At 65.6% G+C, this 113,625-nt stretch carries 110 protein-coding genes and 3 tRNA genes (1 of these 113 only partly in view); 34 read left to right on the forward strand and 79 right to left on the reverse strand.

Annotated elements, in window-relative coordinates; genetic code table 11:
* Positions 1-203 precede the first annotated feature (203 nt).
* The 4 genes from D9V34_RS11705 to D9V34_RS11720 form a co-directional block, all read right to left on the reverse strand.
* Entirely contained in the window at positions 204-1,106 is a 903-nt protein-coding gene (locus D9V34_RS11705; protein WP_121688994.1) for a tyrosine recombinase XerC, read from the reverse strand.
* Between the two features lie 243 nt (positions 1,107-1,349).
* Complete coding sequence (dprA, locus tag D9V34_RS11710; RefSeq protein WP_245992014.1) at positions 1,350-3,338, reverse strand: DNA-processing protein DprA; 1,989 nt, start codon at positions 3,336-3,338, stop codon at positions 1,350-1,352.
* A gap of 116 nt (positions 3,339-3,454) precedes the next feature.
* On the reverse strand, positions 3,455-5,131 hold the full coding sequence (locus D9V34_RS11715) for a YifB family Mg chelatase-like AAA ATPase (protein WP_121688996.1): 1,677 nt from the start codon (positions 5,129-5,131) through the stop codon (positions 3,455-3,457).
* Entirely contained in the window at positions 5,128-5,502 is a 375-nt protein-coding gene (locus tag D9V34_RS11720) for a YraN family protein (RefSeq protein ID WP_121689090.1), read from the reverse strand. The genes D9V34_RS11715 and D9V34_RS11720 overlap by 4 nt, the downstream gene beginning before the upstream one ends.
* A 272-nt stretch (positions 5,503-5,774) precedes the next feature.
* Between D9V34_RS11720 and D9V34_RS11725 the strand changes: the two genes are divergently transcribed.
* Positions 5,775-7,103: a threonine/serine exporter family protein gene (locus D9V34_RS11725; protein ID WP_183091975.1), complete on the forward strand. Its 1,329-nt coding sequence runs from the start codon at positions 5,775-5,777 to the stop codon at positions 7,101-7,103.
* A gap of 118 nt (positions 7,104-7,221) precedes the next feature.
* Here the strand turns inward: D9V34_RS11725 and D9V34_RS11730 are convergent, their stop codons facing one another.
* Complete coding sequence (locus D9V34_RS11730) at positions 7,222-7,677, reverse strand: Lrp/AsnC family transcriptional regulator (protein ID WP_030148726.1); 456 nt, start codon at positions 7,675-7,677, stop codon at positions 7,222-7,224.
* A gap of 118 nt (positions 7,678-7,795) precedes the next feature.
* Here D9V34_RS11730 and D9V34_RS11735 point away from each other — a divergent pair, with 118 nt between their 5' ends.
* Both D9V34_RS11735 and D9V34_RS11740 read left to right on the forward strand, forming a co-directional pair.
* On the forward strand, positions 7,796-8,410 hold the full coding sequence (locus D9V34_RS11735; protein ID WP_245992015.1) for a LysE family translocator: 615 nt from the start codon (positions 7,796-7,798) through the stop codon (positions 8,408-8,410).
* Positions 8,411-8,565: 155 nt separating this feature from the next.
* Positions 8,566-9,591, forward strand: coding sequence for a YeiH family protein (locus tag D9V34_RS11740; RefSeq protein ID WP_121689091.1), 1,026 nt, complete (start codon positions 8,566-8,568; stop codon positions 9,589-9,591).
* Between the two features lie 72 nt (positions 9,592-9,663).
* On the opposite strand, the gene D9V34_RS11745 is transcribed toward D9V34_RS11740, so the two are convergent.
* The 7 genes from D9V34_RS11745 to yczE form a co-directional block, all read right to left on the reverse strand.
* Complete coding sequence (locus D9V34_RS11745) at positions 9,664-10,329, reverse strand: DsbA family protein (protein ID WP_121688999.1); 666 nt, start codon at positions 10,327-10,329, stop codon at positions 9,664-9,666.
* A gap of 102 nt (positions 10,330-10,431) precedes the next feature.
* Positions 10,432-10,755, reverse strand: coding sequence for a DUF2469 domain-containing protein (locus tag D9V34_RS11750; RefSeq protein WP_030148722.1), 324 nt, complete (start codon positions 10,753-10,755; stop codon positions 10,432-10,434).
* Between the two features lie 12 nt (positions 10,756-10,767).
* Positions 10,768-11,427: a ribonuclease HII gene (locus tag D9V34_RS11755; RefSeq protein WP_121689000.1), complete on the reverse strand. Its 660-nt coding sequence runs from the start codon at positions 11,425-11,427 to the stop codon at positions 10,768-10,770.
* The gene (gene lepB, locus D9V34_RS11760) at positions 11,427-12,170 is read right to left on the reverse strand and encodes a signal peptidase I (protein WP_121689001.1); all 744 of its coding nucleotides are present in this window, start codon (positions 12,168-12,170) and stop codon (positions 11,427-11,429) included. The genes D9V34_RS11755 and lepB overlap by 1 nt, the downstream gene beginning before the upstream one ends.
* A gap of 83 nt (positions 12,171-12,253) precedes the next feature.
* Positions 12,254-12,601 carry a 50S ribosomal protein L19 gene (gene rplS / locus D9V34_RS11765; RefSeq protein WP_121689002.1) on the reverse strand — a complete coding sequence of 116 codons (348 nt, stop codon included), beginning with the start codon at positions 12,599-12,601 and terminating at the stop codon, positions 12,254-12,256.
* A gap of 165 nt (positions 12,602-12,766) precedes the next feature.
* Positions 12,767-13,279, reverse strand: a complete 513-nt coding sequence (locus D9V34_RS11770; protein ID WP_121689003.1) for an MFS transporter — start codon at positions 13,277-13,279, stop codon at positions 12,767-12,769.
* An 81-nt stretch (positions 13,280-13,360) separates the two neighbouring features.
* Positions 13,361-14,050, reverse strand: coding sequence for a membrane protein YczE (gene yczE / locus D9V34_RS11775; RefSeq protein ID WP_121689004.1), 690 nt, complete (start codon positions 14,048-14,050; stop codon positions 13,361-13,363).
* A 103-nt stretch (positions 14,051-14,153) separates the two neighbouring features.
* Here yczE and yczR point away from each other — a divergent pair, with 103 nt between their 5' ends.
* A complete protein-coding gene (yczR, locus tag D9V34_RS11780) occupies positions 14,154-15,578 on the forward strand; it encodes a MocR-like transcription factor YczR (protein WP_121689005.1) in 1,425 nt (474 codons plus the stop codon).
* A 75-nt stretch (positions 15,579-15,653) separates the two neighbouring features.
* Positions 15,654-16,421: a type I methionyl aminopeptidase gene (gene map / locus D9V34_RS11785; protein WP_121689006.1), complete on the forward strand. Its 768-nt coding sequence runs from the start codon at positions 15,654-15,656 to the stop codon at positions 16,419-16,421.
* Between the two features lie 62 nt (positions 16,422-16,483).
* Here the strand turns inward: map and D9V34_RS11790 are convergent, their stop codons facing one another.
* A complete protein-coding gene (locus D9V34_RS11790; protein WP_121689007.1) occupies positions 16,484-18,073 on the reverse strand; it encodes a PucR family transcriptional regulator in 1,590 nt (529 codons plus the stop codon).
* Between the two features lie 99 nt (positions 18,074-18,172).
* Here D9V34_RS11790 and D9V34_RS11795 point away from each other — a divergent pair, with 99 nt between their 5' ends.
* Genes D9V34_RS11795 through D9V34_RS11805 form a run of 3 tightly spaced genes read left to right on the forward strand, consistent with a single transcriptional unit; the run spans position 18,173 to position 22,514 of the window.
* Positions 18,173-19,723, forward strand: a complete 1,551-nt coding sequence (locus tag D9V34_RS11795) for a sodium:solute symporter family protein (RefSeq protein WP_220700592.1) — start codon at positions 18,173-18,175, stop codon at positions 19,721-19,723.
* Positions 19,724-19,767: 44 nt separating this feature from the next.
* The gene (gene speB, locus D9V34_RS11800; protein ID WP_121689009.1) at positions 19,768-20,784 is read left to right on the forward strand and encodes an agmatinase; all 1,017 of its coding nucleotides are present in this window, start codon (positions 19,768-19,770) and stop codon (positions 20,782-20,784) included.
* A complete protein-coding gene (locus tag D9V34_RS11805; RefSeq protein WP_121689010.1) occupies positions 20,781-22,514 on the forward strand; it encodes a thiamine pyrophosphate-binding protein in 1,734 nt (577 codons plus the stop codon). The genes speB and D9V34_RS11805 overlap by 4 nt, the downstream gene beginning before the upstream one ends.
* A gap of 114 nt (positions 22,515-22,628) precedes the next feature.
* Here D9V34_RS11805 and trmD read toward each other — a convergent pair whose 3' ends face one another.
* The 4 genes from trmD to rpsP are packed head-to-tail and all read right to left on the reverse strand — an operon-like array spanning position 22,629 to position 24,699.
* Positions 22,629-23,339 (reverse strand): tRNA (guanosine(37)-N1)-methyltransferase TrmD, encoded by a 711-nt coding sequence (trmD, locus tag D9V34_RS11810; protein WP_121689011.1) that lies wholly within the window; start codon positions 23,337-23,339, stop codon positions 22,629-22,631.
* A 4-nt stretch (positions 23,340-23,343) separates the two neighbouring features.
* Positions 23,344-24,039 carry a ribosome maturation factor RimM gene (rimM, locus tag D9V34_RS11815; protein ID WP_121689012.1) on the reverse strand — a complete coding sequence of 232 codons (696 nt, stop codon included), beginning with the start codon at positions 24,037-24,039 and terminating at the stop codon, positions 23,344-23,346.
* A gap of 1 nt (position 24,040) precedes the next feature.
* Complete coding sequence (locus D9V34_RS11820) at positions 24,041-24,277, reverse strand: RNA-binding protein (protein ID WP_030148708.1); 237 nt, start codon at positions 24,275-24,277, stop codon at positions 24,041-24,043.
* A 2-nt stretch (positions 24,278-24,279) separates the two neighbouring features.
* Positions 24,280-24,699, reverse strand: coding sequence for a 30S ribosomal protein S16 (gene rpsP / locus D9V34_RS11825; protein ID WP_121689013.1), 420 nt, complete (start codon positions 24,697-24,699; stop codon positions 24,280-24,282).
* A 211-nt stretch (positions 24,700-24,910) separates the two neighbouring features.
* Here rpsP and D9V34_RS11830 point away from each other — a divergent pair, with 211 nt between their 5' ends.
* Positions 24,911-26,101 (forward strand): glutamate--cysteine ligase, encoded by a 1,191-nt coding sequence (locus D9V34_RS11830; protein ID WP_121689014.1) that lies wholly within the window; start codon positions 24,911-24,913, stop codon positions 26,099-26,101.
* On the opposite strand, the gene D9V34_RS11835 is transcribed toward D9V34_RS11830, so the two are convergent.
* Positions 26,098-27,270 carry an MFS transporter gene (locus D9V34_RS11835; protein WP_121689015.1) on the reverse strand — a complete coding sequence of 391 codons (1,173 nt, stop codon included), beginning with the start codon at positions 27,268-27,270 and terminating at the stop codon, positions 26,098-26,100. The two genes, D9V34_RS11830 and D9V34_RS11835, sit on opposite strands and share 4 nt — an antisense overlap.
* An 86-nt stretch (positions 27,271-27,356) precedes the next feature.
* Between D9V34_RS11835 and D9V34_RS11840 the strand changes: the two genes are divergently transcribed.
* The gene (locus tag D9V34_RS11840; RefSeq protein ID WP_121689016.1) at positions 27,357-28,031 is read left to right on the forward strand and encodes a FadR/GntR family transcriptional regulator; all 675 of its coding nucleotides are present in this window, start codon (positions 27,357-27,359) and stop codon (positions 28,029-28,031) included.
* Positions 28,032-28,154: 123 nt separating this feature from the next.
* Here D9V34_RS11840 and D9V34_RS11845 read toward each other — a convergent pair whose 3' ends face one another.
* The 6 genes from D9V34_RS11845 to D9V34_RS11870 all read right to left on the reverse strand — a co-directional run bounded on the left by D9V34_RS11845 (position 28,155) and on the right by D9V34_RS11870 (position 39,651).
* Positions 28,155-34,379, reverse strand: a complete 6,225-nt coding sequence (locus D9V34_RS11845; RefSeq protein WP_121689017.1) for an Ig-like domain-containing protein — start codon at positions 34,377-34,379, stop codon at positions 28,155-28,157.
* A gap of 252 nt (positions 34,380-34,631) precedes the next feature.
* The gene (locus tag D9V34_RS11850; RefSeq protein ID WP_245992016.1) at positions 34,632-35,747 is read right to left on the reverse strand and encodes an adenosine deaminase family protein; all 1,116 of its coding nucleotides are present in this window, start codon (positions 35,745-35,747) and stop codon (positions 34,632-34,634) included.
* Between the two features lie 86 nt (positions 35,748-35,833).
* Entirely contained in the window at positions 35,834-36,916 is a 1,083-nt protein-coding gene (locus D9V34_RS11855; protein ID WP_121689018.1) for an extracellular solute-binding protein, read from the reverse strand.
* 100 nt (positions 36,917-37,016) lie between these two features.
* On the reverse strand, positions 37,017-38,024 hold the full coding sequence (locus tag D9V34_RS11860) for an ABC transporter ATP-binding protein (RefSeq protein ID WP_121689019.1): 1,008 nt from the start codon (positions 38,022-38,024) through the stop codon (positions 37,017-37,019).
* On the reverse strand, positions 38,021-38,833 hold the full coding sequence (locus D9V34_RS11865; protein WP_245601267.1) for an ABC transporter permease: 813 nt from the start codon (positions 38,831-38,833) through the stop codon (positions 38,021-38,023). The genes D9V34_RS11860 and D9V34_RS11865 overlap by 4 nt, the downstream gene beginning before the upstream one ends.
* Positions 38,830-39,651, reverse strand: coding sequence for an ABC transporter permease (locus tag D9V34_RS11870; RefSeq protein ID WP_030148698.1), 822 nt, complete (start codon positions 39,649-39,651; stop codon positions 38,830-38,832). Before D9V34_RS11870 ends, D9V34_RS11865 begins: the two co-directional genes overlap by 4 nt.
* A 246-nt stretch (positions 39,652-39,897) precedes the next feature.
* Between D9V34_RS11870 and D9V34_RS11875 the strand changes: the two genes are divergently transcribed.
* Complete coding sequence (locus D9V34_RS11875; protein WP_121689020.1) at positions 39,898-40,863, forward strand: LacI family DNA-binding transcriptional regulator; 966 nt, start codon at positions 39,898-39,900, stop codon at positions 40,861-40,863.
* A gap of 25 nt (positions 40,864-40,888) precedes the next feature.
* On the opposite strand, the gene D9V34_RS11880 is transcribed toward D9V34_RS11875, so the two are convergent.
* The 3 genes from D9V34_RS11880 to D9V34_RS11890 are packed head-to-tail and all read right to left on the reverse strand — an operon-like array spanning position 40,889 to position 43,673.
* A complete protein-coding gene (locus tag D9V34_RS11880; RefSeq protein WP_121689021.1) occupies positions 40,889-41,974 on the reverse strand; it encodes a hypothetical protein in 1,086 nt (361 codons plus the stop codon).
* On the reverse strand, positions 41,971-42,594 hold the full coding sequence (locus D9V34_RS11885) for an ATP-binding cassette domain-containing protein (RefSeq protein ID WP_121689022.1): 624 nt from the start codon (positions 42,592-42,594) through the stop codon (positions 41,971-41,973). Before D9V34_RS11885 ends, D9V34_RS11880 begins: the two co-directional genes overlap by 4 nt.
* Positions 42,585-43,673: a hypothetical protein gene (locus D9V34_RS11890; RefSeq protein WP_121689023.1), complete on the reverse strand. Its 1,089-nt coding sequence runs from the start codon at positions 43,671-43,673 to the stop codon at positions 42,585-42,587. The genes D9V34_RS11885 and D9V34_RS11890 overlap by 10 nt, the downstream gene beginning before the upstream one ends.
* 240 nt (positions 43,674-43,913) lie before the next feature.
* Here D9V34_RS11890 and D9V34_RS11895 point away from each other — a divergent pair, with 240 nt between their 5' ends.
* Together D9V34_RS11895 and D9V34_RS11900 are read left to right on the forward strand one after the other, a co-directional pair.
* The gene (locus D9V34_RS11895) at positions 43,914-44,465 is read left to right on the forward strand and encodes a hypothetical protein (RefSeq protein WP_121689024.1); all 552 of its coding nucleotides are present in this window, start codon (positions 43,914-43,916) and stop codon (positions 44,463-44,465) included.
* A gap of 110 nt (positions 44,466-44,575) precedes the next feature.
* Positions 44,576-45,157 carry a hypothetical protein gene (locus D9V34_RS11900; protein ID WP_121689025.1) on the forward strand — a complete coding sequence of 194 codons (582 nt, stop codon included), beginning with the start codon at positions 44,576-44,578 and terminating at the stop codon, positions 45,155-45,157.
* Between the two features lie 82 nt (positions 45,158-45,239).
* Here D9V34_RS11900 and ffh read toward each other — a convergent pair whose 3' ends face one another.
* Entirely contained in the window at positions 45,240-46,796 is a 1,557-nt protein-coding gene (gene ffh, locus D9V34_RS11905; RefSeq protein WP_121689026.1) for a signal recognition particle protein, read from the reverse strand.
* A 111-nt stretch (positions 46,797-46,907) separates the two neighbouring features.
* On the opposite strand from ffh, the gene lipB reads away from it, so the two are divergent.
* Both lipB and lipA read left to right on the forward strand, forming a co-directional pair.
* Positions 46,908-47,618 carry a lipoyl(octanoyl) transferase LipB gene (gene lipB, locus D9V34_RS11910; protein ID WP_121689027.1) on the forward strand — a complete coding sequence of 237 codons (711 nt, stop codon included), beginning with the start codon at positions 46,908-46,910 and terminating at the stop codon, positions 47,616-47,618.
* Positions 47,619-47,899: 281 nt separating this feature from the next.
* Positions 47,900-48,865 carry a lipoyl synthase gene (gene lipA, locus D9V34_RS11915; RefSeq protein WP_121689093.1) on the forward strand — a complete coding sequence of 322 codons (966 nt, stop codon included), beginning with the start codon at positions 47,900-47,902 and terminating at the stop codon, positions 48,863-48,865.
* Here lipA and D9V34_RS11920 read toward each other — a convergent pair.
* From D9V34_RS11920 to D9V34_RS17590, 4 genes are read right to left on the reverse strand one after another with little or no spacing between them, the layout of a single operon-like run.
* Entirely contained in the window at positions 48,862-50,472 is a 1,611-nt protein-coding gene (locus tag D9V34_RS11920; protein WP_121689028.1) for an ABC transporter ATP-binding protein, read from the reverse strand. The two genes, lipA and D9V34_RS11920, sit on opposite strands and share 4 nt — an antisense overlap.
* Positions 50,465-51,010 (reverse strand): hypothetical protein, encoded by a 546-nt coding sequence (locus D9V34_RS17585; protein ID WP_147441693.1) that lies wholly within the window; start codon positions 51,008-51,010, stop codon positions 50,465-50,467. The genes D9V34_RS11920 and D9V34_RS17585 overlap by 8 nt, the downstream gene beginning before the upstream one ends.
* Positions 51,000-51,986 carry an alpha/beta hydrolase gene (locus tag D9V34_RS11925; RefSeq protein ID WP_121689029.1) on the reverse strand — a complete coding sequence of 329 codons (987 nt, stop codon included), beginning with the start codon at positions 51,984-51,986 and terminating at the stop codon, positions 51,000-51,002. Before D9V34_RS11925 ends, D9V34_RS17585 begins: the two co-directional genes overlap by 11 nt.
* On the reverse strand, positions 51,983-52,789 hold the full coding sequence (locus tag D9V34_RS17590; RefSeq protein WP_147441694.1) for a hypothetical protein: 807 nt from the start codon (positions 52,787-52,789) through the stop codon (positions 51,983-51,985). Before D9V34_RS17590 ends, D9V34_RS11925 begins: the two co-directional genes overlap by 4 nt.
* Before the next feature lie 379 nt (positions 52,790-53,168).
* Here D9V34_RS17590 and D9V34_RS17845 point away from each other — a divergent pair, with 379 nt between their 5' ends.
* Complete coding sequence (locus D9V34_RS17845) at positions 53,169-53,375, forward strand: hypothetical protein (protein ID WP_183091976.1); 207 nt, start codon at positions 53,169-53,171, stop codon at positions 53,373-53,375.
* Here the strand turns inward: D9V34_RS17845 and D9V34_RS11930 are convergent.
* The 19 genes from D9V34_RS11930 to D9V34_RS12020 form a co-directional block, all read right to left on the reverse strand.
* Entirely contained in the window at positions 53,359-54,399 is a 1,041-nt protein-coding gene (locus tag D9V34_RS11930) for a GNAT family N-acetyltransferase (protein ID WP_121689030.1), read from the reverse strand. The two genes, D9V34_RS17845 and D9V34_RS11930, sit on opposite strands and share 17 nt — an antisense overlap.
* Positions 54,400-54,408: 9 nt before the next feature.
* A complete protein-coding gene (locus tag D9V34_RS11935) occupies positions 54,409-54,906 on the reverse strand; it encodes a DUF2004 domain-containing protein (protein ID WP_121689031.1) in 498 nt (165 codons plus the stop codon).
* A 62-nt stretch (positions 54,907-54,968) separates the two neighbouring features.
* Positions 54,969-55,844: a signal recognition particle-docking protein FtsY gene (ftsY, locus tag D9V34_RS11940; RefSeq protein ID WP_121689032.1), complete on the reverse strand. Its 876-nt coding sequence runs from the start codon at positions 55,842-55,844 to the stop codon at positions 54,969-54,971.
* A gap of 44 nt (positions 55,845-55,888) precedes the next feature.
* Positions 55,889-59,542 (reverse strand): chromosome segregation protein SMC, encoded by a 3,654-nt coding sequence (gene smc, locus D9V34_RS11945; RefSeq protein ID WP_121689033.1) that lies wholly within the window; start codon positions 59,540-59,542, stop codon positions 55,889-55,891.
* Between the two features lie 123 nt (positions 59,543-59,665).
* Positions 59,666-60,673, reverse strand: coding sequence for a quinone oxidoreductase family protein (locus tag D9V34_RS11950; protein WP_245992017.1), 1,008 nt, complete (start codon positions 60,671-60,673; stop codon positions 59,666-59,668).
* A gap of 103 nt (positions 60,674-60,776) precedes the next feature.
* The gene (locus D9V34_RS11955; RefSeq protein ID WP_121689035.1) at positions 60,777-61,238 is read right to left on the reverse strand and encodes a hypothetical protein; all 462 of its coding nucleotides are present in this window, start codon (positions 61,236-61,238) and stop codon (positions 60,777-60,779) included.
* A 90-nt stretch (positions 61,239-61,328) separates the two neighbouring features.
* Positions 61,329-61,892 carry a PH domain-containing protein gene (locus D9V34_RS11960; RefSeq protein ID WP_121689094.1) on the reverse strand — a complete coding sequence of 188 codons (564 nt, stop codon included), beginning with the start codon at positions 61,890-61,892 and terminating at the stop codon, positions 61,329-61,331.
* A gap of 34 nt (positions 61,893-61,926) precedes the next feature.
* Positions 61,927-62,838: a hypothetical protein gene (locus D9V34_RS11965; protein ID WP_121689036.1), complete on the reverse strand. Its 912-nt coding sequence runs from the start codon at positions 62,836-62,838 to the stop codon at positions 61,927-61,929.
* 138 nt (positions 62,839-62,976) lie between these two features.
* On the reverse strand, positions 62,977-63,552 hold the full coding sequence (locus D9V34_RS11970; RefSeq protein WP_121689037.1) for an ATPase: 576 nt from the start codon (positions 63,550-63,552) through the stop codon (positions 62,977-62,979).
* A 5-nt stretch (positions 63,553-63,557) separates the two neighbouring features.
* Positions 63,558-63,968: a TA system antitoxin ParD family protein gene (locus D9V34_RS11975; RefSeq protein WP_121689038.1), complete on the reverse strand. Its 411-nt coding sequence runs from the start codon at positions 63,966-63,968 to the stop codon at positions 63,558-63,560.
* 64 nt (positions 63,969-64,032) lie between these two features.
* Positions 64,033-64,434, reverse strand: a complete 402-nt coding sequence (locus tag D9V34_RS11980) for a DUF1622 domain-containing protein (protein WP_121689039.1) — start codon at positions 64,432-64,434, stop codon at positions 64,033-64,035.
* A gap of 94 nt (positions 64,435-64,528) precedes the next feature.
* Positions 64,529-64,921 carry a nuclear transport factor 2 family protein gene (locus D9V34_RS11985; protein ID WP_121689040.1) on the reverse strand — a complete coding sequence of 131 codons (393 nt, stop codon included), beginning with the start codon at positions 64,919-64,921 and terminating at the stop codon, positions 64,529-64,531.
* Positions 64,922-65,093: 172 nt separating this feature from the next.
* Positions 65,094-66,104 (reverse strand): bifunctional DNA-formamidopyrimidine glycosylase/DNA-(apurinic or apyrimidinic site) lyase, encoded by a 1,011-nt coding sequence (mutM, locus tag D9V34_RS11990; protein WP_121689041.1) that lies wholly within the window; start codon positions 66,102-66,104, stop codon positions 65,094-65,096.
* Between the two features lies 1 nt (position 66,105).
* Positions 66,106-66,816: a ribonuclease III gene (gene rnc, locus D9V34_RS11995; protein ID WP_121689042.1), complete on the reverse strand. Its 711-nt coding sequence runs from the start codon at positions 66,814-66,816 to the stop codon at positions 66,106-66,108.
* Positions 66,817-66,828: 12 nt separating this feature from the next.
* The gene (gene rpmF, locus D9V34_RS12000; protein WP_030148676.1) at positions 66,829-67,032 is read right to left on the reverse strand and encodes a 50S ribosomal protein L32; all 204 of its coding nucleotides are present in this window, start codon (positions 67,030-67,032) and stop codon (positions 66,829-66,831) included.
* A 3-nt stretch (positions 67,033-67,035) separates the two neighbouring features.
* A complete protein-coding gene (locus tag D9V34_RS12005; protein WP_051701566.1) occupies positions 67,036-67,530 on the reverse strand; it encodes a YceD family protein in 495 nt (164 codons plus the stop codon).
* A gap of 322 nt (positions 67,531-67,852) precedes the next feature.
* Positions 67,853-68,899 (reverse strand): NAD(P)H-dependent flavin oxidoreductase, encoded by a 1,047-nt coding sequence (locus tag D9V34_RS12010; RefSeq protein ID WP_121689043.1) that lies wholly within the window; start codon positions 68,897-68,899, stop codon positions 67,853-67,855.
* 12 nt (positions 68,900-68,911) lie between these two features.
* On the reverse strand, positions 68,912-69,412 hold the full coding sequence (gene coaD / locus D9V34_RS12015) for a pantetheine-phosphate adenylyltransferase (RefSeq protein ID WP_121689044.1): 501 nt from the start codon (positions 69,410-69,412) through the stop codon (positions 68,912-68,914).
* Between the two features lie 98 nt (positions 69,413-69,510).
* On the reverse strand, positions 69,511-71,808 hold the full coding sequence (locus tag D9V34_RS12020; RefSeq protein ID WP_245992018.1) for an ATP-dependent DNA helicase RecG: 2,298 nt from the start codon (positions 71,806-71,808) through the stop codon (positions 69,511-69,513).
* 68 nt (positions 71,809-71,876) lie between these two features.
* On the opposite strand from D9V34_RS12020, the gene rsmD reads away from it, so the two are divergent.
* Positions 71,877-72,437: a 16S rRNA (guanine(966)-N(2))-methyltransferase RsmD gene (gene rsmD / locus D9V34_RS12025; RefSeq protein WP_121689045.1), complete on the forward strand. Its 561-nt coding sequence runs from the start codon at positions 71,877-71,879 to the stop codon at positions 72,435-72,437.
* Between the two features lie 31 nt (positions 72,438-72,468).
* Here the strand turns inward: rsmD and D9V34_RS12030 are convergent, their stop codons facing one another.
* Positions 72,469-72,879, reverse strand: a complete 411-nt coding sequence (locus D9V34_RS12030) for a hypothetical protein (RefSeq protein WP_121689046.1) — start codon at positions 72,877-72,879, stop codon at positions 72,469-72,471.
* Between the two features lie 107 nt (positions 72,880-72,986).
* Positions 72,987-73,994 carry a thiamine-phosphate kinase gene (thiL, locus tag D9V34_RS12035; protein WP_121689047.1) on the reverse strand — a complete coding sequence of 336 codons (1,008 nt, stop codon included), beginning with the start codon at positions 73,992-73,994 and terminating at the stop codon, positions 72,987-72,989.
* Between the two features lie 74 nt (positions 73,995-74,068).
* Here thiL and D9V34_RS12040 point away from each other — a divergent pair, with 74 nt between their 5' ends.
* Positions 74,069-74,560 (forward strand): DUF3515 domain-containing protein, encoded by a 492-nt coding sequence (locus D9V34_RS12040; protein WP_245992019.1) that lies wholly within the window; start codon positions 74,069-74,071, stop codon positions 74,558-74,560.
* Positions 74,561-74,722: 162 nt separating this feature from the next.
* Here D9V34_RS12040 and D9V34_RS12045 read toward each other — a convergent pair whose 3' ends face one another.
* From D9V34_RS12045 to D9V34_RS12070, 6 genes are all read right to left on the reverse strand, one after another.
* Positions 74,723-75,838, reverse strand: coding sequence for an NAD(P)H-dependent glycerol-3-phosphate dehydrogenase (locus D9V34_RS12045; protein ID WP_245992020.1), 1,116 nt, complete (start codon positions 75,836-75,838; stop codon positions 74,723-74,725).
* Complete coding sequence (locus D9V34_RS12050; protein WP_121689049.1) at positions 75,825-76,619, reverse strand: lysophospholipid acyltransferase family protein; 795 nt, start codon at positions 76,617-76,619, stop codon at positions 75,825-75,827. The genes D9V34_RS12045 and D9V34_RS12050 overlap by 14 nt, the downstream gene beginning before the upstream one ends.
* A gap of 9 nt (positions 76,620-76,628) precedes the next feature.
* Complete coding sequence (murA, locus tag D9V34_RS12055; protein ID WP_245992021.1) at positions 76,629-77,999, reverse strand: UDP-N-acetylglucosamine 1-carboxyvinyltransferase; 1,371 nt, start codon at positions 77,997-77,999, stop codon at positions 76,629-76,631.
* Between the two features lie 13 nt (positions 78,000-78,012).
* Positions 78,013-78,633: a 3-isopropylmalate dehydratase small subunit gene (gene leuD, locus D9V34_RS12060; protein ID WP_030148664.1), complete on the reverse strand. Its 621-nt coding sequence runs from the start codon at positions 78,631-78,633 to the stop codon at positions 78,013-78,015.
* Positions 78,634-78,644: 11 nt separating this feature from the next.
* The gene (leuC, locus tag D9V34_RS12065; RefSeq protein ID WP_121689051.1) at positions 78,645-80,081 is read right to left on the reverse strand and encodes a 3-isopropylmalate dehydratase large subunit; all 1,437 of its coding nucleotides are present in this window, start codon (positions 80,079-80,081) and stop codon (positions 78,645-78,647) included.
* Between the two features lie 139 nt (positions 80,082-80,220).
* Entirely contained in the window at positions 80,221-80,910 is a 690-nt protein-coding gene (locus D9V34_RS12070; RefSeq protein WP_030149583.1) for a FadR/GntR family transcriptional regulator, read from the reverse strand.
* 171 nt (positions 80,911-81,081) lie between these two features.
* Between D9V34_RS12070 and D9V34_RS12075 the strand changes: the two genes are divergently transcribed.
* Complete coding sequence (locus tag D9V34_RS12075) at positions 81,082-81,660, forward strand: dihydrofolate reductase family protein (protein ID WP_121689052.1); 579 nt, start codon at positions 81,082-81,084, stop codon at positions 81,658-81,660.
* An 86-nt stretch (positions 81,661-81,746) separates the two neighbouring features.
* On the opposite strand, the gene D9V34_RS17595 is transcribed toward D9V34_RS12075, so the two are convergent.
* Complete coding sequence (locus D9V34_RS17595) at positions 81,747-82,496, reverse strand: Abi family protein (protein WP_147441695.1); 750 nt, start codon at positions 82,494-82,496, stop codon at positions 81,747-81,749.
* Between the two features lie 375 nt (positions 82,497-82,871).
* Between D9V34_RS17595 and D9V34_RS12085 the strand changes: the two genes are divergently transcribed.
* The 7 genes from D9V34_RS12085 (at position 82,872) to D9V34_RS12115 (ending at position 89,028) form a co-directional block, all read left to right on the forward strand.
* Positions 82,872-83,615 carry a DUF1684 domain-containing protein gene (locus tag D9V34_RS12085; RefSeq protein ID WP_245992022.1) on the forward strand — a complete coding sequence of 248 codons (744 nt, stop codon included), beginning with the start codon at positions 82,872-82,874 and terminating at the stop codon, positions 83,613-83,615.
* A gap of 101 nt (positions 83,616-83,716) precedes the next feature.
* Complete coding sequence (locus tag D9V34_RS12090; protein ID WP_121689055.1) at positions 83,717-85,225, forward strand: ABC transporter substrate-binding protein; 1,509 nt, start codon at positions 83,717-83,719, stop codon at positions 85,223-85,225.
* Between the two features lie 24 nt (positions 85,226-85,249).
* Positions 85,250-86,212, forward strand: a complete 963-nt coding sequence (locus D9V34_RS12095; protein ID WP_342773010.1) for an ABC transporter permease — start codon at positions 85,250-85,252, stop codon at positions 86,210-86,212.
* A 70-nt stretch (positions 86,213-86,282) separates the two neighbouring features.
* The gene (locus D9V34_RS12100; RefSeq protein ID WP_121689057.1) at positions 86,283-87,146 is read left to right on the forward strand and encodes an ABC transporter permease; all 864 of its coding nucleotides are present in this window, start codon (positions 86,283-86,285) and stop codon (positions 87,144-87,146) included.
* A complete protein-coding gene (locus D9V34_RS12105; RefSeq protein WP_121689058.1) occupies positions 87,143-88,003 on the forward strand; it encodes an ATP-binding cassette domain-containing protein in 861 nt (286 codons plus the stop codon). The genes D9V34_RS12100 and D9V34_RS12105 overlap by 4 nt, the downstream gene beginning before the upstream one ends.
* Entirely contained in the window at positions 88,000-88,800 is an 801-nt protein-coding gene (locus D9V34_RS12110) for an ABC transporter ATP-binding protein (RefSeq protein WP_121689059.1), read from the forward strand. The genes D9V34_RS12105 and D9V34_RS12110 overlap by 4 nt, the downstream gene beginning before the upstream one ends.
* A gap of 39 nt (positions 88,801-88,839) precedes the next feature.
* The gene (locus D9V34_RS12115) at positions 88,840-89,028 is read left to right on the forward strand and encodes a DUF5302 domain-containing protein (RefSeq protein WP_121689060.1); all 189 of its coding nucleotides are present in this window, start codon (positions 88,840-88,842) and stop codon (positions 89,026-89,028) included.
* 58 nt (positions 89,029-89,086) lie between these two features.
* On the opposite strand, the gene D9V34_RS12120 is transcribed toward D9V34_RS12115, so the two are convergent.
* Positions 89,087-89,668: a hypothetical protein gene (locus tag D9V34_RS12120; RefSeq protein ID WP_121689061.1), complete on the reverse strand. Its 582-nt coding sequence runs from the start codon at positions 89,666-89,668 to the stop codon at positions 89,087-89,089.
* Between the two features lie 177 nt (positions 89,669-89,845).
* Between D9V34_RS12120 and D9V34_RS12125 the strand changes: the two genes are divergently transcribed.
* Both D9V34_RS12125 and D9V34_RS12130 read left to right on the forward strand, forming a co-directional pair.
* A complete protein-coding gene (locus D9V34_RS12125) occupies positions 89,846-90,532 on the forward strand; it encodes a TetR/AcrR family transcriptional regulator (protein ID WP_121689062.1) in 687 nt (228 codons plus the stop codon).
* Positions 90,533-90,549: 17 nt separating this feature from the next.
* A complete protein-coding gene (locus tag D9V34_RS12130) occupies positions 90,550-91,713 on the forward strand; it encodes an FAD-dependent oxidoreductase (protein ID WP_121689063.1) in 1,164 nt (387 codons plus the stop codon).
* A gap of 77 nt (positions 91,714-91,790) precedes the next feature.
* On the opposite strand, the gene D9V34_RS12135 is transcribed toward D9V34_RS12130, so the two are convergent.
* The 7 genes from D9V34_RS12135 to D9V34_RS12165 form a co-directional block, all read right to left on the reverse strand.
* Positions 91,791-93,029: an MFS transporter gene (locus tag D9V34_RS12135; protein WP_121689064.1), complete on the reverse strand. Its 1,239-nt coding sequence runs from the start codon at positions 93,027-93,029 to the stop codon at positions 91,791-91,793.
* Between the two features lie 77 nt (positions 93,030-93,106).
* Entirely contained in the window at positions 93,107-94,111 is a 1,005-nt protein-coding gene (locus D9V34_RS12140; protein ID WP_121689065.1) for a TerC family protein, read from the reverse strand.
* A gap of 366 nt (positions 94,112-94,477) precedes the next feature.
* Positions 94,478-95,359, reverse strand: coding sequence for an EamA family transporter (locus tag D9V34_RS12145; RefSeq protein ID WP_121689066.1), 882 nt, complete (start codon positions 95,357-95,359; stop codon positions 94,478-94,480).
* 91 nt (positions 95,360-95,450) lie between these two features.
* A tRNA-Glu gene (locus tag D9V34_RS12150) sits at positions 95,451-95,526 on the reverse strand.
* Between the two features lie 119 nt (positions 95,527-95,645).
* A tRNA-Glu gene (locus tag D9V34_RS12155) sits at positions 95,646-95,721 on the reverse strand.
* A gap of 78 nt (positions 95,722-95,799) precedes the next feature.
* Positions 95,800-95,875 (reverse strand) — tRNA-Glu (locus D9V34_RS12160).
* 245 nt (positions 95,876-96,120) lie between these two features.
* Complete coding sequence (locus D9V34_RS12165; protein WP_121689067.1) at positions 96,121-97,059, reverse strand: carbohydrate kinase family protein; 939 nt, start codon at positions 97,057-97,059, stop codon at positions 96,121-96,123.
* Between the two features lie 158 nt (positions 97,060-97,217).
* Here D9V34_RS12165 and D9V34_RS12170 point away from each other — a divergent pair, with 158 nt between their 5' ends.
* A complete protein-coding gene (locus tag D9V34_RS12170; RefSeq protein WP_121689068.1) occupies positions 97,218-97,628 on the forward strand; it encodes a VOC family protein in 411 nt (136 codons plus the stop codon).
* Here the strand turns inward: D9V34_RS12170 and D9V34_RS12175 are convergent.
* The 6 genes from D9V34_RS12175 to D9V34_RS12200 all read right to left on the reverse strand — a co-directional run bounded on the left by D9V34_RS12175 (position 97,625) and on the right by D9V34_RS12200 (position 104,083).
* On the reverse strand, positions 97,625-99,583 hold the full coding sequence (locus tag D9V34_RS12175) for a right-handed parallel beta-helix repeat-containing protein (protein ID WP_147441696.1): 1,959 nt from the start codon (positions 99,581-99,583) through the stop codon (positions 97,625-97,627). The genes D9V34_RS12170 and D9V34_RS12175 overlap by 4 nt on opposite strands.
* A 76-nt stretch (positions 99,584-99,659) precedes the next feature.
* Positions 99,660-101,747 (reverse strand): choice-of-anchor Q domain-containing protein, encoded by a 2,088-nt coding sequence (locus D9V34_RS17850; protein ID WP_183091977.1) that lies wholly within the window; start codon positions 101,745-101,747, stop codon positions 99,660-99,662.
* 98 nt (positions 101,748-101,845) lie between these two features.
* Complete coding sequence (locus D9V34_RS12185; RefSeq protein WP_121689070.1) at positions 101,846-102,655, reverse strand: zeta toxin family protein; 810 nt, start codon at positions 102,653-102,655, stop codon at positions 101,846-101,848.
* Positions 102,652-103,347, reverse strand: a complete 696-nt coding sequence (locus D9V34_RS12190; RefSeq protein WP_121689071.1) for a hypothetical protein — start codon at positions 103,345-103,347, stop codon at positions 102,652-102,654. Before D9V34_RS12190 ends, D9V34_RS12185 begins: the two co-directional genes overlap by 4 nt.
* An 80-nt stretch (positions 103,348-103,427) precedes the next feature.
* Positions 103,428-103,733 carry a helix-turn-helix domain-containing protein gene (locus tag D9V34_RS12195; protein ID WP_121689072.1) on the reverse strand — a complete coding sequence of 102 codons (306 nt, stop codon included), beginning with the start codon at positions 103,731-103,733 and terminating at the stop codon, positions 103,428-103,430.
* A 2-nt stretch (positions 103,734-103,735) separates the two neighbouring features.
* Positions 103,736-104,083 carry a type II toxin-antitoxin system RelE/ParE family toxin gene (locus D9V34_RS12200; RefSeq protein WP_121689073.1) on the reverse strand — a complete coding sequence of 116 codons (348 nt, stop codon included), beginning with the start codon at positions 104,081-104,083 and terminating at the stop codon, positions 103,736-103,738.
* Between the two features lie 251 nt (positions 104,084-104,334).
* On the opposite strand from D9V34_RS12200, the gene D9V34_RS12205 reads away from it, so the two are divergent.
* A complete protein-coding gene (locus D9V34_RS12205; protein ID WP_121689074.1) occupies positions 104,335-104,538 on the forward strand; it encodes a hypothetical protein in 204 nt (67 codons plus the stop codon).
* 177 nt (positions 104,539-104,715) lie between these two features.
* Here D9V34_RS12205 and D9V34_RS12210 read toward each other — a convergent pair whose 3' ends face one another.
* The 5 genes from D9V34_RS12210 to D9V34_RS12230 are packed head-to-tail and all read right to left on the reverse strand — an operon-like array spanning position 104,716 to position 109,999.
* Positions 104,716-105,825, reverse strand: a complete 1,110-nt coding sequence (locus D9V34_RS12210; protein ID WP_121689075.1) for an LCP family protein — start codon at positions 105,823-105,825, stop codon at positions 104,716-104,718.
* Positions 105,826-105,866: 41 nt separating this feature from the next.
* The gene (locus D9V34_RS12215; protein WP_183091978.1) at positions 105,867-106,697 is read right to left on the reverse strand and encodes a glycosyltransferase family 2 protein; all 831 of its coding nucleotides are present in this window, start codon (positions 106,695-106,697) and stop codon (positions 105,867-105,869) included.
* On the reverse strand, positions 106,690-108,096 hold the full coding sequence (locus tag D9V34_RS12220; RefSeq protein ID WP_121689077.1) for an O-antigen ligase family protein: 1,407 nt from the start codon (positions 108,094-108,096) through the stop codon (positions 106,690-106,692). The genes D9V34_RS12215 and D9V34_RS12220 overlap by 8 nt, the downstream gene beginning before the upstream one ends.
* Positions 108,093-109,235 carry a glycosyltransferase family 4 protein gene (locus D9V34_RS12225; protein WP_121689078.1) on the reverse strand — a complete coding sequence of 381 codons (1,143 nt, stop codon included), beginning with the start codon at positions 109,233-109,235 and terminating at the stop codon, positions 108,093-108,095. The genes D9V34_RS12220 and D9V34_RS12225 overlap by 4 nt, the downstream gene beginning before the upstream one ends.
* Complete coding sequence (locus D9V34_RS12230; protein WP_183091979.1) at positions 109,235-109,999, reverse strand: WecB/TagA/CpsF family glycosyltransferase; 765 nt, start codon at positions 109,997-109,999, stop codon at positions 109,235-109,237. Before D9V34_RS12230 ends, D9V34_RS12225 begins: the two co-directional genes overlap by 1 nt.
* Before the next feature lie 162 nt (positions 110,000-110,161).
* On the opposite strand from D9V34_RS12230, the gene gmd reads away from it, so the two are divergent.
* The 4 genes from gmd to D9V34_RS12250 form a co-directional block, all read left to right on the forward strand.
* A complete protein-coding gene (gene gmd / locus D9V34_RS12235; RefSeq protein WP_121689080.1) occupies positions 110,162-111,190 on the forward strand; it encodes a GDP-mannose 4,6-dehydratase in 1,029 nt (342 codons plus the stop codon).
* 6 nt (positions 111,191-111,196) lie between these two features.
* Positions 111,197-112,153, forward strand: coding sequence for a GDP-L-fucose synthase family protein (locus tag D9V34_RS12240; protein WP_121689081.1), 957 nt, complete (start codon positions 111,197-111,199; stop codon positions 112,151-112,153).
* 2 nt (positions 112,154-112,155) lie between these two features.
* A complete protein-coding gene (locus D9V34_RS12245; RefSeq protein ID WP_121689082.1) occupies positions 112,156-113,409 on the forward strand; it encodes an MATE family efflux transporter in 1,254 nt (417 codons plus the stop codon).
* 87 nt (positions 113,410-113,496) lie between these two features.
* Positions 113,497-113,625, forward strand: partial view of an acyltransferase gene (locus D9V34_RS12250; RefSeq protein ID WP_121689083.1) — the start only. Its footprint extends 390 nt past the window's final position; only the first 129 of its 519 coding nucleotides appear in the window; the start codon lies at positions 113,497-113,499; its stop codon lies beyond the right edge, outside the window.

A 113,625-nucleotide genomic window follows, 5' to 3' on the forward strand; every position in this document is an offset into this window, starting at 1 on the left:
ATTATGCCCCACGCCACGAGCATTTTTTCATGAGCAACAGACGCTGAGAGTTGAGGGCTGCGGGCTGGGAATTGAGAACTGAGACCAACACGGCGTCGGTCCCCACCCCCTGCGCCGCAGGGGTTATCCGTCGTCCCCTGGATCCGCCCTGACTCTGCACCATTCGCGTTGTGCGTTATCCACTGATTTTTCGTGGACGTTTACTACGCCCGGGGATGCGCGATTCGATAGGCATCCCGCAGTCGCTCGGTCGATACGTGGGTGTAAATCTGGGTGGTGCCCAGTGAGGAGTGCCCCAGCATCTCCTGGACGGTGCGCAGGTCAGCCCCGCCGTCAAGGAGGTGAGTGGCAGCGCTGTGCCGTAACGCGTGCGGTCCCGACGCGGCAGTGCCGGGCAGAGTCCCCAAATATTTGGCTACGAGAGTGTAGGCCGCACGGGTACCCAGCGCTCCACCGCGCACCCCAAGGAACACACGGTCCAACTCGTTTCGCTGGAGGACCGGGCGGGCACGAACAAGATATGCCTCAAGAGCCGAGCGCGCCGGAGCGCCAAAGGGCACAACCCGTTCCTTTCCACCCTTTCCCCACACACGGATAGTGAGACGCTGGAAGTCAATATCTTGGTGGGTCAAGGCGCACAGTTCGGCTACTCGAATGCCGGTTGCATACAGGAGCTCCAGCACTGCGCTGTCTCGCAGCTCGATGGGATCGCCCTCGGCAGCGCTCGTCCGAACACTATCGAGGAGGTCACGCAACGGCTCCTGCGCAACGACCTTGGGGAGGCTTCGCCCGGCTCGTGGTGCCCGCAATCGCGCAGCCGGGTCGATGGGCACCCGGTTGGTGCGAGCTAGCCAGCTTGTCCATCCTCGAACCGCCGCAGCATGCCGGGCCAGACTACTGGCGGCCAACCCGCGCTGACTCAGGTCCCAGAGCCAGTCCCGCAGCAGTTCCAGGTCAAGACCGTCCACGGTGTCGACGTTTCGCCGTGACGCAAATTCGGCGAGCGCCTGCAGATCGGCACCATATGCACGCACGGTCGCCGGCGAATACTGCCGCTCGGAGTGCAGCACATCGAGGTACTCCTCGATAGCTAAAGGAATCTGCATGTCCCCATGCTGTCATACGGATCAATTCCCCGCGCCCCACACGTCGTTCACTCTCCATAGGGCTGTAGAGCCGAAGAACCGTAGAGGCATAGAGGCATAGAGGTATAGAGGCATAGAGGCATAGAGGCATAGAGGCATAGAGGCATAGAACCGCAGAGCTGTAGAGCTGTAGAGCTGTAGAGCTGTAGAGCTGTAGAGCTGTAGAGCTGTAGAGCTGTAGAGCTGTAGAGCTGTAGAGCATGATTACCGGGGTTGTACCTTGAGGAGCCAACCGTCTCCGTTGTCGAACACCTCCTCATGGAGTGCGAGAACGCCCAGTGCGGCTCGGACTGTTGCCAGCGACAGGCCCGCCTCGATCGCGATATCGCGAGTCTGGCGCGGGCGACGATGGCTGAGGCAGTCGCGTACTCGCGCGATCTCCGAGCTTTCCACCCCAGGTGAAAGCCGACGCTCACCCGCCCCTACGATCCTCGGATACCCCACGCGGGGTGACCCGCCGAGTTCACCGGCTCCCGGAAGCGATGGGTGGCTACTTTTCTGGGCGGGCCGTACCATCCCCGGATCGGGGGCTGCCGTGAGTGGGGTCGGCACTGAATATGCGCTCGGATGGGACATCGAAGTGTCAAGAAAGATCGGGCTCTCACTTGGCAGGGACGATTCACCGTCTCCGTCATGTGCGTCTCCGCGCGGTGAGTCCTTCGTCGCCGATGTCGGTTCCTCACCCGGGTCGGGCTCCAGATAACCATCGTCATCTGCGTAGAACTTTGATGCCTCGACCGCCAGCCGTGTTCGAGCCCGCGATCTGTCAGGGCTAATACCGCTATTCGGATCCACAACGCTGTTTTGACCAGCACCGCTGTTCGAGTCGGCATCGCTGTTTGAGTCGGCATCACTGCTCGGATCGATATCGCGGTGAGAACGTACATCGAAGCCGGAGCCAAGGCCACCGCTGAGGCCTCCACCGACGCTCGGGTCGACGGCCTCGACGATAACGGATTCGGCGATAGCGGATTCGGTATTAACGGATTCGGCGGGGGCAACGGATCCGGGATGATCAGCGGTGCCGGTTTCGTCCCGGAGGTGATGTGCGGGGGCCGTTAGCGTACGCGTTTTGGCGGGCGTCGCGCCGTGGGCGGGATGTTTGGCCGGGGACGAGACGTCCAGCGGGTCGGGTGCGCCGAGATCTGGGACCACGGGCGATGAGGCCGTCAGGGGCTCGATGAGTTCAACCACCGTGTCAACATCGGTGATGAGCTGGGCCCCGTACTCACGCACGAGACGATGGCACCCGGCGGAGGAGGCATTTGTCACCGGACCCGGAACCGCTCCCAACGGGCGACCGAGCGTGGCCGCATGTCCCGCGGTATTGAGCGACCCGGAACGCCATCCGGCCTCCATCACCACGGTGCCCCGAGACAGGGCCGCAATCAAGCGGTTACGTTGCAGAAACCGCCAGCGGGTGGGTGAGGTGCCGTTGGGGACCTCGGAAATCACGACACCGTCACGAAAGATCCGCGACAGCAGCGCGGTATGTCCGGCAGGATAGGGCCGATCAGCCCCGCCCGCGAGCACCGCCACCGTCTGACCATGACTGGCCAGCGTGGCGCGATGGGCAACCGCGTCAATCCCATACGCTGCCCCCGACACGATGGCGTAGCCGCGGTCCACCGGCCCGGATGCAATCTCCAGCGTGACGTTTTCTCCGTAGCGGGAGGACGCTCGCGCGCCCACCAGGGAGACCGAGTTTGCGCTGGCACTAAGCGTGTCCAGGTTTCCGCGCACCCACAGACACAGCGGCGCATGAGCGCCCAGATCGTTGAGCGCTAACGGCCACTGGGGGTCTGACGGCCCGATGATGACGGTGTCGGTGCGATCCGCGCGATCCAGAATATCCAGGACTCGATCGGCGGCAAGCCGGGGCCGCCACCGCCCTAGCGCCCGCTCGACATGTTCCCGGGTGGCCGTGGGATCACGATCTTCCTCGTGATGATTGAGCAGGACTGCGGACCAATACGCCACGGGCTCGTCCCGTACCAGCGCCGTGAGCGCCGCGGGGGCACCGAGGAGGCTGATGAGCTCATGTGCCGCCGAATCCCCCGGTTCAACGATGGCGGACCAGGCTGCGCGAGCAAAGGTCTCGATATATTCGGCCTCAGCATCCCTCGTGGACCCACCAACCGCCGCGGAATTGCGCTCGGAGCTAATCGGCAAGCCTTCGGCGGTGCGGCGCACGGCCGCGGCAGTATCGAGCACGCGCGCCCGCGGGAGTCCAAACAGCATTGAGTGGGGCATTTCGGTTCCTTGGTTTCGAGGTACACATCACAGGTGTCACAGCATGGTGATCGGGCCTACATGGGGAATCCCTCACGCAGATCAAGCGCATGCGAGACGTCCTCGGCGGTGGGTAGGGCATGTCCGGCTAGGTCCGCAACCGTCCAGGCGACACGTAGAACGCGGTCATATCCGCGCATGCTGAGCCGCCCACGAGCAAGGCTGTCATCGAGGGTGCTCAGAGTGGCTGTGGGAATTGCGATCGGCCCCTCCCTCAGCCAGCTCCCGGGAACCTCGGCCGCTCGCCCCCAGGGAGTATCACGCAACCGATGGCGAGCACGATCTCGGGCCTGCTGGATCCGGAGCCGGATGGCCTCGTGATCACGATGGGGCGAATCGCGAGCAAACCGCAGTTGGGCGAGGGTCAGCGGATGCACCCGGACCTTGATGTCGATACGGTCCAGAAGGGGGCCGGATAGACGAGCCTGATACCGCCGCACGTTTTGTGCCGGGCACCGGCACCGCATCTCCTTCTCGTCGTAGTATCCGCACGGGCAAGGGTTTGCAGCGAGCACCAATTGGAACCGACCGGGAAACGAGGCGGCCCCAATCGCACGATGAATAATGATTTCTCCGGTTTCCAGGGGCTGTCGCAGGGTATCGAGGACGTGGCTGGGGAACTCGGCCGCCTCATCGAGAAAGAGAACTCCGTGTGCGGCGCGGGCGGCCGCACCGGGACGGATGAGCCCGCTCCCACCCCCGATGAGGGAGATAACGGACGCACTGTGATGCGGGGCCTCCCAGGGTGGACGCGTAGGAATCCCCGCGTCCAATGAGTCTCCATTCAACGAACGCACCGCGGCCACCTCGAGTGCGGCCTCCGGGGAGAGCTCCGGCAGGAGAGCCGGGAGTCGGGCTGCCAGCATGGATTTTCCACTACCGGGTGGCCCCATCATGCCTAGGTGGTGTCCACCCGCGGCGGCGGTGATCAGCGCATCCACGGCCACATCCTGGCCGATCACCTCGGCCAGCGAGGGCTCCGACCCTAAAAACGCGTCGGCTCGCCGACTCGATGCGCCGGTGAATTCGAGGTCGGCCGGATCCGCAGATTCTCCGCCCAGCCTCGGGGCTCCGGGCATGCCGGGCAGCGCCGTGGGTGAGTTCGGTGCACTGCCCGTGGACGGAGACCCAACACCTGTTCGAGTACCGCGCGACGCGGCAGACTCGGGTGCGGGTTCCACATCGGCCCCGTGCCAGATCGCGGCGGCACGCAACGACTCAATCGGGATCGTCTCGATGTCGGGCACCAGCCCTGCCTCTGGCCCGTTGGCGGCCGGAACCATCACGCGCATAAAGCCCGCATCGCGTGCGGCGAGTACGGCCGGCAGGATTCCTCGGGTCGCGCGCAACCTCCCGTCCAGGCCCAACTCCCCCAGATGGACCACTTCGGCGACCGAGTCTCGGGATAAGCGGGCGTCCGCCGCGAGACAGGCCAGCGCGATGGCGAGGTCGAATCCAGCCCCGGCCTTGGGGAGACCCGCGGGGGAAAGGTTTACGGTGATTCGTCCGGTGGGGAGTTTGCACCCCGAGTTGAATGCGGCCTGACGCACACGCCCCTCGGCCTCCCCCAGAGAACGATCCGCCAGGCCGATAATCACGAGCCGGGGCAGACTCTGCGAAATATCGGCCTCGACCTCGACCATTGCGCCGTGAATCCCCAGCAGCGAGACCGCCCACGTTCGTCCGACACTCATGAGACACCGCGCAGGTGCTCGATTCGGGGTCCTCCGGGAATCCCCAGAGTGATGCCGATGGCATCGAGGCGAATCCGGCCGGTAAACAGATGCTGACGACGCCACTCCTGGGCGACCGCGTTCATACGGCTGAGTTTGAGCGGCGTGATGGCCTCCAACGGGTCCCCCGCACCGTGTGATCGCCGAGTCTTCACCTCTACAAAAATCAGGGTGCCCGCGCGGTCTCGGGCGATAATATCGACCTCGCCGTATTGGCAGCGCCAGTTCTGCCGGGTGATGGTAAACCCGAGTTCGCGTAAAAAATGTGCGGCAATCGTCTCTCCCTCACGGCCTACCCGCTGGTTGTTGTATCGGCCCCGTCGTTGTGTCATGGGTGCACCTCCTTGCCCCCATCCTGCGCGCGCCCTCCGCCCTCACCCGGTGTCCGCCCCATCCTGTGGAGAATGGCACCAATCACGCCACCTGTGGAGGACTTCTCGAATGCCCGCCGTCATCCCTCGACCTGGGACGTTCTGTGCTCCAAATCCCCCATCCAGACCTGCGGTTCGGTGCCCCACACCCCGCGCCCTCCGACACACCGAAACATCGGCCCAATCAATTCGATATACGCTTACATTCGTCACCGACTGACGATGAGGTTTCCGTGTCGATCACCACTTTTGAACCCGCGCATGCGCGCGATTTTGCGACCCTCGGGGCCATCCTGCTGGAGGCCGGAGAATCGGTCACCACCGTGGGTGCCTCTCTCCAGGAGGTTCGCACCGCACTGGAGCTCAGAACGCTGGAATACTCGGTGTTTCCCACCCTGGTACTGGTGACCGAATCGCACACCGGGGCCACGGTCAGCGTGACCGCCCGCACCGAGCTCACCTTCCGCGAGGCAGCGGTCGCCAATCAGCTCCCCTCTCAGCTGCGCCGCGGGCAGGTGCGCCTGGATCAGGTGCCCGAACTCGCACACAGCATGCGATCACGCTCAAAACCGCGCTCGTTTTGGCGAACCGTCCTGGGAAACGCGGTCACCGCCGCATCATTTGCCACCCTGTTTCAGAGCCCCTGGTGGGCGATCCTGACGGCCCTCGTGGTGGGCGTGATCGTGGGAATGATCATGGGGGTATTTGAACGCTCCCGTCCCGGGGTGGCCCTACAGCCGTTTGTGGTGTCGTTTATCTCCACCGTCCTGATCGGGCTCGCCTCGACCTGGTTCTCATTCCCCAATATCTCGCTGTTTGCCGTCGTGGCACCGGTTGTGGTGCTCGTGCCGGGCTCGGTGATTGCCAAGGCACTCCTGGAGGTGACCTCATCCGATGTGATCTCCGGTGCCGCACGCATGGTGGGCGGACTCATGATGATGGGATTCATGCTCGCGGGAATCGCCGCGGGTTCGGTGCTCACCGGCTTGGCCGTTGACCCGACGACCTCGTCCCTGGTGGGAGAGATTACGCGTCCGGCCCAGCACGGCGGATGGGAATCCACACCACCGCTGTGGGCCGTCTGGCTCGGGGTGATCGGATTGGCCGCGGGTGTCAGTATTATCTTCCAAGCGGGAACCAAGCTGAGTCTCGCCTCGGCCCTGATCATGTGCGCTGCCTATGCCGCCGCGCTGCTCTTCACCCCGGTCCTCGGTGCCGCCGTAGCCATTGGTGCCGCGGCCGGTGTGGTGTTTCTCGCCGCCAAAACCCTGGAACGGGTCCGCCCTGCGCTTCCAGCTGCGGTGACCTTTTTCCCCGCTTTTTTGCTCTTTGTCCCGGGAACCGTGGCCCTGGTTTCCCTGGCCACGCAGAGCCAGGGAGCGGTCATGGCCGCGCTCACCTCGTTCCTGAGCCTGTGCATTGGCATCCACGTGGGCGGTCTCATCGACCTGTGGCTCGACAAAACCGTGTGGCGTCTGCACCGTGAACGCACCACGGCCGCAGACCTCCCGCTCACGGGTGCGCGCACGCTGCGGCGCCCCTGGCATCGGCCTCGCCCCTAGGTCCAACACACGCCAACGGGTGCGGGCCGCACAGGAACCGCACTATCCCAGCGGGACAGGGCTGTCCCACCGCAACCGCACTACCCCAGCAGGACAGGGCTGTCCCACCGCAACCGCACTACCCCAGCGGCACCGTACCCTCGGCCCCGAGCCGCTTCATCACCATGGTGGAGGTGAGGCGCTGCACGCCGGGCAGCGCACCGAGTTCGGTGTCGTAGAGCTCCTGATACGCGGCGATATCTCGGGTGAGCACCCGCATCATATAGTCGGGCTCACCAAAGAGGCGCTGCGCATCCACTACGTTGGGAATCGCGACCACGGCCTCCTCAAACGCGGTGATCGTGTGCAGGTCGGTATGGCTCATGGTCACAAAGATGAGGGCTTCGAAGGTGAGGCCCACGGCCTCGCGGGCAACCACGGCGCGGTAGCGTTCGATCGCGCCGGAGGCTTCAAGCTCGCGCAGGCGACGGTGACAGGAGGAGAGGCTCAGTCCCACCCGGGTGGCCAGATCGGTGGCGCTCATCCGCCCATCATCCTGCAACAGTGAAAGAATCTCCCGGTTAATAGCGTCCATAGCACCCATTCTTCCAGCAAACCCCGCAAGTCGCGCGTCATTGCGGAGCACCTCTCGCGAAATTCTTCATAGAATCTTCGACTATAGAGGGAAAGGACGCGTAATGGATCTCGCTTTGATGACACAGTTTTGGCTGGTCGCGGTGCTCCTCGTGCTCACCCCGGGCGCCGATTGGGCCTATGCGATTTCGGCCGGGCTGCGGGCACGCACCATCGCCCCTGCGATCCTGGGGATGGCCTGCGCCTACACGATCATCGTGGTGGTGCTGGCGCTGGGTGTCGGTGCACTGGTCACCGCGGAACCGATCACGCTCACCCTGCTCTCACTCGCCGGATCGGCCTACCTGATCTACCTGGGCACCAGCACACTGGTGCAGCGCGCCGGCCCACTCGCGCCCAGCGAACAGGCGCTGGATACCCGGTCGGCACACCAGTTTTTCCGCGGCATCGCGGTCAGCGGACTCAACCCCAAGGGGTTACTGTTGCTCCTCGCCCTACTCCCCCAGTTCCTCTCCCCGGTGGGGTGGCCGGCGGCCGACCAGATGCTGGTTCTGGGCGGATTGCATGTGATCAACGGCATCGTGGTCTACTCGATCGTGGCCGTGCTGGCCCGGCGACTCCTGCGCTCGCGCCCGCGCGCCACGATGCTGGTGACCCGGGGAGCGGGCATTGCGATGATCGGTGTTGGTCTGGGCATCCTGGTCGAACAGGTCATGCGAATGTTCACCCTCTAACCCGGATCTGATGCACCAAACGGGGTGCTCGGGCAATCACGCGCGGCACCCCATTCCGCGCTAGCGTAGAGCCTGCGCGTATGTCGCCTCGGCGAGGTACCGCGCGGCGACCCTCCCCAGGCAAAGGATTCCGTGTGAGCACCTCCACCCCACCGATGACCCGCATCCGCACGGTTCTGCCCGGCCTGGGCATTGCCCTGATCGCCGCGGTGGCGGCCCAGGGCATTCATCTCCTCACCCCGGCGATCCCCGCACTCACCTGGGCCGTGCTGCTGGGAATTCTCGCCGCCAATATACCCGCGACGGCCCGGATTCTGCGCGGCTTCGCCGCTCCCGGCATCGCCTTTGCCGCCAAAAAACTCATGCGGCTGGGCATCGTGTTGCTCGGCCTGAAACTCAGCCTGGTGGATGTGGCGGGTCTGGGCTGGCCCACCCTGCTGGTGGTGATCGGGATCGTCCTCATCACGTTCATGGGAACCCTGTATGGCGGCAAGCTCCTGCGCCTGCCCGGCGATCAGCCACTCCTGATGGCCGCCGGTTTTGCGATCTGCGGTGCCTCGGCGATCGGTGCGATGAGTGCGGCCACCGGTGCCAAGAATAAGGATGCGGTCGCCCCGGTTGCGATGGTCACCCTGTGCGGCACCCTGGCGATAGCGGTGCTCCCGTTGGCCGGTCACCTGCTGGGCCTCGGCCCGGCCGAGTTTGGCTTCTGGGTCGGAGCAAGCGTCCACGATGTTGGCCAGGTGGTGGCTACCGCTCAGACCGCGGGCGCGGGAGCACTGGCCATCGCGGTGGTGGTGAAGCTGACCCGGGTGGTTCTGCTGGCCCCGATGGTGACCGGAACGGCGCTGGTGGTCCGGGCCCGGGAACGTCGAAACTCGGCGGCCCTGGAGACCCCGGTTTCCGCGACCCTGCCCCCGATCCTGCCCCTGTTTGTGGCCGGCTTTTTGCTGATGATTGTGCTGCGCAGTTTCGATCTGGTGGCCCCCGGCATCCTGGATGTCGCCGCCCAGGCGCAGGATTGGCTGCTCGCTCTGGCCCTGTTTTCTCTCGGGTCCGGCGTACGCGTGGGCGAGCTGCGCCGCGGCGGCGCACGCACCGCACTGTTGGCCCTGGCCTCCTGGGTGCTGATCGCGCTGCTCGCCCTCGCCGCCGTCTGGCTGCTCCAGCCCGGCGCGTAGTCCCGATACGCCTCGAAAATGCAAAATCCGGGTGCCTCATCGGCACCCGGATATCGCGAGAGGTCGGGAAAACTAGCTCTTTTCGGCCAGCGCCTTATCCAGGGCCGCGCGGATGTCGTCAAGTTTGGTGAGCTGCAGCGGTTCGTTGTTCACGAAGATCGACGGGGTGCCCTGAAGTCCGAATCGAGTTGCGGCGTCCAGGTCCTCCTTCACTCGCGCCTCGGTGGCCGGGTCGGCGATCGCCGCATCATAGGCCGCCATGTCCAGACCCAGCTGCTCGGCATAGCCGCGGAAAACATCGGCCTGGGAATCGGCCTTGTGACTCCACTCCTCCTGGGTGTCAAAGAGCTTGTTGTACATCACCTCGAGCTTGCCCTGACGGGCGGCGGCCTCGGCAGCGAGGGCGGCGGGGCCGGAGTTGGGGTGTCCGTTCAGCGGGAAGTAGCGCAGGACAAAGGTGATCTTGCCCGCGTAGTCCTTCCGAATCTGCTCCATATACGGGTGCACAGCCGCGCAGGCCTCGCACTCGAAGTCGAGGAACTCGGTGAGCACCACGGCATCGGGACCGGCGTCATCGAGTCGGTGGCTGTTTTCTGCCACCACCGAAATCCCGTTGGAGGCGGAGGGCGAGGCCACTTCCTTTTTCTCGAACGGCTTTGCAATCACCAGATACACCACCCCCGCCGCAATGAGGAGGAGGGCGACAACGGCAATCTGAATTCGAGTACTGGTACGCATCGAGACCCGAGCTTAGTCGAAACCACGGGGGAAAACACGAAAGCGGCCAGCGTGGACAAAAGTCCGCACTGGCCGCCTGGCGACCGTAACGACGCCGGGATGTTACTTTCCGAGCGAGAGATCCTTGGGAATCTCGAAATCGCTCGGATTGAGCTCCTCGACGTTGACGTCCTTAAAGGTGAGAACGCGAACGGACTTCACAAAACGGTCCGACCGATAGATGTCCCACACCCAGACGTCGTTCATCGTGATCTCAAAATAGAAATCGTGCTCGGTGTCCTGACGCACCAGGGTTACCTCATTGGCGAGGTAGAACCGGCGTTCGGTCTCGATCACATACTTGAACTGGGAAACCACATCGCGATACTCGCGGTACAGGGCGAGCTCGACCTCACGGTCGTAGTCCTCAATCTCGTCATCATCCATGGTGTCTCTATCCTAGACGCTTTCGGGTGTTGTGTATGCGCCGAGCCAGGTGGCTCGGTGTTGCGCGGTCAGGCCGTGTTCACGAACGGCGGTGAGGTGAGCGGGCGATCCGTACCCCTTGTTCCCGGACCATCCGTATTCGGGATGGGAGGCGTCATGCTCCTGCATCAGGGTGTCTCGCTCGACCTTGGCGATAATCGAGGCGGCGGCCACCGAGACGCAGTCACGGTCGGCCTTCACCCGGGTACGCACATCCAACGGGGATGCCAGCCCCGGCGAGAGCCAGTCGTGGGATCCATCCAGCAGGATCGTGGCCCCGGCGACATCGGCACCGGCCGCGTGCAGGATCCCCAGTGCACGCTTGCCGGCGAGAGCCAGGGCGGGCACGATGCCGATCTGGTCCACCTCGGCGGCACTGGCCATACCCACCGCGTGCAGCGGCGTCCAGGCACGCACCAGGGGTTCCAACACCGTGCGCTTCTTCTCGCTCACCAACTTGGAATCGCGCAGGCCCTCGGGCGGCGATCCCAACCCCGGAACAAACACGGCCATTCCCACGGCAACGGGCCCGGCGATTGCGCCGCGCCCTACCTCATCGCATCCGATAATCAGGCGCGAACCGGTCGCCAAAAACTGCGTTTCCACCTCATCGGTGGGCAATACTGCGGGCATTACTTCTTTTCTACGCCGTTGAACACTTCGGGATAGTTGCCCAGACCGCTCCAGCGGTCAAAGGGCCAGGTGATCACGAAGGCTCGACCCACGACGTTTTTGATCGGAACGAACCCCTTGGTGGGGCCATCCTGGTTAAAGCGGGAATCCAGCGAGTCGTAGCGGTTGTCTCCCATGACCCACAGGCTGTCCGGGGGCACGGTGACCTTGAAGTTCACGCCGGAAACACTCTGATTTCCGTTGAGTTTGACGTACGGCTCATCCAGCGGAACGCCGTTGACGGTCATCTGTCCCAGTGCGTTACAGCACTCGATCACGTCGCCCGGGAGACCGATCACCCGCTTAATCAGGTGATCGTTGTTGTCGGGTGAAGCCAGGCCCACCAGCGACAGGAACCATTCACCGGCGCCCACCAGGGCGTTGGCGGGCTGCTGCTTGGGGGTGACCGGTAGCCATCCACCCGGATCGCGGAAGACCACAACATCACCGTGCTGAAGCGGGACCACATTGGGAACCAGCTCGTTCACCAGGATGCGGTCGTTGACCTGCAGCGTGTTCTCCATCGACCCCGAGGGGATGTAGAACGAGCGCACCAGGAAGGTCTTCACCAGGAAGGATGCCAGGATCGCGATAACTACAATGACCGCAAGATCGCGGACGAAGTACCATCCACCGCGCTTTCTGGTAGCGCGCTTATTACGTCGCGAGGGTAGATTCTCCCCCGCCAGAATGCTATCTGTCATTTAACCGCCCGAGCTCCCCACCAGCATAGCGGTGGGGAGCTCGGTTATTCTGACGGCTTGCCGTGAGAGATATGAAGCAGCGCTTAGAAGTCGCGCTTCTCCTTGATCTTCGCCTTCTTACCGCGCAGCTCGCGCAGGTAGTACAGCTTGGCGCGACGGACGTCACCGCGGGTGACAACCTCGAGCTTCTCGATCACCGGGGAGTGCACCGGGAAGGTACGCTCCACGCCAACCTGGAAGCTGACCTTGCGGACCGTGAAGGTCTCGCGAACGCCGTCACCCTGGCGACGGATAACCGCACCCTGGAAGACCTGGACACGAGAGCGGGTGCCCTCGATGATGTTTACGTGAACCTTGACGGTGTCACCGGCGCGGAATGCCGGGATGTCCGACTTCAGCGATGCTGCATCGACTGCGTCGAGGATATGCATTTTTGTTCGCTCTCTGTACCCGCCACAGGTCGACTACGAAAATAGAATTTTGATGTAGGTGTGTGTCCGCATAGATGCCGGCTCCCCTGTGGCAGAGCGTGGCCGCGGCACAAGGGGTAATTATGTCACACTTCCGGGCGCACCCTCAACTTGGCCGAGTGCAGGCTAGGAGTCGCGCGGACGCTCCTCGATCACGATGTACTCGCCGTCATCTTCGAATCGCGGAGCGCTCATCCCGGGCTGACCGGGCGCACCGGGCTGCTGCTGAGCGAGACGTTCAAACTCGGCCATCGCTTCTCGGGTACGCACCGCGGCCTCGCGGAACAGCCGCCAGATGGAATACCAGAGGGCCCCCAGACCGGCGATCACCCCGAGCACACCAAACAGGGCCATCGAGGAGCCGAAGATTCCGAAGCCGATGATGGTTGCGTGCCAGATCGCCAGCACGGCCACATCACCCCACTCCAGTGCGCGCTGTCGTCGCACCTGGGCCCGGCCGTAAATTAGCAGGGTCACCGCGAGCAGCGCGATAAAGAGGATGGGCATTGCGAATAGGAGCCCGAGGAAGTCCCAGCCGTTGTTGTTGCCGTCGAAAATCACCCAGCCCAGTAGTGGCCACAGCGGGAGAACCACCACGGCCAGGAACATCCAGCGAAGGAAAACACGACGAACGAACATACCTCCAGAATACGGCGTTCGAGCCGCCGAGGATATGCCTGAGGGTCGTTCCCGAGGATGATTTCGCGAGGGGCGTAGCGCCTAAGCGACCGACTCGGGCAACGCGATCGGTTCGGTCCCGGGGCCCTGCTGCGCGGGGCCCTCGGCAGCGTCGACCGGGGCGGTTCCGGCCAGCCGGACCCGGAGCAGGCGAAGGGAATACTGAATCATCGGCCCGATGCTGAGAGCGAAGATCACCGTGCCCACCCCGAGCCCGCCGCCCAGAGCCCAGCCCCCCAGAGCCACGATCACCTCGATCGATCCGCGCACCTTCCAGATTGTCCAGCCGGTGCGGGCGGTGACCCCGGTCATCAGCCCGTCGCGGGGGCCGGGACCCAGGCCCGCCCCGATATAGAGGGCGCTGGAGAGGGCAAGGAGCACCATCGCGGCGATAAACAGGACGATCCGCACCGGGAACGATTCGATCGGCGGGAGCAGGGTCAGGGTAAAACCGGCGACCGGGCCCACCGTCAGCGCGTTGACCAGCGTCCCGATCCCAGGCTTCTGGCGCAGCGGTATCCACAGCAGCATGATCAGAAAGCTGAGAATCAGCACACTGAGCCCGAACTCGATGCCCGTGCGCACCGAGAAGCCCTGCGAGAGCACATCCCAGGGTGAAAGGCCGAGGTCCGCGCGGACAAACAGGGCAATCGCGATGCCGTAACCGGCCAGGCCGACCAGGAGTCGGGTGGTGCGCAGGAGCGGATGGGTGCCGGTGAGGAGGTGGTGCATGGGGTCCTTCTTTAACGAGATGCCCGGGCAGGTGCCCGGGGAGAATCCCATCGTCCGGCAAATTGGCACCCCTCGACAGTGCCACATCGGATAAAGTGGCACCATGTCACCAGCCACGCCGCCCCCGGTCTCCCCCAGCAGGCTCGTTCGCGCGCTCGGCGATTGGCAGCGCCCAGACCAGCCCACCTATCGGGCCCTGGCCGCGCGCATCCGACTCCTGCTGCTGGACGGACGCCTAGCCGCTGACACCCGTCTGCCCGCCGAACGCGATCTGGGAACGCGACTGGGCCTCAGTCGCAACACGATTGCCGCGGCCTATGCGGCCCTGCGCGAGGCCGGCTATCTGACCAGCGTGCGCGGTTCGGGTTCGCGGCTGTGCCTACCCGGTGGCGAACGCGGCGAGAGCGACCTCCTGCGCACCAGCGCCATCGACTTTCGACGCGCCACCTTCACCGCCTACCCGGGCATCACCGACCTCTATGCCGAGGCTGTTGAGCGGATCCCCGATCACATCAATGAGTCCGGCTACGACATCCACGGCCTTCCGCTGCTGCGCGAGGCGATTGCCGCGCACTATGTGGGACGCGGCATCCCCACCACCCCCGAGCAGATCATCGTGACCAGCGGCGCCCAGCACGCGCTGCACCTGGTGACCCACGCGCTGATTCGGCCCGGCGAACGGGTCCTGATCGAGCATCCCAGCTACGCGCACGCGTTCGACACCCTGGCCGCCGGGGGTGCACGCCTGCTCCCCCTCCCGATCGAACCCGAGGGGTGGGACGTCGCGGCCGCGACCGAGCTCCTGCGCCGCGCCCGTCCGAGCGCCGCGTACATCATGCCGGACTTCCAAAACCCCAGCGGGGCGAGCCTGGCCGAGGAGGATCGCCTTGCCCTCGTGCGGGCAGCCGCGCAGGCGGGCACCACCCTGATCGTGGATGAAACCACGTCCTGGCTCGACATCGACCGGGGTGAACGCACCGGGCTGGCCGCGCTCTCCCGCGATGTGGTGACCCTCGGCTCGCTGGGCAAGGTGGTGTGGGGCGCGATGCGGATCGGCTGGATTCGCGCACCCCGGCCGCTCGTGGATCGGATTCTCGCGGTTCGATCCGGGGTGGATCTGGGCACCGCGATCCTGGAACAGATCGTCGCGAGTCTCGCCCTGCGCGACATCGATAGCGTCCTGGGCTTCCGTCGCACCCAGCTGCGCGACAGCCGCGATCATCTGGTCGGGCTGCTGAACGAGCACTTCCCCGAGTGGAACACGCACGTGGTCAACGGCGGCATGTCGCTGTGGCAGCACACCGGAACCATCTCCACCCTGGCCCTCGCCGATGCAGCCCGTGCCGAGGGACTGGCGATCATCCCCGGGACGCGCTTCGGGGTGGACGGGGCCTTTGACAACTACCTCCGCCTGCCCTTCGGTTACACCAACGCCGACCTTACCGCCGGCGTTCTGGCGCTGCGCCGCGCGGCCGATGCGGTGGGGTCGCCGAGCGCCCAGCGCCGGGTGTTTGAACCGGTGGTGTAACTCACCCCCGACCGTGGATCGCGGTTTCCGCGCGGCCATATGCGTGAGTGCGGTGGATCCTGCGAGAATAGACGCATGATTGAACTGCGCACCCCCGAAGAGATCGAGCAGATGCGTCCGGCCGGACGCTTTGTGGCCGAGGTCCTGACCGCCCTGGAGGAGAAGGCCGCGGTGGGTGTGAACCTGCTGGAGCTGGACGAGCTGGCCCACAAGATGATCCGGGATCGCGGTGCCGAGTCCTGCTACATCGACTACCACCCCTCCTTCGGCGCCAGCCCGTTTGGCAAGGTACTGTGCACCTCGGTGAACGACGCCGTACTGCACGGCCTGCCCCACGACTACGTGCTCCAGGATGGTGACCTGCTGAGCGTGGACTTCGCCGCCTCGGTGAACGGCTGGGTGTCCGACTCGGCGCTGTCACTGATCGTGGGCACCGAGCGTCCCGAGGATCGCCACCTGATCGAGATCACCCAGAACGCCCTGGAGGCCGGCATCGCCCAGGCAGTGGTCGGCAACAAGATGGGTGATATCTCCAACGCGATCGGCGCGGTTGCCACCGTCGCCGGGCTGAAGATCAACACCGACTTCGGCGGTCACGGCGTGGGTCGCACCATGCACGGCGAGCCGCACGTGCCCAATAAGGGCCGCCCCAACCGCGGATTCCCGCTGCGCGAGGGCCTGGTTATCGCGATCGAGCCGTGGTTCCTGCACACCACCGACAAGCTGATCACCGACGCCGATGGCTGGACCCTGCGCTCGGCCGACGGCTCGCGCGGCGCGCACCAGGAGCACACCGTGGCGATCACCGCCGACGGTCCGATCATCCTCACCGCCCGCGACTAGCGAACCCTCCAGACGCCCCGGTTTGTGCGTGCACAGCCGGGGCGTTCTGCGTTCGGATGAGCCTACCCGCGACGCGCCCGCGCCACCGCCCCGCCATCATCCACGTGGTGGCGCAGCGCGAAGAGCAAATCCGCGCGGGCGTGAGCATCCTCCAGGTCTCGGCCGAGCAGCGACTCGACCCGCTGGATCTGACGACGCACCGCGTTCCGATGCAGGTGCAGGGCGCGGGCCGCGCGATCCCAGCCACCATTATTAAGCAGCCACGTATAGAGGGTGCCGATCAGCTCGGCGGAGTCCGGGGCCTCCAGCAGCGGTTCCAGGACGGCGTGGGCGAAGCGGTCGGAGAGCTCGGCGGGGATCAGCGCACCCAGACTGCGCAGCTCCTCCCCCGCCACGATCGACCGCTCGGCCTCCCGGGCTCGCGGTAGCAACAGCTCCGCCTCGCGCACCGCGGTCGCGACCTCCTGCACCGGATACCCGGCGCTGATCCCGGCGATCCATCCGCGACGTTCAAGCGCCCGCAGCACCTCGGTTCCGGGCACCTCGGCGACCAGCGCGCGCAGGGATCCCGCGCGCTCATCCACAAACGGGGTGTCCAGGGCCAGCCGCCACCAGAGCAGGTCGGCGGGGCGTGCGGGCTCGCCGTTGGTGGCCACCGCGACCACCGTGTGCACCCGGCGGGAGGCCCCCGCGTTCAGCGCGGTGGCGACCAGGCGCGCCCAGCGCTCCACACCTGCCGGGTCGATCGGGACGCCGTCCACCAGGAGCAGCATCATCAGCTGATCCAGGGCGATGGTCTGTGAGCGAGGTAGCCCCTTGGCCACCCGAATCAGGTCGGCGGCGAGTGAGAAGCCCGTACGGTCCTCGCTCAGCACGTGGTCCTTAACCAGTACCAGCACGGTGTCCCGCACCGCGCGCTGCCCCTCCTCGGTAATCCGCCGGGCCACCAGCTCACGCCCATCCTCGGTCACCCCAAACACCATGCCCTCGCCGGCATCCAGCAGCGCATCGGCCTGGGCAAACAGCGGCGCATCGGGATCGGTCCCACCCGCCGAGAGCACGTCCGTCCCCTCCCGCAGCAGCACGCGGGAGCCGGTTTCGGTGGCCAGCACCTCGATCACCCGTCGCTCGGGCTGCGCCCGCAGCACGGCAGCCGTGAGCCGGCGCGCGAGCGTGCTGACGGTCTGCAATCCGCGCACCCGGAGTCGTTCCAGCTCGGCGGCAAAGTGGGCGGTGACCTGCACAAACGGGACCGCGCGATCCACCCGCACCAGTGGCAAGCCGATGCGCCGACACGCGGCGATCAGCGGCTCGGGAACCTCGCGATACACCGGCTCGACCCCGAAGCCCAGCGCCGAGATCCCGCTCTCCCGCAGCCGACCCACATAGGTGTCGAGGGCGCTCTCGGTCTGCGGGAGTCCGAGTCCGGTGATCAGCAGCAGCTCATACCCGGAGAGGTATGTGCCGGGTTCCTCGAGCTCCACGACCGCGCAGTGGGTGATCACGATGTCCGCGGGGTCAGTATCGCCGGGTACCAGCAGCGTGAGTCCCAGCTCGGGTGCGGCGAGCAGCGTGCCCAGCGACACACCGGTGGGCCGCGGCGGTGCTCCCGCCGGACGCGCGGTACCGGTGGACGGGAAATCTGGCGACATGAGCCCTCCTCGCAGGATGAATTATCTTATCTGGTGCTAATTCGGGATATTTTACACACATACCGGCCGGGATTTCCTGGCTAGCCTGACCGATAAGCAATGACGCGGCACCATCCCCGGGCCGCGTTCCCCCACACTCCTCGGGAGGACAACGTGGTCCTGGACTATATCGTGATCGCGGTCTATATGATCGTGATCCTCGGCGTCGGCTACTGGGGCCTGCGCCGCTCCAAAACCAAGAGCGACTACCTGGTGGCCGGACGCCGCCTGGGCACGTTCATGTACTCGGGTGCCCTCTCGGCCATCGTGCTGGGTGGGGCCTCGACCGTGGGTGGCATCGGCCTCGGCTACACCCACGGCCTCTCCGGCGCCTGGCTCGTGGTGGCCATTGGCCTGGGCATCCTGGTGCTCAGCGCATTCTTTGCCAAGCGGATCGTGAAGCTCAAGGTCTACACGGTGACCGAGATGCTGGACCTGCGCTACGGCGGCAACTCGGGCCTGATCTCCGGCGTGGTGATGTTTCTCTACACGCTCATGCTCACGGTGACATCGACGCTCGCCTACGCCACGATCTTCCACGTGCTGTTCGGGATCCCCAATATCGCCGGCATCGCAATCGGCGGCACCGTGGTGATCGCCTACTCGGTCATGGGCGGGATGTGGTCGATCACGCTGACCGACGTCGTTCAGTTTGTGATCAAGACCATCGGCATCCTCTTCCTGCTACTGCCGATCTCCCTCGCCCACGCCGGCGGATTCAGCGGGATGGGTGAGCGCCTGGCCGACTCCTTCTTCTCCCCCTGGTCCATCGGCGGGGCCACGATCATCACCTACATCGTGGTGTACACCCTCGGCCTGCTGATCGGTCAGGACATCTGGCAGCGTGTGTTCACCGCCCGCACCCCGAAGATCGCAACCCGCGGCGGCCTGGCCTCGGGCATCTACTGCCTGATCTACGGCGTCGCCGGTGCCCTGATCGGGATGGCCACCCGGGTGCTCTACCCGCACCTGGAATCCCCCGATGCGGCATTTGCCACCATCGTCCAGGACGCCCTGCCCCCGGGGGTGCGCGGACTCGTGCTGGCCGCGGCCCTGGCGGCGATGATGTCCACCGCGAGCGGGGCGCTGATCGCCTCGGCCACCGTGCTCACCTCGGATATCTTCCCGCGGCTGCGGGCGATCTTCCGCCCCGGCACCCAGAGCTTCTCGCAGACCGGATCGCTCGTGGTCTACCGGGTCGCGATCCTGGTGCTCGGAATCGGCACCGTGGGCATCGCCTCGGCCGTGGACAGCGTGGTCGCCGCGCTCACCATCGCCTACAACATCCTGGTGGGCGGGCTGTTTGTCTCGATCCTCGGCGGGCTGATCTGGAAGCGCGGCACCCGGCTCGGTGCCTGGGTCAGCATCCTGACCGGCACGGTAGCGGTGATCATCACGATGTTTGCCACCGACATTCTGGCCAATGAGCCGATCTACTTCGGCCTGGGTACCAGCCTGGTCACCTACGTGGTGGTGAGCCTGCTGACCAAGCCCACCGAGCCCGAGATCATGACCGAGTGGACGCGCCGACTCTCGGCGAGCGATAGCGAGGACATCAACGTGTCCCACCCGGAGACGGCCACCATCCGCTTCGACCCGCACGCCCACTAATCCCTCTTTCTTGCACCTCCGCAACACCCGCGAAAGGACACACCATGTCTGCACACCCGCACCTTCCCGCATCACTGAGCGCCAACGCCGCGCGCGTGGTGGAAAACGGCTTCACCGGACCGGTGAACTCCGCCCTGGTTCCCCGCTACAGCGGCCCGGCAACCTTCGCCCTACTACCGGGCATCGAGACCGTCGAGCACGCCGATGTGGCGATCCTCGGTGCCCCCTGGGATGCGGGGGTCTCGTTCCGCTCGGGGGCGCGGTTTGGTCCCGAGCACATTCGTTCGGCCAGCCGCCTGCTGCGTCCCTATAACCCGGCCCTGGATGTGTCGCCCTTTGCCGGGATGCAGGTTGTGGACGCCGGGGATGTGGCGCTCAACCCGTTCAACATTCCCGAGGCGCTCGGTGTGCTCCAGGACACGGCAACCTCGCTGGTGCGCGGCGGAACCTCGCTGGTGACCCTGGGCGGGGATCACACGCTGGCCCTCCCGCTGCTGCGCTCGGTGGCCGCCGTTCACGGCCCGGTCGCTCTGCTGCACTTCGACGCCCACCTGGACACCTGGGACACCTACTTCGGCGCCGAGTACACCCACGGCACCCCGTTCCGGCGGGCGGTCGAGGAGGGCATCGTGGACACCGAGTCAATCTGCCACGTCGGCACCCGCGGTCCGCTCTACGGACACCGTGACCTTGAGGAGGACCGCCGCTTCGGCTTCGGCATCCTCACCTCCGCCGACGTCTTCCGCCAGGGCGTGGACGAGATTGTGGCCCGGCTGCGCGAGCGCGTGGGGAACCGGCCGCTGTACGTCTCGATCGACATCGATGTGCTGGATCCCGCCCATGCGCCCGGCACCGGAACGCCCGAGGCGGGCGGGCTGACCAGCCGCGAACTGCTGGAGATTCTGCGCGGGCTGGCCGGGCTGAACATCGTCGGAGCCGACGTGGTGGAGGTGGCTCCCGCCTATGATCACGCCGACATTACCGGGGTTGCCGCCTCCCATGTGGCGTATGATCTGGTGTCGCTGCTCGCGCTGCGCGACGGCGGAAAGGGAACCCGATGAGCACCCCCGAATCCCGGATTGGCGGGGACCCTGTCCCTGAGATCCACCTCGACTCGCAGGACACGGCCCGAGTCCGGATCGGCGGGGACGTCACCCTGGAGACCCTGCGCGCACTCGGTGCCCGCGCGGTGGTGGGGCTTCCCGGCCAGCACGCGCTGGGCCTGTTTGACGCGCTACGCCGCAGCGACCTGCACTATCTGAGCTCCCGGGTCGAGAACAACGCGGGCTTCATGGCCGACGGCTTGGCCCGGGTTTCGGGATCGGTCGCCCCGCTGCTGCTCTCCACCGGACCCGGCGCGCTCACGTCGCTCGCGGCGCTGCAGGAGGCCGCGGCCTCCTCGATTCCGGTGCTGGCGATCTCCGCACAGATCCCCGTGGCCGGACTCGGCGGCGGGCGGCACGGGTACCTGCACGAGCTGCCCGATCAGTCGGCCTCGTTCCGCGGGGTCGTGAAGTCCACCTTTACCGTGCGTACCCTGGCGCAGATCCCCTCGGCACTCACCGCTGCGTGGGAGCTGGCGCTGGAGGCTCCCGCGGGGCCAACCATGGTCGAGGTTCCCGAGGACATTCTGCTCGCCGACGCGGCCGACCTGGTCCCTCCGGTGCGGGCGATTGCGCCGCAGGTGCGCGCCCATGCGCCGCGTCCCGAGCTGGTCGAGGCCGCGGCCGACGCCCTGGCCGGCGCCCGCAATCCGGTGATCCTCGCCGGTGGCGGGGTGGCCCGGGCCGGTGCCCGAGACGAGCTGCGCGCGGTGGCCGAGGCGCTGCAGGCCCCGGTGGTCACAACCTTCGGCGGCAAAAACGCCTTCGACTGGGCACACCCTCTGTCGGCGCGATCGTGGCTGGAGGACATCGCGGTGACCGAGTTCCTTGAGGCCGCCGACGTTCTCCTCGTGGTGGGCAGCGGACTCGGGGAAACCTCGAGCAACTACCACACGTTTGCCCCCGGCGGCCGGGTGATCCACATCGAGGCCGATCTCGGTAAGGTCACCTCCAACCACGCGGGGCTGGGCATCCACGCCGATGCGAAACTCGCGCTGGGGGCGCTGGCGAGGGCACTGGATACCCGCGCAATCACCGAGCGCGCGGTGCGCGCAGAACGGGTGCGCGGCCGAATCGACGGGCTGCTGGACACCGTGATCGCCCGCCTCGACGCACAGGACCTCACCGCCGAACGCGCACTGGTCGACGCGCTGCGCCGCGCGGTGCCCGATAACGTGAACACCTATTGGGACATGACGATCCTCGCCTACTGGGCGTGGTCGGCCTGGGACCCGCGCGGCGGGGAGTTTGCCAGCGCGCAGGGATCCGGGGGCCTGGGCTACGGGTTCCCGGCGGCAATCGGGGCGGCGTTTGGCCACCGGGTCGACGGCACCGACGCCCCCGTGCTCGCGGTTTCCGGTGACGGCGGTGCGCTCTACGGGATCGCCGAGTTGGCCACCCTCAAGCAGCACGATCTCAACGTCACCTGGCTCATCATCGACGACGGAGGGTACGGGATCCTGCGCGAGTACATGACCGGTGCCTTCGGTGCCGCCACCGCCACCGAGCTGGCCCGGCCCGACTATGTGGCCCTCGCCGAGGCGTTTGGGATCTCCGCCGAGCTCGTGCAGCCGGAAAACCTGGCCGGGGCGATCGAGGTTGCACTGGCGGCTCCGGGACCGCGGGTGATCGTGGTGCCCACGGTCCTCGGGCTGTTCGCCCCGACCCACCTAGATCGGCTGGCCTAGTTCAGGTCTCCTGGCCTAGCCCGGATTACCTGGTCTCGCCCGGATCTTCCGGGGTCGCCCAACAAACGCAGAGTCCCCGACACCGGATGGTGTCGGGGACTCTGTTGTACGTGTTTAGCGCTGCTCGGGCGGGAGCAGATCCGGGCGCACACGACGAGTGCGTTCCACCTGCTGCTCGTGACGCCACTTATCTACCGCGCCGTGGTTGCCCGAGAGCAGTACCGGCGGGACCTCACGCTCGCGCCAGACCGAGGGCTTGGTGTAGCTGGGGTATTCCAGCAAGCCGTCCTCGTGGGACTCCTCGACCAGGGACTCGGGGTTGCCCACCATGCCGGGAATCAGACGACCGATGGCCTCGATCATCGCCAGCACGGCGACCTCGCCGCCGTTCAGTACGTAATCGCCAATGCTCACCAGACGCACGCGCGCCTGGGTTGCGGTGTGATCAAACACGCGCTGGTCGATGCCCTCATAGCGTCCGCAGCCGAACACCAGAGCGGGCTCCAGGCTCAGTTCACGCGCCATCTTCTGATCGAAGACCTCACCAGCGGGCGAGGGGAAGATCACCAGCGGCGAATCCTCGGAGGCAACGGCATCGGCACCCAGAATGGAGTCCAGGGCTTCACCCCAGGGCTCGGGCTTCATGACCATGCCGGCACCACCACCGTAGGGGGTGTCGTCCACGGTGCGGTGCCGATCATGGGCGTGATCGCGCAGGTTGTGCACGTTCATGTCGATCAGCCCCGACTGGCGGGCCTTGCCCAGTAGCGAGACGTTGAGCACGTCAAAGTACTCCGGGAAGATGGAGACGATATCGATCTTCATGGTGCTACTCCGCGGGGGTTGCGGACGATTCGGTACCGTCCGAAGCGTCGTCTTTGGACGTCTCGGCAGCGGCCTCCTCAGCGGAAACCGGCTTCTCCGAAGCATCGTCCGCGGACACCTCGGCGGCCGAAGCCTCCTCGGCTGCGATCTCCGCCAGGTCCTCGAACAGTCCCATCGGCGGGGTCACCACGATAAAGCCCTGCTCCACGTTGACCTCGGGCACAATCGCCGAGACAAACGGAACCATGACCTCGCCCGATGCCGCCTTCACGATCAGCAGATCCTGGGCGGGCATGTGCTCGATCCGAGCGATGGTCCCCACCTCCACGCCGTCGCGCATCACGCGCAGACCGGCGAGCTGGTGGTCGTACCAGGCGTCGGGTTCGTCGTTATCGGGTGCCTCGTCGGCATCGATCCAGAGGATCGCCTTGACCAGGGTTTCCGCCTCGTTGCGGTCCTCGACACCCTTTAAGAATGCAACCGCATGACCGTTGTACCAGCGCAGCTCGGCAAGCTCAATCGTCTTGCCGTGCCACTTCGAACCGGTGGGCACCTGCAGGGTGAACACGGCTCCGGGGGTAAACCGGTGTGCGGGATCGTCGGTGTACAGCTCTACCTTGAGGGCTCCCTTGAGCCCATGTGCCTTCGTCAGCCGGCCGACACGCAGCTGATTACTCTTCGGCTTTACTCCGCGATTCATCTCAGGCAGCGGTGTCGACAACGTCAACCCGTACCCGGGAGTCACCGGCGAGAGAATTTACCAGGGTGCGCAACGACTTCGCGGTGCGACCCGAGCGGCCGATCACGCGGCCGAGATCCTCGGGGTTCACACGAACCTCGAGGATCTCGCCGCGCGTCGTGCTCTTCGCCGCGACCTGGACGTCTTCCGGGTGGTCAACGATCCCCTTAACGAGGTGTTCCAGAGCGGTGGAGAGCAAAGTTACGCCGTTTCTTCTTCGGTTGCAGTCTCAGCAGCAGCCTCGGTCTCCTCGACCTTGGCGGGTGCCTTCTCGGTCTTGGGCTTCAGGACCGGCTTCTTCTTTGCGTCGAAGACGTAGGGAGCCTTGGCTTCCTTGACCTTGACGGTCGAGACGGCGTCCTTGTCTCCCTTGAACTTGCCCCAGTCACCGGTCAGCTTCAGCAGAGCGGCAACCTGCTCGGTCGGCTGTGCGCCAACGGAGAGCCAGTACTGGGCACGGTCCGAGTCGATCTCGATGAACGAGGGCTCTTCGGTGGGGTGGTACTTACCGATCTCCTCGATCACGCGACCGTCGCGCTTGGTGCGCGAGTCGGCAACGACGACACGGTAGTAGGGTGCACGGATCTTACCCATGCGCTTGAGACGAATCTTGACAGCCACAATTCTCCTGTGTGTTTAGTGTGGTGAACTGGTGCCGAGCGCGTGGGGTGCACACGCGGCGAAAGCTCTAATGGGGTCTGAGTGGGCGGATAGAGGGTCGGCCACACACGGACTCAAACACCTATTCTGTCAGAAATCGACGCATCCGGGTAATCCATCTCACACGCGTGTCAGAATTGAACCCCATCCCCCGCCCGCGCAGAAAGAATCGATGCCCGTGCCCACTGAGTTTGCACCGTCGCCCGAGGTGGCCTCCGCCGCGGTTTCACCCGCGGTTCCCTCGATTCCCTTTGCCCGCTCGGCACGCGGAACCGTGGGCTTGGAATGGGAACTGACCCTGGTTGATCCGTCCACCGGCGCCCCGGTATCCCGGGCCCCCGAGGTACTGGCGGCCCTCGCCGCGCCCGACGGAACCCCGCACCCGTTTATTACCGGCGAGCTGCTGCTCAACACGGTTGAGCTGGTGAGTGATGTCCACACCACCGTGCCCGCGGCTATTGATGATCTGCGCGGCCAGCTGGATGAGCTGCGTGTGGTCTGTGACTCCCTGGGAATCGACCTGATCGCCTCCGGCTCGCACCCGTTTGCCCAGTGGCAGGACCAACCGATCACCCCGAAACCTCGGTATGAGAAGCTGATCGACCGCACCCGGTGGTGGGGGCGCAACATGATGATCTGGGGTGTGCACGTGCACGTGGGCGTCGAGGATGCCGATCGCGCACTCCCCCTGCTCGACGGGCTGCTCACCTACTCCCCCCACCTGCAGGCACTCTCGGCATCGAGCCCGTTCTGGGCCGGGGTGGACACCGGCTACGCATCCAACCGCTCGCTGATGTTTCAGCAGCTGCCCACCGCCGGGATCCCCCAGCAATTCACCCACTGGTCGGAGTTTGAGGCGTATGTGGCCGATATGACCCGCACCGGCATCATCGAGGATCACAGCGAGGTGCGCTGGGACCTGCGCCCCTCCCCGCGCTGGGGCACGATCGAGCTGCGCTCCTGCGATGCCGCATCCACCCTCACCGAGTTCGGGGCGATTGCCGCCCTCGCCCACTGCCTGAGCGATGTACTGACAACGAGACTCGACGCCGGCGAAGAGCTCACGGTCCTCCAGCCCTGGTTTGTGCGCGAGAATAAGTGGCGCGCGGCCCGCTACGGGCTGGATGCCGAGCTGATCATCAACGCCGAGGGCGATGAGCGCCTGGTCACCGATCACCTGCGCGAGCTGGTCACCGACCTCGCCCCCGTGGCCGAGCGCCTGGGCTGCGCCGCCGAGCTGGCCTCGATCCCCGGGATCCTCGATGCGGGCGGGAGCTACCAGCGCCAGCTGCGGGTCGCCGCCGAAAACGACGGCGACCTGCGCGCGGTGGTGGCGGGCCTGGCGGCGGAGCTGCGCGGCTAAGCGGCCAGGACGCGTTCGGCCTCGCGCTTCGCCGGATCACGCAGCACCAGGGCCACGATCAGCGCGATCACCAGGAGCACCAGCATCACCACAAAGCTCACCCGCACGCTGCTGGCGTCGGCGATCGCACCGAGCGCGGGACCCATCAGCCCGCCGAAGGACAGTGTGAGTCCCAGGGTCACGCCGCTCGCCAGCCCGATCCGATTGGGCAGGAACGCGTGCGAGAGCGTGACCTGCGGGGAGAACGGCAGGAACAGGGCGATACCGAGGGCCGCGGTCGCAACCACGGCGACCGGGGCACTCGGGGCCAGCACGATGCCCACCATCGCCAGCACGGCCAGCGCATACCCGGTGCGCACCACGCGCAGGCGGCCAAACCGGTCGGCGAGGAAGCCGCCGATCAGGGTGCCCGCGGCCCCGGCAGCGGGGAACACCGTCAGCGCGATTGAAGCCTCGGCGGCGGAAATCCCGAAGCGCTGAATGCCATACAGGGTAATGAACGAGCTGGTGCCGATATAGGCGACCGACCAGCAGGCCAGCACCGCGACCAGCACACCAAAGCCGCGCCAGTCATCCTTCGCGACGGGAGTGTGCGTGTCGTGAGATGCGGTTTTCGCCGTGGGCTCGGTTCCGCGCGGACGCAGCAGGAACGCGGCCCCCATGACCGCGGCGGGGATCATCAGCAGCGGAGTCGCCGAGAGGCCCCACACACCCACGGTCAGCAGGACGCCGGTGGGTGCGAGCGCCGCCCCCACGTTGCCGCCCACCGAGAAGATGCTCAGCGAGCGGTTGGTCCCTCCCCCGTACTCGCGGGCCAGCACGGTGCCGGAGGGGTGGTAGGCGGCCACGCCGATCCCCGAGATTGCGATCGCAATCCAGGTCGCCGCATAGCTGCCCGCAAAGAGCCCACTCACGGCGATGCCCGCGCCCGCGGTGAGCAGGCCGGCAAGCACCAGCCAGCGCATCCGGAACCGGTCGGCCAGCATCCCAAACGCGGGCTGGGCGACACTCGAGAGGCTCGTGGCAGCCAGGGTTATGCCGGCCACCGCGGCATAATCGTAGTGACGCTCCAGGATGAGGAACGGCAGCAGGGCGGATACGGCACCGGCATAGAAATCGTTGGCGGCGTGGGTGGCCGTCAGCACCCACAGACCTGCTCTGTTTTGCATGTTTTTCCTTTTGTAGCGTGGACATCCCGGTTGCAGCGGGATAGTGTTGGGGTACCGCAACCCCTCAGACAAGTAGACAGGTTACGATGATTTCGCAGATTTCACAACAGCCGCTTGCGGCGCGGGTGGCCGAGGAACTTTTGGGACGCATCCGCGCCGGCGAGTGGCCCCTCGGGCACCGCCTCCCCGGCGAGACCACGTTGGCCGCTCAGCTCGGCGTGGGGCGCTCCAGCCTGCGCGAGGCGATCCGCGAGCTCGCCGGCAAGGGAGTGCTGACCAGTCGCCAGGGGGCCGGGGTTTTTGTGACCGCGCTCGATGTTGAACAGGGGCTCGAGGACGTGGTCCGCGATGCCGAGGTCACCGCGGTGATCGAGGCGCGGATCGCCGTCGAAACCGAGGCCGCCCACCTCGCCGCCACGCGCCGCACGGCCGCCGATATCCGGCTGCTGCGCAAAACCCTGGAGGTGCGCGAGGCATCCCGCGACAGCGTCGAAGCCTATGTGGACACCGACACCGAATTTCACCGCGCGGTGATTGCCGCCGCCCACAACCCGGTGCTCGGCGAACTCTTTGACACGTTTGTGCCGCGCATCCGGCAGGCCATGATCGCGATGCTGAAGGCACAGCCCAAACCCGCTACCACCGACGCCGACGGCCACGGCGGCCTGATCGAGGCGATTGTGGGCAAGGACGCCGAACTCGCCCGCACCCTCAGCCGGGCCCACCTCACCGAGCTGCTCACAAACTTCACCGCGCGCTAGCCAGCCGACGGGCACGCTCAGTTACGCCGCCAGCCCCCTCCCTCGCCCCAGCCGAGACATCGGTACAACGCACACACCCCGCCCATCCAAGCGGATGAGCGGGGTGTCTGTGGAGCCGATCGGCTAGTCTTCGCCGCGTGTGGTGCCGCTGGTTCGGCGTGAGCGGAGGAAGACTCCGCTGCCCAGCAGGAGCATCGCGGCGAGGGCCAGCGCCCCCATGCCGACCGCGTCGGCACCGGTGGTCACCAGGCTGCCACCACCCGCGCCGGGACCGGGGGTTCCGGGGCCGGGGGTGCCGGGACCAGGAGTTCCAGGTCCAGGAGTCCCAGGTCCCGGAGCCCCAGGATCGGTTGTGCCGGGTCCCGGGGTTCCCGGCAGCGGGGTCACACCGATCGAGATCGAGGGTGAACGGTTCCCCGCCGGATCGATGACCGTGATGGTCAGCTCGCCGGCATCCACCGCGCCCTCGGAGGTGCAGGTCCAGGTCCCGTCGGCCCCCACGGTGACCTCACAGATCAGGTTGCCCTCGGGGTCGGTGATCTCGACCGTGGAATCCGGTTCGGCGGTCCCCGAGCAGGTCACCGTGCCATCGGCGTTGGCCGAGCACTCGACGCCGGTGGGCGGGGAGGGGGCGACGGTGTCGATGTTCAGGCTGATCGCGATGCCGGTGAAGGTGTTACCGTCCGCATCGGTGGCCACCGGAGTCAGGGTGTGGGTGCCATCGGCCAGCGCCGCGGGAAGCGTGCAGGACCAGGTGCCGTCCGCCTCCACCGTGGTGGTGCAGACAACGCTGCCCTCGGCATCCAGCAGCTCCACGGTGTCTCCCGCGGCGCCCGTTCCGGTGAGGGTCGGGGTGGACTCCCCCAGCACGCTACCGGTGTTCGGGCTGACGATGATCGGCGGCGTGGGCAGGGTGTGTACCCCGCCGGAGTTCCCCGCCGGATCCACCGTTTCCACGGTGACCGGGAAGGAGGTTACCGGACCACCGGTGCACGTCCAGTGCCCACCGGCGGGGACCTCGACGGTGCAAATTTCCTTCCCGTCGCCGTCGGTGACCACAATGGTGTCCCCCTCGGCTGCCGTGCCTTCACAGGTCACCTCGCCCAGCTGGTTCACCGAGCAGACCACGTCGGTGGTCGGCGTGGGCGGAGTGGTATCCACAGTCAGGGTGATCGGGTTACCGGGGGTTTCGTTTCCGGCGATATCCACGGCCACCGGGGTCAGCGTGTGATCCCCCTCGGTGAGTTCGGGACTCGGCTCACAGGACCAGGTTCCGTTCGTCACCACGGCCGAGCACAGGACCTCGCCGCCCGGGCCACGCACCTCGACGGTGGTGCCGTTCTCGCCGGTGCCGCTCAGGGTCGGGGCGGGGTTGTTGCCCACGCTGCCGTTGGTCGGCGAGGTGATCACCGGGGCTGCCGGCAGCGTGGTTTTCACGGTGATGGTCACCGAGGACCCCTCGGTCTCGTTCCCGGCGGCATCCACGGCCACCGCGGTCAGCGGATACTCGCCGTCCGTCAGCGCAGGGGCCACCACACAGGACCAGGCGCCATCCACGACCTCGGCCGAGCACAGCACCACTCCGGCGGCATTACGGATCTCCACGGTGGACCCGGTTTCGCCAGTTCCGGCGAGGGTTGGCGTGGTGTTGTTGGTGACGATGTTGGCGCTCGGAGTCGCGATCACCGGGGCGGCCGGGGCCGTGGTGTCCACGGTGATCGTGATCGCCGTACCCGTGGCCTTGTTTCCGGCGGCGTCGGTGGCAACCGGGGTCAGCACGTGATCGCCCTCGGTGAGTGCCGAATCGAGCGTGCAGGACCAGGCTCCGTTACTCACCACGGCCGAGCAAACCACCTCATCCGCGGCGTTTTTGACGGTGACGGTTGAGCCGTTTTCCCCGGTTCCCGACAGGGTCGGAGTGGTGTCGTTGGTCACCAGGCCGTTGGCGGGCGAGGTGATCACCGGGACGGTCGGCGGCGTGACATCCACCGTGATCGTGATCGGGGTACCCGGGGTCTTGTTTCCGGCGGCATCCTTGGCCACCGGCGTGAGCACGTGGTCCCCCTCGGTGAGCGTGGTCGCGAGGTCACAGGTCCAGGCGCCCGCGGTCACCACGGCCGAGCACAGCACCTCTCCGGCGGCATTGTGGATCTCCACCGTCGACCCGGTTTCCCCGGTACCCGAGAGAGTCGGGGTGGTGTCGTTGGTCACGAACCCGTCCGCCGGTGAGGTAATGGCCGGGACCGCGGGCGGGGTCACATCCACGGTGATCGTGATGGCCACCCCGGGGGTCTCATTACCCGCGGCATCCTTCGCCACCGGGGTCAGCACGTGGTCACCCTCGGTGAGTGCCGGGGCTAGCTCACAGCTCCAGGCGCCCGCGGTCACCACGACCGAGCACAGCACCTCTCCGGCGGCATTCTGGATCTCCACCGTCGACCCGGACTCCCCGGACCCCGAGAGCGTCGGGGATTCCACGTTGGTGACCGTGCCGTCCAGCGGAGCGGTGATCACCGGGACCGCGGGTGGCACGGTGTCCACGGTAATGGTCAGCGGAATGCCGGGGGTCTCGTTGGAGGCGGCATCCACCGCGACCGCGACCAGCTCGTGATCGCCGTCCGTCAGCGCCGGGGCCACCACACAGCTCCAGGTGCCGTCGGTCACCGGTGCCGAACACAGCACCACTCCGGCGGCGTCCCGCACCTCGACGGTGGTGCCGTTTTCTCCGGTACCGGTCAGCGTGGGTGTGGCGTCGTTGGTGATCGTCCCGTTGGTGGGCGAGGTCACGATGGGGGCCCCGGGGAGCTCGGTGATGACCTCGATGGTGATCGCGGTACCCGGGGTCTTGTTACCTGCGGCATCCTTGGCCACCGGGGTCAGCACGTGGTTTCCGTCTCCCAGGGCGGGGGCGAGGTCACAGGTCCAGGCACCGGCGGTGACCACGGCCGAACACAGCACCTGATCATCGGCATTTCGGATTTCCACCGTCGAACCGGTCTCCCCGGTACCCGAGAGGGTCGGGGTGGTGTCATTGGTCACGAATCCATCCACCGGCGAGGTGATGACCGGGACCGCCGGCGCGGTGACATCCACGGTGATCGTGATCGCGGTACCCGAGGTCTTGTTTCCGGCAGCGTCCTTGGCCACCGGCGTGAGCACGTGATCACCCTCGGTGAGCGCCGTCGTGATGTCACAGCTCCAGGCCCCCGCGGTGACCACGGTCGAACACAGGACATCCCCGGCGGCATTCTGGATCTCCACCGTCGAACCGGTCTCCCCGGTACCCGAGAGGGTCGGGGTGGTGTCATTGGTCACGAATCCATCCACCGGCGAGGTGATGACCGGGACCGCGGGCGGGGTCAGGTCCACGGTGATCGTAATCGGGAGACCGGTGGCCCGATTGCCTGCGGCATCCTTCGCCACCGGGGTCAGCACATGATCACCCTCGGCGAGCGCCGGGGTGAGGTCACAGGTCCAGGCACCCGCGGTGACCACGGCCGAGCAGAGCACCTCGCCGGCGGCATTGTGGATCTCCACCGTCGACCCGGTTTCCCCGGACCCCGAGAGCGTGGGAGTGGTGTCGTTGGTGATCGTCCCGCTCACCGGGGAGGTGATCGCCGGGACGGCCGGCGGCGTGATGTCGACCGTCAGCGCAACGATCGTGCCGGGGGTCTGGTTGCCGGCGGCGTCCACCGCGACGGCGCTGAGAATGTGCATCCCCTCATCCAGGGCGGGGGCAATGGTGCAGGTCCAGGCACCATCCTCAACCAGGCTCGAACACAGCACGGTTCCATCGGCCGCACGGATCTCGACCGTCGAGCCGTTTTCTCCGGTCCCGGTGAACACGGGCGTGGAGACGTTGGTTGCGGTACCGGTGAGCGGCGCGGTGACCACCGGGGCCGCGGGCGGGGTGAGGTCGATGGTCACGGTGACCGCGGTCCCCGGGGCTTCATTCCCGGCGGCGTCCCGGGCAACCGGGAGCAGCGGGTGATCCCCCTCGGTCAGCGGCTCGTCGAGGGTGCAGGACCAGATACCCGCGGCAACCGTCGCGGTGCACAGTACGGTACCGGCTCCATCCCGTACCTCGACGGTGGAGCCGTTCTCTCCGGTACCCGAGATGGTGGGGGTGGCGTTATTGGTGATTGTCCCGTTCTGCGGAGCGGTGATCACCGGCACCTCGGGCGGGACGGTGTCCACGGTGACCGTGATGGCCGTGCCCGGGGTGCTGTTACCCGCGGGATCCATCGCGACCGGGGTCAGGCTGTGATCCCCCTGCCCCAGGGCCGGGCTGATCTGGCAGGACCAGGCACCCGCGGTGACCACGGCCGTGCACAGCACCTCGTTGTTGCCGCCGCGAACCTCCACCGTGGAGCCGTTCTCTCCGGTTCCGGTGATGGTGGGCGTCGTGGTGGTGAGTAGCGCGCCATCGCCGGGCGCGGTGATCACGGGAGCCGCGGGCGGGGTTGTGTCGATCGTGATCGTGACCGCGGTGCCGGGTGCGGTGTTTCCAGCGGCGTCCCGAGCGGTCGGGGTGAGCGTGTGCGAGCCCTCGCCCAGCGCCGTCGCCGGCTCACAGGACCAGGTTCCCGCCGCCACAACCGCGGTGCACAGCAGCGCGTTCTCGGCACCGCGCACCTCAATCACCGAGCCGTTTTCTCCGGTTCCGGTGATGGTGGGGGTGGCGTTATTTGTCAGCGTGCCGTCTGCAGGAGCGGTAATCACCGGGGTGGTCGGTGCGACCGTATCGATGGTGATAGTAATCGAGGTACCGGTGGTTCGGTTTCCCGCCGTATCCACGGCGATCGCCGTCAGCGCGTGTTCACCGTCCTCCAGAGCCGTTGCCGGCTGGCAGCTCCACGCCCCCGCGGTGACCACGGCCGTGCACAGGATCTGCCCCTGCGCGCCATGGATCTCTACCCGGGAGCCGGTTTCCCCGGTTCCCGTGAACGTGGGCCGCGTGTTCTTGGTGATGGTGCCGGTAGCCGGCGAGGAAATCACCGGAGCCGCCGGCGGGACCGTATCCACGACGATGGTGATGGGGGTACCCGGCGTCCGGTTACCGGCCGCATCCACCGAAATCGGGGTCAGCGTGTGGGAACCATCTACGAGGGCCGGGGCCACCACACACTCAAACTCTCCCTCGGGTACATCCCCCGAGCACAGCAGCTGATTGGCGGCGTTTTGAATCTCGACGATGGTGCCACTATCCGCGGTACCGGTAATCAGCGGGGTCTTGTTATTGGTGATCGTGCCGGTGGTCGGGGCGGTAATCACCGGAGCGGTGGGCGGAGTGGTGATGACAGAGAAGGTGACCGGGGTGCCGGGCGCCGCGTTTCCGGCCTCATCCAGCGCGACCGGGGTCAGCGTGTGCGAGCCCTCGGTGAGCGCGGGTGCCACCACACAGGACCAGGCCCCCGCGACAACGGTAGCCTCACAGAGCACCGCACCGGCATCGTTACGCACCTCGATCCGAGAACCGTTTTCACCGGTACCGCTTACGGTGGGTGTGGTGTTTGCGGTCGCGGATCCGGCTACCGGGGACGTGAGCACGGGAACCGCCGGCGGGATCGTATCCACCACGAAGGAGCGGGTAGTGGCCGTCGTCGTGACGCCGTTCAGCGAGGCCGCCACCGAAATGTTGTTGGTGCCCTCGGGTCGGTTGGCGACGGGGGTATAGGTCCACGCGCCATTGACCACCGGAACCTCGGCCAGCGCGACACCGGTATCGGCATCGGTGATCGTCACCGCGAGGGTGGTGCCGGGGAGGTTATCGGCGGTACCGCTGATCACCGGTCGGGGATTATTGGTCAGCTGCCCGGCGGTGGGTGTAGCGATGGTGGGGGCGGTCAGTGTCTTCACCGAGAGGGGGGCTGAGGCCGTCTGGTTGGGGCTACCGGGAATCCGTACGGAGTATTCGAAATTGCCGAGGGCGCTGCCGGGGACGGCATTCTCGGACACTTTATAGGCGAATGCATAGGAGGTGAAATCGCCCACGGTGTTGTCAGAATAGCCACAGTAGATCCCCGTGTAGAAAGCGGTACTACTCGCGGGAATAAGTGTGTTGCCGGAACCGGTGTCATAACAGGGAAAGCTCGTGGGGGGACGTTGAATCAAGACGCCGGAGGGCGGGGTGAGGGTGAGTTGCGCGGCGCGGGCGGCGATGCTGACCGTCACCGTGCCGTCGGCCTGCCCAACCGATCCTGGCGTTGCACTGGCCGCCGCAAATGCCGCGGTCGGCACCAGCGCGGGAATGATCAGCCCCACCGCGAGCGTGGCCGCGAGCAACCCGCGCCGGGCCACCGTCCCCAACCGCGTTGAATTCGCGAGTTCTAAAGCTTCGCCGGTCATGGTTCCCCCATTTACGCGCACCGAAAGTCGAATGAACGACCGTGTCCTGTGCCCCCTGTTTAGCAGTTCTCCGGGCACACGACAAGGGTTCCCCCTGGTCCGGGGGGCAAAATTTCGAACCGAACGGTCAACATGGCTCACCGGGACATCGATCGACTCTTTACGCCCGGTCTCCGGCACCCGACACCCACACAGACAAAACCCGTCACCATTCGGATTCGAATGGTGACGGGTTCAGGGAATGCGGCGGGCCTAGGCGGTCGGGAACAGCTCCGCTTCCAGGGCGTCGAATTCGGCGGTGAAGCGCTCACGCATCGCCTGCTTCTCGGGCTCGGGAACCCAGCTGGCCTCCACTCCGGCCAGGGCCATCGCGCGCAGCTTGTGACGATCCACACCCAGCTGTTCGCTGAGGATCGCATACTCCTCGGCCAGGGTCGTGGGGAACATCCCGGGGTCATCGGAGGCGGGGATCACGTTGAGGCCGGCCTCAAGCATCGCGGCAATCGACGCGCGACGCCACGGACGCCAGGACCGACGCGAGGTCGTGGACACCACGGTAAACGCGGTCTGCTGCTCGCGCACACGTTCGACAACAGCCGGATCCTCCAGCACAAAGTAGCCGTGATCGATGCGGTCGCAGCCCAGCAGGTCCAGGCACGTGATCGTGTTCACGGCCACCGGCGCATGCTCGGAGGAGTGGGCGGTACGGAACAGCCCAGCCTCCCCTGCGAGCCGATACGCATCGGCAAAGCGCTCGGGCGGACCCGCGGTCTCCAGATTGTCCAGGCCGATTCCCACCACGTACTCGTTGGGGTTGTCCACGATCCGGCGTACCATCGCCAGCGCGTGCTCCCCGGACTTGCTGCGGTCGATACCGGCGATCATCCGTCCGGTCATCCCGAAGTCACGCTCGGCCATCCGAATACCCTCGGCATAGGCCTCGACCTGACCTCGGTACCCGAGCTTTTCCAGGTGCGGCGGCAGGTCATCGAAGAACAGCTCAAGGTGACGGGTCGCGCTGGTGCGGTGCGCGGCCTCGAACGCCTCGTAGGTCACCCGGGTCAGGTCCTCGGGACTGCGCAACACCTCGACGACCCACTCCGACGCCTTAAAGAGGGAGTAGGAGGTTTCCGGCTCATCGGCCGAGCGTCCCTGAGGCACCGGGATGTGGGTGTCTCGGTAGAGTGCGGGGTCCGGCGGCAGCGAGTTGATGTCGCGGAAGATCAGCTCGGGATCCGCCGGCAGCTCAAGCTTTTCACGGCGAGCCAGCTCGGCGAAGGTCGAGGCACGCACGGTGCCGATCAGGTGGCAGTGCAGGTCGGTTTTGGGTGCGCGGCGCAGAAACTCGGCGGTCGCATCGGTTGACACGGTGATGGTCAGGTCCCCTCGGGTAAAACGAAAATCAAAACGGGCATCGCCCGGACCCCTGCGACGGGGTCCGGGCGAGGCGAGAGTTAGCGGCTGGCAACCTCGCGGGCGAACCGGTCGGTCCACTCGGTGCGGTTCTTCACGATGACCGAGATGTCCAGGGTCTTGTATCCGGCGGCGATCGGATCGGTGGCGGCCTCGCCCACGATCTTCTTCAGGTTCTCCGGCACGGTGGCCTCGGGGTTGACCGGCAGGTCGCCAACAATCTTGGCGGAGCTGGTCTGAGCCTCGGCACCCAGCAGGTAGTTGATGAAGACGTGGGCACCCTTCACGTTCTCGGCGTTGGCGGGGATCATGGCACGGTTGGTGGCCATGAACTTGCCGGTGGCCGGCGGGGTCCAGGCGATCGGCTCGCCGGCCTCAACCAGGCTGGTGGCAAAGCCACTCAGCGCCGGAGCGTTGACGATCTCGCCCTGCAGCAGCAGGTTGGTGACCTCAGTGGAGGACTTGTAGAACTGCAGCACTCCCGGGGACCATTCGCCCAGGGTCTTGAACGCGGCATCCACGTCGTAGGGGTCCTTACCCACGGTCTCGGCCACACCGGAGACGGTCAGCTGACCGGCGGTCACGCTGAAGTCGGGCAGGGCGAGCTTGCCCTTATAGGCGGCGTCCCCGAAGGTGTCCCACTTGGCCGCGGTGGCCTGGTCCAGCTTGTCGGTGCGGTACAGCATGCCGTTGAGCTGGTAGCTGTAGGCGGGACCGTCGTACTGCTTCTCCTTGGCGAAGTCGGCGACCTTGGCCAGGTTGGGCAGCTGGGCGTCATCTACCTTCTGGAAGAGCTTCTTGGACTGGCCGAGGGCGGCGTAGTAGTCCGAGATCAGCATGACGTCGGCGCCGGCGCGCTTACCGTTGAGCTCCAGCTTGGACAGGCGCTCGGAGTTCGATCCGGTGTCCACCTCAACCTTGTAGCCGGTGGCCTTCTCGAACGGGTCGATGATGGCCTTAGTGAACTCGTCAACACCAAACGGGAAGGTGCTGACCACGATGGTCTTGTTGTCGTCGCCGCCGGTGTCGCCACCGGGGGTGGCGGAACAGCCGACCAGCAGAGCGGTCGAGGTGAGCAGAGCCGCGGCGGTCGCCAGGGCGCGAACGGGGATACGGGAACTCATCGGAGGGGTCCTTACTGTGAAAGGGATGTGGTGGGGAGTGTGTGGGGCCGGGCCGGGGGCGATTCGGGCAGGAGTACCAGGACCCGGGTGAGGGTGCCCGCTATTCGGGCAGGTGGACGAGCGCGGGCGCCGGTGCGGTCACCGAGATCCGCTCCCCCGGGGTAAACCCGGTGTGTCCGGCGGGCAGGGCGTCGCGACGCAGCACCGAGATCAGCGGCACCGTTTCGCCACCCGGGGCCGCGGCATCCACGCCGACCACCAGGTCGACGCCGCGGTAGGCGCTGCTGGTGATCACGCCGTCGAGGTTCAGGCCCGGCGTGGTGGCGGTCGCCGAGGCAATCTGCAGCTGCTCGGGACGCACGGTGAACAGGCCCTCGGCGGTGGGGATGAAGTTCTCATAGCCCAGGAACTCGGCCACAAAACGGTTGGCCGGGGCGGGGAAGACCTCATCCGGAGCTCCGGTCTGCATGACCTTGCCCGCACGCATGAGCACCATGGTGTCACTCATTTCCAGGGCCTCGTCCTGATCGTGGGTGACGAGCACAACGGTGAGGCCGGTCTCGGCCTGGATGCGACGAATCTCGGCACGCATCTGCACGCGCAGGCGGGCGTCGAGGTTGGAGAGCGGCTCGTCCAGGAGCAGAAGCTTGGGACGGATCGCGATGGCCCGCGCCAGCGCCACGCGCTGCTGCTGTCCACCCGAAAGGGCCTTGGGCTTGCGGGCGGCCAGGTGGCCGAGCCCCACGAGCTCAAGCGCCTCGGCCACGCGTGCCTTGCGCTCGGCGGCGGGCACCTTACGCAGCTTGAGCCCGTAGCCCACGTTGTCAGCGACGGTGAGGTGCGGGAACAGCGCATAGGACTGGAACACCATGCCCAGGCCGCGCTTTTCCGGCGGCAGGGCGGTGGCGTCCTCGCCGCCGATCAGGATCTTGCCCGCGGTGGGGCGGGCATAACCGGCGAGCATCCGCAGCGAGGTGGTCTTGCCACATCCGCTGGGGCCCAGGAGGGTGGTCAGCTTGCCCTCCTCGATGGTGAGGTCCAGGTTGTCCACGGCGAGGAAGTCACCGTAGGCCTGGGTTACTCCGACAAATTCGGCTGCGGGAATCACTTGTTGATACCTCCAAAGATCTTGGCGAAGCCGACCGTGCGCTCGGCGATGATGGCAACCACGACGGTTGCGGCGAGCAGCAGGGTCGACATTGCTGCGATGGTCGGGTCATAGTTCTGCTGGATATAGTCGAGCATCGTGACCGGGAGCGTGCGGAAGCTGCGGTCCTGCAGCAGCAGGGACAGCGGCACGTTGTTGAACGAGGTGACAAAGCTCAGCAGGGCGGCGGAGAAGATCCCGGGACGCAGCAGTGGCAGGGTCACCGTGAAGAATGCGCGCAGCGGCGAGGCACCGAGACCACGGGCGGCCTCCTCGATCGCCGGATCCGCCAGGGCGAGGGATGCCCCGGTCACCCGCACCGCGTAGGGCAGCAGGATCGCCGTGTGTCCGATCAGCAGGGCGATCGAGTTCGACTGTCCCAGCACCACCATGATCTGCTGGTAGAGCGCGAGGCCCACCACCAACTCGGGAACCACGAGCGGGGAGAGGAACAGGCCCTGAACCAGGGACTTGCCGGGGATCTTGCCCCGGTGCATCGCGATGGTGGCCGGGACTCCGATGGCCAGCGCGATCACGGTCGCGATCAGCGCGAGCTGCAGGCTCTGCCCCAGCGAGGACATGAACGTATTGTTGCCGAGGGCCGCGCCAAACCAGTCCAGGGTGAAGCCCTTGGGCGGGAAGGACACGGTGCGTCCGGTGGAGAATGCGGTGCTCACCACAAACAGGATCGGGACGATCATGATGATGTAGCCGAGCACGGCCAGGGTACCGAGTACCGGGCGGGCGTTATTGGTCTTGATCATGCTCATGACTGCACGCTCTTTCCCCGCGACAGCAGCGAACTCAGGCCCGAAACCAGGAACACCAGCAGCGTCATAATCAGCGCGGTGGCCGAGGCCGAGGCCCAGTCCACGGTCACGTTGGAGTAGTTGTAGAGCTCGGTGGCGAGCATCCGCTGACTCGATCCACCCAGCAGATAGGGGGTCGTATAGGCGGTTGCGGCACCGGCGAAGACCAGGGTCGTGGCAACCACGAGGCCCGGGGCGGACAGCGGCAGCACCACGGTCCAGAGGGTGCGGGTGCGGCTGGCGCCGAGTCCGCGGGCGGCGTCATCGAGTCCGGGATCCACCTGGGCGACGGCCGAGTAGCAGGAGATGATCGCCAGCGGCAGGAACAGCTGGGTCATACCGAGGACCACGGCGAGCTCGGTGTAGAGCAGCTGCGGAGCCTCGGAGGCGAGGCCCAGGCCGGTGATGAGCTGGCCGATCGCGCCCTGGCTGCCCAGTAGCACGATCCATCCGAAGGTACGCACCACGTTGCTCAGCAGCAGCGGGAAGATCGCCAGCGCGAGCCACATGCCGGCAAAGCGCGAGGTCGAGCGGGCCAGCAGGTAGGCGATCGGGAAGCCGAGCACCAGGCAGGTCGCGGTGGTGATCAGACCGAGGCCGAGGGTGCGGCCGATGATGCCGAGCGAGTAGGGGTCGGTGAGCATCTGGCCGAGACGCGCAAAGACGTCTCCGGTGCTGACCCCGGGCGGCGCGATGAGCATCGCGACCGAGGGAATGGCGAATCCGAGCAGGATAAACACCAGACCGGGCAGCAACAGCCAGGCTGGTTTTCGAGACATGTGTGCCCCCATTGGCGGTGGTGTGGGTGCGGGACGGGGATCCCCACGCACGGGCGGGCGATTTCGACGCAAAACGCCGAAACGGGCAATGAAACCGGTTGCACAACCGGTTTCACACACTATACGCTAAGTTCTATCGAAGAAACAAACACTTCTTTTTCTCCCCCGACGACGCCGCAATTCGCCGTCACGCCCATCCCCTTGCGAGCCCGTTTACCTCGCACACCCGCATAAATCGGAGGCTCCGTGAGCACACTTGAGGACGTCGCGCGTCTCGCCGGGGTATCCAAGGCCACGGCCTCGCGCGCCCTCAGCAAGCCCGAACTGGTCGCCGCCGCGACCATCGAGCGGGTTCAGCGTGCCGCCCAGGAACTGCATTTTGCGCCCTCGCGCACGGCAACCGCGCTGGCCAGTGGACGCACCGGGGTCATCGCGATGGTGGTTCCCACCCTGGAAAACCAGTTCTTCACCCCGATCATCCAGGGAGCCCAGGACCGCGCGGATGCCGCCGGCTACCTGCTGACCGTCGCCGCCACCGCGTTTCTCGAAGACAAGGATGTGGACCAGTTCGCCCGGCTCGCCCCGCAGGTGGACGGCTTCCTGCTGGCCGCCCCGCGCGGTAAGGACCAGTTTGTGGAGCCCGCGTGCAAGCTCAAGCCCACGGTGCTGATCGACCGCGAGATCGACGGGGTGCCCTCGGTGGTCGCCGACTCCGCCACCGGCTTCGCCGAGTTGGCTCTGCGCATGGTGGAGCAGGGGCACCGACACATCGCGCTGGTGGGTGGTCCCGGGCGCTCCTGGCAGAACCTCCGCCGCGTGGCCCACGTGATCGAGGCCCTGCGCGGCAAGGCCGCCCTGACCGTACTCGGACCGCACCGCTCGACCTTCGCCGCGGGGGTGGGCGTGGTGGGCGAAATCCTGACCTCCGGTGCCACCGCGGTCATCTCCTACTCCTCCTCGCTGTCCACCGGCATCATGTTTGGACTCCAGTCTCGCGGGATCACCAACCTCGTGGTGAGCGCGGATCGCGGCATCGCCGACGCACTGGGATCCGCCAACGTGCCCGTGCTCGAGGTGGACGGCCTGGAGCTGGGCCGCCAGGCGATGGATACCCTGCTCGCCCGCCTCGACGCGGCCCCCGGCGGCGAGATCCCCCGCCTGCGCCTGCCCGTCTCGGTGGACTGGGACCTCGGCGAGCGCGAACCCGCATAGAGCGTAAGGCCGTAGGTTCTCGGCCCTAGGCTCCCTTGAACACCGCCGAGGGTGAGATCGCGTGCGCCAGCGCGGCCCCCAGCAGCGGAAGCGGCAGCAGGGCGAGCAGCAGCCGGGCGATATCGGCACCAGCCAGCAGGTACTCCTGCTTGCCAATGCTGCCGGTGAATCCGGCCACCGCGATAACCAGGCTCGCCCCGATCGCGACCGGCACCAGGACCGTGGCGATCACCTCGACCGCGAGCGCCAGCGTGATCTGCGCCGGACGCGCCCCAAAGGCTCGATACAGCGCCATCTCCGCGCGCCCCGACCACCAGAGCACACCAAGAAGCAGGAACAAGACCCCGGCTCCAACGGCCCAGCCCCACGCGCTCGCACGCAGCGGCAGATTCTTTTCCGGGTCCACCACCAGCGCGTTTTTGGCCAGATACGGCCCGGGGTTCGCCTGATACACGGGCGGCACGGCCTCGGTCAGCGTGGGAATCACCGCGCGGGCCGCTCCCGGTGACATCTCCACATAGCATTCGCGGGTGTACTGGTCGGCGCGAACGTCCGGCTCCAGGAGGGCCGTGTTGAGGCCATCCACCCGGGACCGCTCCCCCGCGATGCTCAAAATGTCGCGGGTCTCGCTCGTGCCCGCACGGGTCAGCTTCACCGTGGTGTCCGGCACCAAACCGGTCTGGGTCGCCAGGTCCTTGCCGGCCACGATGCCCGATCCCGGGACCGCTAGTCCGGGCCAGGCAATCGCGATCATTCCCGGGCTCACCCGCAGCAGCTCACGATTCTGCCCGGGGAAGGTCGCCAGCTGGATCTGCTCGCGGTGCAGGATCGCCCCGGCCGCGATCACCCCCTCGGTGCGCGCGATGTTCTCACAGTACGAGACCGGGAATCCCTCGATCGTGCCCGCCCGAATCACCTGGACAAAGCGCCCGGCGGCACGCTGCTGCTCCCAGGACTCGCGCAGGCCACCGGTTTCGATCAGCGAAACCAGCGGCACGGCGACGCCGATCAGCGCCGCACAGAGCGCAATCAGCAGGGCACGCCACGGCCGGGCTCGCAGCCCGCGGGCGTGTTCGCGGACAAACTCTCCGGTGCGAAATCCGTGGCTCATGCGGACACCAGCCGGTCCATCCGGATGATGCGGTCGGCACGCTCGGCCACGATATCGTCGTGGGTCGCAATGATCACGATCGCCCCGGCGTCAGCCGCGGCGCACAGCGCCCCGATGACCAGTCCGCGGGCGGCGGCATCGAGGGAGGCTGTGGGCTCATCGGCGAGGATGATCGGAGTCTCGGCGGCCATCGAGCGCGCAACTGCGACCCGCTGCCGCTCGCCCCCGGAGAGGCGCTTGCCGAGTCGATCACGCACCTCCGCAAGTCCGAGGCGTTCGAGATGTCCCTCGGCGATCAGGAGCGCATCCTCCCAGGTGGTCCCGCGCGAGAGCGCTCCGATTGCCACGTTGTGGGCGGCCGTGCGGTGTGGGAACACCGGTGAGGCCTGGTCGATCCAGGACATCTGAGGGGCGTGCTCGGTCCCGTCGGCCGCGGTGAAGGCCACCGTGCCCGCATCGGGTTTCTGGTGTCCGGCGATGACCGCGAGCAGCGTGGACTTCCCAAAGCCCGAGGGGGCGCGCAGCGCGGTCATGCTGCCCTCCACAAACTCGGCGGTGAAATCGGTCAGGACCCGGCGCTCCCCGAACGCGACCGAGATATCCCGCGCGACTACCGGCATTCGCGCCGCTCCGCGGGCACCGAGAGCAGCACACGGTCGGCGTCATCAAGCTCGCCGGTGACCACCACGGATCCACCCTCGCCCGCGCCCACCTGCACCGCGACCGGACCGGATTTGGTCAGTACGCAGCTATTCGCGCCCACCTGGAAGACTGCGGCCGCGGGGATGCGCCATCCCGAGGTCTGCACGGTTTGGGAAACCATCGTGCGCACCATCGGCTCCCCCGCCGTCGCGGTTTCGGTCAGCGCGATCAGGCCCTCGGGGGTGATCGCGTCCCGCGCCTCGGTCAGGGGAAGCTCGGTGGTGCCCAGCTTCAGAACGGCATCGGCGGGCACGGGCATCCGGATGATGCGTTCCTGGTCGAGGACCGGCAGCTCCGTCTTCTCCCCGCCCTGGGGTCCGGGGGCGATCGGGGCCAGGCCCTCGCCGGTGAGCAGCGCCGCGGTGATCCGCGGACGCGGCGCAAACAGTGCCTCCCCGGCCGCGGGCGCGGGCTGACCCACCGAGAACGCGGGTGCACCCACGGTGATCCGAGGTTCGGCCAGGTGCACCACCCAGGACGGATCGAAGGTCTCCCCCTCGGCCCCAATCTTCTTGGCCAGCTGGGTGATGCCTCGGGCGGTGGAGGCACTAAACGTGTTGCCGGTACCGCGGGCAAGTCCCAGGTCTCCCAGCAGGGTGTTAAGCCAGCCGATGTCGCTGCCGGCGGTGGTCTCGGGGCCGATTGCGCGCCAGAAGGGGCCGGGGGTGCGGGCGGCGAGGCGATCGATGCCGTCGATGGTGACCACCACATCGCCGGGCCCGATCGAGGTGACCTGCGGGCGCACGGCGGTGATCAGACCGGACCAGGCCGGGGCGCGCAGCACCGGACCCTGTTCCCAGCCGAGCGCCAGGTCCATCGGGGTGTCGGTGTTCGCCTGCCCGGTTTCCACCGGCGTCCAGGTTTCGACCGGTTCGGTGAACCGCACCTGCCCGCTCCACAACACGATCGCCGCGATCAGCCCAAACGGCAGCACCACCCAGGCACCGGCACCCACCCAGAGCAGCACGGATTTTCCGATCGAGCGGCGCGTGGCCATGATGTCCCCCTGTTCGGCGCAGCTGCGCCCCAAAACATCCGGGGTTCACACACCCGGTTGCGTGCCGCTCCCGCGCGGGCACGGTCTCAAGGTAGTGGCAACGCTCGCCCGGGTCAATTTGATAACACTCGTTGTGGAGGGGCCGCCGGCTCCCCACTCCCGATAGCATGGGCCCAGGCGCCGCCGACGTGCGCCGTGAATTGGGGGCAATCAGTGTTCAGGGGTATCTCCGTTGTAACGATGCTTGGTCTTGCGCTGGTGCTGACCGGCTGCACGCCCACGGCGGAACACGCGGACGGGCGCACCACGGAATCCGGTATCTCCACCGCCCAACAGGCTCTCCTCGATCGCAACGCCATCGGGTTTGACGAGTACAAGGAGGCGTGGTCAAACTACGCCCAATGTCTGGTCACCAGCGACTCCGGGTATCGGGCCACCAACCCGACCCTCGATCCCATCAGCGGCCGCCGCTACAACTGGGATCTCGACGTCATCCCGGGCGCTCAATTCGACAATGACGCCATGCAGAATTGTGAGGTCTCCGAGCTGGTCCATGTGGATAGCGAATATGTGCGGCAAAACCCACAGCGGATGGACCCGGCGCTGCTAAACCGGGTGTTTGCCGGTCTGGAACGCGCGGGGGTCAGCTACACCGGCACCGAAACCACCTACGGCGATTTCTTCCCCAACGGCAACGAGGACGCCGCACGCACCGCCGCGGTCGACGCCGTCCTCCTCGACGCAGCCCGGGCGCTCTACCCCGAGGTCACCACCTGGGGCTACGGATACTGACGCACCCCCAGATCGGGGCCGTTCTGGGCACACCGGGGCTCGGCGCACGCCGCCGAGAGGATCGCACACGCTAGCCTGGCCTTCGCCATCACGCGATCGAAAGGGAATCCATGCGCAGGAGTTTTGCGATCACCACGGCACTCGGGGCCGTCCTCATCGCGGGCCTGACCGGGTGCTCGTCCGAGGACCCGGAAGCGCAGAAATATCCCTCGGTGGTGTCCCCGGCACAGCGCGACATTCTCTCCCGCGAACAGATCGGGTTTGACGAGTACAAGGAGGCCTTCGCCAACTACGTGCGCTGCACCGAGGACGCGGGGTATGTGGTGGGCGAACCGATCCTCAATCCGATGGATGGCCGCACCTATCTCGCCGAGCAGACCCTTGCCCCGGGCCAGACGGATGTCGAGGCCGTCAACGAAAAGGCGGTCGACTGCAACCCGGGTGAGCTGGGCTTTGTCCAGGAGGAGTACCTCAAGCAGAACCCGCCACAGATCGATGCGGTCCTGCTCGAAACGGTGCGGCCTCGACTCGATCTGGCGGGAATCTCCACCACCGGCACCGAGACCCGGTTTGGCGATTTCTTCGCCGATGCCGCCGATGACCAGGCGCGTTTCACCGCGATCCAGCGGGTGTTCTCCCAGGCCATTGACGAGCTGTTTCCCGGGCTCCCATACGTCGATTACGGGTACTGATCTCGCGGCGTTTGTCTCCGGACACAAAACGGCGGCGGTGGACCTGATGTCCACCGCCGCCGCTCTGTATCTGAGAGCCTGACTAGCTCTGGCCGCCCAGCATGCGCTGGATCGTGGCCATGTCATCCTCGCTGGGCTGACCCTTGGCGCCGCCCTTGCCCAGGCCGAATCCGCCGCCGGTGGGTGCCGCGGGTGCCGCGGTGATGCCCTTGGCCTCGGCCGCGCGCTTCGCCGGGTTACCCGAGCGCGAGCCACCCTTCTTCTTGGCGTTCTTCTTGGGCATCTTCGGCCGGCCGCCGGGGATCGGGCCCATGCCCGGGATCTGCGGCATGCCACCCTTGGCCATGGTCTTCATCATCTTGGCGGCCTGCTCGAAGCGGTTCACCAGCTGGTTGACCTCGGTCACGGTGGATCCCGAACCGCGGGCGATCCGCAGGCGACGCGAGCCGTTGAGGAGCTTGGAGTTCTGCCGCTCGGCGCGGGTCATCGACTGGATGATGGCCTCGGTGCGGTTCAGCTCGGACTCGTCGAAGTTGTCCAGCTGCTCCTTCATCTGGCCCATGCCCGGGAGCATGCCCATCATCTTCTTGATCGAGCCCATGTTGCGCAGCTGCTGCATCTGCTTCAGGAAGTCATCGAGAGTGAAGGTGTCGGTCGCGAACTTCTCCGCGAGCTTCATCGCCTCTTCCTCGTCGAAGGCCGACTGCGCCTGCTCGATCAGGGTGAGGATGTCACCGAGGTCGAGGATGCGGCTGGCCATCCGGTCGGGGTAGAAGGGCTCGAAGTCGTCGAGGTTCTCGCCGGTGGAGGCGAAGATGATCGGGCGTCCGGTGACCGAGGCCACCGAGAGTGCGGCACCACCGCGGGCGTCACCGTCGAGCTTGGACAGCACCACACCGGTGAAGTCCACGCCCTCCTGGAAGGCCTTGGCGGTGTTGACGGCGTCCTGACCGATCATCGCGTCGATCACAAACAGGACCTCGTGCGGGTTGATGGCGGCGCGAATCTTCGACGCCTGCTTCATCATCTCCTCGTCGATACCGAGGCGACCCGCGGTGTCCACGATCACGACGTCGTGCTGGTTACGCTCGGCGTAGGCCACGCCGTCCTTGGCAACCTTGACCGGGTCTCCGACACCGTTACCCGGCTCGGGCGCATAGATGGCCGCGCCGGCCTGCTCGGCCACAACGCCGAGCTGGGTGACGGCGTTGGGGCGCTGGAGGTCGGCCGCAACGAGGAGCGGGGTGTGCCCCTCCTTGATCAGCCACTTCGACAGCTTTCCGGCCAGCGTGGTCTTACCGGCACCCTGCAGACCCGCGAGCATGATGATCGTGGTTCCGGTCTTGGCAAACTCCAGGCGACGCTGCTCACCACCGAGGATCTGCACCAGCTCGTCGTTGACGATCTGAACCACCTGCTGAGCGGGGTTCAGAGCCTTGTTGACCTCATCACCGAGGGCGCGCTCGCGCACGCGGCCGGTGAACTCCTTGACCACGTCGAACGCGACGTCGGCCTGGATCAGTGCGCGGCGAATCTCGCGGACGGTGCCGTCCACGTCGGAAGCCGACAGGGTTCCCTTCTTCCGAAGGTTCTTGAAGGTATCGGCGAGCCGATCTGAGAGATTTCCAAAAGTAGCCATTTGAAGCCAGTTTACCAATTTCGTGGACGCGATGGGTGCGCCCGGCCGGGCTCGCGGGTTGTCCACGTGAATTAATTATTGGACCGCGTACATTAATGCTAGGTTGGGCGCATGGTACGCATCGCACAGCTGGGACTGGCCCCCGAATACCTCGACTATCGAGTGGGGTGGACCCACCAGCGCACCCTGCATGAGGGTGTGGTCGCCGGAACCACCGACGACACCCTGCTGCTGTGCGAGCATCCGTCCGTGTATACCGCGGGACGATCGGCCCGTCCCGATGAGTATCCGGCGGATGGGACCCCGGTAGTCCCGGTGACCCGTGGGGGGCGGGTCACCTGGCACGGTCCCGGTCAGCTGGTCGGGTATCCGATCATGCGGCTGGAGCCAATCGGCGAGGATTCCAACCTGGTGGATGTGGTGGGACACGTCCGCAGCCTCGAACGCGTCCTGATCAACACCGCGCAGGCCCTCGGGGTGCACGCGTTTCGGGTTCCCGGACGCAGCGGGGTCTGGGTCGAGGAAGGCGCGGGGCAGGCCAAGATCGGGGCGATCGGGATTCGGGTCGAGCGCGGGGCCAGCCTGCACGGCTTCGCCCTGAACTGTTCGGGAGACCTGGCCGGGTTTGCCCAGATTGTGCCCTGTGGGATCCGGGATGCCGGGGTGAGCTCGCTCAGCGCCGTCGCCGGGCACCCCATCACCACGGCGGATGCGGCAATCCTCATCGCCGCCCACTTCGATGACTGGTACTACTCCCCCGAACCGGTGCCCGAAAGCGTTCCGACCCTCGCGCAGGCGCACACCCTGGGCGGCCAAAAATGAGCGCGCGCAACCTCGGCTCAATCGGCACGCCCCCCGAATCCACCACCGCGACGCCCTCGGGCACGATGATTCCCGCGTCCCTGGGCCTGCTGATGGCCGAGCCGCCCGGCGCGTCCGAGCCGGGCGCATCCGAGCCTGCCTCGCTCGAGCCCGGCGGAGCAGGCCCCGGCACCACCACGGCTCACGGCTCCGCCCAGGCTCATGACTCCGCCCAGGCCGACGGTGCGACCCTGCTCCCGAAAGTCGCCGGCGAACCGCTGGCCGCCCCCGAGGGACGCAGGATGCTGCGGATCGAGACTCGCAATACCCAGACCCCGATCGAGCACAAGCCCTCCTGGATCAAGACCCGCGCCAAAATGGGCCCGGAATATCGTGGGCTCCAGCAGCTGGTCAAGACGGAGAACCTGCACACCGTGTGTCAGGAGGCCGGATGCCCCAACATTTTTGAGTGCTGGGAGGATCGCGAGGCCACGTTCCTGATCGGCGGCGCACAGTGCACCCGGCGCTGTGATTTCTGTCAGATCGACACCGGCAAGCCTTCGGCGTATGACCGCGATGAGCCGCGCCGGGTTGCCGATTCTGTTCTACGGATGGCGCTGCGCTACGCCACCGTCACCGGCGTTGCCCGCGATGACCTCGACGATGAGGGGGCCTGGCTGCACGCGGAAACCGTGCGCGCGATTCACGAGGCTAACCCCGAAACCGGCGTGGAAATCCTGGCAACGGACTTTTCCGGCAATCCCGAGCTGCTGGACACCGTGTTCGCCTCGCGGCCCGAGGTGTTTGCGCACAACGTGGAGACCGTGCCGCGACTGTTCAGGCGCATCCGCCCGGCGTTCCGCTACGAGCGCTCCCTGGGCGTGATTACCCGGGCACGGGATGCGGGCTTGGTCACCAAGTCCAACCTGATCCTCGGCATGGGTGAGGAACCTGCCGAGGTCCTGACCGCGCTTGAGGACCTGCAGGCTGCGGGCACCGACATCATCACCATCACCCAGTATCTACGCCCGAGCCCCCGCCACCTCCCGGTGGCCCGCTGGGTGCGTCCCGAGGAGTTCCTCGACCTCGAGGTCGCCGCCCGGGAAATCGGCTTCTCGGGGGTCCTCGCCGGTCCCCTGGTGCGCTCCTCCTACCGGGCCGGCCGACTGTGGGCCGAAACCATGCGCGCGCAGGGCCGCCCGATCCCCGAGACCCTCGCCCACCTGGATCGCGCGTCCAGCGCGCCGCAGGCGGTACACGCCGGCTAGCCAAGCGTGATGTGTCGCGGAAACCTGGTCAGGAGTTCCTTATCGTGAGTAATGACGATGATGAGACTCTCCGTCGCCAACTCTGTGAGGGCGTCAGAAATAGCAGCTTTGGAATCACGGTCAAGATTGGACGCGAACTCGTCAAGCAAAATGACGGGAGGCCGCAACAGCAGCGCATGAAATACGTAGAGAAGCTGTTTCTGACCCCCTGACAATTCCACGCCCTCGTGACCAATTTGTGTGTCCAATCCGTCGGGTAGTCCTTCGAGGAAATTTGATACACCAAGTCGAAATGCCAGCGCAAAGATCTCAGCGTCTTCAATCACAGCCCCCATCAGGATGTTGTCGCGGACCGTCGTCGAAAGAACATCTCGCGACTGTGGCATCAGGTAGACAAAACGACGTAAATCGGATGACAACCCCTCGTGAATCCGTTTACCGTTCCAGCTCAGACTTCCCTCCGTTGGAACATGTAGACCATTCATCAAAAGAAATAGCGTACTTTTCCCTGCGCCATTACTGCCCACGAGACAGTAGATCCCGGGCCCCTCGATACTGATATCCGGAATGGCGACTCGTTCACCTCCCTGATAGCGGTACGCCAGGTTGTGAGACCTAAAGGTAGCGCCCGGTCCCCCAGACGAAAACCTATACTGAGGCTGCGTTTCATCCTCTGGCAATGTCTCATAGATAACCTGCAGCCGGGCGTGAGATGCAGCCGCTTCACGAAGTTCCCCCAGGGAAAGCCCTAGTGTCACGAGGGGCGAAATCATATAAACAAGATAGAGAAAGAACGTGGCCAATGCAGCGGGGGTCAGATCCTCGTTTCCGATTTGCACGCCACCAAGCAACAAGACTCCCACGAGGCTTACCTGGGTCGCCATATTGATTATTGGCAGAATTAACGAAGACACACCAACCAGGCGCACACCGTTGACGCGTGAAGATTCCGCACGCCTGTTTAGCGCACGCAAAACCCAGTTCTCCGCGCCGAGGGATTTAACCGGTACAAAGTTATAGAGCAATTCATATAGCCGAGACGAATATGCAGACTCAGCAACACGGGACGTTTCCGCAGCCGTTCGGATAGAGCGGAGAACGATAAGCAGCAGTGCACCGAAAGCTGTGAGTACCGCGATAAGGACCAAGGCCAGCGTCCAACTGGTAAAAACCATGCCTATAAAACACAACAACGCAACAATGGCGGCACCAAGAAGCTCGGGATACGTGGTGAAGTAGGGACGTTGAATGGCAGGGATATCCTCAACAACACGATTGTTCAAATCCCCCTTGTCAAATGATTGAAAACTGCGATGGTTCGTATGCAAAATGCGCCGAGCGACGGAATTTCGAACGTTGAACACAAAACGCTCGGAGGCGATACCCATCACGAGCTTGCTCCCGGCCGTCCCCAGGGCGTCCACCACGAATACCGCGAGAAGAAACAGGACGGTGGTCACTACTACAGGTTTTTGCCCTGCGAAAGCCTCGGTTATCTGCCCGACAAACATCGGTTGCATGGCTGTTGCTACCGAGGAAATCATCAGTAAGAGCATTCCCAAGCTGTAATGCACTTTCGCGTTTTGGAATCCAATCGCTCTAATCACGATGCACCTCCTCGGAAAACTGAACCGGACGTGGGTCTAAAACAATCTCGTAAGCAGGCGGGATGGAAGTCTCGTGTCCAGCGCCTCGGACCACCATGGCCTGAAAAAAAGGCTCGCCCGTGGGTGCCATGTTCACACGAACAAAATCAACAAGAAGATTGCAGTACGCTTCCCGAGCGGCCCCAAAGGCATCAGAATCCCCCATGATTTCCAACGTAGTAACAATGTCAAGCACGCCTTTGTCTCGACGCGAGGTGGGAGAATAAAACATCTCCCAAAACTGAGGCTCTTTCACCTGAAACAGACGCCGCCACTCATTCCACGTATCTGAGCCAGAATCGCCTGTGCGGTAATAGAGAATGTAGTCATCAATGCCTGGGTTGGGTGCAAAAAACTTCCAGTTCGGAATCCAAAACGAACCCAAATGTCTCGCCAGACGCCGCACCCTAGAATTATTATCGTCGGGGTGTTGGGCCAACACCGTCGCAATCACCCACACAACGAGAACCGCTCCAATCACGACTCGCTTAGTGTTCATTAGACGCACCGTCAATCAGCGATACAACCGCCTCAACGCCCTCTTGCGAAAGTAAAATCGAATGGTGGTTAACGCCCCGGATCACATCAAGTGACTCGCCCCGTTCGAGATAGGATTCAAATAGTTCCCGCTGATTCGCTCCGCTCGAATTGGTTTGAGCAGAAGCAACGACACGTGTGGATACCCCACTCGGAGACACAGACAAGCTGCCGTCGAATAGCAATGCAGAGATTGTGTCCCATTCTCGTCGCATCGCCCTCCACACTCGCCCCGTATACAATTCACTTTCAACCGGGTAGGAAAAGCGATTTCCTGAAACTTCTGAAGCCAGCGGTCTACTATCGTTAAGGACCCCCAGCCCCAATCCGGCCAGTGCAGTATTCATGCGAATAGATTCGGATACGCTCAGTGTTCCTTCGCGTCGCAATTCCACCGCAGAAATTTCTCGTGGGTGTGTGGGCTCTATCAGCCATAGATGATCGACCTGCTCAGGATAAGCCTCAGCAAAACGGTGTGCGATGTATGCGCCAAACGAATGTCCCACTAAAACTACGCCAGCAAATTCTTTAGGCAATCGACCAATCAACTCGCCCAGATCACAAAGCGACTCGGAAACAGAGTACGGGTATGCGCTACCGACCCGTGATCGTCGGTATCCTGCTCGATCGTACGCAACTACGAGGCTGTTTTGGTTCCGACTGAGTCGATCAGCCAAGAGCATGAGATAGTTCGAAGAGGTCCCGAGTCCATGGCAGAGTACATAAATACGGCGCGGTCGAGTTGCCCCTCCGATTCGAAACGAGATTTCATTTCCCGACGAAGCCGAAAACCGTTTTTCAATAAATGGCGCAGCAGGCTTGGTGGTACTGATCTGACTCCGCGAGATTCGGTCGAGTCGATGCTCAGCCAGCTTACAAATGCCCACAGCAGCGCTCGTTCCAAGGAGCGCCAAAGTCGCAAAGTCACGCGCAGTCATGAGCGTGATTTCAGTACCTGGACAACTGCCGGATATCCTGCAGCGAATGCCACGAGAAATCTGCCCAGTCCTAAGAAATGTGCGTTCGCAACGTGAAACATCAACATACTGATGAGACCAAGAGCTCTCCCCCACTGCGTAGCCACGATTAATGGAAAGAACGTTTCAAGAACTACGGTGGCGTGAGTAATAAACCGAGAGAATTCAGGGCGTGAACGCAACATTTCATAGAGTTTTTTGTCCCCATATGAATGTGTACGAGCCACTCGTTCGGCCGCCGTTCCGTTTCGCCATTCAGAACCAAACATCTTCGCAAACCCGCTTGCAAAATAGCTTGCAATAATTTGGCACCCAATAAATCCAACGGCCAAATCAGAATTCTCACCCCCTCGAGTCCGGCCAAGCACGGACGCGGCGTGGATAACTCCCGCCATTTGATCTGCCCCGTCAGACCCATTCAGCGTGTATTTTGAAGTGAATATCTGACTACAAACAATTATGCATGCGCTGTATTTTCGTACCGAGTTTTTCTGTGATGAAATAAGACTCAGACCCCCCAGCACTCTGGCAAGGAGAGCTGCACGAATGACCCCTTCGTTGGCCAAGAAATCCGAAAGTCTCGACTCAGTCATCGTCGATGCCCTAACATATTTCCAGTAGTTGATACCTCCGCGTTTTCGTTCCGCGGAATTGATTGACTCAAGCGCCGACAGTATCTGAACTATCGCTGCGCCGTTTTCGGCGATTTCTAATGGTTTGGTGCGTGTGTAGGTGCGCAGAGCCGCAAATGGTCTAATCATCATTTCCCCCAATGTGAGGCGGCGGCCGAACGAGGGTCTGGAACGGTTCTTGCCCAATCGCATCGTCCGGCCACCGCCATCTTTCAGATCAGCGGTTCAGCGCCACGCTGCGTCCGCCGAACGGCGCGCCTTGTAACGGTTCTCGAGGCAGCCCGCGCCGCCACGAGAGCCACCGTCACGATCGTGGCTGGAGTCGCCATGATCGGTACTGAGCGACCAGAACTCAGCTTGGACGAATTACAGACGATCTTGCCTGATCGCTGATCCTGATTCACCGAATGTGTGAGAACATCCATTCTTCTCTCCCTTGCGAATTGAGTCGCGATGAGATTTCATCGTGCGATCACGCTACGTACTCTGACAAGATCTGTATACGATCGCGATGGATATCCTGAAACGGTGTGAAATAAACAATGTTCATTATCTATTCCACATCAAGCTACGATTCCAGCACTGCGATAAAGCCACGCCGCGTAACACGCTCGCCAATGTGCACGGTGTTGAAGGTAAGGGTAAGAGTTGCCTGCGCCACCAACTTTTTATGCCGACGCTAAAACGCAGCTGTGGCGCGATTAACCCAGGTGCTTAAAGCCCGCGTGCGAGCGGGCGAAGCCCAGGCGCTCGTAGAACTCGTGCGCACGGGTGCGGCGCAGGTCCGAGGTGAGCTGGGTGATCGAGGCACCGCGGCGAACGCCCTCGGCGAGGGCCCAGCGGATCATCGCCGAGCCAACCCCGGCCCCACGCTCGGACGTGGCCACGTGGACCGACTCGATCTGCAGGCGGTTCACGCCGCCGCGGCCCAGGCCCGGCAGTACGGTGAGCTGCATCGTGCCCACGGCTTCGCCGGCCGGGGAATCCACGATGACTAGGAGGTGTGCGGGATCGCGGTCGATTCGGGAGAACGCACGCTCGAAGACGCTGATGTCGGCGGCGGGATCGGTGTCCGGGGCATCGCCGCGAGCATGGGCCACATCGTCGTCGGCGAGCAGACCCAGCAGGGCAGGCACGTCGGTGCTGCTCGCGCGGCGGATCGCATATCCCCCGGCCAGGTCCGCGATCATCACGCCGGCGCTTTCGCTGGGGATCAGCGCACCCTCGACCTCGTGCAGCACACCGTGGATCCGGCGGACGGCGGGCTGGGCGGGGCGAGCAGCCACCGTGTCCAGATCGCGGCCGTAAAACAGGGTGTCATCTCCGTCGGCGAAGTAGCCAAAGGCGTCGATCGGACGGTAGTCGTAGCGCTCGTACAGGCGCACCGACTCGGGCTGCTGGGTGCCGGTTTCCAGGCGCATGTAGCGGGCACCGAGGGCCACGGCCTCGCGCTCCAGCGCCTCCAGGATGATTCCGGCCAGGCGACGACCGCGCGCCTCGGGCACCACAAAGATGCGCTTCATCTCCATGATGTCGGCGCTTTCGCGGCGGATCGCCCCGCAGCCGATTGGCTTTCCGTCTTCGAAGGCGACGATGAAGGCCTCCACCTCGGCCGGGTTCAGATCCGGGATCGGACCGCCCTGCCAGGGACCGTAGCGAACCGTGAGGTCTGCCTGCTGGGCGCTGCGAAGTTCCCGCCCCACCGGATCTGACCAGTGGGTGCGGACGAGGGTGATGCTCATGACGTGTTGCTAGTCCTGTTCGATCGAAACGGCTTCGCCGCGGTTATTCAGCGACACCAGCAGGACGTCGTCGGACTCGTCCATGCTGAGCGCGTACTCGAAGACCACAAACGTGTTGTCCTCGCCGGCGTGGGAGGGGCTAAAGCGCACCCCGATCACCGCGATGGCACGCAGCAAATCGATGTCGCGGTCGCCGGAAACGTGGCTGAAGTAGTCTTCCAGGTCCTCCCCGTGCTCGTCTTCCAGCAGCGCGATGAACTTGCTCACCGCGGTGTGCCGGGAGGAGATTTCGGCGATCATCGCCTCGCGGGCGCGCAGGTCGAGTTCCTCCAGGGAGGAGATCATCGCGGCGGCCACCTCGAGGGATTCCTCGGTGACGTTCTGGGCGTCCTCGGCGCTGAGCGAGACGCCCACCGCCTGGTCGCCGAACTCCACGGTTTCGGACCAGTAGATTCCGCCGGGTCCGCCGGTGGAGAGCAGGCCAAAAAAGTCGTGTTCGAGTGCCATGGTTAGCCCACCAGTTTCTGTGCGAAGGCGTGCGGGGTGAAGTCCAGATCGAGCATGTTCGCCTAGCCCACCAGTTTCTGTGCAAAGGCGTGCGGGGTGAAACCGGTCAGATCCCCGATGCTCTCGCCCTGCCCGATCAGCTTGATCGGAATGCCCGTGCGCTCCTGCACGGCCAGCACAAACCCGCCCTTGGCGGAGCCGTCCAGCTTGGTCAGCACCAGGCCGGTGACCCCGGCGTGCTGAATGAAGGCCTCGGCCTGGGCCAAGCCGTTCTGACCGGTGGTGGCGTCCAGTACCAGCAGCACCTCGGAGATCGGGGCCTGCTTTTCGATCACGCGGCGAATCTTGGAGAGCTCATCCATCAGACCGTTTTTGGTCTGCAGTCGTCCGGCGGTGTCGATCAGGGCGATTTCCACGCCGTTGCGCTTGGCAAACTCGACGGTCTGGAACGCGACCGAGGCCGGGTCCTGACCGTGGTGCTGCGGACGCACGATCTGCGCCCCGCCACGCTCGGCCCAGGTGGCCAGCTGTTCGACGGCGGCCGCACGGAACGTGTCCGCGGCGCCCACCACAACCGAGCGCCCGAAGGTGCCCACGTAGTTGGCGAACTTTCCGATCGTGGTGGTCTTTCCCACCCCGTTCACGCCCACCACGAGGACCACCGCGGGACGCTCGCTGAGGTGCAGGGTGGGATCGTACTTGGCCAGGCGCTCCTCGACGTTCTCGCGCAGCATCCGCTGCAGATCGCGGGGGTCGGTGGTGTGGAAGCGGGCGACGCTGGCGCGCAGCTCCTCGATCATGTCCTCGGCGACATCGGCCCCGAAGTCGGCGGTGATGAGTGCGTGCTCCAGATCATCCCACGTGTTGTCATCGATCGTGGGTTTCTGGAACAGTCCCCGAAGGGCACCACCAAGGGACCATGTGCTGCGTTCTGCCATACCCCTAGCCTAGCGGTTTTGCGCCCACGACCGGCCGCCCGGGTCTATTCGGCGACCGCCGCCCGATCCACCACGCGCTGCCCCACAACCGCCGAGACACCATCCTGTCGCATCGAGACCCCGTAGAGGGCGTCGGCGATCTCCATCGTGCGCTTCTGGTGGGTGATCACGATGAGCTGCGAGTTCTCGCGCAGGCCCTCAAAAATGGTGAGCAGACGGCCAAGGTTGGCGTCATCCAGCGCCGCCTCGACCTCGTCCATGATGTAGAACGGGCTGGGGCGGGCGCGGAAGATCGCCACCAGCAGTGCGACCGCGGCGAGCGAGCGCTCCCCACCGGAGAGCAGCGACAGGCGCTCGATCTTCTTACCCGCCGGGCGCACCCGCACCTCGATACCGGTGGTCAGCAGATTTTCGGGTTCGGTGAGCGAAATACTGCCGGTGCCGCCGGGGAAGAGGATCGGGAACACCTCGGCAAACTGCGCCTGAGTGTCGGCGAAGGCGGCACCGAAGATGGTCTGCATCTTGGTGTCCAGCTCTTCGATGATGGTCATCAGATCGGCGCGGGTGCGGGTGAGATCGGCCAACTGTTCGGTGAGGAACGCGTGACGCTGTTCGAGCGCGGCAAATTCCTCCAGCGCGAGCGGATTGACCCGGCCCAGCTGTCCGAGCTTGCGTTGCGCCGACTGATGGCGGCGCTCCTGCTCGGCACGAACGTAGGGCAGGGTGGGCTCGGCGGGGTCGCTGTCGGCAGCCGCGACATCCGCATCCACATCCGCAAACGCATCTGCATCTGCATCTGCACCTGCATACGCCTGCGCATCGAGGCTCGCCCCCGCCCGTAGCCAGGACACCCGGCCGGTGCGGGTCAGCTCATCCTGCTCACTCGCGGTCAGCCGCACCCCGGTGGCGGGGCCGTACTCGGACACCAGGGCGTCCCGGTCGAGGCCCAGCTCGGACTGTGCGCGCTCCAGCAGCGAGGTGAGCTGTACTCGGCGCTCGTAGATCTGCATTTCCAGGCCACGCATCGAGTCGGCGATGGCGTCGAGCCGGGTGCGAGCGCCGGATTCCTCGGCGCGCAGCTCCTGGAGTTCGCGGGTCTGTTCTCCGCGCTGGTGCTCGGCCTGGGCCAGTTCCAGCGAAGCCTGGGCGAGCGAGCGTTCCAGGACCTCGCGCACGGCGGGCAGATCGGTCAACACCGAGCGGGCCACCTCCAGCTGCCGGGCGCGCAGCACCGCACGCCGGGCCTCGGCCTCGGCGGCATCGCGTTCGGCGCGGTAGCGGCGACGCAGCGAGGCGAGACGATCCTGTTCGGTGCGTACCCGCTCACGCGCGGTTTCGGCGCGCAACCGCGCCTCAACCTCGGCCTCGCGGGCGGTTTCCAGCTCGGCCCACAGGCTCTCGCGCAGGGTCCCGTCCAGGATGGGCCGCGGCTTCGCCCGCACGGTTTCCACCGCGCGTTCGGCGGCTGCGGCGGCGGCCTCGGCCTCGCGCAGGCCCGCGGCGGAGGCGGATCGGGCGGTGTGCAGGCGCTCACGTTCGGCCTGGGCGGCCTCATGCTGTCCCCGCGCGCGGTGCAGGCGTTCGGATTCGGCGGCGAGACTCGCATCGAGTTCACGCAGCGCGGCCAGCGCCGCGGCCGAGGCCTGCTTGGCCGACTGACCCTCGGCGCGAGCGGTGCTGAGATCCACCCGGAGCGTGTCGATTGTCGAGAGCACCTCGGCCAGGCGTTCGGCAGCGCTGTCGTGTTCGGCGCGCAGCGCGATCCGGCCCCGCCCCTCCCCCGAGCCGCCACTGATTGAGAAGCGGGTGAGAACGTCTCCGGTGACCGTGACGATGGTGACCGGCAAGTCCGCGGGCAGGGCGTTCAATCCGCGGCGTGCAGCTTCGCGGTCCTCGGCGATGTACACCCCGGCAAGCAGTCCGCGCACACCATCGGGACTGGTAACCAGGGAATCGGCGGGGATCAGCCCGGCCACGGGTGCGGTACTCGTGGCTCCGGCGGCGGCAATCACCAGGTCGACCCGGCCCAGGGTATCGGCCTCGACCCGATCCAGGGCGGCGTGCGCGGCATCGGCGTCGGCCACGATCACGCCGTCGGCAAATCGGCCCAGTGCGGCGGTAATCGCCTGCTCATACCCGGCATCCACGCGGATCCCGGCCGCGACCAAACCGTTCACACCTGACAGGTCACGGGCCAGCAGCTCGGCGGCACCGTCGCGGATGTCGAGGGCGCGAGCCAGTGCGGTGGTCTGAGCGGTGAGGGCGTCACGCTCGCGTTCGGCGGCGTGCAGGAGCTCGCGCAGGCGCTCGATTTCGGTCTCGGCAGACTGCACCCGCTCCTGCTGATCACGGTAGGCATCGTTCAGACCGGTGGTGTCGGCGTCAATCACGCCCGCCCCGGCCTCGGCTTCGGCGAGCGCCCGCGCAGCCTCCTCGGCGCGCTCGGTGGCGGCGGTCTCGGCCCGCTCCTGGCGCTCGGCCTCGGCGGCAAGTGCCGCCAGGCGCGAGGCGGCGGTTTCGGCTCGACCGGTGGCCGCCTGGACCTCCAGGTCGTGGGCGGAGAGGAGTTCGGACTGGACGGTTAGTTCGGTATCCACCGCATCGAGAGAGGCCCGAGCCGCGGCGGCGGTCTGCCGTGCACGTTCCCAGCCTGCCTCGGCGGCATCGATCTCCTCGATTAGCCGGGTCACCTCGGCCTCGGCCCGTTCGATCGCCTCGGGTGAGATCCCCGGGGCCTGCGCGGGCCGCTCCCCCTGCGCATCCAGCAGGGCAACCTTCTGCGTGGCCAGCCCGGTCAGCGCGTCGAGGCGCTGGCGGACGGACTCCAGGTCGAAGACCACCGTGCGGGCCCGATCCACCGCGTCCCCGATCTGCGCCTGCTCCAGTAGGGCGATGCGGGCGCGGGTATGGTCGGCGCGCTCCTGAAGGATCGCGCGCTCGGCCAGCCGGTCGGATTCGGTCCCGGAGAAGGCGAGGATGTCGGTATCGAGCCGGACGATGTCATCGGCGACCAGTCGGGCTCGCGCATCCCGGGCAATGGCCTGGATCGACTGGGCCTCGCGGGCCACCTCGGCCTGCTTGCCCAGAGGCTTGAGCTGGCGACGGATCTCCCCGGCGAGGTCGCTCAGCCGGGTGAGGTTGGCCTGCATCCCGTCGAGCTTGCGCAGGGTTTTTTCCTTGCGCCGGCGGTGCTTGAGGATGCCGGCGGCCTCCTCGATGAAACCGCGACGCTCCTCGGGAGTTGCCCGCAGCACGGCGTCCAGCTGGCCCTGCCCCACAATGACGTGCATCTCACGACCGAGGCCCGAGTCACTGAGGAGTTCCTGCACGTCAAGCAGGCGCGAGCTCTGACCGTTGATCGCGTACTCGGATCCGCCGTTGCGGAACAGCGTGCGCGAGATCGTGACCTCGGTGTAGTCGATGGGCAGCGCACCGTCGGAGTTGTCGATGGTCAGCGTGACCTCGGCGCGGCCCAGCGGGCCTCGCGTGGAGGTCCCGGCAAAGATGACGTCCTCCATCTTGCCGCCGCGCAGGGTTTTTGCGCCCTGCTCACCCATCACCCAGGCCAGCGCGTCGACCACGTTGGACTTGCCGGAGCCGTTGGGCCCAACCACGCAGGTCACCCCGGGTTCAAACGCAAACGTTGTCGGTTGGGCGAAGGATTTGAACCCCTTCAGGGTGAGGCTTTTGAGATACACGCGCTCTCACCCCTTTCCCGGTTCGAAGATACGTCTGCACTACCGTACCAAGAACCGGCGACCCGGCCCGTGATTGCGCGGGTTTTGAGCGAATCTAGGGTGTGGCGAATTCGCGAGATCGTGCTAGCCGAGATCCAGCACGACCTTGGTGCCCGGCACGGCTGATCCGGCCGCCGGAAACGCCTCGGCCACCCGATCAAGTGGATAGATCACCGGCTCGGGTGCAAGCAGACTCCCCGTATCCAAGCCGGCCAGGATGTCCGCCAGTACTCGACGATAGGCGTCACGTCTCAGAGCCACGATCATCGGCGCGGAGCATACCCGCTCGCTCGGGTCGGCAAACCGGTGCAGTCCGGTGCGCACAAACCCGCGGGCGGTGGCGGATTTCTGCCTGCCGATCGGCCCACCAAATGCGAGCCTGACGATGCGCCCACGCGGTGCCACCACCCGGTGAAGGTCCCGGTTTCCGGTAGCATCAATCACGCCGTCCACGCCTCCGCCGGACTGAATGTTCAGTGTGTTCATCCAATCCGGATCGCGATAGTCCAGAATGTGCGCGCCCAGTCCCTCGGCAAACGCCTGCGAGCGTGACGACGCGGTCCCCCAGACCCGCAGTCCACGAGCCTGCGCCAGCTGCGCGGCCCAGGCCCCCAGCGCTCCCCCGATGCCCTGAATCAGCACGCTTGTACTTCCCGGCGGTAGCGCGGCAAGTGCGAAATGTGCGGTGACCGCATCCAGTGGTGCGGTGGCCACACTCGCCGAGTCCAGCGCTTCGGGTACCGGGACCAAAAGCGAGGGCGAAAGTGTGACCCGGGTGGTATGCGCGCCCATCCCCGGCAGAATCGCGGCGACCCGCTGGCCGACTCGCAGTCCGCTGCTTCCCGCAGGTAGCGACTCGATCTCCCCGACCAGGTCGTAGCCGGAGATGAATCCGGGACGTGGATGCAGCAGGTAGTCCCCGCGTGCGGCCATCACATCCGTCACCCCCACCGAGGCGTGGGTGACCCGCACCACGGCCCGGTCCGAGCTGTACCGGAGTGGGTGCAGGGAGGGCTGAGTCGGCGGCATATCGAAGCGTTTGATTGGTGCCGCCCACCCAGCAGGTGCGGACTGGGATCGGTCGTCTGTCATGCTGTTGAGACTATCCGCGACGGGCCGGGATCACCGATTAGTGCACAACATGACGTGGGCAGGGTCGCATTCACCGGCCACGGGCGTGAGACCGGACGGCGGGTTAGAGTTCTTCCGACTCCGAGAGGTCTTCGACGCTCTGCGGGACGCGGCCCACAAAGTTGACACCGATTCCAAACTCCTCGGCGATCGAGACGGCGGACTCCTGGAAGCGCAGCATCCAGGTGCCGTCGCCCCAGATCACGGCCTCGGGCTCACCGAAGGCAGCGTCGGCACCATCCAGAAGCGCCAGATCCGTGGCCGAGAGCGCCCATTCCGGTCCGCGCAGCGCCTCGTCCAGGTATTCCAGGGCGTCGCGAACCAGCTCGTCGAAGTCGGCGACGATGGCCGCCGCCACCTCCACCACATCCGCCTCGGGGGCCGCGGCGGGCTCGATGATCAGGCTCACCTCGTGCTCCGCGTCGGCACCGTTCACCGTCGCAACCCAGAAGGCGAGCTCCTCGGGCGACTCGATGCGAACAAACTCGGCCGTACCGGCGCTAAAGGTGGTGGGGATCTCACTCATGAGTCGAGTTAAGCACAGCACGTCCCGGATTGTCGTATGCACGCGCCCAGGTGGGATTCACCAGACTCGCATCTACGTCGTCAGTCGAGACTAAAGCCGACCGAGCAGCTCGGCCTTTTTCAGGTTAAATTCCTCCTGGGTGAGCACGCCGGCTTGCAGAAGATTCCAGAGCTTTTCAATCTGCTCGGCGAGATCGATGGGTGCCGAGTCCTGCGGTGCCGAGACACGCTGGGCGACGTGTTTTGCCTCCTCGATTGCCTCGGTGAAGGCTTCACTAATGTCGCGAATCACGTCCTTCTTATAGGTCACCAGGGTCTCGATGGTGTTCACCTGAGTCTGAAGCTGAACGTAACCGCCGGTGAGACCATTTCCTCGAACGGAGACCGAACGGATTTCGGTCAGCGGCATCGTAAACGTCTTCTGATCAAGCAGCACCTTGGAGTCGACGATGATGCGCTCGGAGGTCAGCACAAACACCCCCGGAAGTGTCTCGCGCTTTCGAGTGGTGTGGTCAGTGAAGGTGGTGTTACTGGGCGTGATGAAGATGATTCGCTCATCGGGGCTGATTTCAGCCTCCACCCGCTCGAGGTGCTTCTTTTTGCCAAAGGTCACAACGTTGAATCGCTTGAGCGCGACTTCCGCATCCTGTCTCATGGCGCAATCCTATCCAGTCACGCTCGGTGTGGTTCTATTCGCGCCGATACTGCTCGCGCTCACGCAGATATTCCTCGACGTAGGAGCGCACAAGCGCACGCAGCTCGGGGCTGTCGCCCAGCGCGGTTGGGGAAATGTGCGGAGGGGCTAGCCTCGGCTCGGTGGGCTGGCCGGGAACCGCCCTGCCGGGAATCGCGGGGCCGTGATTTGAGACCGTCGTATCGACGGGAGTCTGATACCCCGGAGCACCGGCAGCAGGCGGGGCTTCGCGATTTGACCCGGCGCGGCGATCATTCGCGAGGATCGTGCGGCGCTGTACAAACGCGGCGATGATCACGATCGCCGCCCCGGTGAGCGCCAAAATGATGATGGCCGTGTGGAATCGGTTCACGCCGTCACCGAGGTGCAGACGCTCGGAGGTCCCTACGGTTCGGATTGACGCCAGCAGGATGGACAGAATCCCCAGCCCGAACGTGCCGAAATAGATCATCCGCAGCACAGGTTCGTCCCGGAGCCAGCGATAGGCGAGGGAAATAAACCCGAGCAGGACCAGACCGAATACAGAGATGTGGATCGCGGATTCGATGTCCTGCGTCAGCCCATCCCAGGGACTCCACCCTGTGTCCGGGTTTCCATACTGGTAGTCGGGCTCCGCCGTATACCAGCGTTCCCGCGCGGGATCGGCCCACAGCGCATTGACGATCCCCATCACAAAGCCGATTCCCGCACCGATCCAAATCGTGCGACGCAGCCAGGTGTGCTGTGCGGCGAGCGCGGCGATGAGGGCGAGGTCGGCCACGAAAACGCGCCACACCACCGAGAACCCGATCGAGTCATACTCGCCAAAAGCCACCACAAATGCCATGGCGACACCCGAGGCGGCAAGCACACCGATCAACCACCAGAAGGCGACGCGGCCGCGCTCCCCCGTACCCAAACCAAACATGTGCCCGTTCCCCTTCGTTGTGTGTCAAACGTAGCGGGTCCGGGCCATCACTCGGGTGGAACCGGCACCCCCAGAAGGTGGCCCGCGGCGGGTGTCTCAGCTAGGTCGCGCGACCCGGTCGGTATCTAATCTTGAGCGTTATGCCCCGAGGTTGACTAACGCCGCGGGAGTCCACACAGGCCAATTCAGTGGGCCCACGGGAATCCCGTGCTGATACTCGCCAATTTTCCGGAAGGGGCGATCCGCCCGACTATTGTCGAAGATTTCGGCCTGCTGCACCACGCGTATGGCCGGTGCTACGAGATCCCAGAGACGAGCATACCGTTCCCGGATCTTATGTTCCGGCACCGTGTGTCCACCTCGAGCTACACGCTCAACAACGCGACGAACCGACAGCTCAACCGGCACCAGCATCACGTGTAGGTGAACGAGGTAGCCAAGAGCAACGGCTTCACGAACGAGTGCAAGCTTGCTTTCGTGGGAAAAAACGGTTTCGGTAATGAAGGATTCATGTCCAGCCAAGAGCGCTTTACGCCGCTGCGCGGCAAGGCGCGACGCATCGTAAGCGTGTTCGGATTCGGCTCCCGGCCAGTGTGCCGCCGCGAGAAGATCGGCGTTCACGAATTCAAGATGGAGAACCGGTTCCAGAGCACGCGTCACATACGTGGTCTTTCCAGAACCATTGGGTCCTGCCAACACATGAAGGACGGGCATATTGGCTATTCAACGCCCGCGATATTACTCTTCTTCGGTGCCCCTGGGGCGGACGATTCGTCGACACCGTGCACCGTCACGACGCCCCGGTCGTCGGCCTCGCTCCATTCGGTGCCTTCGCGAGCAAACTCCTCGGCGAAGTCGAGTGTCGCAAGACGCTCGGCCACCCGCTCATCCCAATTGGCGCGCACCATGGCCTGGTCCGTGACGCTCAGAGAGTCATAGGTGGCTCCGGGCTCCCCCGCAAGAACTCGCTGAATGTCGCTCGTGCTCGTGTTTGGGGAGTTCTCGAGTTCGCGCCCGATTCGAGCCCAGTGGCTGAGCTGCTGGGCTGCACTTCGGCTGGTGACCGCGCCCACAGACCTGGCAGCTTCAAACAGCTCGCCATCCACGCGCATCGGGATCGTAGAACTCATTTTCTAAATGTAGCAGTCTGCTACACAAACCGATAGGTGCGCTGATCAGTTTGGCATCCGCCGCCTACTTCGCTGCCGACGCCTCGCGTGAGATCTCCTTCGCCACGACCTCACCGCCGCTGGTGAGTAGGGCGCGCCGCCACGGCAGGGTTCCCTCGATCTCTATCTGGATCGACATGCTCAGGATGGTTCGGATGATCACGATGAGGCCCAGCACGGCGGCGTCCTCAAGCGACGGCGCGGACAGCGTGTGGATGATATCCGCCGCCACAAAAACCTCGAGGCCCAGCAGGATCGATCCCCCGATCGTGGTGCGCAGCGTCTGGAAGGCGGCCGTACCCCCGGCACCACGACGCAGTGCACGGGTCGAAAGCACTGCGGCTATGACAAATCCGATGATCACCACGCAGACACCGATGAATTCAATAACCATGACGACGACTTCGAACAGCGGCTCAGTGATCATGAGCACAGTATAGGGGTCGATATCATTGCGGGTCTCACCGGGACGAAAGTGGAATCAGCGCTTCCGCTGACACCTCGGGCAGCAGTTCGCTCCCTCAGCCGGAGTGATCGGCCAGCGCCTCGACCGCTCCAGCGACGACCTGCCAGCGGCCATCGAGGACTCGCCACTCTCGATGCCAGGTGAGTCGCACGCTCACGGTTCCCTCGGCGGCACGAAGCACCGCATTGGCGACGGTTTTTGTGCGTCCTTCCTCGTCAGTCTCCGTTGCGTCACGGCTGAGCACGTCAATCGTCTCGAACGAGGTGGCTCCGGTGCGGTGAGCCTCAAGGTCGGCCTGCTTTGTCAGGACCGCACCGTCTGGGCCGATGAACGTTAACTGGTCGGAGATGAGCCGGTCGAGCGCCACAAGGTCGCTCTCCCGCATCGCATCCAGGAGTTCCGTCTCGGTGTCGTCGATTGTCCGGCCCGCACCGTCTCGCGTACTCATGAGCCGAGATTATCAGCCGGCATCGGCGCACCCCGGCGCACGTCCGCAACCCGAAAGAGCGGGCAACCGAGGCCCACGATGGAAGGAGAAGCGCTCACCGCAACACATCAAGAGCACTCACACACTGAGCACTCATAGGGTCGAGAGACCTCTCGCCCGCGAGGAGCTCAGGTCAGCGCTTCCGCTGACACCTCGGGCAGAAGTGCGATCCCCGGTTCATGAAGCTCTCGCGCACAATCTCTCCCCCGCAGCGCGGGCATGCCTTGCCCTGCTGCCCGTAGGCGTTGAGCGAGTGGGCGAAGTAGCCCGAGTTACCGTTGACGTTCACGTACTGTGCGTCAAAGCTTGTGCCGCCCTCGGCAAGAGCGCGGCGCAGCACCCCGCGCACCTGCTCCAGAAGGTCGCGGCGGCGCGTGAGCGGGATGTCTGCGGACTCGCGGTCGTAGTGCAACCGAGCTGCCCACAGCGCCTCGTCGGCGTAGATGTTGCCGATGCCGCTGATCAGCGTCTGATCCAGCAGCGCACGCTTAATACCGGTGCGGCGGCGGGCCAGGCCAGCGAAGAAGGCGCGGTCATCGAAGTGTGGATCCAGCGGATCGCGGGCGATGTGGGCGGCGGTGCGCGGAATCCACGCACCGGGTTCAAGCGCTCCCCCGAAGCCCGCGGGCTGGGCGTCCACGGTGGGCACCAGCGAGTCGATCATCATGCCGCCGAACAGGCGCTGATCCACGAAGTTGAGCCACAGCTCGCCGTGTTCGGGATGCTCCAGAGTCAGCCGAATCCGGGTGAGCTTATCGTCGCGTCCGGGCTCGCGCAGCAGCATCTGTCCGCTCATCCCGAGGTGGGCGGCGAGCACATCGCCACCGGTGAGCACGTCTCCGCTTGCGAGCCCGTCTCCGCCTGCCAGCACATCACCGCCGGACAGCACGTCACCGCCAACCGAGGAATCGGCCGGCACGTCCGCATCCGTCGAGGATCCCGCCAGCGGGAACCACAGGTACTTCCCGCGCCGCACGGCCCCGCGAATCCGCGCGCCGGTGAGCAGCGCGGCAAAGTCACCGCGGAGCGGATCGTGGCGCTTGAGCGCACGCTGATCCAGCACCTCCACACCGGTGATGACGGCACCGGTCACCGCGGGCTCCAGGCCCGCGCGCACCACCTCAACCTCGGGCAGCTCGGGCACGCTACGCCTTATTCAGGTTGGTCCAGGCCTCCAGCGCGGCGGCCATTTCGGCCTGCTTCTTGCTGGTGCCCGATCCGGTTGCACTCACCAGGGTGCCCACGATCACGGTAGCGGTGAAGACGCGATTGTGGTCGGGACCGGTCGAGGTCATCTCGTAGCGCGGCGGCTCCTGCTGACGCGCGGCGGCAATCTCCTGCAGCGCGGTCTTCGGATCGTGTGCGGCGCTCATCCGCTCGGGATCGGCCAGCAGCGGGCGAATCAGGCGCAGAACGAGCGCCTCGGCCACCTCGATGCCCTGATCCAGGTAGACGGCACCAAAGATGGCTTCCATGGTGTCGGCAAGGATTGAGGACTTGTCGCGGCCCCCGGTGCGCTCCTCGCCACGACCCAGCTTGATGAAACGCCCGAGGCCCAGCTCACGCGCCACCTTGGACAGCGCGACCTCGGACACCACGGCCGAACGCATCTTCGCGAGTTCCCCCTCGGAATGATCGGGGTACTCGCGGTACAGCTCGGCCGTCATCGACAGGCCCAGCACCGAATCGCCCAGGAATTCCAGGCGTTCGTTATGCGGGGCACCACCGTGCTCGTAGGCGTAGGAGCGGTGGGTCAGGGCAAGATCAAGAATCTCCGGCTTAACCGAGACACCGAGGATCGCTTCGAGCGATCCTCGGTGTACCCGAGAGCCTGAATCCTTCACGGAGTCAGTCACAAAAAAACCGGCTTAGACGTCGGCGACCTTGCGGCCCTTGTACTCCAGGAACAGCGGGGTTCCGGCGGAGTCGGTGACAACCTTGGCCTGGTGCGGCAGGCTGTAGGTAACCTTGCCGTTTTCAACGGTCTTCACGAGTGCGGGGGCCTGAGCCTTCCACTGCGAACGACGGGAGTTGGTGTTGGAGCGCGACATCTTCCGCTTGGGAACAGCCATGACTTATCTCTCTTCTGTGTTTCCGGCGTCCGGAGTGCCGGCGCCCTGGTCTGGGGAAAACTCCGCGAGCGCGGCCCAACGAGGGTCAACGATTTTACGGGGTTCATAGTCCGGAATATCTGCCAGACGCTCGCCAGTCTCGGGATCGAGACCGGGGCAGTCTGGCCGGCAAACCGGCTGAAACGGCAGTGACAAAACCACTGCATCTCTGATCAGAGGTTCAAGATCCACGTGGTCATCGTGAACCTCATGTTCGGAGGCTTCATCACTAGAGTACGCGAAAAGCTCGGCAAATTCGACTTCGACAGGCTCAGTGAACTCATCCAGGCATCGTCCGCACTCGCCGACGGCCTCGGTTTCGACCTGCGCCGTCACATAAATACCCTCGTGAACGGACTCGAGTCGGACCTGAACACTCAGCTCTTTCCCGGCCGGAACCACCATCAAACCCTCACCGAACTGCTCCGGTAGGGCGAGGGTGATTTCCTGCTCCCGCATTTCTCCGGGACGACCGTGAAGGTCTCGAACATTGACCGCAAGCGGTCCTTTTTTCACGTATCTCACGTCAGGAAGTCTACAGGCTGAATCCCCCGATGGGATCCCGGTTCGCCCCGGGCTTCCTGGATGCGGCGCCCGGTGGGCCTCCTCGACCTGATCCGGATCACGGATGGAGGATTCGGCACCTCCCCACCTGGATCGCCGGAAAGGCCAACCTCAAGCCCGGCGAATTTTGATTCCCCGCACCCCGATCGGCGTGTCGCGACCCGGCGGAGCGAACAGAAACCCAAGCGAGGGGTGTGCGGCCACACCCGAGCGGCTCCTAGGAGGTCGCTGGAAGCTCCCGAGTCAACGAGGAGACGATCTCTGCCGCCGGGGCCACCCGCACGCCCTCGAAGCCCGCACCGGCCCACAGGTGCAGCTGCTCGGGATCGGCCTGGGCCGCAGCCTGAGCACGCACCCCCGCGGTGAGAAAGTGCAGCGCCGGATACATCGTGGGTGCCTGGTCGGAAAACGCCTCGGTGAACCGATTACTCACGGCGCGGGCCGTTCGCCCGGTAAAGGCGCGGGTGAGGACCGTGGCGCGATGGCGCAGATCGTGCAGGGCCGCCAGGTGGGCGGGTTTGGTGCCCGCCTCGGTCGCCCCGAGGAACAGGGTGCCCACCTGAGCGGCGGTCGCTCCGGCCGCCAGAATGTCCCGCACGTCCGCGGCGTCGGCGATCCCGCCGCCGGCAAAAATCGGCTGATCGGACCGGGACCGGGCATAGCGGATGAGCTCGCGCAGGTCCTGATCGTCGGCGTCCTCCCCGTCGATCCCGAGCACGGTGGCGCGATGCCCACCCGCGCGCGGACCCTGGATGCTCAGCACATCCGCCCCGGTGTCGCGCACGGCATCGATGCCCTCGCGTGAGGTTGCCCCCAGCACGACCCGCTTGCCCGCCGACTGGAGGCGCTCGATGATCACCGGATCCGGGTATCCAAACGTGAACGACACAAACGCCGCCTCGCTGGCCAGGGCGATACGGACCTTCTCGGCGTAGTGATCGTCGGAGCGCTGCGGGGTCTCGGGCAGCAGGACCGGATCGATCCCACCCCCGGCCAACAGCTGTTCACGGTAGGCCGCATAGACGGCCGGGTCGATGCCCGGGTCGGCCTCGTTCGGGGTGAAGATGTTGATGCCGAAGCGGCGCCCGCCCAGCTGTTCCAGCTGTGCACTCAGCGCGTCCGGGCTCAGGTAGCCTGCGGCGACAAAGCCCAGCCCACCGGCATCGGCCACCGCGGACACCAGCGCCGGGGTGCTCGGGCCGCCGGCCATCGGCGCGGCGACGATCGGAACCGAGAATCCCAGCTGGGTCAGTGCGGAGGACATCGTGGCCTCCGGCTATCGGACGTCGACCGCGTGCGGGGCCGTCAGGAAGCGCGCCACGGCGTCGGGCACGTACGGCGCGATATCGCCCCCGAGGGCCGACACCTGGCGCACCAGCGAGCTGGACACGTGCGCGTGGGCGGGGTTGGGCAGCATAAACACGGTTTCCACCCCGGCAAGGTTGCGGTTCACAATCGCCATCGGCGTCTCATAGGCCACGTCGATCTGCGAGCGGATGCCCTTCACGAGCACCTGCGCGCCCACATCGGTCACATAGTCGACCAGCAGGCCCATGCTCCAGGACGCCACCACGATATTGGTGGGGGCACCGGCCTCGGCCAGTGAGGTTTCGATCAGGGACACCCGCTGGGCGATCGGCAGCAGCGCCGTCTTGCCAGGGTTATGGACAACCAGCACGTGGACCTCGTCGTAGAGACCCGCCGCACGGATAATCACATCCAGGTGCCCGAGGGTAACGGGGTCAAAGGATCCGGGGACAACGGCAATCCGCTTCATGACTTCACCCTATCGGTCACCCCTCCCCCAAACACCAGCAACCATCAGCGAACTCTCAGATGTCACCCCGTGTTTCCTCGGGCCTCGAACCATTACGGCTAGTTTTTGGCCAGGGCGGCGCGGGCCGCGGCATCCACCTGGCGGTCCAGTGCCTCGCGCAGCAGCGGCTGATCGGTCAGCTCGGGGTCCGTGCCCACCAGCAGATCGGCGTCCTCACGGGCACGCTGGATGATCTCGGCATCATCCACCACGCGCAGCAGCTTGAGCGAGGAGCGACCGCCCGACTGCACGCTGCCGAGCACGTCGCCCTCGCGGCGCAGTTCGAGGTCAATGCGGGCCAGCTCAAAGCCGTCCTGAGTGGAGGCCACGGCCTCGACCCGCTCGCGGGCCGTGGTTTCCTGCGGGGCGGCGGTGACCAGGAGGCAGAGTCCGGGAAGTCCGCCTCGGCCGACGCGTCCGCGCAGCTGGTGCAGCTGGGAGACGCCGAAGCGGTCGGCATCAAGAACGACCATGGTGGAGGCGTTGGCCACATCCACACCCACCTCGATGACCGTGGTGGCCACCAGCACGTGGATCTCCCCCGCCTGGAACGCCCGCATGGTGGCGTCCTTCTCATCGCCACTCATTCGGCCGTGCAGCGGTTCGATACGCAGGCCCGCGAGCGCCGGGGTCTGGCGCAGCTCGGCGAGCACGGTCTCCACCGCGGCGCGGGGACGCGGCGGTCCCTCGCCCGGGGCGGGCTCGGGGGTCGGCTCGGGTTCGGCGCTCTGCCGCGATCCGCGACCTCCGGTGGTGGGTACCGCGTGAACATCCTCGGACACCCGCATCGGCGCGCGCCGACCGGTTTTCGCCGGGGCCGTCTCGGGCGCGGGAGCGGGTTCGGCGGCCGGATCGGGATCAATCGCCGGACACACCACAAAGGCCTGTCGTCCACGGGCGATCTCCTCCCCCATTCGCTCCCAGACCCGGCCCATCCAGCCCGGACGATCCGCCAGCGGCACCACAAACGACTCGATCGGCTGCCGCCCTGCGGGCAGCTGGGCAATCGTGGACACATCGAGGTCGCCAAACACGGTCATCGCGACCGTGCGCGGGATCGGGGTGGCGGTCAGCACCAGCGTGTGCGGCGGTCGGTGACCCTTCTCACGCAGGGTCTCGCGCTGATCCACGCCGAAGCGGTGCTGCTCGTCTACCACCACGAGGCCGAGGTCAAAAAAGTGCACGTTATCGGAGAGCAGCGCGTGGGTGCCGATCACGATCTTGGCCGCCCCCGAAACAACCCGCAGCAGGGCCTTCTTGCGCTCGGACTGCGGCATCGACCCGGTCAGCAACGTGGGCATCAGCTCAGCCGAAAGATCGGGACCGAGCGAGTTGACGATCGAGCGCAGGTGCTGCGCCGCCAGTACCTCGGTGGGCGCGAGCAGGGCCGACTGCCCCCCGGAATCGGCCACCGCGAGCATCGCCCGCAGCGCCACCAGGGTTTTACCAGAACCCACCTCACCCTGCACCAGACGGTTCATCGGGGCCACCTGGGCGAGGTCGAGTTCGATCTCCCCGGCGACGGTCTGCTGGTCCTCGGTCAACGAGAACGGCAGGCCGGCGTCGAGCCGGTCACGGTATCCACCCGGGGTCGCCTCGCGGATCGTGGTGGGGTGCACGCGGGCACGGGCCCGCTGCTGGAGCAGCGCCGCTTGGAGCAGAAACGCCTCGCGATAGCGCAGCGTGTGCCGGGCCTGCTTCCAGTCGGCGTCCTGTTCGGGACGGTGAATCAGCTCGACGGCCTTGCGATAGGAGAGCAGCCGTTCACGCTCGCGCACCGACGCGGGCACCGCGTCCTCAAGTGGCGGTAACGCGTCCAGCACCACCTCGATGGCCTTAGCAACCTGCCAGCTGGCCACGGTCGCGGTGGCCGGGTAGATCGGGATGGGCTGGTTTGCCCAGCGGTTCGCGCTGGCATCCCCGGCGTCCAGGGCGCGCTCGGCCGGGTCGAAGAGCTCATAGTCGGGATGGGCGAGCTGACGCGTCCCGCGATAGTCGCCGACCTTACCCGCGAAGATACCGCGGGCGCCGGGCACCAGGTCTTTCGCCCGCCAGGCCTGGTTGAAGAAGGTGAGGACCAGGACGCCGCGCCCATCGGTGATCTTGACCTCGAGAATCGACCCGCGACGCGCCCGCATCGTGCGCTCGCGCACCTCAACCACATCGGCGACGATGGTGATCGACTCGCCCAGCGGCAGGCTATCCATCGCGGTCAGCTCACCGCGCTTGGCGTAGCGGCGCGGATAGTGGCTGAGGAGGTCCGAGACTGTGTGCACGTCAAAGGCACGCTCAAACGCGGCGGCCGTGCGGCCACCCAGAACCCCGTCGAGGCGGGCGTCAACGGCGGAGACACTCATGACCCCAGTCTATGGCGAGCCGCCGACACCGACGGACGACGGGCACGCAGGCCCGCTAAACTTGCCGGGTGACTCGTATCGTTTCCGGCCGCGCCGGCTCCCTGGCCCTTAAGGTTCCCTCCGCGGGCACCCGTCCCACCAGCGACCGCGTGCGCGAGGCTCTGTTCTCGGCGCTGGAATCACGCGGCTACCTGGAGGATGCCCACGTCCTGGACCTGTTTGCCGGATCCGGTGCACTGGCCCTCGAGTCGATCAGCCGCGGGGCCGCGAGCGCGGTGCTGGTGGAAAAGGCTGCCTCGGCCGCCAAGATCTGCACCCAGAATGCCAAGGCGCTGACCCAGGCGCTCGGCCGGGCCGACATCCGCGTCGTGGTGCGCGGGGCCCAGCCCTTCGTGGATGAGGGTTCCGAGGACTACGACCTGGTGTTCATCGACCCGCCCTATGACTACACCGAGGACGAGCTCACCGCGCTGCTCGCCGCCCTGCCGCGCCGCCTGCGGGAAGACGCCCTGGTGGTGGTTGAGCGCTCCACCCGCTCCCCCGAGCCCACCTGGCCCGCGGGCCTTGAGCGTTTTGTGCAGAAGAAATACGGCGAAACCACCGTGTGGTGGGCCGAACCCACGCGCTAAGTTCCGCGCGCAGGACTAGAAAACGAGCGAACTAGACACTGGTGAGTTCCCGCGCCGGCGCATCAAAGCGCGATCCCTGAGTGCGGGCGCCCACACTCGCCATGCAGAGGATCAGGGCCGCGGCCACCACGGGCAGGATGAACGGGTGCACCGCATGGGTGGACATTTCAGCACAGGTCACCACAATCCCGCCCACCAGGGCCGAGAGGCCGGCCGCTACTCCGCGCCGAACACCCATCCGATGCCGTCGGAGTGTGGCCCAGGCCGTATAACCGGCGAGGAAGGCGGCGATCCCGGTAATCGCGCCCACGAGGGCTCCCCCCGAGGTATCCCAGTGGGTCAGCAGACGGGCCGGATCGGGCAGCGCAACCAGAACGGCTCCCAGGCAGGCCCCACACACCATCGCAATGAGGCTCGCGGCAATGATTCGTGTTGCGGACATGTTCCCCCGAATTCTGTCCCGCCGATTGTCCGGCGCGGCCGGTGTCATCCCCACCAAAATACCGTATGTAATGTGTGATGGCTAGCCGGACCGACTCGCGGCGGTGCCTAGCCGAGCTGTCCGTCCCAGGCCGTGTAGGGGTCCCAGCCGAGCTTCCCGGTCAATGGGGCACCATCGCGCAGGACCCCCGCTCCCGCCCGCACCACGCCGATCGCCCGGAACGGTTCGGGCAGGGTCGAGGTCGCGGGGAACGTGGCCAACAGCGCGTGATCCTCACCGCCGCGCAGCGCCCGCTCGAGGTTGGGTTCGGCGGCGAAGGCTGCGGTGTCGAGGTCCAGGGCCACGCTGCTGGCGCGGGCGATCCGGGAGGCGTCCAGGGCCAGGCCGTCGGAGACGTCCATCATCGAGGTGGCTCCGGCCAGCGCCGCGTCGATACCCGCAGGGATCGGCGGATTCGGCGTGAGTTGGGCGGCGACCAGCTCGGGTTCCCGAGCACGGAGCGCGGCGGTCGCGTCGGCGTTGGGGACCCCGGCGGCATCCACGCCCTCGGCAAACAGGAGGTCGAGTCCGTGGGCGGCGCGTCCGGCGTCTCCGGCCAGGGCAATGACGTCTCCGACCCGGGCACCCGAGCGCAGTACCGGCGCGCGATCCTCCAGGTCGCCAAACGCGGTGATGGCGATGGTAAACGTGTCTGAGACCGAGAGGTCCCCGCCCACCACGGCGCAGCCCGGGGCGAGCCGCGCACAGGCAGCGGTCAGCCCGTCGGCGAGCTCCTCCAGGGCGGTGAGCTCGGTGTCGGCGGTGGCCGCCAGGGCAATCACCAGTCCGGTGGGACGCGCACCCATCGCATACACATCGGCGAGGTTGGTGACCGCGGCCTTCCATCCCAGCTCAAACGGGGTGTGCCAGGCCCAGCGGAAATCCGGGCCGTGGATCATCATGTCCGTGGTGACCACGTAACGATCCCCGAGCTGAATCATGACCGCGGCATCGTCGCCGGGGCCCACCTCGGCCCCCCGTGCGGCGGCGTAGCGCGGCAGCAGGCGGTCAAGGATTTCGGCCTCACTGGCATCACGAACGCGGCGCGGGACGGAGGAGGCGGGAGTTTCGGACATGCACCAACGCTATCGGGTCCGTGCCGGGCGAGCTGAACGGCGCGGCGAAGGTTCCACGGTAACCTGGAGGGACCATGTCTGTCGCCTCTCGCTCCGTGCTCACCCTGCTCGCCGTGGGCCTTGCCGCGCTCACCCTCACCGGCTGCGTACAGGAGGTTCCGATGGAACCCGCCGCGGATGCCAACAACCCGCACTGCGCCGATATCACCGTGACCCTGCCGGATAAGCTGGCCGGCCTGGACAAGCGCCGCACCAACGCGCAGGCCACCGGTGCGTGGGGCGATCCCGCGGCCGTCCTGCTGCACTGCGGGGTGACCCCTCCCGGCCCGACCACCGACCGCTGCGTCACCGTGGACGGCGTGGACTGGGTCTTTGACGACTCCCAGGAAAAGGAAGAACTCTTCCGTTTCACCACCTACGGCCGCGTTCCCGCTGTCGAGGTGTTCATCAGCTCCAACCCCGAAAAGGGCGGCGTCTCGGGCACCGCGGTGCTCTCAGACCTCGGCTCCTCGATCGGACGCCTCCCCCAGGTCAGCAAGTGCCTGAACGTCAGCGAGGTTCGCTAGCGCGAAAACACGGCGCTCAAAGCCAGTGGCGGCGGCGGTACTAGAGACCTACCGCCCCGAACCGAACAGGCCGCGCCCCGAGAGACCTACCGCCCCGAACCGAACAGGCGACGCCCCGAGAGACCTACCGCCCCGAACCGAACAGACGACGCCCCCAGAGTCCTACCGCCCCGAACCGAACAGGCGGCGCCAGAGTCTCGAGCCCGACTTGACTGAGCCCGTGCCGAGCGGCGCAATCTCGCCGGTTTCGCCGTGCTCACTCTGCGGCTCATCCGAGGCGGTGGTGAGGTGTGGGGCGATGTCGCGCGGGTCCATGGTGCCCTCGATGACCCGCTTAACCTGCTGCACGATCGGCATTTCCACGCCACTCGCGGCGGCGATTTCCAGCACCGGGGCGACCGAGGCGAGGCCCTCGGCAGTCTGCTGCATCTGCTTCACCACGGAGGCCAGCGAGTAGCCCTGACCGAGCAGGCGTCCGGCGGTGTTGTTGCGTGAGAGCGGGCTCTGACAGGTGGCGATCAGGTCGCCGAGACCGGCGAGGCCGGACAGGGTTTCCGCGTGGGCCCCCTGGGCCACGGCGAAGTCGGTCATCTCGACCAGGCCGCGGGTGATGATTGACGCCTTGGTGTTCTCGCCGTAGCCCACGCCGTCCACGATGCCGATGGCCACGGCGATGAGGTTCTTCAGGACCCCACCAAACTCGGTCCCGATCACGTCGGTGTTTACAAACGTGCGGAAGTAGCGGTTGCGCGCGAGCAGCGCGACCTCCTGCGCGGTCTCCAGCGAGACCGAGGAGATGACCGCGGCGGTGGGCTGTTCCTTGGCAATCTCCATCGCCAGGTTGGGCCCGCTGGCCACGGCCACGCGTTCGGGCTCGATTTCCAGGCACTGTTCGATGACCTGGCTCATCCGTAAACCAGTCTGCTTCTCGACGCCCTTCATCAGCGAAACCACGATGGTGTCGCGTCCGAGCAGCGGCTTGATTGCGGTCAGGTTATCCCGCAGCGCCTGTGAGGGCACGGCGATAAACACCACGGCCGCACCGGTGATGGCGGCCTTGAGGTCCGAGGTTGCACGCAGATTCGCCGGCAGCGTCACACCGGGCAGATACTCGGCGTTTCGGTGTTCGCGATCGATGGCCGCGGCAGCCTCGGCTCGCCTCGCCCACATGTACACATCCGCCCCGCCGTCGGCGAGGATCTTCGCAAACGTGGTTCCCCAGCTTCCCGTGCCCAGCACGGCTACTCGGGTGGGGGCGGTGGTACTACGCTTCGTCAAAACGACCGGTCTCCGTCTGATTGTGTTTGCTCGGGTCCCAGCGTTCGGCCGGGGCTTGTTCATCCCGCAGAGTCTCCAGCAGTTCGGTAACCGCGTCCATAACCTTGTCGGTGGCACCGTGCAGTACGGCCGAGTCCTGCTGCTTGCCCAGGAACTCATCGAGGTTGACCGGATCACCGATCACAATTTTGATGTTCTTGCGCGGGAACAGCGAGATCTTCTTGCCGTACCGCGGCATGACCTGCTGGGTTCCCCAGTGGGCCATCGGATACACCGGCAGGTTGTGGGTCAGCGCCATCCGGGCCACGCCGGTCTTGCCACGCATCGGCCACAGGTTCGGTTCGCGGGTCAGCGTACCCTCGGGATAGATGATGACACCCTGCCCGGTTTCGACCAGTCGTCCGGCGGCGGAGATCGGGTCGTTTCCCCGCGTGGATCCCATCCGCTCGACCGGGATCTGACCGGCCGAACGCAGGATCCAGCCCAGCACCGGGTTCTTAAAGAGCCCGGCCTTGGCCATAAACCGCGGCGCGCGACCAATCTTCCAGACGGCCAGCGCCACCACGATCGGATCAATTTCCGAGTAGTGGTTGGGGGCCAGGATGAACGGGCCCGATCGCGGCAGCTTATAGGCGTCGCGAATATCCAGCCGGAACAGTGGAACCGTCAGCGGCTTCACGATCGCCGCGAGCGGCCACAGGAATGAGGGCCGGGACTTCTCCGGCGACTTCTCAAGCTTGCGACCCTCGGGGTCACGGTTTACGCGGGTAACGCTGGTCACGAATCTAACCTACGCCTCGAGGGTGAAGTTTGCGCCCAGTGCGGTCAGCTTTTCGAAGAAGTTCTCGTATCCGCGGCTGATGATGCCCACGTTGGACACCCGGGACGCGCCCTCGGCGCTCAGTGCAGCGACCACGTGCGAGAAGCCTCCCCGCAGGTCGGGGACCGCGATGTCCGCGGCGCGCAGGGCCGACGGACCCGAGATCACGGCGGAGTGCTGGAAGTTGCGCTGACCGAAGCGGCAGGCCTGCGAACCGAGGCATTCGCGGTGCACCTGAATGGTGGCGCCCATCTCGATCAGGGCATCGACAAAGCCGAAGCGCTGCTCGTATACGGTCTCGTGCACGATCGACACACCGGTGGCCTTGGTCAGCGCCACGACGAGCGGCTGCTGCCAGTCGGTCATGAAGCCGGGGTGCACGTCGGTCTCGATGATGACCGGGTTCAGCGGGGTGCCGGGGTGGCGGAAGCGGATGCCGTCATCCTGAATCTCGAACACGCCACCCACCTTGCGGAAGACGTTGAGGAAGGTGCCCATCTCGGCCTGCTTGGCACCGGCCACGAAAATGTCGCCCTCGGTGGCGAGCGCGGCGGCGGCCCAGCTGGCGGCCTCGTTACGGTCGAACAGTGCGCGGTGGGTGTACCCCTCCAGGCGGTCCACACCCTCGATGCGGATCACCCGGTCGGTGTCCACGGAGATGACCGCACCCATCTTCTGCAGGATGTTGATCAGGTCCATGATCTCGGGCTCGATCGCCGCGCCACGCAGCTCGGTGGTGCCCTGGGCACGCACCGCGGTCAGCAGCACCTGCTCGGTGGCGCCCACGCTGGGGTAGGGCAGCTCAACCTTGGTGCCGCGCAGACGCTGCGGGGCCGAGAGGCGGATGCCGCTGGGCAGCTTCTCAACGATCGCACCAAACTGGCGCAGCACGTCGAGGTGGAAGTCGATCGGACGGTCACCGATACGGCAGCCACCCAGGTCGGGAATGAAGGCCTCACCCAGGCGGTGCAGCAGCGGTCCACAGAACAGGATCGGGATCCGGCTGGAACCGGCGTGCGCGTTGATCTCGGCGAAGTGAGCGGATTCGACCGCCGACGGGTCGAGGATGAGCTCGCCATCCTCGTCCCCGTCGGTGATCTTCACACCGTGGGCGCCCAGCAGTCCACGAACCACCCGAACATCGGAGATCTTCGGAACGTCGCGCAGCGTGGACGGGGTCTCCCCCAGCAGGGCCGCAACCATCGCCTTGGTGACGAGGTTCTTCGCGCCGCGCACCCGCACACTACCGTTCAGCGGGGTTCCGCCGGTGATCGTGATGGTGTCGGCGGCCATGCCAACGCTTGCGCCGGCTCGTGCGGCATCCTGAAGCAGTGAGTTCACCCGGTGTGTCCGTCTATTCTGTGGGCGCTCCCGAGGGAGCGGGGATCGGCAGCGTCTTCGGTCGCCAGGAGGCCCTGGTTTCCTCAAACGTCGAAATCTGAGTTTCGTTGCGCAGGGTCAGGCCGATGTCGTCCAGACCCTCACGCAGTCTCCACCTAGTGTAATCATCAACCTCGAAGGGAACGGTCAGCGCGCCGACGGTGGCCGTTTTCGCTTCCAGATCAACCGTCATGTTAATGCCCGGAGTCTCCTCCAGGATCGCCCAGATTGCCTCCAGGTCCTCCTCGCTGATAACGGCCGCCAGCAGCCCCTGCTTGCCCGAGTTTCCGCGGAAAATATCCGCGAAGCGGGGGCTCAGGACCACCTTGAAACCGAAGTCTCGCAGCGCCCACACCGCGTGCTCGCGGCTGGATCCGGTCCCGAAGTCGGCACCCGCCACCAGGATTTCTGCGCCCAGGTAGGGCTCCTGGTTCAGCACAAACTCGGGGTCGGTACGCCAGCCCGCGAACAGGGCGTCCTCGAAGCCGGTCTTGGTGACGCGCTTGAGGTAGACGGCGGGGATGATCTGGTCGGTATCAACGTTGGAGCGCTTCAGCGGAGCGGCGATCCCGGTAACGGTTTCAAACTTATCCATGGGGATACTCCTTACTTAGCGACGGCCAGATCGGCCAGGTCGGAGGGGCTGGACAGGGTGCCGCGAATCGCGGTGGCGGCGGCCACCAGCGGGGACACCAGGTGGGTGCGGCCACCCTTACCCTGGCGGCCCTCGAAGTTACGGTTGGAGGTCGATGCACAGCGCTCGCCCGGGGCCAGCTGGTCCGGGTTCATGCCCAGGCACATCGAGCAGCCGGCGAAACGCCACTCGGCGCCGAACTCCTTGATGACCTTGTCCAGGCCCTCGGCCTCGGCCTCGATGCGCACGCGAGCGGAGCCGGGAACCACCATGACGCGCACGCCGTCGGCCTTCTTCTGGCCCTTGATGATCGAGGCGAAGGCACGCAGGTCTTCGATCCGCGAGTTGGTGCAGGACCCCATGAACACGGCGTCCACCGGAACCTCCTTGAGCGGGGTGCCCGCGGTGAGGTCCATGTACTCCAGTGCACGCTCGGCGGCGGCGCGCTCGTTGGGGTCGGCGAAGTCGGCGGGGTTGGGAACCGGGTCGCTCAGCGAGGCACCCTGACCGGGGTTGGTTCCCCAGGTGACGAAGGGCTCCAGGGCGTCGGCGTCGAGGAACACCTCGGCGTCATACACGGCACCCTCATCGCTTGGCAGGGTCTTCCAGTAGGCCACGGCCTCGTCCCAGTCGGCGCCCTTCGGGGCGTGAACACGACCCTCCAGGTAGTCGAAGGTGGTCTGGTCGGGGGCGACCATACCGGCGCGAGCACCGGCCTCGATCGACATGTTGCAGATGGTCATGCGACCCTCCATCGACAGCGCACGAATCGCACTGCCGCGGAACTCCAGGACGTAGCCCTGACCGCCGCCGGTGCCGATCTTGGTGATGATCGCCAGCACGATGTCCTTGGCGGTTACGCCCGGGCGCAGGGTGCCCTCAACGTTGATCGCCATAGTCTTGAAGGGCTTCAGCGGCAGCGTCTGGGTGGCCATGACGTGCTCCACCTCGCTGGTACCGATACCAAACGCCATGGCACCGAAGGCGCCGTGGGTCGAGGTGTGCGAGTCGCCACACACCACGGTGATACCGGGCATGGTCAGGCCCAGCTGCGGACCCACCACGTGCACGATTCCCTGCTCGATGTCGCCCAGCGAGTGCAGGCGCACCCCGAACTCGGCGCAGTTCTTGCGCAGGGTTTCGATCTGGGTGCGGCTGGTGAGGTCGGCGATGGGCTTGTCGATCGCCCAGGTCGGGGTGTTGTGATCCTCGGTGGCGATGGTCAGGTCGGGGCGACGCAGCTGACGCCCGGCCACGCGCAGACCATCGAAGGCCTGGGGGCTCGTGACCTCGTGCACCAGGTGCAGGTCGATATAGATCAGGTCGGGGGTGCCGTCCTCACCCTTGGCGACGAGGTGGTCATCCCAGACCTTCTCGGCCAGGGTACGGGGTTTGGTTGAGGTGCTCATTGTGGGGTGCTTTCGCTTGGGAACTACTGTGGGGTGACCGGAGGGCGACGATGCGACTCCGCGACGAGGGTTCCGATTCTGCTAAACCTCGTCGCGGCGACGAAGCAGGAGACCGGTGGTGGGAACGGTGATCGAAGAATTAGCCACGGGACACCAACCGAATCGTGTCGGCGAGGATCTCCCCCGAGATGCGTCCGGCCGCATCGGCATCCCGGCGCTCGATGGCCCGGACGATACCGTGATGGCCCTCGGTGTGCTCGGCCAGGATGTCATCGCTCAGCTCAAACTCGACCACATCGGCAAACGCGTCGGCCAGGCGCGAGGCCAGGGCGTCAAACACGTCCACCAGGACGCCGTTTTTGCTGGCGACCAGGATGGCCCGGTGGAAATCGAAGTCGATCGCGACAAACGCGGGCGAGCCGGACGCATGGGTGTCGCGCTCGCGCAGCAGGGCGTCCAGCGCCTCGACCTCGGCATCGTCGCGGTTCTCGGCGGCCAGGCGGGCGGCGTGGGTTTCCAGCGCGAAGCGGGTGTTCAGCACGTCCAACAGCGAAGCTGCGGACAGGCGGCGTTCGAGCGAGGCCAGCGGGGTGCTCGCGGCCACAAACACGCCGGAACCCTGACGACTGACCAGCAGGCCCTCGGCAGCGAGCGCGCGTACGGCCTCGCGGATCGTGGTGCGACCCACGCGGAACGACTCGGTCAGCTCACGCTCGGTGGGCAGCTTGGTTCCGACCTCAAAGGTGCCGGCGGCCAGGGCCTCGCGCAGCTGGGTCGCGACGCCGTCGGCCAGAGACGCGCGCGGGGCGGGTTGCAGGGTGCTCGGCATCACGTCTCCTTTCGCCGGTTTCTCTCGGGCCGGTTTTGCTTGGGCCGGTTTCTCTCGGCCACTTCGTCAAAGTTGTCTGTTGACCTGTCTAATGTAACCCGATTTGTCTGGGGTGTCGAGCAAGGTGAGCCTTACCCGCCCGCCGTCGGCGGCTCCCGCTAGCGTGAAACCATGACCGTTCAGACCGAGACCTCCGCCCGAACCTTCACCGGCCGCGTGTTTATCGCGGCCAGCATCGACGGCTATATTGCCCGACCCGACGGCGACATTTCCTGGCTCGAGGAGATCACGCCCGCGGCCGCGCACGACCCCGCCCACTCCAACGAGGGTGCCATCACCGACTACGACGCCTTCATGGCCTCGGTGGATTCCCTGGTGATGGGCCGCGCCACCTATGAGAAGGTCCTCACCTTCGGCTTCTGGCCTTACCCTGACCACCGCGTCATTGTGCTGAGCTCCACGCTGACCACGGATGACCCCAACGTCACCGTGGCTCGCAACCTGGACGAGGCCCTGGCACTCCTTGCCACGGCCGAATCGCGCGGCGTCTACGTGGATGGCGGCGGCGTGATCCGCTCGTTCCTAAACCGCGACCTGATCGACGAGATCACCATCACCCGCATCCCGATCATCCTGGGCTCGGGCCTGCCCCTCTTTGGCACGGGCCTTCCCGAGGCGCGCCTGGAGCACCGCGGCACCGCAGTGGCTGAGAACGGCTTCGTCACCTCGAGCTATCGGGTGCTGAGGTAGGACATACCCCGATTCAGGCATGACTCGACCAGGCAAAGAATGAGCAGCCGATACTCACCGACTGGCCACGGCTAGCTTCAGAGGGGTTAGCGGTCCAGTTGAATAGCGACATTCGACTCAATGTGGTCAAGTGCCTTCTCTAATAGCGGGTGCGAAAGCAGAGCGGCGGTTTCGTCCCAGCGATCAAACCAGGGTTCCAGCCGTGAAGAAATAGCGCTCATGAGGTCTTTGATGTCGTCAAAGATCAGAGACGGTGACCGGCGAACCTGGACTGACGGGCCACCTAGGCCAGGCATGGGTAACCCAAAAACTACCGGCTCACAGTGGCTGATGCGATTTCGCGCCCAGTTGACGCGCTGCGTGAGCCTCGCTACGTGCCGACGTGGAACCTGTAGCGAATTCTTCAAACCCGGCTCCCAAACATCGCGCACATAGTGCGCACGGGTACCATCCTGTTTGCGTGTGCCCGTACCCAATAGGCTCACCCAGACGCCCAGCATGATTTGTGACACAATTTTCCCCGATGCCGCAGACGGCCCCGAATTGCGGACCGCATCTTGGAATGCACGCGCCGTATGGGCATCGAGTTGATCGTTAAGAGCGATGTACCAATGAGGACCAAAAGCGTCCGACATTCCGCGATGAATTGCTTCACGCAGGGCGACCTCGGCGATACGAACCGCCGCGTGCAGGTGGGAGGCAATATGACAGTCAAGAACATACAGCTCGATTGCCTCCCGTTCTCCCCGGGTGGCGGCACGAAAGCGGCGCAATCGCTGCGGCGCTAGGCTCCGAACGAGCGCCGCCTGCTCCTGGGGAGTGGGTTGCGGAATCATGCTTCCGAGCCTATGGTGGACATATAGTCCCCCGGCAGAGGCCGTAGTGGGTTTGGAAGCCGCCGTAGATCATCGATCACGGCGGCTTCACCTTTTCCCACATCGAGTTCGGCGTGAATTCAATGAAATCTGCCGCGAGACACACCGCGGCTGCTGCAATAAACGCCTTCGGTTCTTTCTGGGCACGACCCCGTTCACGGACAAAGCGGACGAAGCCCCAATTTTCAGGTAGCGCCGATTCCCGCTTCGTAACATTTCTCCCCCGGATGGAATGAAATCGCCCAGATCGCGGTTATTTCGAGTCGTAACACCGACTTTTCGACATAATCTGTCATCGGTTGGGCGAGCCTCGTCCCGACCGGGAAAATGGAAAAAATGACCCCCGCAGATATCTCCACCGTTGACGCCGCGGCCGCCCTCGAAGGCTGGCACCGCGCTCGCGCCGCCTACGTGACCGGCGCCCACGGCCCGCTCTCGCTGGTGTTCACCCACTGGGGACAGGCCGGGGAAGAGCCCGTAGCCGAGGATGTGGCCCGCGCCGACTGGCCCGCCCATGTCATCTTCAGCCGGCTGCAGCGCGACAACATCGACACTGGCGAGCTTGAGCACGGCTACCGCATCTGGGACACCCAGTCCCCCGCTCAGCAGGCATTCCAGGGCATCGGATCCTACGGATTCAACCCCGAGTGGATCATCGACGCCGAGTTCGAGTACGTGGACGAGTCCCGCTTCATGCCGTTTGAGCACCTGCGAGACTCCGGTGCCACCCGCGGCCTGCCCGTCTCGGGCGACATCGTGTTCACCCTGAACGGTGTCGAGCACCGCCTGGCCGCGTTCGACGCCGGAGACAAACTGCAGCTCGTCTTCGCCGACGCCACCAGCCGTACCGACACCTACGCCTCGGGCCGATTTCTGTTCATTCCGCGTCCGGATGTCTCGGCGGATCAGACCCCTGGCACCCGGTTCCCGGTCACCCTGGACTTCAACCACGCGGTGGTTCCGCCCTGTGGATTCTCCAACCAGATGAACTGTCCGCTGCCCCCGGCCAGCAACCGCTTCACCGAGGCCATCACGGCCGGCGAGAAGAAGGTCATCTGGACCGAAGGTTTCTCCCTCTAGCCCCACCCTGGCTCGGCCGATAACTGCCGCGTCCCCCGGGCGCGGCAGCTTTCTGCGCCCACGATTTATCCCCTCCCCATCCTCCACAAGGAGCAATCACCATGTCATCTACCCGACGCCCCCGCCTGTTGGTGGGCCTGGCAGCCCTCGCGATCTCCGCGATTGCGCTGACCGGCTGCACCAGCAACGCCGGCTCCGGTAAGTCCGGATCCGATAAGGACCCGATCAACGTCGGTTCGATCTACGAGCCCACGAGCCTCGACCCGATCAAGGGTGGCTCCTCCGGTATCACCGAAGCCTTCACCGGCAACGTGTACGAGGGCCTGTTCCGGATCACCGACGACGCCAAGGTTGAGCCTCTGCTCGCCACCGGCTACAAGGTCTCCGAAGACGGTCTCACCTACACCTTCCCGCTGCGCGATGCGACCTTCCACTCCGGTGACCCGGTCACCGCCGAGGACGTGGTCTTCAGCCTCAACCGCATCCTGAGCCCCGAGTCGCTCGGTGCCCGCAAGAAGCAGCTCTCGGTCATCGAAAAGGTGGTTGCGACCGACCCCAAGACCGTGACCGTGACCCTGTCGAAGAAGTCCTCAAGCTTCGTGTACAACCTCGGCTACGTGTGGATCATCAACCACAAGGCCAAGGACCTCACCAGCACCGAGGATGGTTCGGGCCCCTACACTCTCGCCGACTACCGCAAGGGTTCCTCGATCTCGCTAAGCCCGTACGCCAAGTACTGGGGCGACAAGCCCAAGAACGCCGGGATCGAGTTCCACTACTACACCGACCCCACCGCGCTGAACAACGCTCTGCTGACCGGACAGGTGGATGTCATCACCGGTCTGACCAGCCCGGACGCACTGCCCCAGTTCGAGAAGTCGGGCAAGTTCAACATCATCGAGGGCACCTCGACCACCAAGGAACTGCTCGCCTTCAACGACCGGGTTGCCCCGTTCGACAACGTGCAGGTCCGCAAGGCCATCTACTCGGCCATCGACCGCAAGAAGCTCCTGGAGAGCATCTGGGACGGCCGCGGCCAGCTGATCGGCGCGATGGTTCCCCCGTCCGAGCCCGGCTACCTGGACCTCAAGGACAACAACCCCTACGACGTGGACCTGGCCAAGAAGCTGCTGGCAGAGTCCGGTCACGCCGATGGTTTCTCCTTCACCCTGGACACCCCGGACTCCGGCGTGCACCCCACCGTCGCCGAATTCATCAAGGGTGAGCTGGCAAAGGTGAACATCGATGTGAAGATCAACCTGATCACCGATGACAAGTGGGCCGAGAAGGTCTACGGCGCTCACGACTTCCAGGCCACCATGCAGGACCACGTGAACGACCGCGACATCTACTTCTACCAGAACCCCGATTTCTACTGGGGTTACAACAACGCCGACGTGCAGAAGTGGCTGGATGAGGCCGAGGCCGCCGCTACTCCCCAGGAGCAGTCCGACCTGATCGCCAAGGCCAATAAGCAGATCTCCGATGATGCGGCCAGCGTCTGGCTGTACCTCAACCCGCAGCTGCGGGTTGCCGCAAAGGACATCAAGGGTGTGCCGGTCAACGGCATGAACTCGCTGTTCTATGTGAGCAAGATCACCCGCGGCTAGGATTTACTCATCGGATCCTATCTGCTGCGACGAACGGGACTGTTGCTGCTGAGCCTTGCGCTCGCGGTGACGGTCCTGTTCGTCGTGCTCCGACTGCTCGGCAACCCCGTCTATGCGCTGATCAACCTCGAGGCCACGCCCGAGGATATCCGCGCAGCCTCGGCGGCCCTGGGTGTTGACCGCCCCATCTTTGTTCAGTTTGCCGACTACATCGGCGGCCTGTTCCGCGGCGACCTCGGCACCTCCTTCAGCTCGCACCTCTCGGTGTCCGACGAGATCCTGCGTCGCCTCAACGTGACCGTGCCGCTGACCCTCATCTCCTTTGCCCTCTCGGTGATCATCGCGATCCCGGTGGGTTTTATCGCCGCCTGGAAGTCACGCACCTGGTACGGCACCGCGTTCTCCGCGCTCAGCCAACTCGGCGGCGCGATCCCCGTGTTCTGGGTGGGTATCCTGCTGGTCACGCTGTTTGCGTTGAACCTCGGGGTGCTGCCGGCCGGCGGATTCCCGCGCCAGGACTGGGCCGATCCGCTGGATGCGCTCACCTCGCTCACACTGCCCGTGCTGACCATTGCGATTGTCTCAGGCTCGGAGCTTGCCCGGTATGTACGCAGCGCGACCCTCGACATCCTCGATCGCGACTACCTGCGCACCGCCCGCGCGCTGGGCCAGCCGTTCTCCACGGCGCTCTGGCGTCATGCGCTGCGCAACGGTATCGTCCCGGTGATCTCGATCCTGGCGATCCAGCTGGCCACCACGTTTGTGGGCGCGGTCGTGGTCGAGAACGTCTTCGCCCTGCCCGGACTCGGAGACATGCTGATCGCCGGCATCCGCCAGCAAGACTTCCCCAACGTTCAGGGAGTACTCCTGTTTTCCACCGTCCTGGTGCTCGTGATTGGATTCCTCGGCGACGTGCTGCAGCGCCTGCTTGATCCGCGCCTGCGCTCATCGCTCTCCGGTAACCGTCGTGCGAAGGCCGCCGCATGATTACGGTGAGCGGCAACGCCCGCGCTACTCACGCCATCCACAGCCAACCCGGCAACCGAGGGGCCGCCGCATGAGCGCCGTGATGACCCAGGGTGCCACCGTCCGGGGGCCACGGCGACGTGCGCTCGGCTCGATCAACCTCGTGGTGGGTGGGATCCTGCTCGGGGTCATTTTGCTCGCCGCGATCGTCTCGATCTTCTGGACCCCGTTTGACCCGGCCGACACCACCGGTGGACGCCTCGCCGATCCCGACGGAACCCACTGGGCCGGCACCGACAAGCTCGGCCGTGACGTCTTCACCCAGCTGCTGATCGGTGCTCGCCTGGCGATCACCGTGGGGATCGGCTCGGTCCTGATCGCCGCGGTGCTCGGCATCCTGATCGGTCTGCTCGCCGGGTTCTCCACCCGCTGGGTGGACGATGCCCTCACCAGCCTGCTGGATATCGCGATCGCCTTCCCCACCCTGCTGCTGGCGATGCTGATCGTCGCCTGGCGCGGTGCCTCGCTGGATTCGGCGATCATCGCGATCGGGCTCGCCGGTTCCGCGGTGATCGCCCGGCTCACCCGTGTGGTCACCCAGCGCATCCTCGCGCAGGACTATGTGACCGCCGCACGGATCGCCGGAACCAGCACGCTCGGTATCGCCCGGGAGCACGTCCTGCCGAACCTCTGGCCTACCCTGGTGGTCCCCGCCGCCCTGCAGTTTGGTGGCGCGGTCCTCGCCGAGGCATCGCTGTCCTACCTCGGCCTCGGTTCCCCACCCCCGAACGCGTCCTGGGGACGCCTGCTGCAGGAGGCTCAGGCCACCGTCACCGTGGCTCCGCTCAGCGCGATCCTGCCCGGTATCCTGCTGGTGATCACCGTGGTGGGTGCCAATCTGCTCGCCGACGGTCTGCGTGAAAAGCTCGACCCAACCCTGCGGAGGGCCCAGTGACCGCACTCTCAGTACAAAACCTCTCGGTCCAGACCGAGGACCAGCGCGCCCTGGTGTCCGATGTCTCATTCGAGCTGCCCGCCGGACAGCGCCTCGGCATCATCGGCGAATCTGGCTCAGGTAAGAGCCTCACCGCCCTCGCCGTCCTCGGCCTGCTGCCCTCGGGGCTGCGTGCCTCCGGGAGCATCCGCCTGGGTGACACCGAGCTGGTGGGCGCCTCGGCGCGCACCCTCAACGGCCTGCGCGGATCGGGGATCGCCGCGGTCTTCCAGGAGCCGCTGACCGCACTGGATCCGCTCATGCGGATCGGCAAGCAGCTCGCCTGGCCGCTCTCCCACCACCGCGGCCTGCGTGGGGACGCACTCCAGAAGGCGATCATCGAGGCGCTGGCGGCGGTTGCATTGCCCAACCCCGAGAAGATTGCCCGGTCCTACATCCACGAAGTCTCCGGTGGACAGCGTCAGCGGGTGGCCATCGCCCTCGCCCTGGCGTGTGATCCCGACATCCTGATCGCCGACGAGCCCACCACGGCCCTGGACATCAGCGTGCAGGCCGAGATTCTGAACCTGCTGGACGGTGCCGTGCGCGAGCGTGGAATGTCGCTGCTGCTGATCAGCCATGACCTGGCCGTGGTGTCCCAGATGACCGAACAGCTGCTGGTACTGCGCGGAGGAGAGAGCATCGAACAGGGCTCGACCCGGCACTTACTCACCGCCCCGGAGGCTGAGTACACCCGGCTGCTGGTGAACACCGCCCGCAGCCTCGAGGCCTACCTGCCCGAGGTATCCGCACAGGCTCCGGGCAGTCCGTCCGGCCACACCACCCCGCTCACAACGCCCTCGGAGAACCAGGCATGAACGAATACCTGCTCGCCGCGGACAACGTGGACTTCCGCTACCCGGGGCGCGACACCAACACCCTGCACGGCATCACCCTGGCCCTGCGCCGCGGCGAACGTGTGGGCCTGGTGGGCGAATCCGGTGCCGGAAAATCGACCATCCTGCGCCTGCTGCTTGGTCTGGACTCCCCCACCAGCGGTGCCGTCCGCTTCCAGGGCGAGCCGCTCAACTTGCGTGATCGCGCCGGCCTGCGCGGCTTCCGCAGCGCGGTACAGAACGTGTTCCAGGATCCCTACGGTGCCCTGGACCCGCGGGCCACCGTGGGACGCACCATCACCGAGCCGCTGCGCTCCCTGGGGATCGAACGCGACCGTGAGGCCCTCAACTCTCGCGTCGCCGAGCTCCTGGCCGCCGTGGATCTGCCCGCGGATGCCGCCGACCGCTACCCGCATGCCTTCTCCGGTGGGCAGCGCCAGCGCATCGCGATCGCCCGCGCCCTGGCCCCCAACCCGCAGCTGATCCTCGCCGATGAGCCGGTCTCGGCCCTCGATATGTCGGTCCGCACCCAGATCATCGAACTGCTGCGTGGTCTCGGCCGGAGCGACGCTGCGGTCCCGGATGAACACCAGACCGGACTACTGCTGGTCTCCCACGACCTCAGCATCGTCGCCGCACTGTGCGATCGCGTGGCCGTGCTCCAGGACGGACGCATCGTCGAGGAGGGCCTGACCGCCGAGGTTTTGGCCAACCCGCAGCACCCCTACACCCGCACCCTGCTCGCGGCAATCCCCCGCCTGCCCCGCATCGAGGGGTAGGCCGGGTAGACTGAAGCGTCACCGACGAAGGAGGACATCATGAGTTCCACCGATGATGCGGCCCAGGCCAGCGCCGAGGAAACCAAGCGGAAGTTCCGCGAGGCACTCGAACGTAAAAAGCAGCGTGCCCAGGGAGGCGAGGACCACCTCGATTCCACCGGGAGCGTGCGTCAGACCCAGGGCAAGGCTCCGAGCCAGCGCCAGTTCCGCCGCAAGAGCGGCGGATAGGTCCACGCACACAAAAACCGCCACGGTCCTCCGGGATCGTGGCGGTTTTGTGTTTCTGCTAGGAAGCGGCCATCAGGTTGACCGGGACCTCGGGGGCATCAATAGGCCACTCCCCGAAGGTCTTTTTCAGGTCAGCCATATCCATGGTTACCGAAATAGTGAGGCCCTGCGCGCTCACCGAATCAAATGGATGGGCCTGCTTGGTGTACGGTTCGGCCACCGGATTAGCCTCAAAATCAGCTGCCCAGGCCTGATAGAGCGCCTCATCGTTGAACACAAACACGACCTCGGTCTCGTCGGCAAACTCACGGTCGTGAATCGACATGAGGTTTTCCGTTCCCCAGGCGATCAGCCGATCCCGCGATGCCAGCGGAGTCTCGGGCGTGACAGAGATCGCCAGGACCGCCGTACGCGGGATCCGAATCTGACGTCCGGCCTTCTCGGTTTCGGGAATGATGATGCTCGCATCCAGCCCCTCAATCTGCTCGATCTGCTGGTTCGCCTCCTCGAAGCTGTGTCCGGGCAACGGTTGGCCCACACCCTGGATCACAAACACATAGAACGCGATGGCGGCGACCACAACGATCGGAAACACGGTGCTGGTAATTCGCCACCAGCGGGGCTTACTCGAACCTGACATTGCTCCAGGGTGACAAATATCGTCGAAATCCGCCTAAATCCGGCGGTTTTGGGGTGGCGATGTGTCGGCTTCCCCGGAGCAACATCGCGGGCCTTGACGAAAGAGCGAACGTGTTCGTTCCTGAGAATTTGCCGAGCCCCCTTGCCTGAGCGAACATGTTCGTTCTATCGTCAAGACATGACATCATCAGTTGGCAGTCGCCGCGAACGTCCCGCAAAGCCCCCGCTGTCGCGGGAGTGGATCATCGCCGAAACGATCAAGATCGCCCAGACCGAGGGCCTCGCCAAGGCCACCATGCGTCGCGTGGCAAACGCCCTCGACACCGGGCCCGCATCCCTGTACGTCTACATCGCAAACACCGCGGAGCTGCACGCGGCCGTCACCGACGAGCTGACCGGCACCCTGCCGGAGGATCCCGAGGGCACCTGGGCCGAACGTCTGGAAGCGCTGCTCGGTGCCTATAGCCACCTACTGTTCAGCTATCCCGGACTGGCCCGCTCCGCTCTCCAGCTGCGCCCGATGGGCCCGAATACCGTGAAGCTGTTTGATCGCGTGCTCGGGCTGCTGCTGGAGGGTGGCGTCGCCGCCGACCGCGCCGCCTGGGGCGCCGACATCCTGGTGCAGCACGCCACCGCGAGTGCTGCCGAGCACAGCGCACCCGCCCCCGAAGACACGTACGCCGGAGCATTTGCCCCCGACGTGGTGGCCTCCATCAACAAGACCATTCGTGAGGCCGACGCCCGCGAGGTCCCGCACGTCGCCGAACACGCCGACCTGCTCCTCTCGGGCACCCCCGAACAGCGAGCATCCTGGGCCATTCGCGCACTGATCGCCGGAATCACGGCGACCCCGCTCCCCCTCTAGTTCAAAGGAACACCCTCATGACCACACACTTCCCCATCGTTATTCTTGGCGGCGGCCTGGGCGGACTCACCGCCGCACGCGTCCTGCACCTCGGCGGCATCGAGGCGGCCGTCTTCGACCTGGAACCGGACCGTCACGCCCGCGTGCAGGGCGGCATGCTGGATATCCACACCTATAACGGCCAGCTGGCCATCCGCGCCGCGGGCCTCTGGGAGCCCTTCACCAACCTGATTCACCCGGGTGGGGAGTCGATGCGCATCCTCGATCACACCGCGAACGTGCTGGTGGAGCAGGAGGATGATGGCGAGCTCAACCGTCCCGAGGTCGAGCGTGGCCAGCTGCGTGACCTGCTGATCGATTCCCTCCCCGCGGGCACCATCCGCTGGGGCCGCAAGGCTCGCTCGGTGAGCGAGGTCCCCGGACATCCCGGACGGCACGCGATCGAGTTCACCGACGGCGAGGTCATCACCACCGACCTGTTGATCGGTGCCGATGGGGCCTGGTCCAAGGTGCGCCCGCTCCTCACCGATCTGGTCCCGTCCTACACCGGCATTTCGTTCATCGAGGCCGACCTCCACGATGCCGATACCCGTCACCCGAGCGAGGCCGCGGCAATGGGCGGAGGCATGATGATGTCGTTCCGTGGAAACACCGGCATCCTCGGACACCGCGAAACCGACGGCTCACTGCACACCTACGTGGGCTTCCAGGTGCCCGAGTCCTGGATCGACACGGTCGACTGGGACGACGCCGCCGCCTCCACCGCCGCGGTTCTGGATCGCCTGGAGGGTTGGGATGAGTCGCTGCGCGGCCTGATTGCCCACGCCGACACCGCGCTCACCCCGCGCCGGGTCAACGCCCTGCCGGTGGGCATCAGCTGGGACCGCGTCCCCGGGGTGACCCTGCTGGGCGATGCGGCGCACGTGATGAGCCCGTTCGCCGGCGAGGGCGCCAACATCGCCATGTACGACGCCTCCGAGCTCGCCCAGGCGATCATCGATCACCCCGGTGACACCGAGGCAGCCCTGAGTGCCTACGAGGCGGCGCTGTTCCCCCGCGCAGCCGAAGCCGCCGAGGACTCCGCCGAGAGCCTGGAGATGATGTTTAGCGACGATTCCCCGCGCCCCCTGGTCGAGATGTTCACGCGGTTCGCCGGAGACTCCGAGCCCGGCACTAACTAGACAGGCACTGGCGAGACCGGCACTGGCGAGACAGACACCGGCGAGACCGGCACAGGCTCACCGGAATCGGGCTGAGGCTAAACCCGCGGCACCACGTCGATCGCACCGGTTTCGGTGCGCTCGGGCTCGTTCGGAGTGAAGGTCCAGACGATCGCCCCCAGGACCAAAAGTGCCCCGGTCACCGCAAACGCCGGACCGAAGCCCACGAGGTCGGCGAGGGCACCGATCACCAGCGGACCGATCACCGCGCCGAGGTCGGACACCATCTGGAAGGTGGCCAAAACCGGCCCACCGCGGTGATGACGCCCCACCACATCGGCCACCACGGCCTGCTGCGAGGGCGCGCACAGTCCGGTTCCGACCCCGGCAATCGCACAGAGAATCAGTGAGATTACCAGGTTGTCGGCAAACCCAAACAGCGCGGTGGCAACCCCGGCCAGGGCCATGCCCCCGATGATAAAGGGGCGACGACCGTAGCGGTCGGACCAGCGTCCGGCCGGCAGGATGATCGCCGCATTGCCCAGCGCGAAGGTGGTCAGCGCCAGGGCCGCCGCGGAGGCCGTGCCGGGGAAAAACGCGGCCATGACCACCGGAACCAGGGCCACGCGCACCCCGAAGGCGGTCCAGCCGTTGGCGAAGTTGGCGGCCACGGCGGCACGGTAGGGCTTGCGGGCCCAGGCTGCGGCGAGGGTCAGAACGGGGCGCACGTCCACGCCGGTCCCGGCCACGCCGCCGGGCTCCGTCCCCACGGGAACCTGGACCCGACCGAGTGCCAGCGCCACCACGGCGCAGGCGGCAAACAGCGCGATCGCGTAGATCACAAACGGGGCATGCAGCCCAAACGGGGCTGCCAGGGCACCGAGGATCGGTCCGGCCACGCCGCCGATCAGGAAGCTGCCCGAATACAGGCTGGAGATGCGGGCACGCATGCTGGCCGGGCTGATCCGAATCAGCAGACCCATCGCCGACACCGTGAACATCGTGGACCCGATACCGGCCACCGCGCGCAGCGCCACCAGCTGCCAGTACTCCCCGGCAAACGCGCAGGCACCGGTACTGATCGCCACGATCAGCAGACCCGAAATATAGATGTGCTTCTCACCAAAGCGCTGGACGAGCCAGCCCGAGGCGGGGGCGAAGATCAGCCGCATGGCGGCAAACACGCTCACCACCGCGGAGATCTCGGTATTGCCCACGCCAAAGCGCTGGGCGTAGAGCGGCAGCACGGGCGCGACGATGCCGTACCCCAGGGCAATCACAAACGAGGCGGCTACCAGCACCCATACTTCGCGCGGAACGGCGGAACGATGCGGCACGGCACCCCTTCTTCGGAAATCAAACAATCTCCTCAGAATACCGCTCGTTAGGGAGGTGCCGTGCCGGGGTGTCGTGACTAGTGCTGGTCCGAGTCGCCCGCGGAGACCTCCGCCTTGGGCTTATTGCGCGACTTCACCAGGCTGGCCACGGTGGCGATGGCCATCGAGGCGAGGATGACCGCGAGCGAGGTCCAGGTGGAAATCTCCGGGGCCCACTCGAAGCTCTGTCCACCGTTGATGAAGGGCAGCTCGTTCTCGTGCATCGCATGCAGCACCAGCTTCACACCGATGAAGGCCAGGATGAAGGCGATCCCGTACTTGAGGTACTCGAGGCGCTCAAGCAGGCCACCCAGCAGGAAGTAGAGCTGACGCAGACCCATCAGCGCAAACACGTTGGCGGTAAACACGATGAAGGGGCTCTGGGTGATGCCGAAGATCGCGGGGATCGAGTCCAGCGCGAAGAGCAGGTCGGTGGTGCCGATCGAGATGAACACGATGATCATCGGGGTCCAGTAGCGACGGCCGTTGATCGTGGTGCGCAGCTTGTTCTCGTCGTAGTCGTCGGCGACCTTCATCCGCTTCTTCAGCCACAGCGTGAAGCGGTTATCCTCCTGCTCACCGTCGTGCCCAAACGCCTGCTGCCAGGCGGTGTAGAGCAGCCAGGCACCAAACAGGTAGAAGATGAAGGAGAAGTTTTCGATCAGCGCGGCGCCGGCCAGGATGAAGATACCGCGCAGCACCAGGGCGATGATGATACCCACCATCAGCACCTCTTGCTGGAACTTCCGTGGCACCGAGAAGCGGGCCATGATGATCACAAACACAAAGAGGTTATCGATCGAGAGTGAGTACTCGGTGAGCCAACCGGCGACAAACTGGCCGGCAAACTCGTGCCCGGCGAGGAAGTACATCAGGACCGCAAAGATCAGGGCCAGGGCCACATAGAAGCTCACCCACAGGGCGGATTCCTTCATCGAGGGAATGTGCGGGCGCTTGGTGACGATGAGCAGATCGGCCACGAGGACCAGGACGAGAACCACACACGTGATGATCTCGAAGAGAAGCGGTAACTGGGGGTGCATTTTATCCTTCACGATGATGCCCGAGCAGGGCAAAGCCGTGAAAGTCTCTCCCGCAGTTAGATAACTGCCGCCGCGCCCGGACCCACCGTCGTGGTGGATCGTGATGACGATCGCGGCGAGATGGGATACTCCCCTTCGCGTGGATCAGCATATCGCATCTGCCAGGGGTTGCACAGCGGGAAATGGGTGAGGCTCCGATGACCGCTCTCCCCCGTCGGCATATCGGAGCCTCACGAACCGGGAACTTCCCCCGAAGCCCCCGTGTTCAACGGGCAGTGGAAGCCCATCTCGCCGAACGTACCGCGTGAGTGTGTGGGTTCCCTCCATGCCCGGAAACGAATATTCGCCATACCGGGGTGGTGACGGCTAGACGTCGAGGGTGGGCGGTGCCTGGCGCGGCCGCGAGGACTGGACGGCACCGGCACTCGCACACACGATCAGTACGATCGCCAAGACCTCGAACAGCCCGAGGGTTTGCCCCAGGACAAACAGTCCGGCCAGGGCCGCCACGACCGGCCCCAGTGACATCAGGACCGAGAACACGGCCGTGGGCAACCGACGCAGCGCGTTGAGCTCGGCGGCGTAGGGAATGGTGGAGGACATGATCGCGATCAGCAGTCCCAACGCCAGGATCTGCGGGGCGAGAACTGCGCCACCGGAGGCGATCAGGCCGAAGGGCAAAATCATGATCGCGCCGATGGTCATGGCGATCGCCAGACCGTCCAACCCCTGAAAACTTGCTCCGGTGCGGGCCGAGGTCACGATGTAGAGTGCCCACATGACGCCGGCGGAGAGGGCGAGCAGCACGCCGATGGGATCCATCGTGCCCCATCCCCCGTGTCCAAGCAGCGCGACACCGGCCAGAGCGAGCGCGGCCCACAGCCAACGCATCCGACCGCGACCGGTAATCACCGAGAGGGTCAGCGGACCGAGCACCTCGATGGCGACGGCCGGGCCCAGCGGAATGCGCTCAATGGCGAGGTAGAACAGTGCGTTCATCAGCATCAACGAGAACGCGAAGCCCACGACCGTGAGCCACTGCGCCCGGGAGCGTCCACGCAGGCTGGGGCGTGCAATCAGGAGCAGCAGGATCGCCGAGAACCCCATCCGCAGGGCCACCATTCCCAGTGCGCCGGTTTGGGGAAACACCAGGATCGCAAAGGCCGCACCCACGTCCTGACAGGCCATACCGGCGAGGACCAGGGCCACTCCGGTCAAACGGCCCTTAGACGATGCGGCAGCGCTCATTCAGATTCCTCACTCGATGATCGGGCCGAGCCATCGGGTGTGCATCGGCGCAAAGCAAAACTCCCCCGGATAAACCGAGGGAGTTTCAGTGTGGTGATCCCAACGGGATTTGAACCCGTGCCGCCGCCGTGAGAGGGCGGTGTCCTAGGCCGCTAAACGATGGGACCGAACTACCTGATAAGTATGACACACAACCACCACCGGGCAAAAATCCGGCGTGTCGCCGACGCTTACGCGCAGACAAACACAAAGCGGGTTTTCATCCGGAGATGAAAACCCGCTTTAGTGGTGATCCCAACGGGATTTGAACCCGTGCCGCCGCCGTGAGAGGGCGGTGTCCTAGGCCGCTAAACGATGGGACCAAACACAGTCATGTACACATCACTGCTATGTAACTTCGTTTTACCTGCTCACACTCCGATTGCTCGAGGTGATTGCGATGGTGATCCCAACGGGATTTGAACCCGTGCCGCCGCCGTGAGAGGGCGGTGTCCTAGGCCGCTAAACGATGGGACCGAAGCAACGTGTAAAAGTATGCCACGGGATTCAAGGTGGACACAAATCGAGCCGCAACACGCCCCGTCAGCGGGCGTGTTTGGGGCTCTTTTGCCGCGGATTCACGGGGGCGTTTTTGTGGCAAAACCAGCCAAAACAGTTTTCGGCGACACACCCGTGGGCGTGTCGCCGAAGCTGACGTGAGATTGGTGAGGGCTAGTTGCCGTCACCGAATGACTCGGCTCGGGTCCGAGGCTGTCGGGGGGCTAGTTGCCGTCAAAAGCGCGGTTGACCTCGCTGAGCATCGGCGGGTTTGCCCCGGGCCACTCGCACGCGAGGGAGGCGGCGGCGTTGGCGAAGCGCAGGTGTTCGATCCACTCGGTGGGTCCCTGGCGCAGCAGCGCGGCCGGGTCCTTGCCGACGCCGCTGAGGAGGCGATAGAGCAGGGCGGCGACGAAGGTGTCACCGGCGGCGACGGTGTCGACGACGGTGGTGGGGCGCGCGGGTACGTCGACCGGCCGGACGCCCGGGCGGTAGAGGCTCACCCCGTCGCCTCCGCGGGTGAGGACCACGGCGCGGGAGCGGGACCAGATTTCGGCAACCTCGCCGGGCAGACGGTCGGGGTAGAGCCAGCGCAGGTCGCCGACGCTGGTCTTGACGATGTGGGCGGAGGCGACCAGGCGGGACACCCGCTCATGTTCGCGCTCGCGGGAAACCCCGAGGCTGGGCTGGAGGTTGAGGTCAAAGGAGATCAGGGTTTTGCCGGCGGCGAAGATTTTCTCGACGTGTTCGGCAATGACCGAGGCTCCCGGTTCCATGATCGCGGCGAGCGATCCGAGGTGCAGCGCGCGGGCACCCTTGCCGAGTGCAGCCAGTTCGGCGTCGGTCCACTGCCAGTCGGCGGTGCCGTTGATGTAGAAGGAGTACTCGGCAGCTCCCCCCTGTCCCCGGTTGGCGACGGCGACGGAGGTGGGTTCGGAGGCCTGGACGCAGTCGTCGAGGGCGACGCCGTTGCGGCGCAGATTCTCCCCAACGAGGGCACCGAAGCGGTCGTTTCCGAGGCGTCCGAAAAAGCGGGTGTTGATGCCCAGTCGGGTCAGCGCGATGGCAACGTTTGCCGGGGCACCTCCGGGCGTGGGGCGGTAACGCCCATCCGCCTCTTGAATGAGATCAATCAGGGCCTCGCCCACTACCGCTACAACCACGAACGCTCCACTTCATCTCGCGAGGCTACCGGGTGGTATTCGCGATCCCTCTGAGTATATCCACCCCGGTATTCCGCGAACTGACAGCTGTCTGCGATCGCCGCACACACGTCCGTTCTGTTCCCCGCGATGACACCCGCTCGGACTAGCCTGGGTGCATGACACTCACACTTGGATTCATCGGACTCGTTACCTCGGACATGCCCGCAGCCCTGGCCTTCTACCGCACCCTCGGGGTCGATATCCCCGAGGGTGCGGAGGGTGCCCCGCACGTGGATGTGGTCCTGGCCGACGGCACCACGCTGGCGTGGGACACCGTCGAGGTGATTCGCTCGTTTGACCCGAACTATGCGGTGCCCACCGGCGGGCACCGCATCGCCCTGGCCTTCGCCCACGGTTCCCCCGCCGAGGTGGATGCCACCTTCACCCGGCTGGAGGCCGCCGGTTACCCGGGTCACGTGGCACCGTGGGACGCCCCCTGGGGCCAGCGCTACGCCACCGTCCTCGACCCGGACGGCAACTCGATCGACCTCTTTGCGCCGCTGGGTGAGGCCCCCTCCCCGAGCTAACGGCGACCAGTCACTCCCCCGCGACGGCGCAGCAGGGCACCCGCACCGGCCAGCATCAGGAGCATGGCCGCGCCACCAACGCCCCAGAGCGTGCCGTCCGGCAGGCCGGTCTGACCCAGCGAACCGTGTCCCCCCGCGGTTGCCGGGTCGGAAGGGCCGGCACTGGGGGTGGGCGGACCCACGCTTGCCTCGCCGGTCGGCGTGGGGCCGGTGGGTGTCGGAGTGGGAGTCTCAACGATTCGAGCGGTTCCGACCGGACGCACAACACTCGCCCCGGTCACCGTCCCCAACACGAGATCGAAGGTGGTTCCGTGATTGCCCGCGCGAACCAATGTGGGAACATCCACGTCCTGCGGTTCCGGGTCCTCTGCGGCCCAGGTCAGTGTCCGCTCTGATGCGGTGAAGTCGATATCGGCCTGGGCGGTCGCGGCCCGTGTCCCCACCTCGGCGGTGATGGGGAGCTCTCCGGGTGTGGTCACACTCACGGCAAATGCTGCGTCAGTGCCCGCGGGCACGTCCCCGGCATCGGCCACGCTGATCGCCCCGTACTGCATTTCAACCGCACCCACGTCGCTCGCCGGACCCGAAACCCGAGCCTTGCCACGCTGATCTACCGGCAGCACCGAGGTTTCCGTGCCCCCATCCAGCAGCGGTGAGTCCGGGCTCAGCATGCGCACCGGGAGCCCGTTCGGTCCCGGTGCCGGAGGCAACAGGCCCAGGTTCTCGGGAGCAACCACGCGCGTTCCGCCGGCAAGTTCGGGATCCGCAACGGTGAGGACGCTCGCAACCGCCGTACGTTCCAGCGGAGCGTTGAAGGTGGGAGCGGTACCGCTATCGATCACGGTGCTGTCAAGGTTCACCCGCAGACGCTCGTTGGCGTCGCTGTGCAGGGTGCCCTGAATGGTCGAGTGGTCAATGTCGAGCACGGTGATATAGTCCGGATCATCGTGCGGTGCCATGTTGAACAACACCGGTGACGAGGTCGGGCCGAGGATCGTTGTGTTTTCGATTCGGATCCGGTCGCTTGCTTCACGGGTCTGCGCGCTGATCACGGCCACGTTGCCTGTCCGCACCACGGTGGTGTTCGCAATGCGCACGGTAGGGGTGTTACTCCCTGCGGGATACTGGTAGATATCGCCGATCGCAATCACCGAGCCGAGGTCCTGGTCCATCAGAGTGCCCTCGATCAGGGAGTCTCGAATGTCCAGCGCGGGGGCGCTCCCCAGCCTGCCCGCATCGATTCCCGCCACCATAACTACCCGGTCGCCCTGATAGCCACTGCCAGTATCGTGGAATGTGTTCCCGACCAGGACCACACCCGCGTCCGCGTCGGGGCCAATCCCGCCCAGATAGATGGCGCGATTACTGAGACCGGTGAACGTGGAATCACGCACCGTGAATCCGGAGCTTCCACTCACGAACGCCAGCCTGAGGCCGTCCCATCCGCCAAAGAACCGAACGCGCTCAATCGTGGTTGGAGCCGAAACATCCCCCAGCTCGATGCCGGTGCCGGCCTGACGGATATCCATGTCGGCGACGTGCACCTCACCGGCGCCGTATTCGCCCTGGATACCGGTCATCCGTAGCGAAGCACCATCAAGGTTGACCTGGGAAATGTTCAAAGATCCGCCGGGGACCACCCGAAGCAGGGCGGAATTCGGATCAAAGTCCGGTTCACTATAAATGGTGGGACGCGTGGCAGCTCCCACCACGGTGAGGTCTCCGGTGACCTCAATCTCTGCACCACTGAGCCGCACGGTCATGCCCGCCGGAATCGTGATGGTGTGGGCCCCAGGCTCGGTGTTTGCCTGTTCGACCAGGTTTCGCAACGAGCCTGGTTCGCCATCCACGGCGCTGGTGACCGTCATTTCGGCCGCGAAGGCACTCTGTGGCACCAGCACCGTGGCGCTCAGAATCAGAGCCCCCACCCCCAGTGCAGCGATTCTTGCGTCCATACGTTCCCCCGAACTTCAGCGTTTGGCGCAAGAATAACAACCATTTTGTATTTTGAACAGGGGGTTGGAGCGGGGCCTAGGCCGATCGTCGACGCAGCAGGATTCCTCCACCGGCCAACAGCAGCATCAGGGCGAGCATCGAGGCCGACCCGATGAGGCCCGTGGGGGCACCCGTCGCAACCAGTTCGCCCTGGGGATCGGGGGTTCCCGAACCCGCGATAATCACCGGGCTGGGCGAGGTGGACGGGGTAGCCGTCGGGCTCACCGAGAGTGAGGGCGTCGGGGTGGGAGACGGGGTGTCCGGACCCCCGGTGGGGCTAGCCGTGGGGGTCGGGGACGGTGTGTCCGGGCCGCCCGTCGGCGTCGGCGTGGGGGTCGGCGTCGGCGTCGGCGTCGGCGTGGGGGTCGGCGTCGAGAAGATCGTGTTGTGGATCGTCGCCTCGGCCACGGGCTCCTGGACGGAGTCCCCCGCCCTCGCCGTCAGTCGTGCCCGGAACGTACTCAGATCCGCCCCCGCGGGTAGCGTGCCTACCGCAACCGGGAACGTCGTCGCGATCGAGGCCGGATTCAGGGTGATGATCTGTGCAGACGCAATAAAGTCGGTTCCGGCGATCGCGGTACCATTCTCGGTACCCACGGTGGCCGTTGCGGGCAGTTCACCCGGGGTGACCACTCGAACCGTGAAGGAGGCGGTGGAACCGGCCACGACCGCTCCCCCACCCTCGATGGTCAGGACCCAGCGCTGCATTTCCACCGCGCCCACGTCGCCCGCGGGCCCGGCAATCCGCGACTTCCCGCGCTGATCGGTCCCGAGCGGACTGGTGACCGCGGCGGTGTCCAACAGCGGAGAGGCGGCGGTCAGCAGGCGCACCGGCAGCCCGTTTGACGCGGGAGCGAGCGCTGCAAGTCCCAAATCGGCCGCGGCGATCATCCGGTTCCCAGTGGGAAACTCGGGCACGTTCACGGTGAAGACGCTGTCGGCGGCAGTGTGGGTCGTCTTGACCACGTCAAACAGCGCGGTGGATCCGCTGTCGATAACCGTATTGGTGAGGTGCGCGGTTAGCGATGCGTCCTCGGGGGTGTTGAGTGTGCCCTGAATTGTTGAGTGATCGATATCCACCACGGTGTCGGCAATTTTGCCCTGGCGCTGTTGGAAGAAGGAGAACAGCCGGCTATCGGGGAAACCCTGAATGGTGGAGTTTTCGATCACGACCCGGTCGTTCACCGCAACGCCGCCGGCACCTGGTGAATTCACGTCGGAGTAGATGATCGGCGAGGCGGTGGAACGAATGATCGAGGTCCCCGACAGCCGCACACTCGGGCCGCGTTGCTGACCGGGACTAAACACGTTCCCCACGCGAATCGCTCCGCCCACCGCGGAGAAGTCCGAATCGCTGATGACGCTGTCTCGAAGGTCAAGTGCCGGAGAATCCCCGGGTCGGGTAGCGAAAACCACCCCCACTCGGATCGCCGCGTCACCGATTTCACCATTGCCGATGCCGGTGAAGGTTGTGCGCTCCACCAGCAGATTGCTGCCCGCGGACCCGTCCACACCGGCCACGATAACCCCGTAGTTCCCCTGACCGGAAAACGTCGAGTCACGCACCACCACCGGGCTGCCGGGCTGTATCGCACCGAGGCCCAGGCCGATGTCACCACCGGTGACCTTCACCCGCTCAATCAGCACCGGATAATTCGTATCCTCGACCGCAATGGACCGGGTGAATCCCACGAATTCGGCGTCTCGGATCGTCAGCGCCCCGGCACCAAACCAGCTCTGAATACCAATGTTCTGCGGCTGTGTCCCACCGAAATTGATCCCCTCGAGGGTGAGCCCGGCACCGGGTGCCACTCGAATCAGCGCGACGGGGTTCTGCGGCAGGATGGAGTGGACACTCGGACGCGCACCGCCGGACCCGCGGATGGTCAGGGTGCCGGCCACCTGAAGCTGTCCCTGCGTGAGGGGGATGTCCCATCCCTCGGGGATCTCGATCACATCCCCCGGCTGCGCCTGAGCAAGGACCGAACGAAGCGAGCCCGCGGCCCCATCCACGGTCGACGTAATCGTGAGCGTGGCCGCCTGGGCGGGGAGGACCGCGGCGAACACACTCGCTCCCACGATCAGGATGCCGGCGGAGGATGCCGCAACCAGTTTTTTGAACACCAAGACCCCTTATCAATACGAACTATATTGATTCGGAATCTAGCAGCGTGACGCGTCCAGCGCACTAGCGCAGAACGATCGTTATGTTCTCTCCACTCTTAGGGGGCCACCACCGTCAGATCCACGTCCCAGCCGAGTCGATAGGCGCGATCATGGAGCGCCTGAGCGTTGGCCGCGGTGACGGCGCGAGCGGCGTCATCCGGGTAGTACGCGCGGATCCCGGCGGGCGGCACAAAACGGCCGCCCAACGGATCGGTACCCAGCTCGCGGGCGCTCCACCAACGATCCAGGGCGCGTTCCACCGCAACCTCGGCGGGCACCTCGACGTCGTAGATGATCAGCTGCTCGTATCCGAACTCATCCAGCTCCGCCAGCAAGGCACCCACATAGTCGATGCTGGAGAGGGTGCCATGAATGACGATATTCTCGCCATCGATCAGGCAGGCCTCTCGCATCGCGTCGGCAATCGCCGTGGATTCGGCGTGCACAAACCCGGCCAGCTCACGTGGCATGATCGGGCGGCCATCGTCCAGGCTCGTGCTCAACCAGTGGTCCAATAGGCCGCGATCCCGAGCATCGAGCAGCAGGGCGTCCTTGAAGTCGTCGGCGTCGATGTCGCGGAAACCGGCGAGGCGCGGGTCGTTGGCCAGCGCGGTGGATTTCCCCGCCCCGGGCGGGCCGGCGGTCACCACGGCGGCGAGCACTCCCCCGAAGGATCCGGGATTGCGGTCGCGGGCGGTGGCGATGAGGTCTTCCTGGAAACGCAGCCGGGAGGTGTCGTACAGGAAGCCGTCGCCAAAGATCCAGCGGGTTGAGGCGTCCTCGCGGTCGCCCCAGGGATTGTCGAGTCCGTCGCGCTGCAGCACCCGCTCCAACTGTGCGGCAACCCGCTCTCGGGCGGCGCTCACCGGGCCCTGCGCCGCGCGGCGGCCTGACGCACGGCTTCATACTCGGCCTCGGTGATCAGTCCATCCCGCAGCACGGCCATGAGCTGGCGCGCGGTTCCGGTAGCACTCGCCGCACCATCGTAAGCGCCGCGGGTGCCCGGGGTGTGGGCGGTGAGGCTGAGGGCGCTCAGCCGGCGGATCATCTCCTCGGTGCTGATGGTGCCGGACTGCCGGTCCAGCACAATATCGCGCAGGTCCACCGACCCTCGATAGAGCTCACGACGGGCCAGTCGGCGGGTGATCTCCTCCACCGGAACTTCGAGTCGATCGGCGATCTCCTGTACCGAGCAGCCCTGATCACTCAGTGCAAAGACCCCGCGGGTAAAGCGCAGGTCGGCGAACCCGCGCCGCTCGTTGCCCGGAGCCCAGGGGCCACCCTCGCGGCGACCACGGCGACGATCACCAAACTCGTGCGCACCGGGCTCGTGGGTACCGGATTCGCGGTCGCCGGGTACAGCGGCGTCGGCCTGCTGCATCATCCGGCGCAGGTCACGGCGCACATCCTCGCCGTTGCCGGGACGACGGCGCTCCCCGTCGCGCCCCCAGGGCGGCGTGCGCCGCACATCCGGGGTTCGCTCCGGCTTGCTTCCCGAGGTGTTCTCCGAGTCGTTTTCCGGAGTCTGATCCTCGCTGTCCTGCCCGTGATCGGCCATGATGGCACCTCCACTCCCGAATGTACCAGCGTTGCCATCTGGAGGCACCCTCGGTGCCGACACTGCCGGCCTATGAACCGCTACGCGATACGGACATTTTCGTCTCCGAGCTCCACCTCGATACGCAGCGTTCCCCCCACGGCCTCCACATAGCGACGCAGGGTATCCACCTGCGCTCGTTCGATGTCGCCATTTTCCAGACGGGAAATGCGATTCTGGCTCACATCGAGCCGCGCCGCCAGCTCAACCTGTGTCAGCGAGCAGGCTTCCCGGAGCTCTCGCAGCCGAAACGACCGGATCGCCGCGATCATCCGCTCCTTATGCGCGTCAACGCTTGCGCGATCGACCGGACGCTCGCGCAGTACGTCTTGCAGGCTCGTATTCATCGTTACCTCCCCAGCTCTCGCCGATGCTTATCGAATAGATCATCGGCAACAACGATATTTTTCATGTACCACTTGTTCCAGTTACCGGACTTGTCACCGGCCACCAACATGATCGCCTGACGCTGTGGGTCGAATGCGAACAGAATACGAAGCTCGCTTCGTCCCGAGGAGCCGGGCCGAAGTTCCTTCATATTTCGGTGGCGAGAATGAGACACGGTGTCAACAATTGGGCGACCAAGTGCGGGACCATGCGCGGCAAGTAATTCGAGAGCCGCGATGACCTGCTCATATGACGATTGATCCAGCTCATGCAGCCATTGAATAATGTGTTCCACATTTATGGTCCACATGACTGTCAGCCTACAACTTTGGGGCTATATAACGCAAGAGGTTTTGATCGTGGATGTGCGCGCTCCCCCACCTGCGTCATTCTCATGATTCGAAACATGTATCCTCCCCTACATTCGCGTGGGCCCACGCTAGGCGCGAAAGCCCATGGTTTTCGGGGAGCCCGGAACCGTACGCAGAGGATTTCAGTGTGTTAACGCTGGCTTAACCGGTCATCACGTTGAATGGGGATACAACCACAGGAGGTCACACAATGTCCGTTCTTCCCAGCTCCGCCGTCTCCGACGTTTTCGCCTGGTCGCTCGAAATCACGTGCGGCACCACCTCGGTGGTTTCCATCCCGTTGCCGATGGACACCGCAGCCGAAACCGCCGGCACCTTGCCCGAGCGATTCGCCCCCACCAGCCACCTCGACAACGCCGCCGTTCGGTTGCACTCGCCGCTCGCCGGCTCATAAGCCCCCGCTTCCCCGGGCAAACTCGGGATGAAACGGGATGAAGAGGATCCCCGGGTTTTCCCTCCCCCGGGGATCCGCCATTTAACCGTCACCCAGTCCGTCACCCCAGTCCCTCACCCCACCAGCCAACGCATCCGCCATTCAGCCAGCTAGCAGCTAGCAGCTAGCAGCTAGCAGCTACTTTGCCGGAGCGATTCCTGGCGCGGTTCCGGCGGCGACCTTGGCCGCATAGTCGGCCACGGTGTCGTGGGCGATGGCCTCGCGCAGGGCGGGAATTGCCGCGGAATTCAGGTTGACGATGGACTGCTTGTGATCCGGGGACCAGCCGGTCCCGGCGGTGGGCATCGTGAAGTAGTGGATGTTCTCGGCCCGCAGATCGCGCAGGCTGAGCCCCAGCTCGACCATCGTCGGGAAGTCGAACCCGGAATCCACCGAGAGGAACTTCGAAGTCTCGGTCACAAAATTGGAGATCTTGGTGGGATCGGTCAGCGTATCCTTGCTCAGCAGTGCGGAACCCAGCGCCTGCAGATAGAGCTGCTGGTTGCGCACCCGCTGGAAGTCACCGGTCGGGAACGCGTAACGCTCACGCACAAAACCGAGGGCGTGCACACCGTCGAGGTGGTTGATGCCCTGCGGGAAGGTCATGTTCTCGTCCTTGCGGGTGAAGCCGGTTTCAACGTTGACATCTACGCCGCCCAGGGCGTCGGTCATGCCGCGGAAACCCTCAAAGTCGATGATCGCCAGGTTGTCGATGCGCACACCGAGCAGCGATTCCACGGTCTCCACCACGAGCGGGGTACCACCCCAGGCGAGGGCCGCGTTAATCTTGGCGTTGCCATGACCGGGGATCGGCACCCAGAGGTCACGCATGATCGACATCACGGTCACGTCCTTGCGATTAGCCGCAATGTTCACCAGCATCAGCACGTCCGAGCGCTGATTGCTGCCGGTGTCCTCGCCGGCAATGGTCGCGTCGCCGCGGGAGTCGGATCCCAGCAGCAGAATGTTGCGGGACCCGTCGGTGGCCTGCGGCGGCCGAGCCTCCTCCTTGGGGAAGGTTTCGGCGCTGGGCAGCACGGTGACGTTGCTGTTGTAGGTGTCGGCAAGGCTCGCCACATAGGAGCCGGCAATCGCGATGCCGATCAGCAGGATCGCCAGGATTGAGGAGGTGGACCACACCACAATCTTGCGGGTGCGGGTCCACGGTTTCTTGGCGGCCTTGCGCTCGGCGCGCGTCGGCACGTCTGTTTCGGCGGTGGAGAGCAGCTCATCAATGGGGGAATTCATGTTCGGGATGTCCTTCGGGTGGTTGATGCAGATTCGGGAGGTTAGTGGGTGCCGCGCAGGGTGTCGCGCAGGCGAACGGCGACGTAGCGGAACAACTCGATGGCGTGCGTACCGCCACGGGAGTTGCGCTGCAGGAACGGGGAAAACGGCTCGCCGCCGGCGGCAGGGCGACCCACCGCCTGGATCCGGGCGTTGATCGCACGCAGGTGACGCTCGTTTTCCCACCAGTAGTTCCAGGAGGGAAAGCGGGAGGCGATCGTGTAGCGGGCCCCCACGCGGGTGCCCGGCACATAGGTGCCCGGTGCCCAGGCGCGGGCGAACAGGTCGTAGTCCTCACACCAGCGGATGCTCTTGTCATAGCCGCCGCTGGTCAGGTACCACTCACGCCGGAAGGCCGATGCCGTGTGCGGCACGGGCATCCGTCCGCGGCGGATCTGCGCATCCACCTCGGCGGCGGTTTCGGGGAAGCGCAGCGCATTGTGCGGGGTCCCGTCGGGCAGCACCGAGGTGATCTGTCCATAGGTTACGGTGGCCTCGGGGTGTGCGGCAAAGATCGCCAGGTGATCCTCAAGGCGGGTGGGCAGCGAGGCGTCGTCGGCGTCGGCAATCGCGATGATGTCGGCACGGGCGGCGCGGATCGCGTGGTCACGGGCGGCGGCGCGCCCCACGTTGCGACCCAGGCCGATCACCCGGATCCGCGGATCGTTGAGCTCGCAGGCGATCAGTCCACTCTTATCGCTTGAGCCATCGTCAAACACGACGACTTCAAAGTCGGGCATGGTCTGCACCAGCAGGGATTCCAGGGCGGCACCGATCGTGGCCTCATTGTTGTAGGCGGCCATGATGACGGAGATTTTTGGGGTGTTAGACACGGGCGGGTACTCGTTTCTTCGGGTTGGGAGTGGACGCGGCAGCCTCATCGGGAAGGCCGAGGGACAGGCCCACGAGGGCGCCCAGCGGGAGCATGACAAAGGGGTAGATGATGACGTTGTCGGTGGTGGCGGCGAGCGCCACGGCAACCATCGCGATCAGCGCAGCCCAGTGGATCGGGCTATCGGAGTGGGCGGCACGGCGGCCCACCCGGCCGAGTAGCGTGGCGAAACCCCAGACAAACAGGGCCAGGCCGATCACGCCGTAGTCGTGGTAGAGGCGCAGGTATTCGTTGTGCGGATGGGAGATATTGGTGAAGTGGGCGGAGATCAGGGCGCTCGCGCTGCCCGCTCCGTTACCGATAATGGGGCTCTGTGCGGCGCTGTCCAGCGTCATCTCCCAGAGCACCGAGCGGCCCGAGGTGTTGATGGTCAGCCCGCCAAAGTCGGCGGCGTTGTCCCCCTCGAGGAAGCGTTCGCGCAGCGGCTCATAGGTGGTGACCAGCAGCCACACGCCCACCAGGGCGATGCTCAGGGTGATGATTGCCAGCAGTAGCCGGTTGCCTCGGCGCAGGCGCACCACAAAAAAGGCGAACAGGGTGACGGCGATGACTGAGGCGGTGCGGGAGAGACTGGAGACGATTGCCGCGGTGATGATGAACGGCGAGAGCCGCAGGATCAGGCCCGCCGCGGGCACGGCGATCGCCGTGGAGAGCAGGATCAGCGCGGTCAGCGCGAGGGCACGCTCATCGTAGATTTCGATGCCGGCGCCCAGCGCCCCGAGGAACACCAGCGACACGATGATGCCGGTCCAGCGCAGCGCCGAGAGGGCACGCATCGCGCGCTCCGGGGTCGCCCCCTGGGCGGCAAAGCAGATCCCCAGAATGAACATGGTGAAGACCGCAACGTTTTGCAGACCCTCAATCGAGGGGCTCAGCAGCAGGCGTCCGCCCGAGTAGGCCAGGAAGATTCCCAGGGTGATCGGCAGCACGCGCGGTCCGCGTACGGCGTCGGAACGCTTGCGCAGCAGCAGCGGGATGCAGGCGACGAATGCGACGGCGATCAGCAGCGTGATTGCCGCCGAGGCGGATACCGGCCCCACCGACCAGCGGGCGGGCACGTTGATCAGCAGCGCGATCGCGCAGGCAACCAGCACAATCCAGGGAACGCGCGCCTTCGGCAGTGCGGGAGCGACCGAGCCCGAGACCGTCGCGGAGTTTTGCGCGGCAGACGTGGCGGTGGGCACGGAAGCGACCTCGGCCGAAGCCGACGCGGAATCTTGCGCGGCGGGGGCGGCAGTGGGCGCGGCAACCCGGACGGCACCGCGGTTAATTACCCGGGCCTTTCCAAACGGGAGTGCCGGGCGCAGCGGGCGAATCCGGCGCGAGGTCGTGGAGGTCATCGAATGTCACCCGCTCCGGTGAGGACCGTGGTCCAGGATCCGGCAAAGGCCAGTTCGGAGAAGTTCTGCTCGAAGCGGGCGCGGGCGGCGCGGGCCATCCGGTCGCGCAGCACGGCGTCGTTCAGCAGGGAGCGCACACGTGCCTCGAAGCTGATCGTGTCTCCGGCATCCACCAGGAATCCGGTGACGCCGTCCTCGATCAGGTCGGGAATGCCGCCCACACGGAATGCCACCACCGGGGTACCGCAGGCCATGGCCTCGATAATGGTCAGCGGCTGAGCCTCGATCAGCTCGGAGGTGAAGGCCAGGCAGGATGCACCGGTCAGCGCATTCCACTTGGTCTCCCCACCCACCGATCCCAGACGACTAATTGAACGCTCGGCACCGGCCTCGCGGATCCGGGTGTCGATATTCTCGACCAGCGCCGAGTCTCCGGCCGGTCCGGCCAGGGCAAAGGTGCCGCGCTCGCGTCCACGGAAGAGGGCCAGGGCGATGGTGACAAACACGTCGGCCCCCTTTCCGGGAATGATGTTGGAGAGAAACAGAACATTGCGGGTGGTGGGGGCCTGCGGGGTGAGCGCCTCCGGCAGACCGGTCGGAGTGTTGGCGATGCACACCACGGTGGACTCGGGCTGGGGAACAAACGGTGCCACGTCGGCCACCAGGGTCGGGCCGAGGGTCACGATCTTGTGCGCGGAGCCCAGCAGACGACGCACGAAGAAGCTCCAGATGCCGCTGCGGGCGGCCAGGTCTCGGAATCCCACGGTGTGGATATAGAGGACGGTCCGGGCACCGGTCAGGCGCAGAATTTCAGAGACGATCCAATCGACTAGGAAGGATCCGGTGCGGGTCGTGGCAAAAAACACCACCGCGCGCGGCTTCCAGGTGAGCGTCGTCCAGAGGGTGCGCCACCACAGGCCCACCGCGAGCAGGATCTTACGGGCGGAGGCGGTACCCACCTCGCCGATGTCCTGGCTGAAGCGGCGATCCACCAGTCGGGTGGTCCACCCGCTCTGGGCGAGGATGTCAAGCAGACGGGCGGTCATCAGGGTGCTGCCGTGCAGGGGCGGCGGCAGTTGGCTGATGACCATGACGCGGCTGTGCCGGCCGTTCACAGTTTCGGGCTGTGCGGTACTCATTACGCCGCGACCCGTTTTGCGCGCGGCTTCAGCACGGCCCAGGAGAACACCAGGTTGCCGATCAGGTAGCGACGCCACAGCCGGCGCGGCTCGGAGGCGAACCGGAAGACCCATTCCAGCCCGAGCGTGCTCAGGATTTCCGGGGCCTCCTTCTTGGTCCCGGCGATGAAGTCAAACGCGGCACCGATTGCGATGGCGACCAGGCCCAGCTCCTCGGCCACGCGGCGAGCTTCGGCATCCTGCTTGGGGGTACCCAGGCCCACCCAGACGATGTCGGGACGGGTTTCCCGGATTAGGTCGTCCTGGGCCGCAAGCTCAGCCTGGCTCAGTGCACGGAAGGGCGGACTGTAGGAACCGGCCACGATCATGCCCGGGTAGCGACGCTCGAGTTCGGCGGTCAGCAGTCCCAGGGTTTCGGGGGTGTTCCCCAGGAAGAAGTGGCGCAGTCCGGTGGCGCGCCCCTCGCTAATTACGTTTTCGAACAGTGACGGTCCGCGCACCTGCGAGAGGTTACTGCCTCTCTTAATACGCGACGCCCACGTGAGCGGCTTTCCGTCGGGAAAAATTGCCGCGCTCTGTGCGAGCAGCTCGTGGTAACGCTCGTCCTGGTGCGCGAGGGAAACCACAAACGCGTTGGCCAGGTGAATGTCGGCGGGCTCGTGCTGGGCCGCCGCCTCACACACGGCGGTGGATGCGGCTGCGGGATTAATGGCACAAACGGGCAGTCCGGCGATGGCCGTGGTGGTGATGTTTTGCAGGCTCATAATTTTTTTCCAAACTTGAGTGGACATTTCGGGTTACCATCTAATATATTAGTAGTAAAGCACAAGACATGCTGAAACATCAAGAGGGTCGACAAGATCTTCCCTCGCCTCGCCACCCGCATCACCCCGGCGAATCCCGAACCCCTAACAAAAGGAACAGCAATGACCAAGCGCGCATTTATCACCGGCATCACCGGCCAGGACGGCTCCTACCTCGCCGAGCTCCTGCTCTCCAAGGGCTATGAGGTCCACGGACTGATCCGCCGAGCATCCACCTTCAACACCTCGCGCATCGATCACCTCTACACCGACCCGCACAACGAGGACGCCAAGCTCTTCCTGCACTACGGCGACCTGCGCGACGGAGGCCGACTGGTTACGCTGCTCTCCCAGATCAAGCCGCACGAGGTCTACAACCTGGCCGCCCAGTCCCACGTGCGCGTCTCCTTCGATGAGCCCGAGCACACCGCGGATGCCACCGGAACCGGAACCGTCCGTCTGCTGGAGGCCGTGCGTATGTCCGGCATCGAAACCCGTTTCTACCAGGCGTCCTCCTCGGAGCTGTACGGCGCGACCCCGCCGCCGCAGAGCGAGTCCACCCCGTTCCACCCGCGCTCCCCCTACGGCGTGGCCAAGATGTACTCCTACTGGATCACCAAGAACTACCGCGAGGCCTACGGCATGTTCGCCGTGAACGGCGTGCTGTTCAACCACGAGTCGCCGCGTCGTGGCGAGACCTTTGTAACCCGCAAGATCACCCGCGCCGTTGCCGCGATCAAGGCCGGCACTCAGGAGCACCTCTACATGGGTAACCTCGACGCCGTGCGTGACTGGGGTTACGCCGCCGAGTACGTCGAGGGCATGTGGCGGATGCTGCAGGTTGATGAGCCCGAGGACTTCGTGCTGGCCACCGGCGTGGACTACACCGTCAAGGACTTCCTGGAGATCTCCTTCAGCCACGCGGGCCTCAACTGGGAGGATCACGTCAAGTTCGACGAGCGCTACCTGCGCCCCTCCGAGGTGGATGCCCTGGTTGGCGACCCGACCAAGGCCCGCGAGAAGCTGGGCTGGGAAGCCACCGTGCGCCCGGATGACCTGGCCCGCCTGATGGTGGACGCCGACATTGAGGCACTCAACCACCCGGGCAAGAACTGGATCGACACCGTCAACCTCGCAAGCTGGAAGAAGTAATCCCCGATGACCCCCCTGACCCTGACCTCCGAAACCCGCATCTTCGTGGCCGGCCATCGAGGCCTGGTGGGCTCCGCCATTTGGCGACACCTGGAATCCCTCGGGCACACCCACCTGATCGGTCGCTCCTCGAGCGAGCTGGATCTGCGTGATCGCGGCGCCGTCTTCGAATTCCTCTCCGTCGAGCGCCCCGATGTGGTGATCCTCGCCGCCGCCAAGGTGGGCGGGATCCAGGCCAACAACACCTATCCGGCCGATTTCCTCTCCGAAAACCTGCAGATTCAGGTGAACGTGATGGACGCCGCCGCCGAGGTGGGCATCGACCGCCTGCTATTCCTGGGCTCCTCCTGCATCTATCCGAAGTTCGCACCCCAGCCGATCCAGGAGGATTCGTTGCTGACCGGCCACCTCGAGGAGACCAATGACGCCTATGCGATCGCCAAGATCGCCGGCATCATCCAGGTCCAGGCCGTGCGCCGCCAGTACGGGCTGAAGTGGATCTCGGCAATGCCCACCAACCTTTACGGCCCCGGGGACAACTTCTCCCCGACCGGCTCGCACGTGGTTCCGGCGATGATCCGCCGCTACGCCGAGGCTGCGGATGCCGGGAGCACCTCGGTCACCAACTGGGGCACCGGAACCCCGCGCCGCGAACTGCTGCACGTGGACGATATGGCCGCCGCCTGCGTGCACCTGCTAAACACCTACGACGCCCCCGAGCACGTGAACGTGGGTGTGGGCGAGGATGTCTCGATTGCCGAACTCGCCGCCGCGATTGCCGCCGCCACCGGCTATGCGGGTGACACCGAATGGGACACCACCAAGCCCGACGGCACCCCGCAGAAGCTCCTCGATATCTCCCGGATCACCGCGACCGGTTGGACCCCGCAGGTCTCCCTCGCCGAGGGCATCACCCGCACCGTGGCCTGGTATCGCGCGCACCGCGACTCGATTCGGAGCTAGTCATGCTTGGGAAGATTCGCTCACTCGGTGCCCCCATCGGTGCCCAGGGGCTCTACAGCATCGCGGGGATGGTGGTCACCCTGGTGGGCACACTCGCGATGGCCCCCGACACCTGGGGGCGGGTGGCGATCATCCTCTCGGCCTTTTTCATCGTGGTCGCGTTTGTGCGCGGGGCCGGGTCCATCCCGATCCTGGTGTTCCTATCCGGGGATGCCACGGCGGCCTACTGGGCGCGGCGTCCCGCGCTCATCCTGACCGCACTGGTGGCCGCCCTCACCGGCACCATCCCGGCCCTGGTCGGCTTCTCGGTGGGACTCCCACTCCCGGGCATCCTGCTGGGCCTCGCAACCATCACCTATTCACTGTATGACATCACCCGCACGATCGACCTGGCCACCGGCGACTTCACCCGCGTGGTGCGCAGCGACGCGGTGATGTTTGGGCTGCTGCTCCTGGGCCTGCTACTGTGCCTCACCGACCTCCCCGCTGACAGCGTGGTTCCCGCCTCGATGGTCCTGGCCTACGGCGTGGGCACGGCCGTGTCGCTGCTCGGCCAGCCGCGCTCGGAATCGCTGCGAATCCGCGGCTACTGGCGACACTATGGTCGTGACATCCCCTTCCTCGCACTGGACGCTCTGCTGATGGCCACCACCGTAAACGGGTTTGTGTTCCTCGCCGGCATCATGGGTTCCCCCGAGCTGGCCGGCGCATTCCGTACCGCGATTTCCCTCTTTATCGGCCCGCTTCAGCTCGCACAAACGGCGAGTTCGCCGTTCCTGGTGCGGATGCTGCGCGGGTCCGCCCGCGCCTATGAGCAGGATCCGGGTGCGGATCTGCGCCTGCGCACCCTGCGGCAACCCGCGCTCCTGGTGGCCGCGTTTGTCTTGGTGGGCGCGTGCTACGGGGCGATTGCCCTGGTCGCCGGCGGGGCGATTTCCCGGCTGCTCACCCAGGAGGTCTGGATCGCCGCCGCCGACCTCGCCCTGGCCTGTGCGCTGCTGATCGGGGCGCTCGGTGCCTCCTCCCTGTTGTCCACCTTCCTGCGCTATCGCCATTCGAGCCATCTGCTGTTCTGGGTGCGGGTGATGACCCTGCTCGCCTCGATGGCCATCTTCGCGGCCCTGTTTGGTCCGGCTGGCGCGCCCCTCACCGTCGCGATTGCGGCGGCGGCAGCTCCCTGGATCGTGGTACCCGGCCTGTTCGCGCTGGCATTCTGGCGTCCGGTCTCCCCGCGTCTGGGCGCGGCGCTCGCCTAGCCGATTCCCCCTCAACTCCCCCACCTCACCCCCAACCTCATCGCCCCCACCTCCCCCACTGGCTTCGCCCCACCCGAAAGGCACCCCATGTCCAAGCTCTGGCTCCTCCTGTTCCGTTTTGGCCCGCTGATTCGCCGGCTCGGTCAGACCCCGTACCGCCGCTTCACCGTGGCCACCCTGCGCCGGGCAGGCATCGTCGTGGCCAATCCGCAGTGG

Source organism: Mycetocola lacteus, from assembly GCF_003667575.1.
In the GTDB taxonomy this organism is placed as follows: domain Bacteria; phylum Actinomycetota; class Actinomycetes; order Actinomycetales; family Microbacteriaceae; genus Mycetocola; species Mycetocola lacteus.

Excerpts from the sequence above, each read along its gene's own strand:
- D9V34_RS11705 (WP_121688994.1), bottom strand. The coding sequence starts at position 1,106 with ATGCAGATTCCTTTAGCTATCGAGGAGTACCTCGATGTGCTGCACTCC.
- D9V34_RS11715 (WP_121688996.1), bottom strand. The coding sequence starts at position 5,131 with ATGAGTGTCGGACGAACGTGGGCGGTCTCGCTGCTGGGGATTCACGGC.
- D9V34_RS11720 (WP_121689090.1), bottom strand. The coding sequence starts at position 5,502 with ATGACACAACGACGGGGCCGATACAACAACCAGCGGGTAGGCCGTGAG.
- D9V34_RS11730 (WP_030148726.1), bottom strand. The coding sequence starts at position 7,677 with ATGGACGCTATTAACCGGGAGATTCTTTCACTGTTGCAGGATGATGGG.
- D9V34_RS11735 (WP_245992015.1), top strand. The coding sequence starts at position 7,796 with ATGACACAGTTTTGGCTGGTCGCGGTGCTCCTCGTGCTCACCCCGGGC.
- D9V34_RS11740 (WP_121689091.1), top strand. The coding sequence starts at position 8,566 with ATGACCCGCATCCGCACGGTTCTGCCCGGCCTGGGCATTGCCCTGATC.
- D9V34_RS11745 (WP_121688999.1), bottom strand. The coding sequence starts at position 10,329 with ATGCGTACCAGTACTCGAATTCAGATTGCCGTTGTCGCCCTCCTCCTC.
- D9V34_RS11750 (WP_030148722.1), bottom strand. The coding sequence starts at position 10,755 with ATGGATGATGACGAGATTGAGGACTACGACCGTGAGGTCGAGCTCGCC.
- D9V34_RS11755 (WP_121689000.1), bottom strand. The coding sequence starts at position 11,427 with ATGCCCGCAGTATTGCCCACCGATGAGGTGGAAACGCAGTTTTTGGCG.
- lepB (WP_121689001.1), bottom strand. The coding sequence starts at position 12,170 with ATGACAGATAGCATTCTGGCGGGGGAGAATCTACCCTCGCGACGTAAT.
- rplS (WP_121689002.1), bottom strand. The coding sequence starts at position 12,601 with ATGCATATCCTCGACGCAGTCGATGCAGCATCGCTGAAGTCGGACATC.
- D9V34_RS11770 (WP_121689003.1), bottom strand. The coding sequence starts at position 13,279 with ATGTTCGTTCGTCGTGTTTTCCTTCGCTGGATGTTCCTGGCCGTGGTG.
- yczE (WP_121689004.1), bottom strand. The coding sequence starts at position 14,050 with ATGCACCACCTCCTCACCGGCACCCATCCGCTCCTGCGCACCACCCGA.
- yczR (WP_121689005.1), top strand. The coding sequence starts at position 14,154 with ATGTCACCAGCCACGCCGCCCCCGGTCTCCCCCAGCAGGCTCGTTCGC.
- map (WP_121689006.1), top strand. The coding sequence starts at position 15,654 with ATGATTGAACTGCGCACCCCCGAAGAGATCGAGCAGATGCGTCCGGCC.
- D9V34_RS11790 (WP_121689007.1), bottom strand. The coding sequence starts at position 18,073 with ATGTCGCCAGATTTCCCGTCCACCGGTACCGCGCGTCCGGCGGGAGCA.
- D9V34_RS11795 (WP_220700592.1), top strand. The coding sequence starts at position 18,173 with ATGACGCGGCACCATCCCCGGGCCGCGTTCCCCCACACTCCTCGGGAG.
- speB (WP_121689009.1), top strand. The coding sequence starts at position 19,768 with ATGTCTGCACACCCGCACCTTCCCGCATCACTGAGCGCCAACGCCGCG.
- D9V34_RS11805 (WP_121689010.1), top strand. The coding sequence starts at position 20,781 with ATGAGCACCCCCGAATCCCGGATTGGCGGGGACCCTGTCCCTGAGATC.
- trmD (WP_121689011.1), bottom strand. The coding sequence starts at position 23,339 with ATGAAGATCGATATCGTCTCCATCTTCCCGGAGTACTTTGACGTGCTC.
- rimM (WP_121689012.1), bottom strand. The coding sequence starts at position 24,039 with ATGAATCGCGGAGTAAAGCCGAAGAGTAATCAGCTGCGTGTCGGCCGG.
- D9V34_RS11830 (WP_121689014.1), top strand. The coding sequence starts at position 24,911 with ATGCCCGTGCCCACTGAGTTTGCACCGTCGCCCGAGGTGGCCTCCGCC.
- D9V34_RS11835 (WP_121689015.1), bottom strand. The coding sequence starts at position 27,270 with ATGCAAAACAGAGCAGGTCTGTGGGTGCTGACGGCCACCCACGCCGCC.
- D9V34_RS11840 (WP_121689016.1), top strand. The coding sequence starts at position 27,357 with ATGATTTCGCAGATTTCACAACAGCCGCTTGCGGCGCGGGTGGCCGAG.
- D9V34_RS11845 (WP_121689017.1), bottom strand. The coding sequence starts at position 34,379 with ATGACCGGCGAAGCTTTAGAACTCGCGAATTCAACGCGGTTGGGGACG.
- D9V34_RS11855 (WP_121689018.1), bottom strand. The coding sequence starts at position 36,916 with ATGAGTTCCCGTATCCCCGTTCGCGCCCTGGCGACCGCCGCGGCTCTG.
- D9V34_RS11865 (WP_245601267.1), bottom strand. The coding sequence starts at position 38,833 with ATGAGCATGATCAAGACCAATAACGCCCGCCCGGTACTCGGTACCCTG.
- D9V34_RS11870 (WP_030148698.1), bottom strand. The coding sequence starts at position 39,651 with ATGTCTCGAAAACCAGCCTGGCTGTTGCTGCCCGGTCTGGTGTTTATC.
- D9V34_RS11880 (WP_121689021.1), bottom strand. The coding sequence starts at position 41,974 with ATGAGCCACGGATTTCGCACCGGAGAGTTTGTCCGCGAACACGCCCGC.
- D9V34_RS11885 (WP_121689022.1), bottom strand. The coding sequence starts at position 42,594 with ATGCCGGTAGTCGCGCGGGATATCTCGGTCGCGTTCGGGGAGCGCCGG.
- D9V34_RS11890 (WP_121689023.1), bottom strand. The coding sequence starts at position 43,673 with ATGGCCACGCGCCGCTCGATCGGAAAATCCGTGCTGCTCTGGGTGGGT.
- D9V34_RS11895 (WP_121689024.1), top strand. The coding sequence starts at position 43,914 with ATGCTTGGTCTTGCGCTGGTGCTGACCGGCTGCACGCCCACGGCGGAA.
- D9V34_RS11900 (WP_121689025.1), top strand. The coding sequence starts at position 44,576 with ATGCGCAGGAGTTTTGCGATCACCACGGCACTCGGGGCCGTCCTCATC.
- ffh (WP_121689026.1), bottom strand. The coding sequence starts at position 46,796 with ATGGCTACTTTTGGAAATCTCTCAGATCGGCTCGCCGATACCTTCAAG.
- lipB (WP_121689027.1), top strand. The coding sequence starts at position 46,908 with ATGGTACGCATCGCACAGCTGGGACTGGCCCCCGAATACCTCGACTAT.
- lipA (WP_121689093.1), top strand. The coding sequence starts at position 47,900 with ATGCTGCGGATCGAGACTCGCAATACCCAGACCCCGATCGAGCACAAG.
- D9V34_RS17585 (WP_147441693.1), bottom strand. The coding sequence starts at position 51,010 with ATGAACACTAAGCGAGTCGTGATTGGAGCGGTTCTCGTTGTGTGGGTG.
- D9V34_RS11925 (WP_121689029.1), bottom strand. The coding sequence starts at position 51,986 with ATGACTGCGCGTGACTTTGCGACTTTGGCGCTCCTTGGAACGAGCGCT.
- D9V34_RS17590 (WP_147441694.1), bottom strand. The coding sequence starts at position 52,789 with ATGATGATTAGACCATTTGCGGCTCTGCGCACCTACACACGCACCAAA.
- D9V34_RS17845 (WP_183091976.1), top strand. The coding sequence starts at position 53,169 with ATGGATATCCTGAAACGGTGTGAAATAAACAATGTTCATTATCTATTC.
- D9V34_RS11930 (WP_121689030.1), bottom strand. The coding sequence starts at position 54,399 with ATGAGCATCACCCTCGTCCGCACCCACTGGTCAGATCCGGTGGGGCGG.
- D9V34_RS11935 (WP_121689031.1), bottom strand. The coding sequence starts at position 54,906 with ATGGCACTCGAACACGACTTTTTTGGCCTGCTCTCCACCGGCGGACCC.
- ftsY (WP_121689032.1), bottom strand. The coding sequence starts at position 55,844 with ATGGCAGAACGCAGCACATGGTCCCTTGGTGGTGCCCTTCGGGGACTG.
- D9V34_RS11950 (WP_245992017.1), bottom strand. The coding sequence starts at position 60,673 with ATGACAGACGACCGATCCCAGTCCGCACCTGCTGGGTGGGCGGCACCA.
- D9V34_RS11955 (WP_121689035.1), bottom strand. The coding sequence starts at position 61,238 with ATGAGTGAGATCCCCACCACCTTTAGCGCCGGTACGGCCGAGTTTGTT.
- D9V34_RS11960 (WP_121689094.1), bottom strand. The coding sequence starts at position 61,892 with ATGAGACAGGATGCGGAAGTCGCGCTCAAGCGATTCAACGTTGTGACC.
- D9V34_RS11965 (WP_121689036.1), bottom strand. The coding sequence starts at position 62,838 with ATGTTTGGTTTGGGTACGGGGGAGCGCGGCCGCGTCGCCTTCTGGTGG.
- D9V34_RS11970 (WP_121689037.1), bottom strand. The coding sequence starts at position 63,552 with ATGCCCGTCCTTCATGTGTTGGCAGGACCCAATGGTTCTGGAAAGACC.
- D9V34_RS11975 (WP_121689038.1), bottom strand. The coding sequence starts at position 63,968 with ATGAGTTCTACGATCCCGATGCGCGTGGATGGCGAGCTGTTTGAAGCT.
- D9V34_RS11980 (WP_121689039.1), bottom strand. The coding sequence starts at position 64,434 with ATGATCACTGAGCCGCTGTTCGAAGTCGTCGTCATGGTTATTGAATTC.
- D9V34_RS11985 (WP_121689040.1), bottom strand. The coding sequence starts at position 64,921 with ATGAGTACGCGAGACGGTGCGGGCCGGACAATCGACGACACCGAGACG.
- rpmF (WP_030148676.1), bottom strand. The coding sequence starts at position 67,032 with ATGGCTGTTCCCAAGCGGAAGATGTCGCGCTCCAACACCAACTCCCGT.
- D9V34_RS12005 (WP_051701566.1), bottom strand. The coding sequence starts at position 67,530 with ATGCGGGAGCAGGAAATCACCCTCGCCCTACCGGAGCAGTTCGGTGAG.
- D9V34_RS12010 (WP_121689043.1), bottom strand. The coding sequence starts at position 68,899 with ATGTCCTCCGCACTGACCCAGCTGGGATTCTCGGTTCCGATCGTCGCC.
- coaD (WP_121689044.1), bottom strand. The coding sequence starts at position 69,412 with ATGAAGCGGATTGCCGTTGTCCCCGGATCCTTTGACCCCGTTACCCTC.
- D9V34_RS12020 (WP_245992018.1), bottom strand. The coding sequence starts at position 71,808 with ATGAGTGTCTCCGCCGTTGACGCCCGCCTCGACGGGGTTCTGGGTGGC.
- D9V34_RS12030 (WP_121689046.1), bottom strand. The coding sequence starts at position 72,879 with ATGTCCGCAACACGAATCATTGCCGCGAGCCTCATTGCGATGGTGTGT.
- thiL (WP_121689047.1), bottom strand. The coding sequence starts at position 73,994 with ATGTCCGAAACTCCCGCCTCCTCCGTCCCGCGCCGCGTTCGTGATGCC.
- D9V34_RS12040 (WP_245992019.1), top strand. The coding sequence starts at position 74,069 with ATGTCTGTCGCCTCTCGCTCCGTGCTCACCCTGCTCGCCGTGGGCCTT.
- leuD (WP_030148664.1), bottom strand. The coding sequence starts at position 78,633 with ATGGATAAGTTTGAAACCGTTACCGGGATCGCCGCTCCGCTGAAGCGC.
- leuC (WP_121689051.1), bottom strand. The coding sequence starts at position 80,081 with ATGAGCACCTCAACCAAACCCCGTACCCTGGCCGAGAAGGTCTGGGAT.
- D9V34_RS12070 (WP_030149583.1), bottom strand. The coding sequence starts at position 80,910 with ATGCCGAGCACCCTGCAACCCGCCCCGCGCGCGTCTCTGGCCGACGGC.
- D9V34_RS12075 (WP_121689052.1), top strand. The coding sequence starts at position 81,082 with ATGACCGTTCAGACCGAGACCTCCGCCCGAACCTTCACCGGCCGCGTG.
- D9V34_RS17595 (WP_147441695.1), bottom strand. The coding sequence starts at position 82,496 with ATGATTCCGCAACCCACTCCCCAGGAGCAGGCGGCGCTCGTTCGGAGC.
- D9V34_RS12085 (WP_245992022.1), top strand. The coding sequence starts at position 82,872 with ATGACCCCCGCAGATATCTCCACCGTTGACGCCGCGGCCGCCCTCGAA.
- D9V34_RS12090 (WP_121689055.1), top strand. The coding sequence starts at position 83,717 with ATGTCATCTACCCGACGCCCCCGCCTGTTGGTGGGCCTGGCAGCCCTC.
- D9V34_RS12100 (WP_121689057.1), top strand. The coding sequence starts at position 86,283 with ATGAGCGCCGTGATGACCCAGGGTGCCACCGTCCGGGGGCCACGGCGA.
- D9V34_RS12110 (WP_121689059.1), top strand. The coding sequence starts at position 88,000 with ATGAACGAATACCTGCTCGCCGCGGACAACGTGGACTTCCGCTACCCG.
- D9V34_RS12115 (WP_121689060.1), top strand. The coding sequence starts at position 88,840 with ATGAGTTCCACCGATGATGCGGCCCAGGCCAGCGCCGAGGAAACCAAG.
- D9V34_RS12120 (WP_121689061.1), bottom strand. The coding sequence starts at position 89,668 with ATGTCAGGTTCGAGTAAGCCCCGCTGGTGGCGAATTACCAGCACCGTG.
- D9V34_RS12125 (WP_121689062.1), top strand. The coding sequence starts at position 89,846 with ATGACATCATCAGTTGGCAGTCGCCGCGAACGTCCCGCAAAGCCCCCG.
- D9V34_RS12130 (WP_121689063.1), top strand. The coding sequence starts at position 90,550 with ATGACCACACACTTCCCCATCGTTATTCTTGGCGGCGGCCTGGGCGGA.
- D9V34_RS12140 (WP_121689065.1), bottom strand. The coding sequence starts at position 94,111 with ATGCACCCCCAGTTACCGCTTCTCTTCGAGATCATCACGTGTGTGGTT.
- D9V34_RS12145 (WP_121689066.1), bottom strand. The coding sequence starts at position 95,359 with ATGAGCGCTGCCGCATCGTCTAAGGGCCGTTTGACCGGAGTGGCCCTG.
- D9V34_RS12170 (WP_121689068.1), top strand. The coding sequence starts at position 97,218 with ATGACACTCACACTTGGATTCATCGGACTCGTTACCTCGGACATGCCC.
- D9V34_RS12175 (WP_147441696.1), bottom strand. The coding sequence starts at position 99,583 with ATGGACGCAAGAATCGCTGCACTGGGGGTGGGGGCTCTGATTCTGAGC.
- D9V34_RS12190 (WP_121689071.1), bottom strand. The coding sequence starts at position 103,347 with ATGGCCGATCACGGGCAGGACAGCGAGGATCAGACTCCGGAAAACGAC.
- D9V34_RS12195 (WP_121689072.1), bottom strand. The coding sequence starts at position 103,733 with ATGAATACGAGCCTGCAAGACGTACTGCGCGAGCGTCCGGTCGATCGC.
- D9V34_RS12200 (WP_121689073.1), bottom strand. The coding sequence starts at position 104,083 with ATGTGGACCATAAATGTGGAACACATTATTCAATGGCTGCATGAGCTG.
- D9V34_RS12205 (WP_121689074.1), top strand. The coding sequence starts at position 104,335 with ATGTCCGTTCTTCCCAGCTCCGCCGTCTCCGACGTTTTCGCCTGGTCG.
- D9V34_RS12210 (WP_121689075.1), bottom strand. The coding sequence starts at position 105,825 with ATGAATTCCCCCATTGATGAGCTGCTCTCCACCGCCGAAACAGACGTG.
- D9V34_RS12220 (WP_121689077.1), bottom strand. The coding sequence starts at position 108,096 with ATGACCTCCACGACCTCGCGCCGGATTCGCCCGCTGCGCCCGGCACTC.
- D9V34_RS12225 (WP_121689078.1), bottom strand. The coding sequence starts at position 109,235 with ATGAGTACCGCACAGCCCGAAACTGTGAACGGCCGGCACAGCCGCGTC.
- D9V34_RS12230 (WP_183091979.1), bottom strand. The coding sequence starts at position 109,999 with ATGAGCCTGCAAAACATCACCACCACGGCCATCGCCGGACTGCCCGTT.
- gmd (WP_121689080.1), top strand. The coding sequence starts at position 110,162 with ATGACCAAGCGCGCATTTATCACCGGCATCACCGGCCAGGACGGCTCC.
- D9V34_RS12240 (WP_121689081.1), top strand. The coding sequence starts at position 111,197 with ATGACCCCCCTGACCCTGACCTCCGAAACCCGCATCTTCGTGGCCGGC.
- D9V34_RS12245 (WP_121689082.1), top strand. The coding sequence starts at position 112,156 with ATGCTTGGGAAGATTCGCTCACTCGGTGCCCCCATCGGTGCCCAGGGG.